Below are 115,343 nucleotides of genomic sequence, written 5' to 3' on the forward strand. Positions count from 1 at the left end.
CTGGTCAGACAGTTTGCTCTTATCAGCAAACGCATCCTGAACACCCGCGATCAGCTGAGCTTTGTCCAGTTTGATGCCCAGTTTCTCTTGTTCTTTCAGAGAATTTTCCATGTAACGACCCAGAGATGCGCCCAGTGCGTAGGCAGATTTCTGGTCGTCATTTTTGAACGCCGCTTTGCTGTCTGCAGTTGCAGCAGGCTTCGCAGCAGTATCAGCAGCGAAGGACAGCGGCGCGTTCAGCGCAACAGCCATCGTCGTCGCCAGCAGCGTTACTTTAAACAGTGATTTCATCCATATCTCCAGGGCCTGGGGACTCTCACCCCAGCATTAAACGTAAATGAGCTACGTACTATAAAACGTTGTGGAAGAAATCTACAGACAGACTCTCCCGATTCTCGCCACTTTTAAGACTATTTTTGTTTAAATAAGTTTCTTGCCAAAGGGATGGATACTGCACTAAGGAACAAACTCAGTTAAACTTCGCCGCCGCTGGCCCATTATGGCGAATCAGAAACAGACGAGGTGAATGATGAAGGACACAACGATTGAAGCGAGACTGGCTGAACTGGAAAGCCGCCTGGCTTTTCAGGACATCACCATCGAAGAGCTTAACCAGACCGTGACCGCGCATGAACTCGAAATGGCGAAACTGCGGGATCATATGCGCCTGCTGACGGAAAAGCTGAAGGCTACGCAGCCGTCAAACATCGCCTCACAGTCTGAAGAGACGCCACCACCTCACTATTGAGGCGAAAAAAAAGCGGGATAATCCCGCTTTTTTATTTTCCGTTATACGGAATTAGTGGCAGCCACAGCCGCCGTTACCGCAACCACCTTTACCGTGGTCGTGACCATGGTCGTGGCCGTGGCCACCGCAGCAGCCGTCATGGCCGTGATCGTGGTCATGGTCGTGACCGTGCGCACCGTGAACGTGGCCATGAGCCAGCTCTTCTTCGGTTGCTTCACGGATAGCGACAACTTCTACGTTGAACTTCAGGTTCTGGCCAGCCAGCATATGGTTGCCATCAACCACAACGTGGTCGTCTTCAACTTCAGTAATTTCAACCGGAACCGGGCCCTGGTCAGTTTCCGCCAGGAAGCGCATGCCAACCTGCAGTTCGTCAACGCCCATGAACACGTCTTTAGGAACGCGCTGAACCAGGTTGTCGTCATACTGGCCGTATGCGTCGTTCGCGCCTACAGCAACGTCAAATTTATCGCCAACTTCATGACCTTCCAGCGCGTTTTCCAGGCCGGAAATCAGGGAACCGTGACCATGCAGGTAGTCCAGCGGCGCACTCACCGGAGACTCATCAACCAACACACCGTCTTCTGTACGTACCTGATAAGCCAGGCTGACCACCAGGTCTTTTGCTACTTTCATGATATCTCCTGAGCGTGGGAAAATTGCTGGCGCAGATTGTAGCGGAAATCTGCACCCGTGTACCCTTTAGCTTAAAAAAACTCAGGGCATATCGCTAGTCCGGATGAAAAATGCCGATCACTTGCTCTTCTTTGCGTACATGATCGCGCGCTTCTTTGTCGGCCTCACGCATCTGGTGGCCGCACTTAACACACTCAACAACATCAATATTATTTTCACGCCACATTGCCAGAGTATCTTGCGCCTGGCAGGAGGGGCACTTTGCGCCCGCAATAAAGCGTTTACGTACAGCCATATTTGGTTACCCTTTATTCAAATTCGTCCCAGCCGTCCAGCTGGCGTCGTTCCTGCTGCATCTCGCGCTGGAAAATCTCCTCCAGCTCGCGACGCGCTTCCCGCACGCGGGAAATCTGCGCCGTATCCGTGTGTACGGGCATCAGCTCGCGCAGCATTCGCATATCCAGCCGTCGGAAGTGCATCTGGGCCCGCTGCGCCTGATGCGGGTGCATACCCAGCGAAATCAACGCTTTGCGCCCCAGCTCCAGCGCACTGGAAAACGTCTCACGCGAGAAGTGTTTCACACCCGCCTGCAACAGTTCGTGCGCTTCAACACGTCCCCGCGCACGCGCCAGAATATGCAGATGCGGGAAATGCTGCTGGCAGAGTTCGACCAGCTTCATCGTATCTTCCGGATCGTTACAGGTTATGACGATCGACTCCGCCGCCTCCGCACCTGCGGATCGCAGCAGTTCGAGCTGCGTCGCATCGCCGTAGTAAACCTTATAACCATATTTGCGCATCAGGTTGACCGCGCTGATATCCCGCTCCAGCACCGTGATGCGCATTTTGTTCGCCATCAGCAGACGACCAATCACCTGCCCGAAGCGGCCAAACCCCACCACAATCACCTGCGGCTTATCGTCTTCCACCCACGGGGCTTCGTCTTCATCGTCAGCCGGGTTTAAGCGGCGCGACAGCAGTTTATCCACCAGCTTCATCAGCAGCGGTGTGGTCATCATCGACAGCGTGACCGTCACCAGCAGAAGCGCCATCTGATCGTCTTTGAACAGTTTCTGGGACGATGCCGTAGAGAACAGCACAAACGCGAACTCTCCCCCCTGGCTTAGCACGCTGGCAAACTGCATACGTTCCGAACTGCGCAGCCCGGATATACGCGCCAGGACATACAGCACCAGCGTTTTCACCGCCACCAGCACAGCCACGCTCACAATAACCCACAGCAGATGGGTATAGAGCACACCGAGATTGAGCGCCATGCCCACCGAAATAAAGAACAGCCCTAACAGCAGCCCTTTAAAGGGTTCGATCGCAATTTCCAGTTCGTGGCGGTATTCGCTCTCGGCGAGCAGCACCCCGGCGATAAACGTACCCAGCGCCATCGACAGCCCCAGCGCGTCCATAAACAGCGCAGAGCCTAATACCAGCAGCAGCGTTGCGGCGGTAAACACCTCGCGCACGCCTGACGCGGCGATGAAGCGGAACACCGGCCGCAGCAGAAAACGTCCCCCAATTAGCATGCTCGCAAAAGCCAGCACCTTCATGGAGACTTTTGCCCAGTCAAAGTGATCGTCACCCGGCCCGGCCAACAGCGGCACCAGCGCTAACGCCGGGATCACCGCTAAATCCTGAAACAGCAGCACCGAAAAGCCCAGTTGCCCCGACTCACTGCGGTTCATGCCCTTATCCCGCATCAGCTGCAATGCCATCGCCGTTGAGGACATGGCAAGGCCAATACCGCCGATGGTCGCCGCCTGCCACGAAAAGTCAGTGAGCATCAGCAACCCGGCCAGAATGGCCGCGCTGAACAGCACCTGCGCCGCACCAACGCCAAAGATAGAGCGCCGGAGCTGCCACAGCTTTGACGGATTCAGCTCCAGGCCAATGATGAACATCAGGAAGACCACACCCAGCTCGGAGAAATGGAGAATTTCATCGACATCGCTGATGAATCCCAGCCCCCAGGGGCCAATCGCGATCCCCGCCAGCAGATACCCGAGTACCGCGCCAATACCGAGCCGTGCGGCCAACGGTACAGCCACCACCGCGGCAAACAAAAACAGCACCCCGGCGAGGAGTAAATTCGATCCTTCCATTAACGCCCTCCTGCCGGAATCGGTGATGCCAGCCATTCGCCATACGCTCTGGCGTGGCTCGCCAGCTCCTTCGGATCCTGACGCCGTGCCCAGTAGACAATAATCGGGCTCATCCAGTGCATTCGGCACATCGCCGCCGTCAGTTCAAACGGTCGCAGGATATCGCTCATCGGATAACGGTTAAGGCCATCGTAGCGGTAGGCGCTCTCCGGCTCACCGGTGGTAATCACACTACGCCAGTACTTTCCCGCCAGTTGGTTGCCCCCCACCCCGCTGGAAAACCCCCGGCTCAGCACCCGATCCAGCCACTCTTTCAGCAGGGCCGGACAGCTATAGGTATAGAGCGGATGCTGGAACACAATCACATCATGCTGACGCAGCAATTCCTGCTCGTACGGAATATCGATAAAGAAATCAGGGTAGTGCGCGTAGAGATCGTGCACCGTCACGTTACTGAGCTGAGTAGCCGGCTTAAGCAGGACGCGGTTTGCCACCGAGTCCTGAGATTCCGGATGGGCATACAGCAGCAGCACTTTTGCTGTCTGAGACATCACTCCCCTCCCGGTTCTGTTTCTGTTTTTGTGTATCGTCGTTGTTTTGGGCTACCATGGCGGCCCGGTGCGGAAAATGGCCCACACCTTACATTATCATAATGACAAATTAACATAGTCGGAACATACGGCGCTTCTATGATTGTTTTCTCCTCGTTACAAATTCGCCGCGGCGTGCGCGTCCTGCTGGATAACGCCACCGCCACCATTAATCCAGGTCAAAAAGTGGGTCTGGTCGGCAAAAATGGCTGCGGTAAATCCACCCTGCTGGCGCTGCTGAAAAACGAGATTAGCGCGGATGGCGGTAACTTTACTTATCCGGGAAACTGGCAGCTCGCCTGGGTAAACCAGGAGACGCCCGCCCTGAGTGAGCCGGCGCTCGACTATGTTATTGATGGCGATCGTGAATACCGTAAGCTGGAAGCGGAACTGAACGCCGCCAACGAGCGCAACGATGGCCACGCCATCGCCACTGTCCACGGCAAGCTGGACGCCATCGACGCGTGGACCATTCGCTCCCGCGCCTCCAGCCTGCTCCACGGTCTGGGGTTCAGCAACGAACAGCTTGAACGTCCCGTCAGCGACTTCTCCGGTGGCTGGCGTATGCGTCTTAACCTGGCGCAGGCGCTGATCTGCCGCTCCGATTTGCTGTTGCTCGATGAACCGACCAACCACCTCGATCTCGATGCGGTCATTTGGCTGGAGAAGTGGCTCAAGAGCTATCAGGGCACTCTGATTCTGATCTCCCACGACCGCGACTTCCTCGATCCGGTGGTGGATAAAATCATTCATATCGAACAGCAAAATATGTTCGAATACACCGGAAACTACAGCTCTTTCGAACGCCAGCGGGCAACGCGCCTCGCCCAGCAGCAGGCGATGTACGAAAGCCAGCAGCAGCGCGTGGCGCATCTGCAGAGTTTTGTTGACCGCTTCAAGGCCAAAGCCTCAAAGGCCAAGCAGGCCCAGAGCCGCATCAAGATGCTGGAACGCATGGAGATGATTGCCCCGGCGCACGTGGATAACCCGTTCCACTTCAGCTTCCGCGAGCCGGAGAGCCTGCCAAACCCGCTGCTGAAGATGGAAAAAGTGAGCGCCGGATACGGCGATCGCATCATCCTCGACTCCATCAAACTCAACCTGGTACCGGGTTCGCGCATTGGTCTTCTGGGGCGTAACGGTGCCGGTAAGTCAACGCTCATCAAACTGCTGGCGGGCGAGCTTAACCCGGTAAGCGGCGAAATCGGTCTGGCGAAAGGCATCAAGCTTGGCTACTTCGCCCAGCATCAGCTGGAATTTTTACGCGCGGATGAATCCCCTATCCAGCATCTGGCGCGTCTGGCGCCGCAGGAGATGGAGCAGAAGCTGCGCGACTACCTCGGCGGCTTTGGCTTCCAGGGTGATAAGGTCACTGAAAACACAGAGCGTTTCTCCGGCGGCGAAAAAGCGCGTCTGGTGCTGGCGCTGATCGTCTGGCAGCGCCCGAACCTGCTGCTGCTCGATGAACCGACCAACCACCTAGACCTTGACATGCGTCAGGCGCTGACCGAAGCGCTGATAGAGTTTGAGGGCGCGCTGGTTGTGGTCTCGCACGATCGTCACCTGATCCGCTCCACCACGGACGATCTCTATCTGGTGCACGACGGTAAAGTCGAGCCGTTTGACGGCGACCTGGAAGACTATCAGCAGTGGCTGACGGACGTGCAGAAGCAAGAGAACCAGCCGGAAGAGTCGGCGAAAGAGAACGCCAACAGCGCGCAGGCGCGTAAAGATCAGAAGCGTCGTGAAGCTGAACTGCGTACTCAGACTCAACCACTGCGTAAAGAGATTGCCCGTCTCGAAAAAGAGATGGAAAAGCTCAACGCCACGCTTGCCGCCGTTGAAGAGAAGCTGGGCGACAGCGAACTGTATGACCAGAGCCGTAAAGCGGAGCTGACCGACTGTCTGCAAACCCAGGCGAAGACCAAATCCAGCCTCGAAGAGTGCGAAATGGCATGGCTGGATGCCCAGGAACAGCTGGAAGCGATGCTGCAGGCTGACTGACACGCCGGGAGGGTTATGGGTTTCGATATCACGAGCGACATTACATTCCGTAAGCTCAGCATCTTCATGACGTTTATGGAGAAGGGCAATATCGCGCGTACTGCCGAAACGCTGGGTCTGAGCGGCGTCAGCGTGCATCGTGCACTGCATACTCTGGAAGAGAACGTTCGCTGTCCGCTCTTTACCCATAAGGGACGTAACCTGATTGCCCTTCCGTCCGCCTGGACGCTGCTGGAGTATTGTCAGGAGGTTATGCAGGTGATGGAGCGCGGGCTGGAAGAGTCCCGTAAAGTCGCCGGTATTGGTCAGGGACGGTTGCGCGTCGGCACGCTCTACTCGCTGACGCTGGAAACCGTGCCGCGCCTGATCATGGGCATGAAGCTGCGTCGCCCGGATCTGGAGATGGATCTGACCATGGGCTCCAACGATACGTTGCTGCATATGCTTGACGACGGTACGCTGGACGCGATCCTCATCTCGATTTCCGAAAGCAATATCGACCGCAACAGCCTTGAAGTCCTGCCCCTGTTTCATGATGACATTTTCCTGGCCGCGCCTGCCTCTGCCACGCTGAATACCAGCGGGCTGGCGGATTTACGCGATTACAAAGATCAGAAATTTGTCTCGCTGGCAGAAGGGTTTGCCACCTATGCGGGGTTCCAGGAAGCATTTCATATCGCCGGATTTGAACCGGAAATCGTCACCCGCGTGAATGACATTTTCTCAATGCTCAGCCTGGTTCAGGCGGGCGTCGGCTTTACGCTGATGCCGGGCAGGATGAAGAAGGTCTACGAAAATTCGGTGCAGCTACTGAAGCTGGCAGAACCGTACCAGATGCAGCAGCTTATCGCGATTGTGTTCGCCCGCAACCGCGAGCAGGACCCGAGCCTGCGGGCATTAGCCGCCGAAGGGCGGATGTATGCGCGCAGCCTGCAGGAAAGTGTGTGATACAAAACAAGGCAACCGAACCCGTAGGCCCGGTAAGGCGTAGCCGCCACCGGGCTAAAAATTCACGCACGAAGCCTTCCTGCCAGATGCACCGCCACATCCACACCGCTGCGCTCGAGTGATATGGTCTCCCCTTCCCACGCCGCCTGACGTGTCAGGCAGGTCAGGACGCCACCGGGCGGCATCTCGATCGCCAGCCGGGCTTCGCGTTCGTTAGCGGAAATCATCGCCTCCTGCCAGCGCACCGTACGCGCCATGTTCATCGCCAGATCGTCCGCGATCTTTTCCGGCTGCCAGAGCACGCGCCCGGTGCTGCCGCTCAGGTACGCACAGCGTGGACGAGCCAGCGTGACGGACTCAAACGCCGCCGCCAGCTTTTGTGCCGGCTCCGCCAGCAGTTCACAATGGGATGGCACGCTGACTGCCAGCCTTTGCACTTTGCTCGCCCCCTTTTCCAGGGCGCGTTTTGCCACCTGCGCCATCCCTTCATCGGATCCGGCAATGACGATCTGCGTTTCGGCATTCAGGTTAGCAATATACGTTCCGCTACCCTCGATAAGCTGTTCCACCTGCGGCAGGGTTAAGCCCATGATGGCCGTCAGGCCGTAGCCGTGGGGCCAAGCCTGCTCCATCAGGTCGCCACGCAGCGCCACCAGCTTAAGGGCGTCCGTAAATTCCAGCGCCCCTGCTACTACCGCCGCGGGATAAGCACCAATCGATAAACCGCTGACGATGTCAGGCGACACGTCACGTCGCTCCAGCTCGCGCGCCCATGCGACGCCAGCAATGAGCAGGGAAAGCTGAACCGCACGGGTATGGGTTAACGAGGCGGCACTGTCCAGCGTATCAACTTCGGCACCCAGCACCTCACGCGCCTGAGCCAGTTCCGTTCCCGGCAGGTTTTGCAGCATACCTTCATGCTGCGTACCCTGCCCCGGAAAGGTAAACAGTATTTTCATCACTCCTCCCTGCGCCATGGGTCAACCACCAGGCGTGGCCCACGGCGGGTTTTCAGCAGCGTTTTGCCATCGCGCAGCCACTCCGCCAGCGCGAATCCGCCCTCTGGCGTATCCACCTGGGTATCAGCCCGGCACAGCGCACCACTCAACTGCGACTGCCAGGCGGTAAACGCGTCGGGAGATATCGGCTGCGGGGCGCGGATCAGCAGATCAAGATCGCTGTCGGCATGGATCACCGGAATGCCGGTCGCCAGGGCATAGCCGGTGCTGCCGGTTATGCCCCACGTCCACGGCCACGGCTGCTGCGCAAGCTGTAACGCCACCTGAACCGGTGGCTCGGTGACAAACGGCGAACGCAGCAGATCGGCGGTGACGCACAGCTCTTCAGGTGACACCACGCGTAACACATTCCCGGGCTTCACCCATCCGGCCGCCCGCTGGTCGCGGCGCAGTCCGCGCACGCCAACGGGGATTCGGTCATCGTTATCAACATCACGCCGCACCACCACCGGCAGGCCGGTATGCCAGGCGGCATCCACCCAGGTTTCAGTAATACCTTCCAGCGCGTCGCGCGAGGTAAGCCAGATGAGGTCGTGGGGGCGTAATGTTGTGGTCATGATTACATTCCTGAAGTCAGCGAGATAAACAGCGGCAGCGACAGGATACACAGGACTGAGCTTAACAGCAGTACCGCTTCTGCATCCGGTGACTGCACGCCAAAGCGGTTACCAAACACGACCCCGAAGAAGCCCGCAGACAGCGCAATCATCAGAATGGCGGTGATCGCCACGGAGCCGTGCAGACCGAAGATTAAAACGATACCCCAGGCAATGGCTGGCTGGATAAGCAGCTTAGCGATGGTGGAAGTGATCACCATGGTGTTGATCTGCAGCTTACGGGCAGAGAGGATCACCCCGGTCAGGAACAGCGCCGCAGCGGTGGCAGACAGCCCCAACGGTTTAATTGCAGAGAGGACCAGTTCCGGCATTGTGATGCCGATGGCGGATAAAATCACACCCAGCAGAGGCCCCATCACGATCGGTTTTTTAATGGATCGCCACATCAGCACCGGCAGCATAGAGAGGGTTGAGCCGGAGGTATTGCCCTCAGCGCGCGCTTTTTCCCGCTCCAGGATCAGCAGACAGAACGGCGTCATCAGCACGGACCCGCAGGCAATAGAGACCGCCACAGACAGAGACGTGGTAGATCCTTCACCCAGCACGCTGCCCAGAATCGGCAGGCCAAGCGCCGCATAGTTTGGCAGCGCGACGGTGAGCGTCAGCACGGCCGCATCCTGAGGGGATTTTTTAAAGACCTTCGTGGCAAGGAAATAGATGGCTGCGTAGGTGATCCACATCGCCAGAGTCAGTACCAGGATCAGCGGCGACTGCGCCACGATACCGGTCCACGGGGTTTGCACGGTCGCGCTGAACAGCGCGGCAGGCAGCGCAAAATCCATGACGAAGATATTGAGCAGGGAAACATTTTTGTTATCGACCATCTTTGCCTTACCGGCCCAGAATCCCAGCAGCATGATGACGAAAATCGGTGCGAGAGCATGAACAATTACGTAAGTCATAAATCACCTGTGATTAAAAAGAAGTAGCACTGGCGCGATGATTATTATTTTCAGGATGCAGTTTCCCGCACGGGCGTAACGGATACGCCCGTGAGGTTGTGCATCTGGCAGGTCTCTTTTTACTTACCAGCTGGCGCGCATACGTTCGCGTACGAGCGCCGAGCTGCGGCGATTGTCAGCACCCAGACGGCTTTTCAGCGTCGGATCCTGACGAGCGTCACTGATGGCCTGTTGCAGGGTGGTTTTCACCAGCGTCAGGTCGCTATCGGATGGGGCATCCGGGTTGCTGATATCCAGCAGGCTCGAGAGCAGCCCCAGCGTGGCGTAGTTGCTGATGTCATACGCCATAGGTGGGATAGTGGCGGCCAGTTTTTCTAGCGCCTCCACGCTGCGCAGGGTGATCCGCGCGGCAGACGCTTTCCCCATGGCATGGATGAGCACCCCTTTATCGTTAAAAGCAATCAGGCGGTTGGCCTGGTAGCCATGCGCCAGAAACGCGCCGGACATGGCTTTACCCACAATCAGGCCAATTACCGCATGACCCGCCAGGCGCGCGTTGGCGTAGGCGGCCGCAGCGCCTGCCAGCGCCTGGTGGATACCAAACGCCTCTTCGCGACGGCCATAAGCCTGGCTTGGGACGTCGATCACCGCCACAATCGGGCGTTTAACGGCTTTATCAGCATCTGCCGCGACGGTTTCGCTGACCACTTTCGCCAGCGTCCAGCCTTCAAGCAGGCCGACTTCCCCTTTCGCCGCGCGCGGGAAGTGGTTGTTGGCATCCGGCACTACGGCGATAAAACGCACCGTTTCACCGTTCAGCTCGCCGTCTGCCGCCTGCACGGACGGGCACAGCCCCTCAATACGTTTGGCGTTCGGGGCGAGGGTTTCCAGCCAGCGTTCGCCACGGCTCATTGCGTTACTCATCATTTCACCTCCCGGGCAAAAAGCGCGTTAATCTGTTCGGCATCGGCCTGCTTGCGGGTGTCGAAATTCATCAGGCGGTTCAGGTAATCGTCGTAGTTATCGGTGCGATGTTTTGCCGGGACGCCTTTGGCGATGGCCTCGTTCATCGCGGCTTTCACCGCATTCACCCCGTCGCCGACCAGCGCGTCCACCAGCCCGCTCTGATAGCGAACCTCACCGCCGGTCATGCTCCAGATAAACGGACGGTCACGGGAGTCGTACTCTTCAATGCCCGCTTCCTGCTCAATAACCTGCGGGCCGTTTAGCCCCAGACGCGCTTCGCGGGTCACAATCAGGTAGCTGCAAAGCGCCGCCGCGATGGACATCCCGCCGAAGCAGCCCACGGTTCCGGCCACAATCCCGATAACGGGCGTGTAGCGACGCAGGTCAACAATCGCCGCGTGGATATCGGCAATCGCCGCCAGGCCGAGGTTAGCTTCCTGCAGGCGTACGCCGCCGGTTTCGAGGCACAGCACCGCCTGAGTCGGAATGCCGTTGCGGTTATCTTCCGCCGCCAGCTCCAGCGCTGCTGCCATTTTCGCGCCGGAGACCTCGCCCATGCTGCCGCCCTGGAACGCGCCTTCAATCGCCACGACGACCGCAGGCTGGCCGTTGATAGTCCCTTTCGCGACCACCATGCCGTCATCGGCCTGAGGCACAATGCCCTGTGGCCCCAACCACGGAGAGATAATGCCTGCAAACGGATCCAGCAGCTCGCGGTAGCTGCCCTCGTCGAGCAACGCCTGCGCACGCTGGCGCGCTTTTAATTCGATAAAGCTGCTATCATCACGCATGGCTCACCCCTTCAAAAACCTGTTCGATACGAATGCGCGCCACGCCCGGCGTCGCGCCAAAGTCGTGGATGGTCAGCTTGCCTGCGGGCAGACTGCTGACGATCTCCAGGCGGCTGAATAACGCCTCCCAGCGCCCACGGCTGTTGTCGACGGAGGTGGTGATATCAATGGTTAAGGTCTGGCCCGGTTCGGCGGTGAACAGCACCTCCATATCCCCGGATCCAACTACCCCTGCCAGCGCCCGGCCGCTTAACGTGCGGCTGGCTGGCATGGTCAATGTGATTTTTTCCATAACATCCTCTTAATGCTTTGAATAGGGCGTTTCGACACGGTCAAGAAACAGCGTGGCGGCAAGCAGGTCGGCTGCACCGCCCGGTGAGGCATTGAGCGTCAGCATCTGGCGATCTAACCGCGCCAGCGCCTGCTGCCCCGCGAGCGTTGCGCAACCTCCGGCATTCAGTACCGCCCGGGCGCCGTTCTGCATGGCGTCCAGCCCCTCCATTCCGGCGCGCGACAGCACGCAGGTATCGGTGAGCGAGGTCATGATTGCCATCAACGCGTCGAGTCTGGCGTTTGTTTCGCTGCTGCCGTTGAGGCGGCTCAGGCGAAGCTGCGGCAGCGCGCGCTGCATGATGTGCGGAAACGCCTGCTGAGCCTCTTCCCGCGCGCCAGGTACGCGGTAGCGGTGCGTGGCACGTAACCCCTTACTGAACACCTTCGGTGCCGCGTCGTCCGGGAGTTTCGCCAGCTGTGCGGCGGTGTTAGCGACGGTTTGCGCGCGGGCATCGCCGCCCAGCATCGCCACCGCGCTCACCAGCAGTCCCAGCGCCCAAATTGCGCCACGGTGCGTATTCACGCCGTCGGTGGCGATCATCATCTGCCGTTCGCCTTCACGGCCAAGGCGGCCAACGGTTTGCCGTAGGGCAATATCCGCCGGACGCTGCCAGCTCTGCTGCGCCAGCGCCTGAAACGTGGAGGTCAGGCTGTGCGCGGAGCGCTCCATCAGCGCAAGCGATAAATCGTGGTGCGCGCCGTTCCCCCGACTGTCCACCAGACCGGGTTTCGGGCTTAAGCGTGCTTCGTCAATCAGACACTGCGTGGCGGTTCGCGCCAGCCATTCGGCACCGCCTTCAACCTGAATCTGGGGCAGTAGTGTCATTACCAGCTCCGGAATTTCGCAGGTGGGTTGTAGAGACCGCCGGACCACTCAACGAGGTCAGCCACGCTGCCCGCCGCCAGCAGAGAGCGGGTGGCATCGGTACGGCGAATCCCCATGTCTTCCGGGTACACGACCTTGCCGCTCTGGCGCAGTTCCGCCACGCGTCTGGCATCCACGCCCAGACCGATATCGGTGATACCCGCCACGGCGGCGACCATGGCGCGACGCTCTTCCAGATCTTTTGCCCGGTAGAGGTAGGCAATCCCCTCTTCCGTCAGCACGTGGGTGACGTCATCGCCGTAAATCATCACCGGTGCCAGCGGCATGCCGGAGGCTTTCGCCACGTCAACGGCGTCCAGTTTTTCCACGAAGGTGGGCTTCACGCCCGCCTGGAAGGTTTCCACCATCTGCACGACCAGTTTTTTACCGCGTTGCATCGGGTCGGGTTCGGTGATCATGTTCAGCCAGGCCGGAGTGGCGTGGCGACGGCCGTGTGGATCATGGCCCATGTTCGGCGCGCCGCCGAAGCCGGAGAGACGACCGCGGGTCACCGTTGAGGAGTTGGCGTAACCATCCACCTGCAGGGTTGAGCCGATAAACATATCCACCGCGTACTGGCCCGCCAGCTGGCAGAAGGCGCGGTTGGAGCGCATGGAGCCGTCAGCACCGGTGAAGAACACGTCCGGACGGGCGCGGATGTACTCTTCCATCCCCAGTTCGCCGCCGAAGCAGTGCACGCTCTCCACCCATCCGCTTTCAATCGCCGGGATCAGCGTCGGATGCGGGTTCAGCGTCCAGTGTTTACAGATTTTGCCCTTCAGGCCGAGCTGTTCACCGTAGGTGGGCAGCAGCAGCTCAATTGCCGCGGTGTTAAAACCGATCCCGTGGTTCAGAGACTGCACCTGGTGTTCAGCGTAGATGCCTTTGATGGCCATCATCGCCATCAGGATATGTTCCTGTTTGATCAGGCGCGGGTCGCGGGTAAACAGCGGTTCGATAAAGAATGGCTTGTCGGCCACCACCACGTAGTCAATCCAGGAGCCTGGGATATCAACGCGCGGCAGGTCGCATTCATCGTCCACCAGCTCGTTAACCTGTGCGATGACGATGCCATCGTGGAACGCGGCGGCCTCCACCAGCGCTGGGGTATCTTCGGTACTTGCCCCGGTGTAGAGATTGCCTTTGCGGTCTGCTTTAAACCCGGCGATCAGCGCCACGTTTGGTGAAAGGTCGACGTAGAGACGCGAATACAGTTCGATATAGGTATGAATAGCACCGATTTCGAGTTGACCATCCTCCAGCAGCTGGGAGATGCGCAGGCTCTGCGTGCCGGAGAAGGAGAAGTCCAGCTTACGGGCAATGCCCTTCTCAAAGATATCCAGATGTTCACTGCGGCCAACGCTAGGCATGATCATGTGCAGGTCATGCACAATTTGCGGGTTTACTTCGGCCAGCGAGCGGGAAAGAAAATCCGCCTGCTTCTGGTTGTTGCCTTCCAGAACGACTTTATCGCCTGGCGCGATCAGCTTTTCCAGCATGGCGACAAGGTCGCCGGTTGGCAGAACCTTGCCCTGCACCGGTACGGAGGCCAGACGACGCGCTTTTTCGCTGCGTCGGGTGTTCCATTGCCGGGTGGGTATTTGCCCAGATAACATTATTAACCTCCTGATTCAGCACATCATTTTGATTTGCTTAACGCTGAGTAAAGTCTGCACCCTGGCGGAAAAGGCATCAATTAAGCGTAGAGTGGAATCATTAGCCTGAGAGTAATAATCAAGGTAAATATTTGTGATCGGGATCAGTTCATGCTTCGGAAAACCAGGCTAAACGGGGTACAATTCGGAAGGTATAGTAAATTTCTGACAAGAATCAGCATCGCCCTTATGACCCAAATCATTCCCTCAGACTTCGACCTCACCGCCGAAGACAGCACTGATTTCGTGCCCATGCGCGGCGTGGCCAACTGCCACCTGCAGACCATGCTGCCGCGCCTGATCCGCCGCAAGGTGCAGTTCACTCCGCACTGGCAGAGGCTGGATTTGCCGGACGGTGATTTTCTGGATCTCGCATGGAGCGAAGATCCCGAACAGGCGCGCCATAAACCCCGCCTGGTGGTGTTTCATGGTCTGGAAGGCAGCCTGCACAGCCCGTATGCCCATGGGTTAATCCAGGCGGCAAAAGCGCGCGGCTGGCTGGGCGTGGTAATGCATTTTCGGGGATGCAGCGGCGAGCCGAATCGCCAGAAACGCATCTATCACTCCGGCGAAACCGAAGATGGCACCTGGTTTTTGCATTGGCTGCGGGATAATTTCGGCACCGTGCCGACGGCGGCGGTGGGCTATTCGCTCGGCGGAAATATGCTGGCCTGTCTGCTGGCCAAAGAGGGAGACGCGGTACCGCTGAATGCCGCGGTGATTGTCTCTGCCCCCTTCATGCTGGAACAGTGCAGCTACCACATGGAGAAAGGCTTTTCCCGGGTCTATCAGCGCTATCTGCTCAACCTGCTAAAAGCCAATGCGGCGCGCAAGCTGAAGGCCTATCCGGATACCCTGCCAGTAAGCCTGCGTCAGTTGAAAAAGGTCCGCCGCATTCGTGAGTTCGACGACCTGATCACCGCCAAAATTCATGGGTTCGCCGATGCCATTGACTACTATCGTCAGTGCAGCGCCATGCCGCTGCTCAGCAAGATCACTCAGCCGACGCTGATCATTCACGCGAAAGATGACCCGTTTATGGATCATCACTCCATCCCTGCACAGGAATTTCTGCCCGACAACGTTCACTACCAGCTGACCGAGCACGGCGGTCACGTGGGGTTTGTCGGCGGAACGCTGCGTCGCCCGAAAATGTGGCTGGAGACGCGCATTCCTGACTGGTTAACCCCTTACCTGGACGGTGCAACATGATTATCCCCTGGCAGGATCTGGCGCCCGAAACGCTCGATAATCTGATTGAAAGCTTTGTCTTGCGTGAAGGCACCGATTATGGTGAACATGAACGCTCGCTTGAGCAAAAGGTCAACGATGTTAAACGCCAGCTTAAAAGCGGCGACGTGGTGCTGGTGTGGTCTGAACTGCATGAGACGGTCAATATCATGCCCCGCAACGCGTTTCACGGCTGATCTTTCAACCTTTCCAGTCAGGGAGTTGCTATGTCTGCCAGACATCCGGTTATTGCCGTTACGGGGTCGAGTGGTGCGGGAACCACCACCACCAGCCTCGCGTTTCGCAAGATTTTCGCCCAGTTGAATCTCCGCGCGGCGGAGGTCGAAGGCGACAGCTTTCACCGCTATACGCGCCCGGAGATGGATATGGCCATCCGCAAAGCGCGTGATTTAGGCAAACACATCAGCTACTTCGGCCCGGAGGCCAATGACTTCGGCCTGCTGGAGCAAACGTTTCAGGAGTACGGCCTAAGCGGCAAAGGCCAGTCCCGCAAGTATCTGCACACCTACGACGAAGCCGTTCCCTGGAATCAGGTCCCGGGCACCTTTACTCCCTGGCAGCCGCTGCCGGAACCTACCGACGTGCTGTTTTACGAAGGATTGCACGGCGGCGTGGTGACGCCGCATCACGACGTGGCGCGACATGTGGATCTGCTGGTCGGCGTGGTGCCAATCGTGAACCTGGAGTGGATCCAGAAGCTGACGCGAGACATCAGCGAGCGCGGCCATTCACGCGAGGCGGTGATGGATTCGGTTGTGCGCTCAATGGAAGATTACATCAATTATCTGACACCACAGTTTTCCCGCACCCACATCAACTTCCAGCGTGTGCCGACGGTGGACACCTCCAACCCGTTCGCGGCCAAAAGTATCCCGTCGCTGGATGAGAGCTTTGTGGTGATCCATTTCCGCAATCTCGACGGCATCGATTACCCCTGGCTGCTGGCGATGCTGCAGGGCTCGTTTATTTCTCACATGAATACGTTAGTGGTGCCCGGCGGAAAAATGGGGCTGGCGATGGAGCTGATCATGACGCCGCTGGTGCAGCGGTTGATGGAAGGGAAACAGATCGCATAATCATATTCCCTCTCCCGGTGGGCTGAGGGTTCCCCAGAAAAATGAAAAGCACGATGAAGTGTGATCTACTGGTTGCGCTAACAAATCAGAAGAGACCTCATCGTGCCTTTACAGACAGTCTGCCAGAAATTTTTCTCCGCGTCTTTACCGGACGTTCACAGCTTCCGGATTAATGTTCTTGTTTCCATGGCAGTTGCCCTCACGCACGGTGCGGATCTGACCCTGACCAGCCTTGGTCGCTCTCTTCCCGGCAGGGCGCACGTCAAAAATAAAATTAAACGTGTTGACCGTGCCCTGGGTAATACCGCCCTTCACCGGGATATTCCCCGTATTCAGCACCTGCTCACACATACCATCACCTCCCTGATGCCCTTCTGTGTGATTGCTGTCGACTGGACAGGCTGGCATGACAGGAACTGGTATCTTCTGCGGGCAAGCCTGGTCTGTAATGGTCGCTCACTGCCGCTTATGAGTGAGGTTGTCCCCGCAGAGCTGGCGCAGAACAGCGATGTACAGTGCCGCTTCCTTGACCGCCTGCATGATGCCATCCCGAAAGATAAAGCCGTCACCATCATTACGGATGCAGGCTTCCGGACAGACTGGTTCCGGCATGTCAGCCAGCTGGGCTGGAGCTTCACCGGCAGGGTCAGGGGCTGCATCAGCTTCCGGCTGGACGGAGATAAAAAGTGGATGAAAATCAGTGAGCTTGAGGCTACCGGACAACCGGTCTGCGTGGGTTACGGTGTCCTGTCCCGTAAACCACGAACGCCCTGTTACGGCCGGTTCTATCTGCATAAGCGCCCTGACGCAGGGCGTCAGGGAAAAGGGGGGATGCCGAAAACACAGCGGGAACACCGCAGTAGCGCGCGGGAGCCCTGGCTGCTGTTCAGTAATGCAGAGGGACTGGAGCCGCACCAGATAATGGCCCTGTACAGCCGCAGAATGCAGATAGAACAAAACTTCCGGGACGACAAAAGTCCACGCTTCGGGTTCGGTCTGAGGCTGAGCCGGAGTCAGGGAAAAGGGCGACTGGAAGTGCTGAATATGGTCGCGGCAATGGCAAGCCTGGTGATGTGGCTGGCAGGTTACAGGGCAGAAAGGCAGTGTTTACACTGGCACTATCAGGCAAGCAGCATCAGGCACAGACGGGTTCTGTCATACCTGAGTCTGGCAGAAGAAGTCATCCGGCATGAGCCAGGAAAAGTGAGACGGCTGAATATAGTTAACGAGATGAAAAAGCTGGGAAAAGAGTACCAGTAATATGGTCATGGTGGCATGACCATATTACTGGGGATCCCTCAGCCCGGTGGGAGAGGGTTAGGGTGAGGGCATCAACACGCACGATGCCCCATCAATCACGCCTCGATCACTTCATACGAATGGGTAATTTTTACCGCTTTCTCCAGCATTAACGCCACAGAGCAGTATTTCTCCGCAGACAGATCCACCGCGCGTGAGACGGCAGCATCTTTCAGCGCGTTCCCGGTGACAACAAAATGCAGGTTAATGTGCGTGAACAGGCGTGGCGCCTCTTCGCGACGTTCTGACGTGAGCTTGACTTCACAGTCGGTCACATCATGACGGCCCTTTTGCAGAATCGACACCACGTCAATCGCGCTGCATCCACCTGCCGCCATCAGCACCATTTCCATTGGGCTGGGTGCTTTATCGCCGGAGTTACCGTCCATCAAAATCTGGTGTCCCGACGAGGACTCGCCCAGGAACGTTAAACCTTCTACCCATTTCACGCGCGCTTGCATATTCATTAGCTCCAACGTTGCATTTTTGGTGACAGATTACGCGTGCGTTACATTTCTCGCAATGGAAGGCGACCTGCGTCATGCTGAAGCGAGACACCAGGAGACACGCGGCGAAAGCTATGCTAAAACACTCTGGATGCTACAGTAATACATTGACGTTACACATGTATGCAGAGGACATCAAACTTTACTGGCTGCGAAACGTTACGACAGCCGACTTCCCAGGTATGGGTAAGAATTCGATTGCAACCCCAGAGTCCGGATGCATCTTATGACTCTGGTGACAGCTTATAACAGAGGATAACAGCGCATGGTGCTTGGCAAACCGCAAACAGACCCGACTCTCGAATGGTTCTTGTCTCATTGCCACATTCATAAGTACCCATCGAAGAGCACGCTGATTCACCAGGGTGAAAAAGCGGAAACGTTGTATTACATCGTCAAAGGCTCGGTGGCAGTGCTGATCAAAGATGAAGAAGGGAAAGAGATGATCCTTTCTTATCTGAACCAGGGCGATTTTATCGGTGAACTGGGCCTGTTTGAAGAAGGCCAGGAACGTAGCGCCTGGGTTCGTGCAAAGACAGCATGTGAAGTGGCTGAAATTTCCTACAAGAAATTCCGTCAGTTGATTCAGGTTAACCCTGACATCCTGATGCGTCTTTCTTCGCAGATGGCTCGCCGTCTGCAGGTGACATCAGAGAAAGTGGGTAACCTCGCCTTCCTGGACGTGACCGGCCGTATCGCGCAGACCCTGCTGAACCTGGCGAAACAGCCAGACGCTATGACCCACCCTGACGGCATGCAAATTAAAATTACCCGCCAGGAAATTGGTCAGATCGTCGGTTGCTCCCGTGAAACAGTGGGCCGTATCCTGAAAATGCTGGAAGATCAGAACCTGATCTCCGCCCACGGTAAAACCATCGTGGTTTACGGAACCCGTTAATCCCGATAAAACGGCGTGCCATCGCAAGGTGTCACGCCGTTTTTGTCTCTACTCCCCATGTGGCGCAGGCTGATTTATCACCCGGAAGTTAACTACGCACTGCGACAAACGCTGGTGTTGTGCCTTCCTGTGGCCGTGGGCCTGATCCTTGGGCATCTTCAGCAGGGGCTGCTGTTTTCACTGGTTCCCGCCTGCTGCAACATTGCCGGTCTCGACACCCCGCATAAGCGTTTTTTCAAACGTCTGATTATCGGCGGTTCGCTGTTTGCCGGGTGTAGCCTGGCCGTGCAGCTTTTGCTGGCCCGCGATATTCCGCTGCCGCTAATCCTGAGCGTGCTGGCGATGACGCTGGGGGTGACCGCCGAAATCAGTTCGCTGCACGCGCGGTTACTGCCCGCCTCACTCATCGCGGCCATCTTTACCCTGAGTCTCGCAGGTAACATGCCAGTGTGGGAGCCGCTGCTGATCTACGCCCTCGGTACGCTATGGTATGGCCTGTTTAACTGGTTCTGGTTCTGGCTGTGGCGGGAACAACCGCTGCGTGAATCCCTGAGCCTGCTCTATGTCCAGCTTGCGGAGTACTGCGAAGCCAAATACACACTGCTGACCCAGCATACCGACCCGGAAAAATCGCTACCGCCGCTGCTGACGCGCCAGCAGAAGGTGGTGGATCTGATAAGCCAGTGCTACCAGCAACTGCATATGCTGGCCGCCAACAAGAACCACGAATATAAACGGCTGCTGCGCACCTTCCAGGTAGGGCTGGATCTGCAGGAGCATATCTCCGTGAGCCTGCACCACCCGAAGGAGGTGCAAAAGCTGGTGGAGCGCAGCCATGCCGAAGCGGTGATCCGCTGGAACGCGCAGACCGTGTCCGCACGCCTGCGGGTACTGGCCGACGACATTCTTTATCACCGTTACCCCACCCGCTTTAACATGGACAAGCAGCTCGGCGCACTGGAGAAAATCGCCCGCCAGCACGAGGATAACCCGGTAGGCCAGTTTGCCGCCTGGCACTTCAGCCGTATTGCCCGCGTGCTGCGTACCCAGCGCCCGCTCTATCCCCGCGATCTGATGGCGGATAAGCAAAAGCGCCTGCCGCTACTGCCTGCGCTTAAAAGCTATCTCTCGTTTAAATCTTCCGCCCTGCGCAACGCCGCCCGGATTAGCGTGATGCTGAGCATCGCCAGCCTGATGGGCATGGCGCTGCATCTGCCCAAACCCTACTGGATATTAATGACGGTACTGTTTGTCACCCAGAATGGCTACGGCGCCACGCGGGTGCGTATTCTGCACCGGGCGGGCGGAACCATGGCGGGGTTGATTATCGCAGGCGTAACGCTGCACTTCCACGTGCCGGAAGGCTATACGCTGGCAGGCATGCTATTGATTACCCTGGTGAGCTACCTGATCATCCGCAAAAACTACGGCTGGGCGATGGTGGGCTTTACGGTCACGGCGGTATACACCCTGCAATTGCTTACGCTCAATGGCGAACAGTTTATTGTCGCCAGGCTTATCGATACCCTGATTGGCTGTCTGATTGCCTTTGGTGGTATGGTCTGGCTGTGGCCACAATGGCAAAGCGGCCTGCTCAGGCAGAACGCCCACGACGCGCTGGAGGCCGACCAGCAGGCTATCCGCCTGATCCTGAGCGACGATCCGCAGCCCTCCCCGCTGGCGTATCAGCGGATGAAGGTCAACCAGGCGCATAACGCCCTGTTCAACTCGCTGAATCAGGCGATGCAGGAGCCCGGCTTTAACTCGCACTATCTGGCGGATATGAAGCTCTGGGTGACGCACAGCCAGTTCATCGTCGAACATATCAACGCGATGACCACGCTGGCGCGTGAACATACCATGCTGACGCCAGACCTGGCGCAGCGCTATTTGCAGTCGTGTGAGATTGCCCTGCAGCGGTGTCAGCAGCGTCTGGAGTATGACGCGCCGGGTGAATCGGGGGATTCGAACATTCTGGAAGCGCCGGAAACGCTCACCCATGGGCCAATGAGCACCCTGGAGCAGCATCTGCAACGCATTCTGGGGCATCTGAACACCATGCACACCATTTCGTCGGTGGCATGGCGTCAGCGTCCGCATCACGGCATCTGGTTAACGCGGCGGTTAAAACGAACCGAGTATTAGCCTTTAACGATCTTCGCGACCGCCGCGGCAAAGCGGGTCAATCCATCTTCAATATCGTTCTCTTCGACCACCAGCGACGGCGCAAAGCGCATCACGTCCGGGCCGGCGTTGAGTACCATCACCCCTTCGTGAGCAGCGGCGTGCAGGAAATCGCGTGCGCGGCCTTTGTACTGCGGCTTCAGCTCAGCGCCAACCAGCAGTCCCATGCCCCGGATCTCGCTGAAGACGTCGTACGTTTCGTCGATCTGCTGCAGATGTTTCACGAACAGCTCGCGCTTCGCCTGAACGCCGCTTAATACCTCCGGCGTATTGATGATATCAAACGCCGCACCGGCGATGGCGCAGGCCAGCGGGTTTCCGCCGTAGGTGGAGCCGTGAGAGCCAACGTGGAACGCGGAAGCGATCTCCTGGGTGGTGAGCACCGCGCTGACCGGGAAGCCGCCGCCGAGCGCTTTGGCGCTGGTCAGAATATCCGGCGTCACGCCGTAGTGCATATAGGCGAACAGGGAGCCGGTACGCCCCATCCCACTCTGGACTTCATCAAACACCAGCAGCGCCTGATGCTGATCGCACAGCGCGCGCAGCCCTTTGAGGAATTCCGGCGTTGCCGCCGTCACGCCACCTTCACCCTGAATCGGCTCAACCACGACCGCGCAGGTATGGTCATCCATCACCGCTTTCACCGCATGCAGATCGTTAAACGGCACATGAATGATATCGGCGGGTTTCGGACCAAAGCCGTCGGAATACTTCGGCTGGCCGCCAACGGAAACGGTAAACAGTGAACGACCGTGGAAAGCGTTATGGAAAGCGATGATTTTGGTTTTGTATGGGCTGTGGCGTGTGGAAGCGTAGTAGCGCGCCAGCTTGAAGGCGGTTTCGTTGGCTTCGGTCCCGGAGTTCATAAACAGCACGCGCTCGGCGAAAGTCGCGTCAATGATCTTGCGCCCCAGGCGCAATGCCGGTTCGTTGGTAAAGACGTTGCTGGTGTGCCACAGGGTTTCGCCCTGGGTTTTCAGTGCCTCGACCAGTGCAGGATGGCAATGCCCCAGCGCCGTCACCGCAATCCCCCCGGCGAAATCCACGTACTCTTTCCCCTGCTGATCCCAGACGCGGCTGCCTTTTCCCTTTACCGGGATAAACTCGGCCGGTGCATAAATCGGCAGAATGACTTCATCGAATGTCGCGCGGGTAATTGCAGATTGTTCAGTTGCCATGTCATGACCATCCATTTTATGTCACATTGATTGTGAAAATATAATCACAAAATATGCATAAAAAATCACAGCAAGGCAACAGATATTCAGCGATTGAGGAAATTAGCCAGCAGCTGGTGCCCCTGTTCGCTGAGAATACTCTCCGGGTGGAACTGCACCCCTTCGAGATCCCATTCACGATGGCGAATGCCCATGATCTCCTGCGTCTCGCTCCAGGCGGTCACCTCAAAGCAGTCGGGCAGCGTCGGCGGGTCAATCACCAGAGAATGGTAGCGCGTGACGGTTAACGGGTTATTTAACCCACTAAACACGCCCGTGCCGGTGTGGGTAACCGGTGAGGTTTTACCGTGCATCACCCTGGCAGCGCGGACGATGGTGGCGCCAAACACCTGCCCGATGGCCTGATGGCCAAGGCAGACGCCAAGAATCGGCAGCCTGCCGGCGTAGTGGCGGATCACATCCAGAGAAATACCCGATTCCGATGGGGTACACGGCCCCGGCGAGATAACGATTTTCTTCGGGGCCAGCGCGTCAATCTCGGTCAGGCTGATGTCGTCGTTACGGCGGACAACCACCTCTGCACCCAGTTCACAAAAATACTGGTAAAGGTTCCAGGTGAAGGAATCGTAGTTATCAATCAGCAGAATCATGGCGGCTCCCGAAAAAAATGCCGCCCTATTCTACTCAGATTCCCGCGCTTCGCTCACTACTTTGGCAAAGATAGCGTTCAGGGCGGACAAATCTCCCGTTGCGCCGCTCTGGTTAGCCGCGACCCACTGCTCAGGATCGATATCGCGCCAGTCCAGCAGGTAACCCGCATGGATCGCCAGCTGTTCAAAGAAAACGCGCTGCGCAATGCCATTACCGCTCGCAAAAGGATGCAGCATGTTGATTTCACAATAGTAATGGCTTATCCGCTCGATAAACTCCTCTTTCTGAAGACCCACTAGGTACCGGTCGCTTTCCAGTGCCGACATCAACTCATTGCCCATCTTCTCAATGTATTCGAAATGGCAAAAAGGAATGTCCCCTTTGAAAATATCGTCCGTACGGTATTCACCTGCGCGTTTCATCTCTCTGCGATACAGATGGCGGTGAATAAGGCACAGATGGGGCAACCCAGGCGCTGAAGGCCCAAGTTCCAGCGTCTCAATCTGGGGATCTGAAGGACCATGACCCTTTTCAAGGAGACAACTGGCCTGAAAATTGACGTTACGCTGCTGCTCCCAGAGACGGGATTTTTGCTTATCGGTGAGTTTTTTCACTTAACGCCTCCCTGAATATGTCCGTTTGCCAAAGTATAAGCAGCAAAACGCGCTTTCGCAGGGAGGGCTAACAACACGGGCGAGACGCGCCCGTGTCAAAGAGGATTACGGCAGTACTTTTGCAGAGAGGATCACGACCGGTTTGGATGGTACATTCTGGTATGGCCCAACGTCGTGGGTCTGTACCTGAGAAATCTTGTCCGCCACGTCCATCCCTTTTACCACTTTACCAAACACCGCATAGCCGAAGTCACGCTGGCCGTGGTCGAGGAAGGCGTTATCCGCCACGTTGATAAAGAACTGGCTGGTAGCGCTGTCTTTATCCGCCGTACGCGCCATGGCGATGGTGCCACGGGTGTTCAGCAGGCCGTTGTCCGCTTCGTTTTTGATCGGTGGATTCGGCTGTTTCTGCTGCATCTGCTCGTTGAAACCGCCGCCCTGCACCATAAAGCCTGGGATCACGCGGTGGAAGGTGGTGTTGTTGTAAAAGCCGCTGTTTACGTAGTCGAGGAAGTTTTTCACAGAAACCGGGGCTTTCTGGCTATTCAGTTCCAGCTCAATATTCCCTGCGGAGGTGGTCAGCAGAACATGAGGGTCCCCTTTTGCTGCCAGCGCAGCCGGGGAAACGGCAGAAAGAGCAAACACAGCTGCGACAGCCGCCAGTGTTGATTTGAGCATGAGAATTCCTTAACAAAGCGCAGTATAAAAAGCGAATGGCTTGATTCTAAAGAGCAGTATGAACGGAGACCAGCCTTTTACCTAATTTTACGAAATTGAAACAGTTGTTACCGCGCAAACGATTGGTTATGACGCAATTTTATGTGATCGCGATCACATAAAAACCTGCAATGAAGCTCATATTTTCTTTAAAAGATATTAATGGATCACTTTCACGACTAAAATCTGCCCGCTCTCAGCGCCTATCCGGCGCTTTTCTTTTCCTGAACAGGCCAGACATGACTAACAGCAATCGTATCAAGCTCACATGGATCAGCTTCTTCTCCTACGCCCTGACCGGCGCGTTGGTGATCGTCACCGGGATGGTGATGGGAAATATCGCAGACTACTTCCAGCTGCCCGTTTCCAGCATGAGTAACACCTTCACCTTCCTCAACGCGGGGATCCTGATCTCCATTTTCCTGAATGCCTGGCTGATGGAAATTGTTCCGCTGAAAACGCAGCTGCGTTTTGGTTTTGTGCTGATGGTCGCCGCCGTGGCGGGTCTGATGCTGAGCCACAGCATCGCCCTGTTCTCCGCCGCCATGTTCGTGCTCGGTCTGGTCAGCGGGATCACCATGTCGATTGGTACCTTCCTGATTACCCATATGTATGAAGGCCGTCAGCGCGGCGCGCGCCTGCTGTTTACCGACTCCTTCTTCAGCATGGCCGGGATGATTTTCCCGATGGTCGCGGCCGTTCTGCTGGCGCGCAGCATTGAGTGGTACTGGGTCTACGCCTGTATCGGCCTGGTTTACGTGGCCATCTTCATCCTGACCTTCGGCTGCGAATTCCCGGTTCTGGGTAAAAAAGCACAGACCACGGCAGAGCCTGTGGCGAAAGAGAAATGGGGTATCGGCGTACTGTTCCTCTCCATTGCCGCACTGTGCTACATCCTGGGTCAGCTGGGCTTTATCTCCTGGGTGCCGGAATACGCCAAAGGTCTGGGCATGAGCCTGAACGACGCGGGTAAACTGGTGAGCGATTTCTGGATGTCTTACATGTTTGGCATGTGGGCGTTTAGCTTCATCCTGCGCTTCTTCGATCTGCAGCGCATCCTGACCGTGCTGGCAGGCCTGGCTACCGTGCTGATGTATCTGTTCATCAACGGTTCCCCGGACCACATGCCGTGGTTCATTCTGACCCTGGGCTTCTTCTCCAGCGCCATTTATACGTCGATCATCACCCTGGGCTCCCTGCAGACCAAAGTGGCCTCGCCGAAGCTGGTGAACTTCGTACTGACCTGCGGCACCATCGGCACCATGCTGACCTTTGTGGTGACGGGCCCGATCGTCGCCCACAGCGGTCCGCTGGCGGCGCTGCACACCGCTAACGGCCTGTACGCCGTGGTGTTCATCATGTGCTTCATCCTGGGCTTTGTAACCCGCCACCGCCAGCATAACGCTGCAGCGGCGTCGCACTAATCCCTGCGCCCCTCTGCGCTACGCAGAGGGGCTGTTTCTGGCAAAACTTATCTCTTCTCCCCCGCTATCCATCTGGATCCAGGTCTGCGCCAGCTGCGTGGTGGCAATAATCCGCCCCTGCCGAATGGACCAGCGCACCGGCACCTGACAGCGTACCGCCTCAAACCCACTCTCTGCAGGCAAAATCACCAGGTTCGCCGGGTTCCCCGTCTCAATACCGTAATCGCTCAGGCCAAAGGTGCGGGCGCTGTTATGGGTGACCAGGTTCAGGCCGCTGTCAATTTGCGGGTAGCCCATCATCTGACAGACGTGCAGCCCCATATGCAGCACCTGCAGCATATTGCCGGTACCGAGCGGATACCATGGATCAAACACATCATCATGACCAAAGCAGACGTTAATGCCCGCCGCCTGTAGCTCCTTCACGCGGGTAATGCCCCGACGCTTCGGATAGTCGTCAAAGCGCCCCTGCAGGTGGATATTCACCAGCGGATTCGCCACGAAGTTAATACCCGACATCTTCAGCAGGCGGAACAGCCGCGAGGTATACGCGCCGTTGTAGGAATGCATGGCGGTGGTGTGGCTGGCCGTGACCCGCGCGCCAATGCCAGCTTCATAGGCCAGCGTGGCGACCGTCTCCACAAAGCGGGACTGCTCATCGTCGATTTCATCACAATGAATATCCAGCGGACGGTCGTATTTCTTCGCCAGGTCAAAGGCGATATGCAGGGACTGCACGCCGTATTCCCGGGTGAATTCGAAGTGCGGGATGGCACCCACCACATCCGCGCCCAGCGTTAATGCCTCTTCCAGCAGCGCCGCGCCGTTCGGGTAAGAGAGAATGCCTTCCTGCGGGAATGCCACGATTTGCAGCGTCACCCACGGGGCGACCTCCTGTTTAACCTCCAGCATCGCCTTCAGGGCGGTAAGCGTCGGGTCGGAGACATCCACGTGGGTGCGGACAAACTGGATCCCGTTGGCAATTTGCCACTTCAGCGTTTTCCATGCGCGCGCTTTGACATCTTCATGGCTGAGCAGCGCCTTACGCTCCGCCCAGCGTTCAATCCCTTCAAACAGCGTGCCGGACTGGTTCCAGTGTGGCTCGCCCGCCGTCTGCGTGGTATCCAGGTGAATATGCGGCTCAATAAACGGTGGAATGGCAAGTCCGCCGCGGGCATTCAAGACCTCATAGCTTTCGCTGTGGGTCTTGTCCATGGGCGTGATATCACCAAACCGACCGTTCTCGATGGCGATCTGCCACAGCCCTTCGCGATCCGGTAAACGAACATTCTGCACAAGCCAAAGCGGTGTTGTAGACATACCTTTCCCCTGAAAAACGCGGCTGAAATTAAGGAGTACCTGTTTTTCCAAAAATAGCCACTCTTTTTGTACATAAAATCGACGACAACGAAAAGCCAGCGATTTCCATAACTTAGAAAAATCCTGACAAATCATACATCTACCACCTAGGGAGTAGGCGAAGGCGTATTTGATTTGCATCAATAAGTGCCCCTGCTGAATCGTTAAGGTAGGCAGTAATAGAAAAGAAATCGAGGCAAAAATGAGCAAAGTCAGACTCGCTATCATCGGTAACGGCATGGTCGGCCACCGCTTTATTGAGGATCTTCTCGATAAAGCCAGCGCTGAGCAGTTCGATATTACCGTGTTCTGTGAAGAACCCCGCAAGGCGTACGACCGTGTGCACTTGTCTTCCTACTTCTCCCATCATACCGCCGAAGAGCTCTCTCTGGTGCGTGAAGGTTTCTATGAGAAGCATGGCGTAAAAGTGCTGGTGGGCGAACGCGCTATTACCATCAACCGTCAGGAGAAAGTGATCCACTCCAGCGCTGGCCGTACGGTTTTTTACGACAAGCTGATCATGGCGACTGGCTCATATCCGTGGATCCCGCCTATCAAAGGTTCGGAAACACAGGATTGCTTCGTTTACCGTACCATTGAAGATCTCAACGCCATCGAATCCTGTGCACGTCGCAGTAAACGCGGCGCGGTGGTCGGGGGCGGCCTGCTGGGTCTGGAAGCAGCCGGAGCGTTGAAAAACCTCGGCGTTGAAACGCACGTCATCGAATTTGCCCCGATGCTGATGGCCGAACAGCTGGACCACATGGGTGGCGATCAGCTGCGCCGTAAGATTGAAAGCATGGGTGTGAAAGTCCACACCAGCAAAAACACCAAAGAGATTGTGCAGGAAGGCACCGAAGCGCGTAAAACCATGCGCTTTGCCGACGGCAGCGAGCTCGAAGTTGACTTTATCGTCTTCTCCACCGGTATTCGCCCACGCGACAAGCTGGCCACCCAGTGCGGTCTGGCGGTTGCCCAGCGCGGTGGGATCATGGTGAACGATACCTGCCAGACCTCCGACCCGGATATCTATGCTATCGGCGAATGTGCCAGCTGGAATAACCGCGTGTACGGTCTGGTGGCGCCGGGCTACAAAATGGCGCAGGTCGCCGTTGACCATATCCTCGGAAACGAAAACGCCTTCGAAGGCGCGGACTTGAGCGCCAAGCTGAAGCTGCTGGGCGTGGACGTGGGCGGCATCGGCGATGCGCATGGCCGCACGCCGGGCGCGCGCAGCTACGTTTATCTCGACGAGAGCAAAGAGATCTATAAACGCCTGATCGTCAGCCAGGACAACAAAACCCTGCTCGGTGCGGTGCTGGTGGGCGACACCAGCGACTACGGCAACCTGCTGCAACTGGTGCTGAACGCCATCGAACTGCCGGAGAATCCGGACGCGCTGATCCTCCCGGCGCACGCTTCCAGCGGCAAGCCGTCTATCGGCGTCGATAAACTGCCGGACAGCGCGCAGATCTGCTCCTGCTTCGACGTCACCAAAGGCATGTTGATCTCCGCCATCAACAAAGGCTGTCACACCGTTGCGGCGCTGAAAGCGGAAACCAAAGCCGGAACCGGCTGCGGCGGCTGTATTCCTCTGGTCACACAGGTGCTTAACGCCGAACTGGCGAAACAGGGCATCGAAGTGAACAACAACCTGTGCGAGCACTTCGCGTACTCTCGCCAGGAGCTGTATCACCTGATCCGCGTGGAAGGCATTAAATCCTTCGACGAACTGCTGGCCAAGCACGGCCAGGGCTATGGCTGCGAAGTGTGTAAACCGACCGTCGGCTCCCTGCTGGCCTCTTGCTGGAATGAGTACATCCTCAAACCAGAACATACGCCGCTGCAGGACACCAACGACAACTTCCTGGCAAATATCCAGAAAGACGGGACTTACTCCGTTATCCCACGCTCTGCGGGCGGTGAAATCACCCCGGAAGGGCTGGTGGCCGTGGGCCGTATCGCGCGTGAATTTAACCTCTACACCAAAATCACCGGTTCCCAGCGTATCGGCCTGTTTGGTGCACAGAAAGATGACCTGCCGGAGATCTGGCGTCAGCTGATTGAGGCGGGCTTCGAAACCGGTCACGCGTATGCCAAAGCGCTGCGCATGGCAAAAACCTGCGTGGGCAGCACCTGGTGCCGCTACGGCGTGGGCGACAGCGTGGGCTTCGGCGTCGAGCTGGAAAACCGCTACAAAGGCATCCGTACCCCGCACAAAATGAAGTTCGGCGTCTCCGGCTGTACGCGTGAATGTGCCGAAGCGCAGGGGAAAGACGTGGGGATCATCGCCACCGAGAAAGGCTGGAACCTGTACGTCTGCGGTAACGGCGGGATGAAACCACGCCACGCTGACCTGCTGGCGGCCGATCTTGACCACGACACGCTGATTCAGTATCTCGACCGCTTCATGATGTTCTACATCCGTACCGCCGACAAACTGACCCGTACCGCTTCCTGGCTGGATAATCTGGAGGGCGGCATCGACTACCTGAAGTCGGTCATCATCGACGACAAGCTGGGGCTTAACGAACATCTGGAAGCCGAGATGGCGCGCCTGCGCGCGGCGGTGATCTGCGAGTGGACGGAAACCGTCAACACGCCAGCGGCACAGACACGCTTCAAACACTTCATCAACAGCACCCAGCGCGACCCGAACGTGCAGGTAGTAGCAGAGCGCGAACAGCATCGTCCGGCGACACCTTATGAACGTATTCCGGTGACGCTGGTGGAGGAAAACGCATGAGCCAGTGGGTAAACATCTGCAACATTAACGACATTCTGCCGGCAACCGGCGTCTGTGCGCTGCTGGGAAACGAGCAGGTCGCGATTTTCCGCCCACGCCACGACGAACAGGTTTTTGCCATCAGCAATATCGATCCGTTTTTTGAGGCCAGCGTCCTCTCCCGCGGGCTGATTGCCGAGCATCAGGGTGAACTGTGGGTCGCCAGTCCGCTGAAAAAACAGCGTTTCCGTTTAAGCGACGGACTGTGCATGGAAGATGAAAGCTACTCGGTGAAGCACTACGACGTTCGCGTGAAGGACGGCCAGGTGCAGTTAAAAGCCTAACCCCCCGCCTTTCCTATAGGAAAGGCTTATGACCCCTTATGGGTAACGGCAGGAAAAACCGTATATTTCCGACGATTCCTGCTGTTATTCTGACGTCAATTCTTACCCCCTCCATGAATGCTGTGAGGTAATGTCGTGGACCACCTGCCGATTTTCTGTCAATTACGCCATCGCGACTGCCTGCTTGTGGGTGGCGGCGATGTGGCTGAACGCAAAGCCCGCTTGCTGTTAGAGGCAGGTGCCCGTCTTACGGTTAACGCCCTCGCCTTCGCACCACAGTTTGAAGCCTGGGCGAAGGAAGGGATGCTCACGCTGAATCAGGGGGAGTTTAACGAGTCCCTGCTGGATACCTGCTGGCTGACTATTGCCGCGACGGATGACGATGAAGTGAATCAGCGCGTCAGCGATGCCTGCGAAGCGCGCCGTATATTCTGCAACGTGGTGGATGCGCCGAAAGAAGCCAGCTTTATCATGCCGTCGATAATCGACCGTTCACCACTGATGATTGCGGTGTCGTCAGGTGGCCGCTCGCCGGTTCTCGCCCGCCTGCTGCGGGAAAAACTGGAAGCACTGCTGCCGCAACATCTTGGACAAATTGCCCACTATGCAGGGCAACTGCGTTCACGAGTGAAGCAAACCTTCGCGACCGTGGGCGAGCGCCGTCGCTTCTGGGAAAAATTCTTCGTCAATGACCGGCTGGCCCAGTCGCTGGCCAATCAGGACGTGAAGGCGGTTGAAGAGACGACCGAGCAGTTACTCTCTGAACCGCTGGATCATCGTGGCGAGGTGGTTCTGGTGGGTGCAGGCCCCGGCGATGCGGGATTACTGACGCTGAAAGGACTCCAGCAGATCCAGCAGGCCGATACCGTTGTGTATGACCGTCTGGTCTCCGATGAGATCATGAATCTGGTACGTCGCGATGCGGACCGGGTGTTTGTGGGTAAACGTGCGGGTTATCACTGCGTGCCGCAGGAAGAGATTAACCAGATCCTGCTGCGGGAAGCGCAAAAAGGAAAACGTGTGGTGCGCCTGAAGGGCGGGGATCCGTTTATCTTTGGTCGCGGCGGCGAGGAACTGGAAACCCTCTGCAACGCAGGTATTCCGTTCTCTGTGGTGCCTGGCATTACGGCGGCATCCGGCTGTTCGGCATACTCCGGTATTCCATTGACCCATCGTGATTACGCGCAGAGCGTGCGTCTGGTGACGGGGCACCTGAAAACCGGCAGCGAACTGGACTGGCACAACCTGGCCGCCGAAAAGCAGACGCTGGTCTTCTATATGGGGCTGAATCAGGCCGCTACGATCCAGGCGAAATTACTGGAACACGGCATGGAAGCGGATATGCCCGTCGCGCTGGTGGAAAACGGCACCTCCATTAAGCAGCGCGTGGTAAATGGCGTGCTGACACAGCTGGGTGAGCTGGCGCAGCAGGTTGAAAGCCCGGCGCTGATTATTGTCGGCCGCGTGGTCGAGCTGCGCGATAAACTCAACTGGTTCTCAAATCACTAGCGCATATTCTCCCTTCTTCGAGTAGTCCTTAACCGGACTACTCCCCTGTTACTGCTGTCGATAACATACCTCCCGCGAAATGGAACTTTTCCATTTATTCCCTCGTGTTACATCCAATTTAGTTTTTTTAAGACAAGGAATGCGTATGTTCAAACTGGCTAAAGCTGCCGTTCTGGTAGGCCTGTTATCGACTCTGACGGCCTGCACCGGCCACGTGCAAAACACCAAAAATAACTGCAGCTACGATTACCTGCTGCATCCGGCGATCTCCATTTCGAAGATCATCGGGGGTTGTGGCCCGGCGGCACAGCAGTAAGCTGTTTTACAGGTGTAAAAAAACCGGGGATTCCCCGGTTTTTTTGTTTAGAAAAGTGCGGCGTGATGCCCTCACCCTGGCCCTCTCCCTGTGGGAGAGGATACAAACCCTAAAAACGGTAACGCCGTTACCGTTTTGCTTTTACCTACGGCTTACCCACAAACCCAATCGCTTCGTACACCGCTTTCAGGGTTTCTGACGCGCGCGCGCTGGCTTTTTCAGCGCCCTCTTTCATCACCTTCTGCAGGAAGGCTTCATCGTTACGGTAGCGGTGATAACGCTCCTGCAGCTCGGTCAGCATACCGGAAACGGCATCCGCCACTTCGCCTTTCAGGTGGCCGTACATCTTGCCTTCAAAGTGCTGTTCCAGCTCAGGAATGCTCTGGCCGGTCACACCGGAGAGGATATCCAGCAGGTTGGAGACCCCCGCTTTGTTCTGCACATCGTAGCGCACAACAGGCGGCTCGTCGGAGTCGGTCACGGCACGCTTGAGCTTTTTAACCACAGATTTCGGATCTTCCAGCAGGCCGATAACGTTGTTGCGGTTATCGTCAGACTTGGACATCTTTTTGGTCGGCTCCAGCAGCGACATCACGCGTGCACCGGATTTTGGAATAAATGGCTCTGGCACTTTGAACACTTCGCCATACAGGGCGTTAAAGCGCTGGGCGATATCACGGCTCAGCTCCAGGTGTTGCTTCTGGTCTTCACCCACCGGCACCTGGTTAGTCTGATACAGCAGAATGTCAGCCGCCATCAGCACCGGATAGTCAAACAGACCGGCGTTAATGTTCTCGGAATAGCGCGCGGATTTATCCTTGAACTGCGTCATACGGCTCAGTTCACCAAAGTAGGTGTAGCAGTTCAGCGCCCAGCCAAGCTGTGCATGCTCCGGCACGTGAGACTGAACGAAGATGGTGCTCTTTTCAGGATCGATCCCGCAGGCCAGATAGAGCGCCAGGGTGTCCAGCGTGGCTTTACGCAGCTTCTCAGGATCCTGCCGGGCGGTAATAGCATGCAGATCCACAATGCAGTAAATGCAATGGTAGTCATCCTGCATGCTAACCCATTGACGTAACGCACCCATGTAGTTACCAATGGTCAATTCACCTGACGGCTGGGCGCCACTAAAAACGATGGGCTTAGTCATTTTTCAATTCCTGATGTTCACTGTATGAAAGCCCGAGTGCGGGCAACAAATCTTTGAAGCGATCGAACACGACGTCCGGCTCACTCAGGGTAATGGCCTCACCGTAGTTGTAGCCATAGGTTAACCCCACGGAGGGACAACCCGCCGCTCTGGCAGCCAGAATATCATTGCGTGAATCACCGACAAAGAGCAGCTCGGCAGGTGTTAAGGATAATTTTCCTGCCACCAGCAATAGCGGTTCCGGGTGCGGCTTTTTATTCTGTACGTCATCACCGCCCACAATCACGGTGAAGTATTTCGCGATATCCAGCGCGTCCAGCAATGGCGCAACAAACGGCGTCGGCTTGTTGGTAACCAGCCCCAGCGGAATGCCTTTCGCATGCAGCGCGCTCAGCGTTTCCTTCACGTCCGGGAACAGGAAGCTGCCTTCTTCAACGGTTTCTTCGTAGAAACGGTCAAACAGTTTGCGCAGAATCCGTAGCTGTTCTTCCTGCGGGATATCCGCGTGATCAACGCTCGGTTTACCCTGTGCGGAACGTTGTGACGCACGCTCCTGGCGAGCCCACGTCAGGGCGCGCTCCATCAGGACATCTGCGCCATTACCAATCCACGTCACGACGCGATCTTCGCCCGCGACAGGCAGTTCAAGGGCGTACAGCGCCTGGTCGACGGCGCTCGTTAAGCCCGGCGCGCTGTCGACCAGCGTGCCATCGAGGTCAAATGCAATACCCCGGGTTGCCTGCAATTTATCCATGACTTACCTTCGCCAGCTCGCGGCGCATTTCATCTATAACTTTTTTGTAATCCGGTTGGTCGAAAATTGCCGAACCGGCAACGAACATATCCGCGCCCGCAGCCGCAATTTCGCCAATGTTATTCACCTTCACGCCACCATCCACTTCCAGACGGATGTCATAGCCGGACTCATCAATACGACGGCGCACTTCACGCAGTTTATCGAGCGTGTGAGGAATGAATGACTGCCCGCCAAAGCCCGGGTTAACGGACATCAGCAAGATAACGTCCAGCTTATCCATCACATAGTCGAGATAGCTCAGCGGCGTTGCCGGGTTAAAGACCAGGCCCGCTTTACAGCCGTTTTCTTTAATCAGCTGCAGCGTGCGGTCAACGTGTTCAGACGCTTCCGGGTGAAAAGTAATGATACTGGCGCCCGCCGCGGCAAAATCAGGCACGATGCGGTCAACCGGTTTCACCATCAGATGGACGTCAATGGGCGCGGTAATACCGTAGTTACGCAGCGCCTTGAGCACCATGGGGCCAATGGTCAGATTAGGAACGTAGTGGTTATCCATAACGTCGAAATGTACGACATCCGCACCCGCGGCGAGCGCGTTAGCAGTGTCCTCACCCAGGCGGGCAAAATCGGCCGACAGAATTGAGGGAGCAATCAAAAACTGTTTCATCCGCATCTCCTTGAAATGTGTTTACCGGCGGGCAAAACGGCTCAGGGGCGATAAAGAGCCAGGAGTTCGTCCACCTTTTTACGTGTGCCGCCGTTGCTGCTAATGCTACGCCGCACTTTGACCTGAAAATGCTTCGCGGCTTTGTACCATTCGCGCGTATCAGGGGTATCGTGATTCGAAATTAACACCGGAATTCTTTTGCTGACCAGCTTTTCCGCCATCTCCGCCAGACGGGCCTGCTCGGCCGGACTGAAGCTGTTGGTGTGATAGGCGGTAAAATTCGCCGTCGCAGACAGCGGGGCGTAAGGCGGATCGCAGTAAACCACCGAGTCTACCCCCGCCAGTTCCATACACTCTTCATATGAGAGGCAGTGGAATTCTGCATTCTGCGCTTTTTCAGCAAAGTGATACAGCTCGTCCTGCGGGAAGTAAGGGCGCTTATAGCGGCCAAACGGCACGTTGAATTCCCCACGCAGATTATACCGGCACAGGCCGTTGTAACCATGGCGGTTGAGATAGAGGAACAACAGTGCCCGACGGAACGGATCCTGGCTCTGGTTAAACTCAGTGCGCAGCTGGTAGTAAACATCCGGATGATTGTTCTCGGGCGTAAACAGCTTGCGCGCCTCTTCCACATACTCATCGGTACGCAGTTTGACGATGTTATAGAGGCTGATGAGATCGCTGTTGATATCCGCCAGGATATAACGAGAAAAATCGGTGTTCAGGAACACCGATCCTGCGCCCACAAAGGGCTCGATAAGACACTCGCCTTTAGGCAGGTGCTTTTTAATATCATCAAGCAGGGGGTATTTCCCCCCTGCCCATTTCAGAAAAGCGCGATTTTTTTTCATGCTGACTAACTGATTACACCTTCTCCGGCTGTGGAGAAAGCTCCGACAGCATCCTGCGCTTTAAACATTACTTAAGATCGGCCTGAACCTGATGAATGGGCTTCGCCCACGGGTTTTTCGCCTGAACGTCTGCTGGCAGTGTCGCCACGGCACGTTTCGCTTCATCTTTAGAAGCATACACACCGCTCACCAGCACATACCACGGCTGCCCGTTACGGGTCGTCTGATAAACCACGTAGTTTTTCAGATTCGATTTCTTCGCCCAACCGTTGAGGTTGTCATAGTTGGACGAACTGCTCAGCTGCAGCGTGTAGTTACTGGATGGCGCAGATTTCAGTGAACCGACGTTACCCGTCGTTTTACCGGTTGTGCCAGCCGATGCAGTGGCGGTTGCAGCTGGAGCCGTTGTCGCCGCAGGTGCAGTGGTGGTGGCCGTGGCTTTCGGTGCAGTCTGCGTCACTGGCGCTTTTGCGGGCTCGCTTGCCGCAGCGGTTTCAGTCCGTTTCGGCTGCGCCGGGGTCGCTTTGACTTCTGGTGCTTTTACCACAGCCTGAGGTTTGGTTTCACGCTTAGGTTCAATGACCGCCTGCTTACGTTCCTGACGTGGTGCAGTCTGAGTCTGACGCGGCTTGCTTTCCGTTGCTGCGGTTTGTGGCTGAGCGTTGCCACCGCGAACAGGCGCAACGGTTGCAGGTTCAGTTGGCAGCGTAGAATTCACCACGACGTTATCCACCTGCTGCTGGTTTTGCGGCTGCATCAGCGCATTGTTCAGATCGCCCTGAACTTCTACACGCTGCTGGCCTTCTGGCGTGGCAGGTGCCTGATTCTGAGCGGGGGTAGAAGAGACTGGCGGCAGGGAAACATCCTGCGGCGTCGTTGTGTTACTGGCGGTCTGCTCTGCGGAGGTGGTCCCCGGCGCTGGCTGTGCACCATTTGCCTGATCTGCCGCATCGTTACCGGAGAGGTTGATGCTCTTCTCAGTGGAAGCCGTTTGCTCGCCAGAATTCGTGGAAGGCGCTTTCAGCGCGGAGCCAATGCCGACAATCAGCAGCACAAGCACCAGAACGCCCAGTCCCATCATGATGTACTGGCGGGAGGCCGGTTTCTGCGCGGCCGCTTTTTTACGTTTACGCGGGCGACGCTCTACTGGCTCTTCGTCCATTGAATCTTCTTCGGACTCATAATCCTCTTCTTCTCGCTCATCACGCGCATTGCGGCTACGTGAAGGGCGACGATCGTCTGCATCCAGATCAACATCGTCAAAGTTGATCTGCGGCTCGTTATCACGTTCTGAAGATTGACGAGAACGACCAGTACGACGATCGCTGGGATCGGGTTTCAGCTCGTCTTCTGGTTTGAATTCATCCATTTAACACCCCACTCAAAGGCTTATGCCAACGACTTTGCATTTCGCCTGAAGCTAAACGACCACCGGTAACAGTGGCCTGACCTTTCTAGTTGTTACGCCTGCTGACAATCAGCGATAGCGCCAAGAACGACATCGTGCGGCACTCCGCCGCGCACTTCACTCTTCCCTATTGCAAGCGGGAGTACAAGACGCATCTCACCTGCCAATACTTTTTTATCGCGCATCATGTGGGGTAAATACGCTTGCGCCGACATCTCCTGCGGCCCGGTTACCGGCAAGCCAGCACGTTCCAGCAGTGCGATGATACGTGCCGTCTCTTCCGGTTTGAACTGACCCAGACGTTCGGAGGTACGGGCAGCCATCACCATGCCAGCAGCGACAGCTTCACCGTGGAGCCAGTTTCCGTAACCCATTTCGGCTTCAATCGCGTGGCCAAACGTATGCCCAAGATTCAGTAAAGCACGTAAGCCCGTTTCACGCTCGTCTGCTGCAACAACTTCTGCTTTCAGCTCACAACAACGGCGAATGCAGTATGCCAGTTTAGCCTCATCCAGGCGCAGCAGCGCATCCATATTCTCTTCCAGCCAGTTAAAGAACTCGCCGTCGAGAATAATGCCGTATTTGATCACTTCAGCCAGGCCAGAGGCCAGTTCGCGTGCTGGCAGGGTTTTCAGACAGTCGAGATCCACCACCACCGAAGCAGGCTGGTAGAACGCGCCAATCATGTTTTTGCCGAGCGGATGGTTGACCGCGGTTTTGCCGCCAACGGAAGAGTCGACCTGAGACAGTAAGGTGGTCGGAATCTGAATAAAACGGACACCACGTTGATAGCTTGCTGCCGCAAAGCCCGTCAGATCGCCCACAACACCGCCGCCGAGAGCAAGCAGTGTCGTATCGCGACCATGGGGTTTTTGCAGCAATGCGGTAAAGACGGTATCCAGTACCGTCAGGCTTTTATACTGCTCGCCATCGGGCAGAATTACACTGTCGACCTTCACGCCCGCCTGCTCAAGCAGGTGGCGAACGCGGTCAAGATAAAGCGGAGCCAGCGTCTCATTGGTGACCAGCATCGCCTGATCACCCGCTTTCAGTGGTAAAAAGGAAGCTGGGTCGTTAAACAAACCAGCCGCGATGGTGATAGGGTAACTACGTTCCCCGAGAGTAACTGTAATCCTCTCCATGACGCGACATCCACCTTTAATGCTTTTACCCGCAGGCGAGTGTATATAAAGCCAGAATCAGTTGCTTTCCAGCATATGAATAATCTGGTTTGCAACCACTTTAGCGCTCTGATCATCAGTACGAATGGTCACATCAGCAATCTCTTCGTACAGAGGATTGCGTTCATCGGCCAACGCTTCCAGAACTTCGCGTGGTGGCGTTTCAACCTGCAGCAGCGGGCGCTTTTTATCGCGCTGCGTACGTGCCAGCTGTTTTTCAATGGTCGTCTCAAGATAGACCACTACGCCACGGGCGGAGAGACGGTTGCGGGTTTCGCGAGATTTTACAGAACCGCCGCCGGTCGCCAGCACGATGCCCTGTTTTTCCGTGAGTTCGTTGATCACTTTTTCTTCTCGGTCACGGAAACCTTCTTCGCCTTCTACATCGAAGACCCAGCCCACATCAGCTCCGGTTCGTTTCTCAATCTCTTGATCAGAATCGTAAAATTCCATATTGAGTTGTTGAGCTAACTGACGCCCAATAGTGCTTTTGCCGGCACCCATAGGCCCAACCAGAAAGATATTGCGTTTCTCTGCCATTTTTTCGGTACTACTAAGACTATTCGTTAATGGTAATCCCCGCTTCGCAGACACCCGGCGTAGCAGGACATGAACTGAAACCTCATATGCAATAGAGCGAGAGTCAGACTAAAAATTATCTCAATACTCCGGCTTGTTTGGCAACTGATTAAATCACCGCACCAGACGCATAAGACAACAAGACGTCAGTCCAACTCAAATCGGTACTCCTTGTATGCTAATTCATGCCCCACGTCAAACATCTGCAACAAACTGAATGCAAAATCATTGCGGGGATCGTTACCCGTCAGTGAATAGCCACCAGACGTGGTGTTATAAACACCACTAATTCACGCCGTTCGTTGTCTTTACCGTCATGACGAAAAAGCTGCCCAAGCCAGGGGATTTTACCGAGCCCGGGTACGCTATCACTTCCGGTTTTATTCTTTTGCGAGAAAATACCGCCCAGCGCCAGCGTTTCTCCACTTTTTACCTCCACCTGAGTCTCTATTTCTTGTTTGTCGATAGCCAGCGTTTCGCCATCAGCCTGTTGCAACACCTGCCCCGGCATATTTTCACTGATATGTAATTTCAGACGCACGCGCCCACCCGGCAGTACCACTGGGGTGACCTCCATGCCTAATACCGCCTCTTTGAACTCCACAGAGGTGGCCCCACTCTCCCCGCTGGAGACCTGGTATGGGATCTCACTGCCCTGTTTGATACTGGCTGGCTGCATGTGTGAGGCGAGCAGTCGCGGGCTGGCGATGATATCGACCTGCTGTTTTTGCTCCAGTGCTGACAGCTCCAGATCCAGCAGCCTGCCGTTAATACGCCCGATGTTAAACCCCACATGGCTGGTGGCGCTGGCCACGGACAAATCACTGCCAAGGGTTGTCATTTGCCCAACCTTGCCCACTTCAGTGGCCTCGGCAAGATTCCATTTCACCCCCAGCTCCCGCAGACTTTTTCGTTGATGGTGACGATATGCGCCGCCAGTTCGACCTGCTCGACGGGAATATCCATCTGTGTTGCCCAGCGCTGTAGCGTATCCAGTACGGCTTTATTATCCCTGACCAGCAGCCGGTTGGTGCGTTTATCAAGAGACAGACTGCCCTTCGGACTGAGCAGTTTCTCCGCTGCGTTTTGCAGCTCCCCGGCATCTGCGTATGAAAACGAAATGCTTTGCGAGAGCAGCGGAGCCTCAAGCTGCCTGCGGGCCCGGTCCTGTGCTTTACGCTCCTGCTGTTCGCGCTGCCAGGCCGCCGTATTGACATAGAAAATGCCGCCCTCCTCGCGCAGAACCAGCCCTGCGCTGGCGATCACCGTCTGTAAGGCCTGTCGCCACGGAACATGCGTCAGACTGAGCGATAAAGTGCCGCTTACGTCGGGTGACACCACCAGATTACGATTCTCCTGCGCCACCAGCGCCTGCAGGACCTGAACCACAGGAACGTCATCCACCACCAGCGTGACCGGCTTCGGTGCGGCGGCCAGCGGAGTGACGATCGTCAGTAACAGCAGCGTTATCCTTAAATTCATATTTTTTCGTTCCTTCTCGTTGCCACGTCCATTGCGCTGGCTCACAGGTTTCACCCACGTCTACGACGAGTTGCGTCTCATTCATTGCGCTGACCCGCCAGCCCGCCGGTAAACGTTCCTCTAAGTGCAGGCGATACCAGCGCTGTTTCCCGTCCTGCAACAGGCCAACCCCGCCGACCATGCCGCGATAGTGCCACTGCGTCAGCTCGCCAACGGCACAGGGATCGTCAGGCGGACGAAACGGATCGCGCATCCCGGTGAGTAACAGCACTGAGCAAACCAGCAGGTAGCGCAGGCTATTTCGCATGGTCTAGCTCCAGTTGCACTCGCAGACGTAACGCCGCGCCCTGAGGCGCAAGCGTAAAGGCGGCAATCCGGACATCTTGCTGCGCCAGCCGGGCGAAAGCCGTCAGGATTGCTGGCCACTCGGCATCCAGCGCCAGCTCTCCACCGCCCGGAAGGGGGTTCCAGTGCACCAGCGTTGCGCCATCAGTCTGAAAATCCAGCGGGGAAAAGCGCACCACCGGGCGTGCGTCAGGCTCAGGTGTCCGGCGCGGCGCGTTGCTGGCGACAGGCCAGAGCGTCGCATGGCGCTGGACGGCGTCGGCCATTTGCTTCTGAAGCGCAGCAAGCTGTGAATTAAGCGGCCTCAGGAACAGGCCCCATGCGGTTCCCCACAACAAGGCAACGCCCAGCCCACCGCACAGGAGCCGGTACCGGCGACGGCTCTCACACCAGCGTTCAAATATTCTGTTCACACGTTACCCCTGGCCTGTGAGCTGAAAAGTGAACATCCAGCGCCCGTGATTATCCTGCCGTATCTCCCCTGCTGACCCTGGGGTAAAACCCGCTATTTGTCGCAGAGCATCACCCATTGCCGACAGGGCGGGCAGTGCTGAGGCATAGCCGTTAATCATCAAAGAGGGCGGTTGGTAACGAAGCTCAGTGAACCAGGCCTGCGCCGGAATGGCATCGGAGAGTGACGCCAGCACCGGGTGCCACGCCATACGCTGTGGCTGGCGCGTGGGAGCGGGTGTGGCAAGAGGTAGACGAGAAGACAGCGCGCGCTGCACGGTCTGCATGCCCGCCAGTTCAGCCTGCAGGGCGTGCAGTTTCAGGTGGGCGTGCATGCTCAGACTGAAGACCGTTGCCAGCGTCAGAATACAGGTGGCCGCAGACAGCCCTCCCCAGAACCGCACGCGGCGCGCGCGTCGTTGCTGTCGCCACGGAAGAAGATTGGTCATGCTCATTCAGGCACCTCGCTCATGGCCAGCGCCAGCGCGATGGTATAATCGGCACCGCACTCCGGCAGCGGGGGCTGACAGCGAGAGAGGAGCTCCCACGGGTCGCGCTGGCTATCAAACAGCGCGATATCGTCCGGCGCGAGAGCCAGCAGTGCCGCCAGTTCAGCCACGCTTTTGGCCTCGGTAGCGAAGCGGCGCCCCCACTGGTGGCGCATTGCCCACAACCACTGATGTTCGTCTCGCCACGCGACACACTGCGCCGGTGCCACCGCAGGAAGAAAATTTGCCAGCGCGCTGGCATCCGGAGTAATCGTCACCAGCCGTAAATGCAGCGTTTTCGCGAGCGTCAGTAGTGTTTCAACCTCTTTGTTTTGCGCAGCGGTGACATGAAATGTGTTGCTGAACGTGTCCTGCGCGTAATCGAAGCACAGCGCATCAGGGGACATCTCCAGCTCACGCGAGAGCGCAGCCCCTAGCCAGGAGAGCTGTTCGCTGTCGCGCAGGGCGATAGCCGGGCGGGGCAACGATCTTTGCAGGGTACGCGCCGCCGGAAATGAGAGAAACACCCGGTGCTGATGCGGCAACGTACGTCGCCAGCCGCGTAATGCGTCAAACAATTGTTCTGGCTGACAAATTTTCCCGTCGAGGATGATGCCTTCCGTCAGCGGTATCGCCCACCAGCGGCGCAGACACCAGCTGAGACGCTCACGAACCAGCGCGACAATCAGCACCCTATCTTGTTGAATATGAACGCCCGTTTGCCATGTTTTGAAAGCCATGCTTCACGATCTCCTTATCGCCCGTCACCGTGACGGCTATATCAATGAATCAGGCTTGCCTTTATACTACCGCGCGATTGTTTAGAAACTGCCCAAGTGAAACCAGATGGGAAATCTCCGGTGAAGTTCGTAAAGTATTTATTAATCCTTGCAGTGTGTTGCATTCTGCTGGGAGCAGGCTCGATTTATGGTTTGTACAAATATATTGAGCCGCAGCTACCTGATGTCGCTACGCTTCGTGATGTGCGGCTCCAGATCCCAATGCAGGTTTACAGCGCCGACGGCGAGCTGATGGCGCAGTACGGCGAAAAACGCCGTATCCCGCTGACCTTAAACCAAATTCCCCCTGTGATGGTGAAGGCCTTCATCGCCACAGAGGACAGCCGTTTTTACGAGCACCACGGCGTTGACCCGGTGGGGATTTTCCGTGCCGCAAGCGTTGCGCTGTTCTCCGGGCATGCCTCTCAGGGGGCAAGTACCATTACGCAGCAGCTGGCGCGTAACTTTTTCCTCAGCCCTGAAAAGACGCTGATCCGTAAGATAAAAGAGGTGTTCCTCGCGATCCGCATTGAGCAGTTGCTGAGTAAAGACGAAATCCTTGAGCTTTACCTCAACAAGATCTATCTCGGTTATCGCGCCTATGGCGTGGGTGCTGCGGCACAGGTGTACTTCGGCAAGCCCGTGGAGCAACTGACCTTAAGCGAAATGGCGACCATTGCCGGCCTGCCTAAAGCCCCGTCCACGTTTAACCCGCTCTACTCGCTCGATCGCGCCACCGCACGTCGCAATGTCGTTCTGTCACGTATGCTGAGCGAAGGCTACATCAGCCAGAGTGAATATGAGCAGGCACGCAACGATGTCATCGACGCTAACTACCATGCGCCGGAAATCGCCTTCTCTGCCCCGTATCTGACCGAAATGGTTCGCCAGGAAATGGTCAGCCGTTATGGGGATAAGGCCTATGAAGATGGTTATCGCGTATACACCACGGTTACCCGTAAAGGGCAGCAGGCAGCACAGGATGCGGTGAGAAATAACGTGATGGACTACGATATGCGTCACGGCTATCGCGGCCCGTCCAACGTGCTGTGGAAGGTGGGCGAAAGCGCCTGGGACAGTAAAAAAATCACCAGTACGCTGAAAGCGCTGCCTACCTACGGCCCGCTGCTGCCTGCGGTGGTGACGCAGGCCACGCCTCAGGAAGCCGTTGCAACGCTTGCGGATGGCACCTCAGTCTCCTTGCGTATGGACGGGATCCGCTGGGCGCGTCCGTACCGCTCTGACACCTTACAGGGACCAACACCACGCAAAGTGACCGATGTCGTACAAACCGGACAACAAATCTGGGTGCGTCAGGTGGGCGATGCCTGGTGGCTGGCGCAGGTGCCAGACGTCAACTCCGCGCTGGTCTCCATTAACCCGCAAAACGGTGCCGTGCTGGCGCTGGTGGGTGGGTTTGATTTCAACCAGAGCAAATTCAACCGCGCGACGCAGGCGCTGCGTCAGGTCGGTTCGAATATCAAACCGTTCCTCTACACGGCGGCGATGGATAAAGGCTTAACGCTTGCCAGTATCCTCAATGACGTGCCGATCTCTCGCTGGGATGCCGGTGCCGGTTCCGACTGGCAGCCGAAGAACTCGCCTGCGGAATACGCAGGTCCTATTCGCCTTCGTCAGGGGCTTGGTCAGTCGAAAAACGTGGTGATGGTGCGTGCAATGCGTGCGATGGGCGTCGATTACGCGGCAGAGTATCTGCAACGTTTTGGCTTCCCGGCACAGAACATCGTGCGCACCGAATCGCTGGCGTTAGGCTCGGCATCGTTCACGCCGCTGCAAGTGGCGCGGGGGTATTCGGTCATGGCCAACGGCGGCTTCCTGATCGACCCGTACTTCATCAGTAAAATCGAAAACGACCAGGGCGGTGTGCTGTTCGAAGCGAAACCGAAAATTGCCTGTGCGGAGTGCGATATCCCGGTGATTTACGGCAATACGCCGAAGTCTGACGTGCTTGAAAACAAGGACATGGAAGATGTCGCCGTGTCGCAGGAGCAGCCGAACGGCGTGGTGCCGCAGCCACAGCTGGAACAGGCAAACCAGGCGCTGGTAGCGCAGAGCGGTGCGCAGGAGTATGCCCCGCATGTGATCAACACCCCGCTGTCATTCCTGATCAAGAGCGCGTTGAACACCAACATCTTCGGTGAACCGGGCTGGCAGGGTACCGGCTGGCGTGCCGGGCGTGATTTACAGCGCCACGATATCGGCGGTAAAACCGGGACCACCAACAGCTCGAAAGATGCCTGGTTCTCCGGCTACGGTCCGGGCGTGGTGACTTCGGTCTGGATCGGTTTTGACGATCACCGCCGCGATTTAGGCCGCACCACGGCGTCTGGCGCGATTAAAGATCAGATTTCCGGCTACGAAGGTGGGGCCAAAAGTGCGCAACCGGCCTGGGATGCCTATATGAAATCCGTTCTTGAGGGCGTGCCGGAGCAGCCACTGACGCCACCGCCGGGCGTGGTCACGGTCAATATCGACCGCAGCACCGGGCAGTTAGCCAACGGTGGCAATAGCCGTGAGGAGTATTTCATCGAAGGTACGCAGCCAACCACGCAGGCGGTACATGAGGTGGGTACAGAGATTATTGATAACGGCGAGACGCACGAGCTGTTCTGACACCAAAGCAAAACGGCAACCTCGGGTTGCCGTTTTTGTGTTTGCTCCCTCTCCCGTGGGAGAGGGTTGGGGCATCAGGCCACTACAGCCGCCCCTGCCCCTTCAGCCATTCCCGCACCAGGAACAGCGCGCTCACGTTACGCGCCTCATTGAAGTCAGGATCTTTCAGCAAATCCATCAGGTGCGCCAGTGGCCAGCGAACCTGGGGCAGCGGCTCCGGCTCGTCACCTTCCAGCGATTCAGGGTAGAGATCTTCAGCCACCACAATGTTCATTTTGCTGGAAAAATAGGAGGGAGCCATGCTCAGCTTTTTCAGGAACGATAGCTCTTTCGCGCCAAACCCAACCTCTTCTTTCAGCTCGCGGTTTGCTGCTTCAAAGACCGTTTCACCCGGATCAATAAGCCCTTTCGAGAAACCCAGTTCATAAGATTCCGTGCCCACTGCATACTCGCGGATCAAAATCAGATGGTCATCAACAATGGGGATGATCATCACCGCTTCACGCGATGAGGGGCGCATACGTTCATAAACGCGACGCACGCCGTTGCTGAACTCCAGGTCCACACTTTCGACATTAAACAGCCGGGATTTCGCGACAGTTTCAACACTCAGAATGGTGGGTTTTTGTAGTGGTTTGCTCATCTTGACGGGTCTTTGAAGTGTGAACTGGCTTTATTGTGCGATACGCCGCACGGTTTCGGCAATGTCAATTGTTCTTTATTTACATTTGTGCAACCTGACAGGAATCAATCCTCAAATCAAAACAAATGTCAAGAGGTTGAAATGTTTCCAGGAATTTGCTGATATCGCGCCATGACAGGCTTTGCTATCATCATCGGTCACTGGGATGCGCTGCAGAATGCTCAAGTTCGACTCCATGCTTGCCGATAGCCAACCACAGACTCTCATTCATTGTTAAAGGTGCACTGACTACACCTGTAAGAAGATAAAGTAAGATGGGGAAAGCATGAGCACCATTTTGATCGTTCTCGCTGCTATGCTGGCCGGCGCTTTAGTTGCAGGGTGGGTATACAGGCGTCGCGTACAGCGTCGTTTCAGGCTGCCCTTTTTAACGGCCTTTGCCGGTGCCACAACGCGTAAACTCACGCAAGAAGAGCGCGATGCTGTTGAGAACTATCTCGAAACCCTCAACCGTTCCCAGTTAACGCCCGGGCCAACGGGGGCTACGGCTGCGCCTGTCACCCTCAATCTGAACGCACAAAGCGACACCGTGCTCTGCGTGACGCGCTCCATCACCCGTTATGGCATCACGACGGACGATCCCAATAAATGGCGCTACTACCTCGACTCTGTTGAAGTGCATCTGCCCCCCTCCTGGGAGCAGTACATTAATGACGAAAACAGCGTTGAGCTAATCCATACCGATTCGCTGCCGCTGGTCATCTCCCTGAACGGCCATACGCTGAATGAATACATTCATGAAGCACCGCGCTTTGCGCTGGAACGCGCGAGTTCAAAGCAGGCCTCCATTCGCGGTGAAGAGACCGAGCAAATTGAACTGCTGAACATTCGTCAGGAGACTCATGAAGAGCATGCCCTGAGTCGTCCGGATGGCATTCGCGAGGCGGTCCTGATTGTGGCCGCCTTCCTGCTCTTTTTCTTCTGTCTGCTGACGCCGGATGTGTTTGTCCCATGGCTCGCGGGCGGTGCGCTGCTGCTGTTGGCCGCCGGGCTGTGGGGGCTGTTTGCGCCTCCGGCCAAAACCTCTTTGCGTGAAATTCACTGCCTGCGCGGCACCCCTAAGCGCTGGGGCCTGTTCGGTGAGAACGATCAGGAACATATCAACAATATCTCCCTCGGGATTATTGACCTTATCTATCCGCGCCACTGGCAGCCATGGATTGCACAGGATTTGGGGCATAAAACCGATATTGATATCTACCTTGACCGCCATGTTGTGCGTCAGGGGCGCTTCCTCTCCCTGCACGATGAAGTGAAAAACTTCCCGCTTCAGCACTGGCTACGCAGTACGGTTATCGCCGGGGGCGCGGCGCTGGTCTTTGCTCTGTTGCTGCTGTTCGTGCCGCTAGATATGCCCATCAAATTCACCCTGTCGTGGATCAAAGGGGCACAAACCGTAGAAGCCACCAGCGTTAAGCAGCTGGATGACGCTGGCGTGCGGGTGGGTGATACGCTCCGTCTGAAGGGGACCGGGATGTGTAACATCCACACCCCAGGGGCCTGGAATACCCGTCAGAACTCGCCGTTCATGCCGTTCGACTGCTCGCAAATCGTCTGGAACGATGCGCCGCCGTTGCCGCTGCCGGAATCAGATGTCGTCAATAAAGCCACTGCGCTCACCCAGACGCTCAACCGCCAGCTGCACCCGAAAACCGATGATGATTCACGCGTCAGCCCTGCCCTGCGTTCTGCCATTCAGAAATCCGGAATGGTACTGCTGGATGACTTTGGCGAAATCGTATTGAAAACACAGGATTTATGTTCCGCACAGGATGAGTGCGTTCGCCTTAAAAATGCGCTCGTGAACCTGGGTAACAGCAAAGACTGGGACTCGCTGGTGAAGCGCGCCGAAGCGGGTCGTCTGGACGGCGTGAACGTGCTACTGCGCCCGGTGAGTGCCGAATCGCTGGATAACCTGGTGGCGACCTCTACCGCGCCGTTTGTGATGCGTGAAACCACCCGTGCGGCCCAGGCGCTGAATAGCCCGGCGCCTGGCGGCTTTGTGATTGTCAGCGATGAAGGCAGCGACCTGGTCGATCAGCCTTATCCGCAGATTGCCCTGTACGACTACCCGGCTCAGGAACAATGGGGGCAGTTCCAGCGTCTGGCGCAGATGCTGATGCAAACGCCATTCAGTGCCGAAGGGATTGTGACCAGTATCTTTACCGATGCCAACGGTACGCGCCATATCGGCCTGCACCGGATGCCTGACAGCGCGGGTTTATGGCGTTATATCGGTACATCACTGCTGATGATCGCCATGCTGGTGTCTATTTTCTGGAACGGCATTATGGCCCTGCGCCGTTACCAGCGTTCGCGCACCCGGCTTGCTGAGATCCAGCAATACTACGAAAATTGCCTTAATCCTAAGCTGGTCCCCTCCTCTGAGAGCCTGATCGGATAACATCGCTGCGCGACAAGTTGTGCTACCCTGTCGCGCACGTTTCTTCTGGCTGGAGTTCCCCTATGCATCTTGATATCGCCTGGCAGGAGGTTGATACCGTCCTGCTGGATATGGACGGCACGCTGCTCGATCTCGCCTTCGATAATTACTTCTGGCAAAAGCTGGTCCCGGAGACCTATGGCGAACAGCAGGGTATCTCCCCGGCAGAAGCGCAGGAATTCATTCGTTCGCAATATAGCGCGGTGCAACATACGCTAAACTGGTACTGTCTGGACTACTGGAGCGAACGACTCGGTTTGGATATTTGTGCCATGACCACCGCCCAGGGCCCGCGCGCCGTACTGCGTGAGGACACCGTGCCCTTCCTGGATGCGCTGAAAGCAAGCGGCAAGCGCCGTATTTTGCTGACCAACGCCCATCCGCATAATCTGGCCGTGAAGCTGGAACATACGGGTCTTGCGTCACACCTTGATTTATTACTTTCCACCCACACATTTGGTTATCCGAAAGAGGATCAGCGGTTGTGGCATGCGGTGAAGGAAGAGACCGGTTTACAGCCGGAACGCACGCTGTTCATTGATGACAGCGAGCCCATTCTGGATTCCGCCGCGGCGTTTGGCATTCGCTACTGCCTGGGCGTGACCAATCCTGACTCCGGCCTGGCGGACAAAAGCTATCTGCGGCATCCGGGGCTGGGCGACTATCGTCAGATGATCCCCTCACTGACCGTGAAGGAGACGCCATGAAAGAAAAACCCTCAGATGGGGTAAGACTGGATAAATGGCTGTGGGCAGCCCGTTTTTATAAAACGCGCGCCCTTGCCCGCGAGATGATTGACGGCGGAAAGGTGCATTACAACGGCCAGCGTAGCAAGCCGAGTAAGCTGGTTGAACTGAATGCCACCTTAACGCTACGTCAGGGCAACGATGAACGAACGGTGGTGATTAAAGCCATTACCGAACAACGACGGCCCGCATCTGAAGCCGTACAGCTTTATGAAGAGACGGCTGAGAGCATTGAAAAGCGCGAGAAGACCGCGCTGGCGCGCAAAATGAATGCGCTGACCATGCCCCACCCGGACCGGCGACCGGATAAAAAAGAGCGCCGCGATCTGATGAAATTTAAACACGGTGAGACCGAGTAACCCTCACCTGCACGAGAGACTATTATGGCCCAACACGACCAATTACACCGCTATCTGTTTGAACAATTCGCCGTGCGTGGCGAGCTGGTCACCGTATCCGAAACCTGGAAACAGATTCTGGAAAACCACAACTACCCGCTGCCGGTGAAAACCCTGTTGGGCGAACTGCTGGTTGCCACCAGCCTGCTGACCGCCACGCTGAAGTTTGCCGGTGATATCACCGTGCAGCTGCAGGGTGATGGCCCGATGTCGCTGGCCGTGATCAACGGTAACAATCAGCAGCAGATGCGCGGCGTCGCGCGCGTTCAGGGCGACGTTCCTGAAAATGCCGACCTGAAAACGCTGGTGGGGAATGGCTACCTGGTGATCACCATCTCCCCGGAAGAAGGTGAACGCTATCAGGGCGTGGTCGGTCTGGAAGGCGATACCCTGGCCGCTTGCCTGGAAGATTACTTCATGCGTTCAGAACAGCTGCCAACTCGCCTGTTCATCCGTACCGGTGAAGTAGACGGGCAACCCGCTGCGGGCGGTATGCTGCTGCAGGTTCTGCCCGCACAGGATGCGCAGACCAATGATTTTGAGCACCTGGCGACGCTGACCGAAACCATCAAGGCGGAAGAGCTGTTCAACCTGTCGGCGACCGATGTGCTGTGGCGTCTGTATCATGAAGAAGAGGTGACGGTTTACGATCCACAAGCCGTGGAGTTTAAGTGCACCTGTTCACGTGAACGCTGCGCTGGCGCACTGAAAACCCTGCCGGATGAAGAGATCGACAGCATTATGGCTGAAGACGGTGAAATCGATATGCACTGTGACTACTGCGGTACGCACTATGTGTTCAACTCGATGGATATCGCTGAGATCCGCAACAACGCCTCTCCGGCGGATCCGCAGGTTCACTGATCATAAAGCAACGGCTCCACAAGGAGCCGTTTTGTTAACGCACCAGCGCATTATCGTAGTTTATCTCTACGCGTTCACCGAAGATCTCAATATCTGCCCACGGCTTCACAACGGGTTTCACCTTCCCCTGCTGCACTGCGCGTTCCAGCTCTTCCCGTGATAAACCATCAGGCATTTTCCAGGTATCGCCTGCCAGCTTCCAGCCGGTACCGGTTTGCGTGTACACCACAATCGTGCGGTCGCTAAACTGATAAATCACCGCTTCAGGCTTGCCGTCGCCGTTCAGATCCAGTGACATCAGTAAACAGGTTTTCCGCTCGCGGCTGCAGGAATCAAATCGGTACTGGTTATTCAGCATCGCCTGCCATAACCCCTTGTCGGGACGAGACGTACCCGGTGCGAGTGTGAACTGCTTCTCAAGCATCCCGGCTGTCATCTTCCCTGCTCCGTCCCGGTTTCCGCTGAGAAGGCCGTACAGCTCACGCTGGCGCTTTGGCTCAGCCATAAACTGCCGATCGTATTGCAGCGTCTGCATGGCCTCGCGTCCCTTACGCCCGCTGTTGCTGAGCATATACAGGCTGACCTGATCCGCGTTGATGCGCCCGTCATGATAACGGGACATGTGGCTTTCAACGCTGATACGCCACGGATCAAGCACCGGCGTATGAATCAGGATCAGGAGAATAAGCGCAACTAACCCCGTTAGCGGGATAACGGACGCCTGCAGCTTTTGTGCCTGGCGGCGACAGAAGACAACGCTTATGCAAAATCCTACCGCCCAGACCAGCGCCACCAGCGTAATGAGCACGCCATACAGTCGCTCCGGCGACCAGCCATATTGCGAAATGCGCAGCCATAACGCCCACCCTGCTAACACCGGATAGGCGGGAACGATAGCGATGGCGAGACGAACCATCCCGTTGAAAAGCGCATAGTAAGGTAGCGTCTGACGCTGCGGATGCCAGACAATCGTCACCAGAAAAAGGAGCAGTAGCGCTAAGGCGGTCAGCAGGCCCGCCGCGGATATCCGTGCTGAAATGGCCTCAAAGCCCATCACGGGCAATGCGCCAATAAACAGCAGGGCTAAGGCCGCCATCAGAGGCAACAGGCCGGTGGCGATCAGGGTAAGCAGGTTTTGTAATGCGCGCATCAAGCGCACCTGCATACGCGCCAGTACGGCGACACTGGCAGAAACCACGCCAATCGCCACTGAAATAAACCAGTCAGACTGGAAGAAAAGGCGATCAAAAAACTGAATGCCAATGAGTTTGAAGAGTTCAGCCCAGAGGAAAAGCACCAGCCAGAAGAGGCCGTTGGAGATAAAAATAGTGAGTATAGTCAGCGCGTTGTGCCAGTGCTTATCGTAAAAATCACTGTAGAACGAGGCCGTCGTCGCAGGCGACAGACGCCTTTGCAGCCATGGCAACATCAATAGCATCATCAACAGAAGATGAAAGCCCCAGACGAGCACGGCCTCTTTAATTTCCCAGTGTTCAAGCCCGGACACGCTCCACTTAAGCCAGGCGCCCATACCGGCGACAACAGCGCCAACGATCGCGAGCGCCAGCCAGAGTAACGGTTTTCTGAATGACGTCACGGAAAGCGCGACAGTGGCGGTCATCGCCACCGTTGCAGGCATCACGCACAAAGACCACACCGTATCGGATGGCAATTTCGCATACGCGATGTACTCGCTGATCCCGTAGCAAATCAGCCCCTGTAAAGCGCCCACCAGCACGATGGCCAGGCGCGTTGAAGAGGATAACGTTTCACTGTTTTCCATCTCTCATCCCTTTTCCAGAAAAGCGTATTGTTTCATCAATCCGCGGACGACATGAATCGTTTTCATACTGTAACCCTTACGTAATTTTCTTACGTGTATGCGATTACATTCACATTCTTTCCGATAAAATCACCAGCCATTAACCTTTTCGGAACATTTTCCCCAACAAAAAAGCGATTCCTGCGATAATCCGCCTGCCCTGTGACTGGAGTCGCAGCGTTTTCCGTTAGTAAGGGTTTTGACCAGATACGTAAATCTATGAGCCCCGTCGCGGTTAACAACCTCAGAAAAACCCTACAATTTCAGGCAGTACATATTGGCTAAGGAGCAGTGATATGCGTGTTACTGGTTTAACCCCGCAAGATCTCAAGGCTTATGGTATTCACGACGTCCAGGAAGTCGTCTACAACCCCGATTACGATACGCTGTATCAGGAAGAGCTCAATCCAGCACTGGAAGGATACGAGCGAGGTGTGTTGACTAACCTTGGTGCTATCGCCGTCGATACCGGTATCTTTACCGGTCGTTCGCCGAAAGATAAGTATATCGTCCGAGACGAAACCACCCGCGATACGCTGTGGTGGGCTGACAAGGGCAAAGGGAAGAACGATAACAAACCGCTCTCCCCGGAAACCTGGCAGCATCTGAAAGGGCTCGTCACCCAGCAACTTTCCGGCAAGCGTCTGTTCATTGTCGACGCTTTCTGCGGCGCTAACGCCGACACCCGTCTTTCCGTGCGTTTTATCACCGAAGTGGCCTGGCAGGCGCATTTCGTGAAAAACATGTTTATTCGTCCAACCGACGAAGAGCTGCAGACGTTCAAACCCGATTTCATCGTGATGAACGGTGCCAAATGCACCAACCCACAGTGGCAAGAGCAGGGCCTGAACTCCGAGAACTTTATCGCCTTTAACCTGACCGAGCGTATCCAGCTGATTGGCGGTACCTGGTACGGCGGCGAGATGAAGAAAGGCATGTTCTCGGTCATGAACTACCTGCTGCCGCTTCGCGGTATCGCCTCTATGCACTGCTCAGCGAACGTCGGTGAAAAAGGGGATGTGGCGGTGTTCTTCGGCCTGTCCGGCACCGGTAAAACCACCCTGTCTACCGATCCAAAACGTCGTCTGATTGGGGATGACGAGCACGGCTGGGATGACGACGGCGTGTTTAACTTCGAAGGCGGTTGCTACGCGAAGACCATTCGTCTGTCTGAAGAAGCTGAGCCGGATATCTTCCATGCCATCCGCCGCGATGCGCTGCTGGAAAACGTCACCGTACGTGCCGACGGCTCTATCGACTTCGACGACGCATCCAAAACCGAAAACACCCGCGTTTCCTACCCGATCTACCACATCGACAACATTGTGAAGCCGGTGTCGAAAGCGGGTCATGCGACGAAGGTGATTTTCCTGACGGCGGATGCGTTCGGCGTGCTGCCGCCGGTTTCCCGCCTGACCGCCAGCCAGACGCAGTATCATTTCCTCTCCGGTTTTACCGCCAAACTGGCGGGCACCGAGCGGGGCGTGACGGAGCCAACCCCAACGTTCTCCGCCTGCTTCGGCGCGGCCTTCCTGTCGCTGCACCCGACGCAGTACGCAGAAGTGCTGGTAAAACGCATGCAGGCCTCCGGGGCGCAGGCGTACCTGGTTAACACCGGCTGGAACGGTACCGGCAAGCGTATCTCCATCAAAGATACCCGCGCCATTATCGACGCCATTCTGGATGGTTCTCTGGATAACGCTGAAACCTTCACCCTGCCGATGTTTGATCTGGCTATTCCAACGGCGCTGCCGGGCGTGGATACGCATATCCTTGACCCGCGTAACACCTATGGATCCCCGGAACAGTGGCGTGAGAAAGCGGAAACGCTGGCGAAGCTGTTTATTGAGAACTTCGAGAAGTATACCGATACCCCGGCGGGTGAAGCACTGGTGAGTGCGGGACCGAAGCTGTAGGTAAAAGCAAAAAGGCAACGAAAGTTGCCTTTTTTAATGGTTTCTCCCTCTCCCCGTGGGCTGAGGGATCCCCAGTAATATGGTCATGTCACCATGACCATATTACTGTACTCTTTTCCCAGCTTTTTCATCTCGTTAACTATATTCAGGCGTCTTACTTTCCCGGGCTCATGCCGGATGACTTCTTCTGCCAGACTCAGGTATGACAGAACCCGTCTGTGCCTGATGCTGCTTGCCTGATAGTGCCAGTGTAAACACTGCCTTTCTGCCCTGTAAACCTGCCAGCCACATCACCAGGCTTGCCATTGCCGCGACCATATTCAGCACTTCCAGTCGCCCTTTTCCCTGACTCCGGCTCAGCCTCAGACCGAACCCGAAGCGGGGACTTTTGTCGTCCCGGAAGTTTTGTTCTATCTGCATTCGGCGGCTGTACAGGGCCATTATCTGGTGCGGCTCCAGTCCCTCTGCATTACTGAACAGCAGCCAGGGCTCCCGCGCGCTACTGCGGTGTTCCCGCTGTGTTTTCGGCATCCCCCCTTTTCCCTGACGCCCTGCGTCAGGGCGCTTATGCAGATAGAACCGGCCGTAACAGGGCGTTCGTGGTTTACGGGACAGGACACCGTAACCCACGCAGACCGGTTGTCCGGTAGCCTCAAGCTCACTGATTTTCATCCATTTTTTATCTCCGTCCAGCCGGAAGCTGATGCAGCCCCTGACCCTGCCGGTGAAGCTCCAGCCCAGCTGGCTGACATGCCGGAACCAGTCTGTCCGGAAGCCTGCATCCGTAATGATGGTGACGGCTTTATCTTTCGGGATGGCATCATGCAGGCGGTCAAGGAAGCGGCACTGTACATCGCTGTTCTGCGCCAGCTCTGCGGGGACAACCTCACTCATAAGCGGCAGTGAGCGACCATTACAGACCAGGCTTGCCCGCAGAAGATACCAGTTCCTGTCATGCCAGCCTGTCCAGTCGACAGCAATCACACAGAAGGGCATCAGGGAGGTGATGGTATGTGTGAGCAGGTGCTGAATACGGGGAATATCCCGGTGAAGGGCGGTATTACCCAGGGCACGGTCAACACGTTTAATTTTATTTTTGACGTGCGCCCTGCCGGGAAGAGTGCGACCAAGGCTGGTCAGGGTCAGATCCGCACCGTGCGTGAGGGCAACGGCCATGGAAACAAGGACATTAATCCGGAAGCTGTGAACGTCCGGTAAAGACGCGGAGAAAAATTTCTGGCAGACTGTCTGTAAAGGCACGATGAGGTCTCTTCTGATTTGTTAGCGCAACCAGTAGATCACACTTCATCGTGCTTTTCATTTTTCTGGGGAACCCTCAGCCCCGTGGGAGAGGGCCGGGGTGAGGGCATCAGGCCGCACCCCGATTACCCCTCTTTCACTTGCCCCCGCGTCACCGGCACCGGCAACCAGGCGCGAATGCTCAACCCACCCCGCTCGCTGGTACCAATCTCCAGCAACCCGTTATGGTTATCAACAATACGCTGCACAATCGCCAGGCCTAAACCGGTTCCGCTGGTGCTGCGCGCGCTGTCGCCGCGCACAAACGGCTGGAACAGATGCTTACGCTGCTCGGGCTTGATACCCGGACCGTCATCTTCCACCTGGAACCAGGCGCGGTTGAGTTCCGATCCGCTGCTGACTTTAATCCAGCCATTACCGTAGCGGGCCGCATTCACCACCATGTTTGCCACCGCGCGCTTGATGGAGAGCGGGTGCATGCGAACCTGAATTTCACCGGCCTGAAGGTCGGTATCAATCTCACGCTCGTAGCCGCTTTCAGCCGCCACCACTTCGCCCAGCACCGCGTTCAGGTCAGCCATCTCCATCGGCATCTCCTGCCCGGTACGCAGGTAGTCAATAAACTGCTCAATGATGGCGTTACACTCTTCGATATCCTTGTTGATGGACTCGGCGAGATAACCGTCCTCTTCGCCCATCATCTCCGTCGCCAGTCGGATACGCGTGAGTGGCGTACGCAGATCATGGCTGACGCCCGCCATCAGCAGCGTACGGTCATCCGCCAGCTGTTTGACGCCAGCCGCCATATGATTAAACGCGCGCGTCACCGAACGCACCTCCGATGCGCCATATTCACGCAGCGGCGGCGGAATGATCCCTTTACCGACCTGGAGCGCAGCGTGTTCCAGGTCGACCAGCGGTCGGTTCTGTATACGGATAAACAGCCACGCGCCGCCTATCGCCAGCAGCATGATGGCAAGGGTGTAGCGGAACAGCGGCGAGAAGTCGCCCTGGTGGATTTCGGTCAGCGGAACGCGCACCCAGATATTGGGCGACAGCCAGGTTTTCAGCCAGACGACCGGCGAGCTTTTGTTGACCTCAACACGCACCTCCGTCGGGCCACCCAGCTGCTGCGCCATCTGCTGGCTGAGGAATTCATAGTGCTGCGCCCAGCGCAGACCCGCGTCTTCCGCCGCTTCATTCGAATAGAGCGAAATGCCCAGTTCACGGTAGATTTCACGGCGAAACGCCGGAGGAACCACTAACTGCGTGCCGTCCTCCAGCTGCAGTTTATCGGTCATCAGCATACGCACTTCGTACGCCAGGACCTTATTAAACTGCTGAAGGCTCGGCAGGATCGCAAAGTTCAGCACCACCAGGTAGGTTGTCACCAGGCTGACAAACAGCAAGGTGACAATCAAAAGCAGGGTACGGGCAAACGAGCTTCGCGGTGAGAAGCGCATTCGCCTCATGCTTTAGCGCCGTCCGGGACGAACACGTAGCCCAGACCCCACACGGTCTGAATATAACGAGGATGCGCCGGATCTTCTTCCACCATGCGGCGCAGACGAGAGATCTGCACGTCGATGGAACGTTCCATTGCCGAGTATTCACGGCCGCGCGCCAGGTTCATCAGCTTGTCACGGGAGAGCGGCTCACGCGGGTGGCTGACCAGCGCTTTCAGTACCGCGAACTCACCGCTGGTGAGCGGCATTGGCTCGTCTTCACGGAACATCTCACGCGTACCGAGGTTCAGCTTGAACTTCCCGAACGCAATCACCGCTTCTTCCTGCGACGGTGCGCCTGGCAGTTCGTTCGCCTGACGGCGCAGCACGGCCCGAATACGCGCCAGCAGTTCACGCGGGTTAAACGGTTTAGGAATGTAGTCGTCAGCGCCAATTTCGAGGCCCACGATACGGTCAACCTCTTCCCCTTTCGCCGTCACCATAATGATTGGCATGGGGTTGCTCTGGCTGCGCAGACGGCGGCAGATAGAGAGCCCGTCTTCGCCCGGCAGCATCAGGTCGAGGACCATAAGATGGAAGGATTCACGGGTCAGCAGGCGGTCCATCTGCTCAGCGTTCGCGACGCTACGAACCTGGAAGCCCTGCTCGGTCAGATAACGTTCCAGCAGCGCACGCAGGCGCATGTCGTCATCTACGACCAGAATTTTGTAGTTCTCTTGCATTGTGTGTACTCCCAAAGGTTCGGATAGTCTAATAACAGCGTATTCTAAAAAAGTGCACGGGTTCGACCAGCGAATTCTGGTATAAATTCTAGTCGAAATTGTTACAAAGCATATTTAACAGCAGCTTATCTGCACAATTCATCACATAAATGATTATTAACGCTGTCTGATAGACTACGTGATACGTAATGTGCGCAATGTTTGCAATGAAGTCGAGTCTGAAGGTCACAGTATGAAAACGCCCCTGATCACCCGCGAAGGGTACGAAAAACTCAAAAAAGAGATGGATTACCTGTGGCGCGAAGAGCGTCCGGAAGTGACCAAAAAAGTTACCTGGGCGGCAAGCCTGGGCGACCGCAGCGAAAATGCTGACTACCAGTACAACAAGAAGCGGCTGCGTGAGATCGACCGTCGGGTACGCTATCTGACCAAATGTCTCGAGAATCTTAAAATTGTCGATTATTCACCGCAGCAGGAGGGCAAAGTCTTCTTCGGCGCGTGGGTAGAGATCGAGAATGATGATGGCAATACCCTGCGCTTTCGCATTGTCGGGTACGACGAAATTTTTGGCCGTAAGGATTATATCTCCATCGACTCGCCGATGGCCCGCGCGCTGCTGAAAAAGGAGGTGGGTGATTTAGCCGTTGTCCAGACGCCTGCCGGAGAAGCGAGCTGGTACGTCAATGAGATCACCTACGTAAAATAGTCCGAGAGCGCCCTCCACGGCTGGCATTTTACCGTGTCAGCCCGTATAACTATCCCCTGATTTTTGACCCACAAGATGATAAAGCCATGATGAAAGATTCGCTCTGCCGCATTATTGCGGGTGAACTTCAGGCCAGAGCCGAACAGGTAGAAGCTGCCGTTCGCCTGCTTGATGAAGGGAACACCGTGCCGTTTATTGCACGTTATCGTAAGGAAGTCACCGGCGGTCTGGATGACACGCAGCTGCGTAACCTGGAGACCCGTCTGGGCTACCTCCGTGAACTGGAAGACCGCCGTCAGGCAATCCTCAAATCCATCGGCGAACAGGGCAAACTGACCAGCGATCTGGAAAAGGCCATTAACGGCACCCTGAGCAAAACTGAACTCGAAGACCTTTATCTGCCCTATAAACCGAAGCGCCGTACGCGCGGGCAGATTGCAATTGAAGCAGGTCTGGAGCCGCTGGCCGAGCTGCTGTGGAACGAACCGTCACACGACCCGGAAACCGAAGCGGCCAAATTTATCGACGCTGACAAAGGCGTGGCAGACACCAAAGCGGCCCTTGATGGCGCACGCTACATTCTGATGGAGCGCTTCTCCGAGGATGCCGCCCTGCTCTCCCGTGTGCGTGATTATCTGTGGAAGAACGCCCACATCGTCTCTACCGTGGTGGCAGGCAAAGAAGAGGAAGGCGCGAAATTCCGCGACTACTTCGATCACCACGAACCGATTTCAACCGTGCCTTCTCACCGTGCGCTGGCCATGTTCCGCGGCCGTAATGAAGGCGTGCTGCAGCTCTCTCTCAACGCCGACCCGCAGTTTGATGAGCCGCCAAAAGAGAGCCACTGCGAGCAGATCATCACCGATCACCTCGGCCTGCGCCTGAATAACGCCCCGGCGGACAGCTGGCGTAAAGGCGTGGTGAGCTGGACGTGGCGCATTAAGGTGCTGATGCACCTCGAAACCGAACTGATGGGCACCGTGCGCGAGCGTGCGGAAGACGAAGCAATCAACGTCTTTGCCCGTAACCTGCATGATCTGCTGATGGCCGCACCTGCTGGCCTGCGTGCGACCATGGGTCTCGATCCGGGTCTGCGTACCGGCGTAAAAGTGGCGGTGGTTGACGGCACCGGCAAGCTGGTGGCAACCGACACCATTTACCCGCATACCGGTCAGGCGGCGAAGGCTGCTGTAGTGGTGGCCGCACTGTGCGAGAAATATAACGTTGAGCTGGTGGCTATCGGCAACGGTACGGCCTCCCGCGAAACCGAACGTTTCTACCTCGACGTGCAGAAACAGTTCCCGAAAGTGACGGCGCAGAAAGTGATCGTCAGCGAGGCCGGGGCGTCCGTCTATTCTGCGTCAGAGCTGGCGGCCCAGGAGTTCCCGGACCTGGACGTCTCCCTGCGCGGTGCGGTCTCTATCGCCCGTCGTCTGCAGGATCCGCTGGCGGAACTGGTGAAGATCGACCCGAAATCCATCGGTGTGGGCCAGTATCAGCACGACGTGAGCCAGACGCAGCTGGCGCGTAAGCTGGATGCGGTGGTGGAAGATTGCGTAAACGCCGTGGGCGTGGACCTGAACACCGCCTCCGTTCCTCTGCTGACCCGCGTGGCAGGCTTAACCCGCATGATGGCGCAGAACATCGTTGCCTGGCGTGATGAGAACGGCCAGTTCCAGAACCGCCAGCAGTTGCTGAAGGTAAGCCGTCTGGGGCCGAAAGCGTTTGAGCAGTGTGCGGGCTTCCTGCGCATCAACCACGGCGATAACCCGCTGGATGCGTCAACCGTTCATCCGGAAGCCTACCCGGTGGTTGAGCGCATTCTGGCAGCGACTCAGCAGGCACTCAAAGACCTGATGGGCGACAGCAACGCGCTGCGCAACCTGAAAGCGGTCGATTTCACCGACGAGCAGTTCGGCGTGCCGACCGTAACCGACATCATCAAAGAGCTGGAAAAACCGGGCCGCGATCCGCGTCCTGAGTTCAAAACCGCGACCTTTGCCGACGGCATCGAGACCATGAACGACCTGCTGCCGGGCATGGTGCTGGAAGGCGCCGTCACCAACGTCACTAACTTTGGCGCTTTTGTCGATATCGGCGTGCATCAGGATGGCCTGGTGCATATCTCATCGCTCGCCGATAAGTTCGTTGAAGATCCGCATACGGTGGTCAAAGCGGGCGATATCGTGAAGGTGAAAGTGCTGGAAGTGGACCTGCAGCGCAAGCGAATCGCGCTGACCATGCGTCTGGACGAGCAGCCAGGTGAAACCAACGCGCGCCGCGGCAGTAACGGCGGTAGCCGTGAGCAGCAGCGCCCTGCCGCTAAAGGCGCGAAGCCGCGCGGGCGTGATGCGCAGCCAGCGGGTAACAGCGCAATGATGGATGCGCTGGCGGCCGCGATGGGTAAGAAACGCTAAGGTTGTAAATACCCCTCACCCTAACCCTCTCCCTTGGGGAGAGGGCCGGGGTGAGGGGACAAATTATATCGCAAGAGATGAAACCGATTGCATATCCATATTTAAACCACCATTTATCACTCCGTTAACAAATACATTTATTATTCCCTGCCCCGTAATTCAGCAAATATTGAGCAAGGTCAAACAGGCCGTAAATTAATACGCTTAACAACATTCCGTCACAGTTTTCATATTGCTGATAAAAACTATTCTCATTATCATCCCATAGTAGATAATTTAACCTTCCGTGGAATCAGGCATTATGCAATTCACTCCAGACAGTGCATGGAAAATTACCGGTTTTACCCGCGAAATTAGCCCGGCCTATCGGCAAAAGCTGCTGTCGCTGGGCATGCTCCCCGGCTCGTCATTCCAGGTAGTGCGCGTGGCCCCGTTAGGTGATCCCGTTCATATTGAAACCCGGCGCGTGAATCTGGTACTGCGTAAAAAAGACCTCGCATTAATTGAAGTCGAAGCCTTATCCCAATAACAAGCCAGCGGTTTCAGTGAGTCGAAAACAATGAAAAAATTAACTATTGGCTTAATTGGCAATCCTAATTCCGGCAAGACAACGTTATTTAACCAGCTCACCGGTGCACGCCAGCGTGTGGGTAACTGGGCGGGCGTAACGGTTGAACGTAAAGAAGGCCAGTTCACCACGACAGACAATCAGGTCACCCTGGTGGATCTGCCCGGCACCTACTCCTTAACCACCATTTCGTCACAAACCTCGCTCGATGAGCAGATTGCCTGTCACTATATTCTGAGTGGCGATGCGGACCTGTTAATCAACGTGGTCGATGCATCTAACCTGGAGCGTAACCTCTATCTGACGCTGCAATTGCTTGAGCTGGGGATCCCCTGCATTGTGGCGCTCAACATGCTCGACATCGCAGAGAAACAAAAGCTGCGTATCGACGTCGACGCCCTCTCCGCGCGTCTGGGCTGCCCGGTAGTGCCGCTGGTTTCTACCCGTGCCCGCGGAATTGACGCACTGAAGCTGGCCATTGACCGCCACGCGGGCAACGCCGACGTTGAGCTGGTGCACTATGCGCAACCGCTTCTGCGCGAAGCCGGTCTGCTGGCGCAGGAAATGGACAACAGCATGCCCGCCAGACAGCGCCTGTGGCTCGGCCTGCAGATGCTGGAAGGCGATATCTACAGCCGCGCCTATGCGGGCCATGCCGCAGACAAACTGGACGTGGCGCTGGCGCGTCTGAGCGATGAGCTCGATGACCCGGCCCTGCACATCGCCGACGCGCGCTATCAGGCCATCGCCGCCATTTGCGACGTGGTCAGTAATGCCCTGACTGCTGAGCCAAGCCGCTTTACGGCCGCCGTGGACAAGATTGTGCTTAACCGCTTCCTCGGTTTGCCGATCTTTTTACTGGTCATGTACCTGATGTTCCTGCTCGCTATTAACATCGGTGGCGCGCTACAGCCTATTTTCGATGCTGGTTCTGTGGCGATATTTGTCCACGGTATTCAGTGGCTGGGCTACACCCTGCACTTCCCGGAATGGCTGACCATTTTCCTCGCCCAGGGGATCGGTGGTGGTATCAACACCGTTCTGCCGCTGGTACCGCAAATCGGCATGATGTACCTGTTCCTCTCGTTCCTTGAGGACTCCGGTTACATGGCGCGTGCGGCTTTCGTGATGGATCGTCTGATGCAGGCCCTGGGTCTGCCGGGTAAATCCTTCGTCCCGCTGATTGTCGGCTTCGGCTGTAACGTCCCGTCGGTAATGGGTGCGCGCACGCTTGATGCACCCCGCGAACGTCTGATGACCATCATGATGGCGCCATTTATGTCCTGCGGGGCGCGACTGGCTATCTTTGCGGTCTTTGCCGCGGCCTTCTTTGGTCAGGAAGGGGCACTGGCGGTCTTCTCGCTGTATGTGCTGGGCATCGTGATGGCGATCCTGACCGGGCTCATGCTTAAACACACCATCATGCGCGGGGAAGCGTCGCCGTTTGTGATGGAACTGCCGGTGTATCACGTGCCGCATCTGAAAAGCCTGGCGATCCAGACCTGGCAGCGCCTGAAAGGTTTTGTGCTGCGCGCCGGTAAAGTGATTGTCATCGTCAGCATCTTCCTGAGCGCGCTGAACAGTTTCACCCTGAGCGGGCAGGCGGCGGATAACATCAACGACTCCGCCCTCGCCTCCGTGAGCCGCATCATTACCCCGGTGTTTAAACCGATTGGCGTGCATGAAGACAACTGGCAGGCGACCGTTGGCCTGTTCACCGGCGCGATGGCAAAAGAGGTGGTGGTCGGCACCCTGAACACGCTTTACACCGCTGAGAATATCCAGGAAGAAGAGTTTAACCCGGCTGCGTTCCACCTCGGTGATGAACTGCTCGGCGCGGTGGAAGAGACCTGGCAGAGCCTGAAAGACACTTTCAGCCTGAGCGTACTGGCGAACCCGATTGAAGCCAGCAAAGGCGACGGCGAAATGGCCACCGGTGCCATGGGCGTGATGAGCGAGAAATTTGGCAGCGCGTCAGCAGCCTACAGCTACCTCATCTTTGTCCTGCTCTATATTCCGTGCATCTCGGTGATGGGGGCGATAGCCCGTGAGTCCAGCCGCGGCTGGATGGGGTTCTCCATCCTGTGGGGCTTAAACATCGCCTACTCGCTGGCGACGCTCTTTTACCAGACCGTTAACTTCAGCCAGCATCCGCGCTACAGCCTGGTCTGCATCCTGGCGGTTGTGCTGTTTAACGTGCTCGTTCTCGGTCTGCTACGCCGGGCACGCAGCCGCGTCGATATCAACCTGCTGGCAAACCGTAAAACCGCCGCGACCTGCTGCAACAGCCCGGCGGGCGACTGTCACTAGGGGGAGCCATGGCATCGTTGATTCAGGTTCGTGATTTACTGGCGTTGCAGGGGCGTATGGAGGCAAAACAGCTAAGCCTCAGCCTGCATACGCCGCAGCCGATGATCGATGCCATGCTGGAAAGACTGGAAGCGATGGGGAAAGCCATACGTATTCAGGAAGAGCCGGACGGTTGTCTGTCCGGCAGTTGTAAACATTGCCCGGAAGGGAAAGCCTGTCTCAGGGAGTGGTGGGCACTTCGTGACTGAAGGCGATCAACGCTGAACAAAACTCGGCAGGATGCGAGATAAACGGCGCATGGGCCGCTTTGGCGATTGTCAGCGATTGACTCTCTGGCCACAGTTCATCCAGCAGTGGCACCACTTTGCGTGGAACCAGCCCATCCAGATAACCATAAATGCGCAGGTGCGGCACCGCCAGCGCGGTCAGTGGCTCACGCAGGTCGACCGTTTTCAGTAATTCGAGTCCCCCGTTCAGTACCTCCACATCCGGCATCGGCAGCGACAGCACGGTCTGCTTCAGCAGACGAGCATCCTTACGGGCGCTCTCTGTCCCCATCGTCTGCAGGGCCAGGAAGCGTTCTACCGTTCGCTGGTAATCTTCGCTCAACTGCCGCTGGAAGTTGCTCAGTACGTCCGGCTTAATACCCGGCCACTCCTCCTGCGCACTGAAGTTCGGCGACGAGGCCACCGTTACCAGCGCCTGCACGCGTTCAGGATTCGTTAATGCAACCTCACTTGCCACCAGCCCGCCCAGACTCCAGCCGAGCCAGATAGCCTGTTGCGGTGCGGCGGCCAGAACCTGCTGCGCCATTTCGTCAAGCGACATCGCCCCATAGCCGCAGCTGCGGCCAAAACCGGGTAAATCCACCAGATGCAGCGTGAAATGCGAGGCAAGTTCCTCATTTACGCAATGCCATACTTCCGCATTCAGTCCCCATCCGTGCAGCAGCACAAGATGGCGATTTCCCGTCCCTACGGTCTGCCACCACAGCGTCTTCATCAGTTACTGTTCTCTTTTTTACATGGAGGTTGTCTATGCTAACAGTGCCCGGCTTGTGCTGGCTATGTCGAATGCCACTTGCGCTGAGCGCGTGGGGAGTCTGTTCCGTCTGCACGCGTTCGCTGGCAAGCCGCATCACGACCTGCCCGCAGTGCGGTTTACCGGCGTACAGTCCACAGTTTCCCTGCGGTCGCTGCCTGAAAAAGCCACCACCGTGGAGCGCCCTGGTGGCGGTCGATGATTACGTCCCACCGTTAAGCAGGCTTATCCACGCGCTGAAGTTTTCCGGCCAGATTGCGCTGGCTCGCCCTCTCGCCCGCCTCTTATTGCTGGCGGTGTTGCAGGCACGGCGCACGCGCGCGCTGCCGAAAGTGGATATGGTGCTGAATGTGCCCTTATACCGGCGCCGTCACTGGCGACGCGGCTACAACCAGAGCGACCTGCTCTGTCGCCCGCTCGCCCGGTGGCTCGGCTGTCAGTACCCAGCCGCTGCGCTGACGCGCCGCCATGCCACTGCCATTCAGCATCAGCTGAGCGCCCGGCTTCGCAAAAGGAACCTCAAAAACGCCTTTCGCCTTGAATTCGCCGTCAAAGGGCTCCATATCGCGATTGTGGATGATGTCGTCACCACAGGCAGTACCGTTGCTGAACTTTCCCGACTGCTTTTGCAAAGCGGCGCCGCGTCGGTTCAGGTATGGTGTCTGTGCCGTACCTTGTAGCCCTTCTCCAATGGGCGTATGATTATACCCAGGTAATTTAGTCAACTATTAGGCCAAAGCTATGATCCGTATTTCCGATTCTGCACAAGCGCACTTTGCCAAACTGCTGGCAAATCAGGAAGAAGGGACGCAGATCCGCGTGTTTGTGATCAATCCAGGCACTCCGAATGCAGAATGTGGTGTCTCCTATTGTCCGCCAGACGCGGTGGAAGCAACTGACACTGCCCTTAAATTTGACCAGCTCACGGCATATGTTGATGAGCTGAGCGCGCCGTATCTTGAAGATGCGGAGATCGACTTCGTCACCGACCAGCTGGGCTCGCAGCTGACGCTGAAAGCGCCAAACGCCAAAATGCGTAAAGTATCTGACGATGCCCCGTTGATGGAGCGCGTAGAGTATCTGCTGCAATCCCAGATCAACCCGCAGCTGGCCGGTCACGGTGGTCGCGTTTCCCTGATGGAAATCACCGACGAAGGCTACGCAATTCTGCAGTTTGGCGGCGGCTGTAACGGTTGTTCCATGGTCGATGTGACCCTGAAAGAAGGGATCGAGAAGCAGCTGCTGAACGAGTTCCCGGAACTGAAAGGCGTGCGTGACCTGACCGAACACCAGCGCGGCGAGCACTCTTACTACTGATTCATTGCCCGTCTGTATTGCCCGGTGGCGCTGCGCTTACCGGGCCTACAAAAATAGTGCGGTCTGATGCCCTCACCCCGCCCTCTCCCACGGGAGAGGGTGAAAACATTAAAAACGGTAACCTTGCGGTTACCGTTTTGCGTTTACCTCCATATGTTGACCTGCGTCTCATAATTTAAATTTTGCCCTCCAGGGTGATTCTCAATCACATCATGTTACCCGTATCATTCTCATGGGCACTAAACACACTCATAACAGCCGACTAAACTAAATAGTTTCCAAGGTATCAGTATTAGTGCCGTTAACCACTCTGTTCCCAGTTGGGACAACCGGAACGTGTCGTTGAAACAATGACGTTACCCATAACAATTCAAAGGCCAGGTAAATCATGCCATTAGTCATCGTTGCTATCGGTGTTGTGTTATTACTGCTCTTGATGATCCGTTTCAAAATGAACGGGTTTATCGCTCTGGTTCTGGTGGCACTTGCAGTCGGTCTGATGCAAGGGATGCCGCTGGTCAAAGTTATTAGCTCCATTAAAGCGGGTGTCGGCGGCACGCTCGGCAGCCTGGCGTTGATCATGGGCTTTGGCGCCATGCTCGGCAAAATGCTGGCGGACTGCGGTGGCGCACAGCGTATCGCCACCACGCTTATCGACAAATTTGGTAAGAAGAACATCCAGTGGGCAGTTGTGTTAACCGGTTTTACCGTCGGTTTCGCACTGTTCTATGAAGTGGGCTTCGTGCTGATGCTGCCGCTGGTCTTCACCATTGCGGCGGCGGCGAGCATTCCGCTGCTGTATGTCGGTGTGCCAATGGCAGCAGCGCTGTCCGTGACGCACGGCTTCCTGCCACCGCACCCGGGCCCAACCGCTATCGCCACCATTTTCCACGCCGATATGGGTAAAACCCTGCTGTTCGGTACGATTCTGGCCATCCCAACCGTGATTCTGGCAGGCCCTGTTTATGCCCGCTTCCTGAAAGGCATTGATAAGCCGATTCCGGAAGGTCTGTACAGCGCGAAAACCTTCACCGAAGAAGAAATGCCTGGCTTTGGCGTCAGCGTCTGGACCTCTCTGGTCCCGGTGATCCTGATGGCGATGCGCGCCGTGGCAGAGATGGTTCTGCCGAAAGGTCACGCGTTCCTGTCCGTTGCTGAGTTCCTCGGCGACCCGGTGATGGCCACACTGATTGCTGTGTTGATCGCGATGTTCACCTTCGGCCTGAACCGCGGTCGTTCCATGGATCAGATCAACGACACGCTGACCTCTTCCATCAAAATCATTGCCATGATGCTGTTGATCATCGGCGGTGGCGGTGCGTTCAAGCAGGTTCTGGTCGATAGCGGTGTGGATAAATACATCGCGGCCATGATGCATGAAACCAACGTGTCGCCGCTTCTGATGGCCTGGTCTATCGCCGCAGTTCTGCGTATCGCGCTGGGTTCTGCAACCGTTGCGGCAATCACCGCGGGCGGTATCGTTGCGCCACTGATTGCCACCACGGGCGTCAGCCCTGAGCTGATGGTTATTGCCGTCGGTTCCGGTAGTGTGATTTTCTCACACGTGAACGACCCGGGCTTCTGGCTGTTCAAGGAGTACTTCAACCTGACTATCGGTGAAACCATCAAGTCCTGGTCCGCGCTGGAAACCATTATTTCGGTGTGCGGTCTGGTCGGGGTGCTGCTGTTGAATATGGTGGTCTGATGCCATAAGTCGGGTGGCGGCTTCGCCTTACCCGACCTACTCGCTCCATGTAGGCCCGGTAAGCGTAGCGCCACCGGGCAATAAAAAAACCGCCACTGGCGGGTTTTTTTATCACTTCTTCGCGACTGCTTTTCGCCGCTTATCCAAATCCTTAATCAGCCTGTTCACCCCGTCATCAGCAAACATCGTCTCAAGCGTGGTGGATAACTTGCGGCGCCAGTTCTTGTACTGATAGCTGGTGCCCGGGATGTTCACCGGCTCCGCCATATCAATCCAGTCTTCCGGCTGCAGGCCCAGCAGGGCGCTGTTGCTGTCGGCAATGTAGCGCTGCAATCCGCGGTTGAGCGTCGGCGTCATCGACATCAGCGACGCTTTATGCCCGGCGCGTTTCGGCAGACAGCCGTGCTTATGCAGTGCATCCAGCAGACCCTGCTTCGCCAGCTCGCGATCCTGATACAGGCCGCGAAGGACATCTTCATCCGGATAGAGACCCAGGGTTTTACCGAGCGTCAGATCGCCGCTTTCCCAATAGCCACGAAGCGTAGGAAGGTCATGCGTCGTCGCGACTGCCATTGACTGTTCAGGGTACGCTTGCGGCGCGCGGAAGGTTTTCTCATGGTCGTTTTCAAAATAGAGCACTTTATAGGAGTAAACGCCGCTGTCGCGAAGCTTACTGACGATTTCTACCGGCACGGTACCGAGATCTTCGCCGATCACCATGCACTGATGGCGCTTGCTTTCCAGCGCCAGGATCGACAGCAGATCGTCAACCGGATACTGAACATACGCCCCGTGATCGGCCGTCTCACCGTAGGGGATCCACCACAGGCGCAGCACGGACATCACGTGGTCGATACGCAGCGCGCCGCAGTTCTGCATGTTGGCGCGCAGCAGGTCGATAAACGGCTCGTAGGCACGCGCCGCCATCACGTGCGGATCCATCGGCGGCAGGCCCCAGTTCTGGCCGAGCGGGCCCAGAATATCCGGTGGTGCGCCTACGGAGGCCTTCAGGCAGTACAGCTCACGGTCACACCAGGTTTCCGCCCCGCCTTCTGCCACGCCAACGGCCAGGTCGCGATACAGACCGATCGGCATCTTATAGCCCTGGCTCACCTGCCAGCAGTCGGCAAACTGGCTGTACGCCAGCCACTGCAGCCACAGGTAGAAGTCCACTTCATCGGCGTATTTTTTACAGAACGCTTTGACTTCAGGCGTGTCGACGGATTGATACGCCTCCGGCCAGACCGGCCAGCCCCAGCGCATTTCGTCCTCTTTCACCTGATACGCATGCAGCGCATCGAACGCCGCCTGCCAGTAGAGGCTCTCGCCCTCCTGCGCCACAAACTGACGGAAGGCGGCCATCTCCTCGTCATCACGCTGAGAAAAGCCTTTCCACGCCAGACGCAGGGCAGCCATCTTCAGCGCCGTCACGGTGGAATAGTCCACCCAGTCTGCTTCGCGCGCCTGCTTCAGCGCCTGCTGAGTGGTGCTAAGTGCCCACCACGCCTGCGCTTCCGGGCTGTTTTTGAAATCGTCTAACGCATTCACGTCGATGTAAATCACGTTCAGCCAGCGACGGGACGACGGGCTGTACGGGCTGGCACTCTCCGGGTTAGCCGGATAGAGGGCGTGGATCGGGTTGAGGCCGATAAACGCGCCGCCGCGCTCCCCCACCGATGCCAGCATCTTTTTCAGGTCACCAAAATCGCCGATGCCCCAGTTGCTGTCAGAGCGCAGGGTGTAGAGTTGCACGCAGGCCCCCCACAGCTTTTTGCCTTCGAGCAACGCCTGCGGCCCATAACAACGTTTTGGCGCCACGATCAACCGGCAGTGAAAGCGCAGCTCGTCCTGGGTGAGCGTTAGGGTGTGGTAACCCTCCGGCAGCTTCGCCGGAAGGGTGAGTGCTTTGCCGCCGGTGGCGTGGCCCTTGTGCTGATGTCCCTCTTCGGTGGTCAGCAGCCAGGTAAACTCGCCGCGTCCTTCCACCGCCAGCGACATCTTTTTGCCCGCGGTGAAGACTTTAACGTTCGGTACCGGCGTGGCCGACGCTTTCGCGTCGGTTTTGTGCATGGCATCCAGCAAACGTCTTTTGGTGTCGGCGCCAATAGACTGTGGTTTGCCGTGAGCATTAATGTAACTGAGGCTGATCCCCGCCGCCTGCGCGGCACTGTCCAGACGTTTACTCTCCATCGCGCTTCCTTAGCGTTTTGCCTGCCAGATACGAGCCTGATAATCACGGATTGAACGGTCAGAGCTGAACATTCCGCAGCGGGCGGTGTTCAGAATGCACGCCCGGGTCCACGCTTCCTGGTCACGGTACAGCACGTCGACCTGTTTTTGCGCTTCCACGTAGGCCGTGAAGTCCGCCATCACCAGATACGGGTCGCCACCGTGTTTGTCCATGCTGTGCAGCATCTGGTCAAACGCGTGCTTATCGCCATCGCTGTATTTACCGCTTTCCAGCTCTTTCAGCACCGCATCCAGCACTTTGTCCTTCTTACGCCATTTCACCGGATCGTAGCCTTTGGCCTTGAGGGCTTTCACTTCTTCAACCGTATGACCAAAGATAAAGATGTTCTCTTCTCCGACCTTCTCGGCAATCTCTACGTTCGCACCGTCTAGCGTACCAACAGTCAGCGCGCCGTTCAGCGCCAGCTTCATGTTGCCGGTACCAGACGCTTCTTTACCCGCGGTCGAGATCTGCTCGGAGATATCCGCCGCCGGGATCAGCATCTCTGCGGCAGAGACGCAGTAGTCCGGCAGGAACACCACTTTCAGCTTGTCGCCCACTTTCGGATCGTTGTTGATAGCCGCCGCCACTTTATTGATGGCGAGGATAATGTTTTTCGCCAGGTAGTAGCCCGGTGCCGCCTTCGCGCCGAACAGGAACACGCGCGGCACGCGGTCAGCCTGCGGATTCTCGCGGATCTCTTTGTACAGCGCGAGGATATGCAGCAGGTTCAGATGCTGACGTTTATATTCGTGCAGACGCTTAATCTGGATGTCGAAAATGGCGTTCGGGTTAATCTCGATACCGGTACGCGCTTTCACAAACGCCGCCAGACGCACTTTGTTATCCCGCTTGATGGCGCGGTATTGTTCGCGGAACTTCGCGTCGTCTGCGTATTTTTCCAGGTTGATCAGCTGGTCCAGATCGTTGGCCCACTCTTTCTTCAGCGTTTTGTCCAGCAGACCGGCCAGCAGCGGGTTGCACTGTTTGATCCAGCGACGCGGCGTGATGCCGTTGGTCACGTTATGGAATTTGGTCGGCCACAGCTGGTGATATTCCGGGAACAGGTCTTTCACCACCAGATCCGAGTGCAGCGCCGCCACACCGTTCACCGCAAAGCCGCTCACCACGCACATATTTGCCATGCGCACCTGTTTGTCATGCACCACGGCCAGCTTCGCCCAGACCGCTTTGTTGCCCGGCCAGGTTTTATCCACCAGCGTTTTAAACTGGTCATTGATCTTGTTGATGATCTGCATATGGCGCGGCAGCAGCGTTTTCACCAGCTTCTCGTCCCAGCACTCCAGCGCTTCTGGCATCAGGGTGTGGTTGGTGTAAGCAAAGGTGCGGCTGGTGATCGCCCAGGCATCATCCCAGCTCAGCTGGTGCTCGTCGATCAGCACACGCAGCAGTTCAGGAATAGCGATGGTCGGGTGCGTGTCGTTAAGCTGAATCACTTCAAAGTCAGGCAGCTGTGCCAGCTTGCGGCCCGCCAGGTGGTGACGACGCAGAATATCCGCCACGGAGCAGGCGCACTGGAAGTACTGCTGCATCAGACGCAGTTTCTTGCCCGCCAGATGGTTGTCGTTCGGGTAGAGCACTTTGGTCAGCTTCTCGGCGTCGATGCCCTGCTGTTCGGCACGCAGGAAATCGCCGTCGTTAAATTTGGTCAGGTTAAACGGATGCGCATGCTTCGCCTGCCACAGACGCAGCGGTTGCGCCACGCCGTTACGGTAACCGAGCACCGGCAGGTCCCAGGCTTCGCCGATAAACGTAAATGCCGGTTCCCAGAGACCCTGTTTTGATACTTTACCGCCAATGTTCACCTGCACATCCAGCTGCGCGTTGTGGCGGAACCACGGGTAGGTGTTACGGTGCCAGTCGTCCGGCGCTTCCATCTGATGCCCGTCTGCAAATGACTGACGGAACAGACCGTATTGATAGTTCAGGCCGTAACCAATGGCCGACTGCCCAACCGTTGCCATCGAATCGAGGAAACAGGCCGCCAGACGTCCCAGACCACCGTTGCCCAGCGCCGGGTCAATCTCTTCTTCCAGCAGGTCGGTCAGGTTAATGTCGTGTTCTTTCAGCACATCCCCAACCTCCTGATACCAGCCGAGGTTCAGCAGGTTGTTGCCGGTCAGACGACCGATCAGGAATTCCATCGAGATGTAGTTGACGTGGCGCTGACCTTTTACCGGTTTTGCCAGAGGTTGAGCATCCAGCTGCTCTGCGAGCGCACCGCTCACCGCCTGCCACCACTGGTGAGGCGTCATCTCGTTTGCAGCATGAAGGCCAAAACGCTGCCACTGACGCGTCAGGGCAGCCTGGAATTGAGCTTTGTTGAAGGTAGGCTGTGACATAGGGGATCGGCATCCTTTAGAAAGAAAACACAAGTTGGCGCTAGTGTGCCTGGCTCATTTCTCCTCTTCCTCCTCCCGCAGGGGATTAGGCAGGGAGGAGTAGCGGGGATGAGCATAAAAGTGTGATCGAGGCCACTCTGAGAGCATAGTCGGAGTGTGTCAGGAAGATAAAAAGATAACCGGGAAGCGTGTCAGGAAAATGAAATGCAGTTTCGGGTGAAATTAAAACGCGCTGAAATGATTACTTACGTAGAATAATATTTCTGCAACCGGGTCAGACGAAGAAGATTATTAATTTCACTAAACTTTACCCCGCGTTTATTAAATTTGACGTCACTATACCTTTCTGAAACCAGTTTCAGCGCAGCCGCAGCACAGCCATACAAGCCAGCATTGACGCGGCATCACAGCCCTTTCCAGAAAGTTCCATCATCTCTCTGAATGTTTTGTGACAGAGTGCAAATTCAGAGCCACCAAAACCAGACATAACTTGCAATAGTTCTCTTTCTGGCCGACCTTATATCTATTAATTACGAAGCGCAAAAAAATAAATTCTCTCGTTCCCCACAGTGAAGTGAAACCTATGTTGATTCCGTCTAAATTAAGTCGCCCGGTTCGTCTTGACCATACAGTGGTCCGCGAGCGTCTGTTGGCTAAACTTTCCGGCGCGCATAATTTCCGACTGGCGCTGGTTACGAGTCCTGCAGGTTATGGAAAAACAACGCTCATTTCGCAATGGGCCGCAGGTAAAAGCGATCTTGGCTGGTACTCCCTTGATGAGGGCGATAACCAGCAAGAACGTTTTGCCAGCTATCTGATTGCCGCCATTCAGCAGGCCACCAACGGGCACTGCGTGGCCAGCGAAGTGATGGTGCAAAAGCGCCAGTACGCCAGCCTGTCCTCCCTTTTCTCTCAGCTGTTTATTGAACTGGCTGAGTGGCACCGCCCGCTTTACGTGGTCATTGATGATTATCATCTGATCACTAACCCGGTGATCCATGAGTCCATGCGCTTCTTCCTGCGCCATCAGCCGGAAAACCTGACCCTGGTGGTGCTGTCGCGTAACCTGCCGCAGTTGGGCATTGCCAACCTGCGCGTGCGCGATCAACTGCTGGAAGTGGGTAGCCAACAGCTGGCCTTTACCCATCAGGAAGCCAAACAGTTCTTTGACTGCCGCCTGAACTCACCGATTGAGGCCGCTGAAAGCAGCCGCCTGTGCGACGATGTCGCCGGTTGGGCGACAGCGCTGCAGCTGATTGCCCTCTCCGCCCGGCAAAATAACAGCCCGACGCATCAGTCCGCGCGTCGCCTGGCGGGGATCAACGCCAGCCATCTTTCCGATTACCTGGTGGATGAGGTGCTGAACAGCGTCGATCCTTCGACCCGCCATTTCCTGCTGAAGAGCTCCCTGCTGCGTTCCATGAACGACGCGCTGATTGTGCGCGTCACCGGCTGCGAAAACGGTCAGCTGCAGCTTGAAGAGATTGAACGCCAGGGGTTGTTCCTGACGCGGATGGACGATCCCGGCGAATGGTTCAGCTATCACCCGCTGTTTGGCAGTTTCCTGCGCCAGCGTTGCCAGTGGGAGCTGGCGACTGAATTGCCGGACATCCACCGGGCTGCCGCTGAGAGCTGGATGGCGCAAGGCTTCCCGAGCGAGGCTATCCATCATGCGCTCGCCGCCGGTGATGCCGGCATGCTGCGCGATATCCTCCTCAACCACGCGTGGGGGTTGTTTAACCACAGCGAACTGACGCTGCTGGAAGAGTCGCTGAAAGCGTTGCCGTGGGAGAGCCTGCTGGAGAACCCGCGTCTGGTGCTGCTGCAGGCCTGGCTGATGCAGAGCCAGCACCGCTACAGCGAAGTGAATACCCTGCTGGCGCGTGCCGAGCAGGAGATGGAAAGCGATATGGATACCACCCTGCACGGCGAATTTAACGCCTTGCGGGCCCAGGTAGCAATCAACGATGGCGATCCGGAAGAAGCAGAGCGGCTGGCAATGGTCGCGCTGGATGAGCTGCCGCTGGCCAATTTCTACAGCCGCATTGTGGCGACGTCGGTACACGGCGAGGTACTGCACTGCAAGGGTGAGCTGACGCGCTCCCTGTCGCTGATGCAACAAACCGAACAGATGGCCCGCCGTCATGATGTCTGGCATTACGCGCTGTGGAGCCTGATCCAGCAAAGCGAAATTTTATTTGCTCAGGGGTTCCTGCAGGCGGCCTGGGAGAATCAGGAAAAGGCGTTCCAGCTGATTCGCGAACAGCATCTTGAACAGCTGCCAATGCACGAGTTCCTGTTGCGTATTCGCGCCCAGCTTCTGTGGGCGTGGTCGCGCCTGGATGAAGCAGAGAGCTGTGCCCGCCAGGGCGTAGAGGTGCTTTCCGGCTTCCAGCCGCAGCAGCAACTGCAGTGCCTGGCCCTGCTGGTGCAATGCTCGCTGGCGCGTGGGGATCTGGATAATGCCCGCAACCACCTGAACCGTCTGGAGAACCTGCTCGGCAATGGTCAGTATCACAGCGACTGGGTTTCGAACGCCGATAAGGTGCGGGTGATATACTGGCAGATGACGGGGGATAAGAAATCCGCCGCCAACTGGCTGCGCCAGACGCCAAAACCTGAATTTGCAAATAACCACTTCCTGCAAAGCCAGTGGCGAAACATTGCCCGCGCGCAGATCCTGCTCGGTGAGTTTGAGCCGGCTGAGATTGTGCTGGAAGAGCTGAACGAGAACGCCCGCAGCCTGCGTCTGATGAGCGATCTCAATCGTAACCTGCTGCTGCTTAACCAGCTCTACTGGCAGGCCGGGCGTAAAAATGATGCCCAGCGCGTACTGCTGGAGGCGTTGCAGCTGGCGAACCGTACCGGATTTATCAGTCACTTTGTGATTGAGGGCGAAGTGATGGCTCAGCAGCTGCGTCAGCTTATTCAGCTCAACACGCTGCCGGAGCTGGATCAGCACCGTGCCCAGCGCATCCTGCGCGAGATTAACCAGCACCATCGCCACAAGTTCGCCCACTTCGACGAGAACTTCGTTGAGCGCCTGCTGAACCATCCGGAAGTGCCTGAACTTATTCGCACCAGCCCGCTGACGCAGCGCGAATGGCAGGTGCTGGGGCTTATCTATTCAGGCTACAGCAATGAGCAGATTGCCGGTGAGCTGGCGGTGGCGGCAACCACCATCAAAACGCATATCCGCAATCTGTATCAGAAGCTGGGCGTGGCGCACCGTCAGGATGCGGTGCAGCATGCGCAGCAGTTGTTGAAGATGATGGGGTATGGGGTGTAGGTTTGTGCGGGCTGATGCCCTCACCCCGGCCCTCTCCCACAGGGAGAGGGAGAAAGGCGTCTCAACATAACTCTAACTGCACATTATTATCTTTAATCACCTGCATCACGCCCGCCGGTGGCATCACATCGGTATAAACCGCATTTACCATGCTGATGCTGCCCATGTTGACCATCGCGTTACGGCCAAATTTGGAGTGGTCCACCACCAGCATCACGTGACGTGAGTTTTCAATGATCGCGCGCTTGGTGCGCACCTCGTGATAATCAAACTCCAGCAGTGAGCCGTCGCTGTCGATGCCGCTGATCCCCAGAATGCCGAAGTCGAGACGGAACTGAGAGATAAAATCGAGCGTCGCTTCGCCAATGATGCCGCCGTCGCGGCTGCGCAGTTCGCCCCCGGCGAGGATGATGCGGAAATCATCTTTCTGCATCAGGGTATTGGCCACGTTCAGGTTGTTGGTCACGATGCGCAGGTTTTCGTGATCCAGCAGCGCATGGGCGACCGCTTCAGGCGTGGTGCCGATATCAATAAACAGCGTCGCCCCGTTGGGGATTTGGCTCGCCACTTTACGGGCAATGCGCTCTTTCTCTGCCGTCTGCGTGGCTTTGCGGTCATGCCACGAGGTGTTAACCGAACTGGACGGCAGTGCCGCCCCGCCGTGATGGCGCAAAATACGGTTTTGATCGGCAAGATCGTTCAGGTCGCGGCGGATGGTTTGTGGGCTGACGGCAAACTGTTCCACCAGCTCTTCGGTGCTGACGTATCCCTGTTTTTTTACCAGTTCGATAATGGCGTCATGACGTTGTGTTTGTTTCATGAAATATCCCTGGGAATTATGTTCGTTTTCGCGCATGGAGCGTGTCGGCAAACGCCATTGCCAGCCCGACGGCAAGCCCGGTGACGTGTGCACCATTGGCGATAGACATACCAAACAGATCAAACCATCCGGCAATTAGCCATATTAACGCAAAGGTTATCAATCCGCGCTGCAGATAGATGCCACTTTCGGGGTCGCGCTCGCCTCTGAGCCAGACATAGCCCATCAGGGCATACACCACGCCGGATAAACCACCGAACCACGGGCCGCTGAATTTATGCTGCACATAGCCGCTCAGCAGGGCGCTGATAAGGGTGATAACAATCAGCTTGCCGCTGCCCAGACGCTTCTCCACCGCGCCACCGAGATACCACCACCACAGCAGGTTAAAGAGAATATGCATCACCGAGAAGTGCATCAGCGCGTGGGTGAAATAGCGCCAGACGTCAAAATCGAGAGACGGGTCGTACGGCCACGCAAGCGCGATCATCACGCTCTGGTCGCCCACCACGTTCATAATGATGAAGACGATAATGCAGGCCGCCATCAGTAGCAGCGTAAACGGACCTGCGCGCTCGCGAATGGTGGCAAGGAAGGGGAAGCGCCGATAGTGCAGTCCGCTCCCCGTCTGCCCCGACTGCCAGCTCGCGGCCAGATAGCGAGGGTCGCCGGGATTCTCAAGAAAGCGGGCCAGTTCCGCATTCACGCGATCGGCCTGGCTTTCATCCGCCAGCCAGACATCGGTTTTCGTGTGCTGCTGAACGGTCAGGATGATGCCCTGGGTTGCCATATAGTCGACAAACGCCTGGGCGACGCGCGGATTGGTAAAAGAGGTGATCATCAACATGGGCGGCGGTCGCTTATTTCCACACAAAAGGGGACAGTATAGCGGGATCAGCGCTCAAAAGCGTATTCCACTTCTGCCGGGAAATGACGATGCCAGGCATCGAAACCGCCGTCGACGCTGTAGACCGCATCATAGCCCTGCTGAATAAGGTACTGCGCCGCACCTTTGCTGCTGTTGCCGTGATAGCACATCACCATCACCGGCGTATCGAAGTCGTTATCGCGCATAAACGCGCCCAGCGTATCGTTGGTGAGGTGGAACGCTCCCGGGGTGTGGCCCATCGCAAAACTCTGCGGATCGCGGATATCCACCAGCACCGCCGTTCCCTGGTGCATCTTCTGGTGGGCTTCTTCTACGTTAATACATTCAAACTGATCCATGGTGTTCTCTTTCTGTTGTTCAGGTTGGGTGCGCTCTGATGCCCTCACCCCAGCCCTCTCCCACGGGGAGAGGGAGAAAAGTTAGTCGCACTATTTTACCCCGTAGTGTACGTCCTGGCGGCGGGTAAACGCCATTATGTTATCCATATCACTCTAAATTGTTTTTTTGATGTTACCAAAAGCGCGTTCCTTTGCTATTATGAGCGATATCGAACATTTCTGAGCTTTAACGAAAGTGCGTGAGGGTGTTATGGAAACCAAAGATCTGATTGTGATAGGCGGTGGCATCAACGGTGCCGGTATTGCGGCAGACGCCGCAGGACGCGGATTATCCGTACTGATGCTGGAAGCTAACGACCTCGCCTGCGCGACGTCGTCCGCCAGCTCCAAACTGATTCACGGTGGCCTGCGCTACCTGGAACACTATGAATTCCGTCTGGTCAGTGAAGCGCTGGCCGAACGTGAAGTGCTGCTGAAGATGGCACCGCACCTGGCCATCCCGATGCGCTTCCGCCTGCCCCATCGCCCGCATCTGCGTCCGGCGTGGATGATTCGAATCGGTCTGTTTATGTACGATCATCTGGGTAAACGCACCAGCCTGCCGGGTTCAAACGGTTTGCGTTTTGGCTCAGAATCGGTCCTTAAGCCTGAAATCGTGCGCGGTTTCGAATATTCCGACTGCTGGGTGGACGATGCGCGTCTGGTGCTGGCTAACGCACAGATGGTTGAGAAGAAAGGCGGCGAAGTGAAAACCCGCACCCGCGCCACCGCTGCGCGCCGTGAAAACGGCCTGTGGATCGTCGAAGCGGAAGACGTAGATACCGGCGAGAAGTTCAGCTGGAAAGCGCGCGGTCTGGTGAACGCCACCGGCCCATGGGTGAAACAGTTCTTCGACGAGGGGATGCATCTGCCATCTCCGTACGGTATCCGCCTGATCAAAGGCAGCCACATTGTGGTACCACGCGTGCACACCCAGAAGCAGGCCTACATTCTGCAGAACGAAGACAAGCGCATTGTGTTTGTGATCCCGTGGATGGACGAATTCTCCATCATCGGCACCACCGACGTGGAGTACAAAGGCGATCCGAAAAACGTCGAGATCGACGAGAGCGAAGTGAACTACCTGCTGAAGGTGTATAACGCGCACTTCAAGAAACAGCTGTCCCGCGATGACGTGGTCTGGACTTACTCCGGCGTGCGTCCGCTGTGCGATGACGAATCTGACTCACCGCAGGCGATTACCCGCGACTATACGCTCGATATTCACGACGTGGACGGTCAGGCACCGCTGCTCTCCGTGTTTGGCGGCAAGCTCACCACCTACCGTAAGCTGGCCGAGCACGCGCTGGAAAAACTGGCGCCGTACTACAAAGGCATTGGCCCGGCATGGACCAAAGGCGCGGTACTGCCTGGCGGTGATATCGGCGACAACCGCGATGATTACGCCGCGAAGCTGCGTCGTCGCTATCCATTCATCACGGAAGGCATGGCGCGCCACTATGCCCGTACCTACGGCAGCAACACGGAATTGATCCTGGGTGACGCGAAAGAGATTACCGACCTGGGCGAACATTTTGGCCACGAGCTGTATGAAGCCGAACTGCGCTATCTGGTGGAACATGAGTGGGTTCGCCGTCTGGATGATGCCATCTGGCGTCGTACCAAAGAGGGTATGTGGCTGAATGCCGAACAGCAGTCGCGTGTGGCGCAGTGGTTGCTGCAGCATGCGGGGAAGCGTGAGCTGTCGTTGGCGTCGTGATGTAAAAAAGCCGGGTGGCGGCTCCGCTTTACCCGGCCTACTCGATCCCGTAGGCCCGGTAAGCGCAGCGCCACCGGGCTTTGTTTTTACAACCGCACCGGATCAATATGCCAGATATTCTCGGCATACTCCTTAATGGTCCTGTCGGACGAGAAATACCCCATATTGGCGATGTTATGCATCGCGACGCAGGTCCACTTCTCCTGCTGACGATAAAGCTCGTCCACCCTGTCCTGACAATCCACGTAGCTGCGGTAATCCGCCAGCACCTGATAGTGGTCGCCAAAGTTAATCAGCGAATCCACCAGGTCCCGATAGCGCCCTGGCTCGTCTGGGCTAAACACCCCGGTGGCGATTTGCGTCAGCACCTGACGTAGCTCCTCATCCTCTTCGTAATACTCACGCGGCGAGTAGCCTTTCTTGCGCAGCGCCTCCACCTCTTCCGTGGTATTTCCGAAGATAAAGATATTTTCCGCCCCCACGTGCTCCAGCATTTCGACATTGGCCCCGTCCAGCGTGCCGATGGTCAGCGCGCCGTTAAGGGCAAACTTCATGTTACTGGTGCCGGACGCTTCCGTCCCGGCGGTGGAGATCTGCTCAGAGAGATCGGCCGCCGGAATGATCAGCTGCGCCAGGCTGACGCTGTAGTTAGGAACAAAGACCACCTTCAGCTTGTCGCCGATATCCGGATCGTTGTTGACCACCTTCGCCACATCGTTGATGAGGTGAATGATGTGCTTCGCCATGTAATAAGCGGACGCCGCCTTACCGGCAAAGATCTTCACACGCGGCACCCACTCCGCCGTCGGATCGGCCTTGATGCGGTTATAGTGGGTGATCACATGCAGCACGTTCATCAGCTGGCGCTTGTACTCGTGAATACGCTTGATCTGCACGTCGAACAGCGCTTTCGGGTTCGCCACCACGTTCAGATGCAACGCCAGCCAGACTGACAGACGTTTCTTGTTCAGCAGCTTGGCTTCTCGTACGGCTTTGTTCACCGCCGGAAAATCAATGTGCTGTTCAAGCTCGCTCAGCTGGCTGAGATCGGTTCGCCAGGTGCGGCCAATGTGCTCATCCAGCACCTCAGAAAGCGGCTGGTTTGCCAGCGCCAGCCAGCGACGCGGCGTGACGCCATTGGTCACGTTGCAGAAACGCGTCGGGAAGATCTTCGCAAAGTCCGCAAACAGCGACTGGACCATCAGGTTCGAGTGCAGCTCTGAAACCCCGTTCACCTTGTGGCTGATCACCACCGCCAGCCAGGCCATGCGTACGCGACGACCATTCGATTCATCAATGATAGAAGCGCGGCTCAGCAGGCCGGTATCGTTCGGATACTGCTCCTGCAACGTCTTGAGAAAGTAGTCGTTAATTTCAAAGATGATCTGCAGATGGCGCGGCAAAATTTTGCCGAGCATATCCACCGGCCAGGTTTCCAGCGCTTCGCTCATCAACGTGTGGTTAGTGTAAGAGAAGACCTGACAGGTCACCTCAAACGCGTCGTCCCAGCTGAACTTATGCTCGTCGATAAGCAGACGCATCAGCTCCGGGATCGACAGCACCGGATGGGTATCGTTGAGGTGAATGGCGGTTTTTTCCGCCAGATTGGCGTAGGTCTTGTGCAGCTGATAGTGACGGCTGAGGATATCCTGAATCGTCGCGGAGACGAGGAAATACTCCTGACGCAGGCGCAGCTCGCGCCCGGAATAGGTCGAGTCGTCCGGGTAGAGCACGCGGGAGACGTTCTCGGAGTGGTTTTTATCTTCCACCGCCGCGAAGTAGTCGCCCTGGTTAAATTTACCCAGGTTAATCTCGCTACTGGCCTGCGCGTTCCACAGACGCAGCGTATTGGTCGCATCGGTGTCGTAGCCCGGGACAATCTGGTCATAGGCGACGGCAAGGATCTCTTCGGTTTCCACCCAGCGGGACTTTTTCCCTTCCTGCTGAATACGTCCGCCAAACCGCACCTTATAGCGCGTATTGTGTCGTTTAAACTCCCACGGGTTACCGTATTCCAGCCAGTAGTCCGGGGACTCTTTCTGACGTCCGTCCACGATGTTCTGCTTGAACATCCCGTAGTCGTAGCGAATGCCGTAGCCACGCCCCGGCAGGGCCAGCGTCGCCAGCGAGTCGAGGAAGCAGGCGGCAAGTCGCCCCAGGCCACCGTTACCGAGCCCCGGGTCGTTCTCTTCGTCAATCAGCTCTTCTAAGTCCAGCCCCATCTCTTCCAGCGCGGTTTTAACGTCATCGTAAATACCGAGCGATAACAGCGCGTTAGAGAGGGTGCGGCCAATCAAAAATTCCATCGATAGGTAGTAAACCTGACGCGTTTCCTGCGACAGCTGGGCGCGGTTGGAGCGCAGCCAGCGTTCAACCATGCGGTCACGCACCGCAAACAGGGTGGCGTTGAGCCACTCGTGTTTGTTGGCGATGACCGGATCTTTCCCGATGGTAAACATCAGCTTATAGGCGATAGAGTGCTTCAACGCCTCAACGCTGAGCGTGGGGGAAGAGTAGCTAAAAGGAGCGTTCATATCAGTAACTTCGCCTCGTTACATCAAGCGTTGATAGAGATCGCGGTATGACTGCGCCGCAACGTGCCAGCTAAAGTCCATAGACATCGCCTGACGTTGAACGTAACGCCACAGCGACGGACGGGACCACAAGACGAAAGCACGCCGAATCGCCCGAAGCAGCGACCAGGCATTACTGTCCTCAAAGACAAACCCGCTGGCGATACCGTCCGCCAGGTTTTCCAGTGAGCTGTCAGATACCGTATCCGCCAGCCCGCCCGTGCGTCGCACCAGCGGCAGGGTGCCGTACTTCAGGCCGTAGAGCTGCGTCAGGCCGCAAGGTTCGAAACGGCTCGGCACCAGAATGACGTCCGCGCCGCCCATGATCCGGTGCGAGAACGCTTCGTGATAGCCAATCTGCACGCCCACCTGCCCTGGGTGTTCCGCCGCTGCCGCCAGGAAGCCTTCCTGCAATACCGGGTCGCCCGCGCCGAGCAGCGCCAGCTGTCCGCCCTGCTCCAGCAGTCCCGGCAGGGCCTCCAGCACCAGGTCCAGCCCTTTCTGGCTGGTCAGACGGCTCACCACCGCAAACAGCGGCACTTTGTCGTTGACCTTCAGCCCCATCGCAATTTGTAACTGGCGTTTGTTTTCCGCTTTGTCTTCCACGGAATCACGGCCATAGCGGGCCGCGAGCAGCAGGTCGGTCTCCGGGTTCCAGATCTGTTCATCGACGCCGTTAAGGATCCCCGACAAACGCCCTTCACGATGGCGCTGACGGAGCAACCCTTCCAGGCCGTAGCCGAACTCCGGCTGCGTAATTTCACGGGCGTAGGTCGGGCTCACGGCCGTGATGTGGTCGGCATAGTAAAGCCCGGCCTTCAGGAACGAGATCTGCCCGTTAAACTCCAGCCCGTGCATGTTATAGAACGACCATGGCAGATCGATGTCATTCATGTGATGGGCGTAGTACATGCCCTGATACGCCAGGTTATGCACCGTAAAGACCGATTTCGCCGGATGGCCGCGCGCCGCCAGATATGCCGGAGCGAGCCCCGCGTGCCAGTCGTGTGCGTGCACAATGTCCGGGCGCCAGAACGGATCCAGCCCTACCGCCATTTCAGCCCCAACCCAGCCGAGCAGCGCAAAACGCAGCACGTTGTCGGTATAGGCAAACAGGTTCGTATCGTGATACGGGCTACCTGGTCGGTCATATAAGTGCGGCGCGTCAATCAGGTAGATGCCCACGCCATTGTAATGTCCATACAACAGGGTAATGCGTCCGGCGAAGGTGTCACGGCGCGTCACCACCTTTGCATCGGGAATGCCGCGCCGGATATCCGGGAAGGCAGGCAGCAGGACTCGGGTATCTACTCCGCCAGCGATTTGCGCCGCGGGTAATGCACCAAGAACATCCGCCAGGCCGCCCGTTTTTAACAACGGGAACATCTCAGAACATACGTGTAAAACCTGCATCATCGCTCCTGTTTGATCTGCAGCTTCCGCAACATTTCCCGTGTGACTAACACGATCCCCTCTTCAGAACGGTAGAAGCGACGTGCATCTTCTTCCGCGTTTTCACCAATCACCATTCCTTCAGGAATGACGCAGGCACGGTCGATCACGCAGCGACGCAGACGACACGAACGCCCGACCCAGACATCCGGCAGCAGCACCGCCGAATCGATATTACAGAATGAGTTTATACGCACGCGCGGGAACAGCACCGACTGCACCACCACCGAGCCGGAGATAATGCACCCGCCGGAGACCAGCGAGTTCAGCGTCATGCCGTGGCTGCCGGAGCGGTCCTGAACGAATTTCGCTGGCGGCAGGGATTCCATATGGGTACGGATCGGCCAGTTCTGGTCGTACATATCCAGCTCAGGCGTGACGGAGGCCAGATCGAGGTTGGCTTTCCAGTACGCTTCCAGGGTTCCCACATCGCGCCAGTAAGGTTCCGCATTCGGATCTGACTGCACGCAGGACAGCGGGAAAGGATGTGCATAGGCCATGCCAGCTTTGGTAATTTTCGGAATGATGTCTTTACCGAAGTCGTGGCTGGAGTGTTCGTCTTTGTCGTCTTCTTCCAGCAGCTCATAAAGGTAATCTGCATCAAAGACATAGATCCCCATGCTGGCGAGCGATTTGGTGTCATCTCCCGGCATGGTTGGTGGGTTGGCCGGTTTTTCAACGAAGTCGATAATTTTATCGTCCGCGTCCACGTGCATCACGCCAAACGCCGTCGCCTCGGCAACGGGCACCGGCAGACACGCCACGGTGCAGCGCGCCCCTTTCTCGACGTGGTCGATGAGCATGTGGGAGTAGTCTTGCTTGTAGATGTGATCCCCGGCGAGGATCACGATGTACTCCGCGTTGTAGCGGCGAATGATATCGAGGTTCTGGGTCACCGCATCAGCGGTGCCGCGGTACCAGTTTTCACCGTGAACACGCTGCTGGGCAGGCAGGAGATCGACAAACTCATTCATCTCTTCGCTGAAGAATGACCAGCCGCGCTGAATATGCTGCACCAGGGTGTGCGACTGATACTGCGTAATGACGCCAATGCGGCGAATACCTGAGTTCAGGCAGTTGGACAGTGCAAAATCGATAATTCGGAACTTACCACCAAAGTGAACAGCCGGCTTGGCGCGCTTGATGGTCAAATCTTTAAGACGGGTTCCGCGCCCGCCAGCGAGGATCAGGGCAACCGTTTTTAAGGGGAGCTGGCGTGCCAACATTAAGGGATCGTTCTTCTCTAATCTAACCATGACTAACTCCTTTTTTATCATCTTTGGAATACGCACACTCCGTGCGCAGGCCCGTGCCAGACAGCCATTACTACCGGATTATCCGCTCCGGCAAAGGGGGGAACGGCGCGCCATTCCCCGTCAGGTAAAACAATCTCAGCGACGTCATCCGTCGCGTTCAGCGTAACCAGCCAGCGATCCGAAAGCAGGATCTGCAGGCGCGGTACGCCGTGTTGCCACTCTTGCGCGCTTAACGGTTGCGCGTCTTTATTCAGCCAGCGAACGTTGCCGTCGCCCTCCTCCCACCAGCGGTTGGCGGTGAGCGCGGGGATCTGCTGACGAAGGTGGATCAGCGCCGCGGTAAAGTGGATCAGGCCGCTGTTCGCTTCTCCCCAGTCGAGCCAGGTTAAGGTGTTGTCCTGGCAATAGGCGTTGTTGTTACCGTGCTGGCTGTGGCCATGTTCATCCCCTGCCAGCAGCATCGGCGTGCCCTGCGACAACAAAAGCGTCGTCAGCAGCGCATGCACGCTGGCGCGTCGCCGCTCAATAACATCCAGACTTCCGCCTAACCCTTCTATACCATGATTAAAGCTATGGTTATTGTTAGTGCCATCGCGATTCTCCTCGCCATTTGCCTCATTGTGTTTCTGATTGAAACAAACGCAGTCCCGGAGCGTAAAACCATCATGCGCGGTCACCAGGTTGACGGTAGCAGACGGTCGTTTGCCATCACGTTTAAACAGATCGCTGGAAGCGGCAAAGCGTCCGGCGAACTCCCCCAGCGACAGGCTTCTCTCCAGCCAGAAGCGGCGTACGGCATCGCGATAGTGGTCGTTCCATTCGGCAAACAGCGGCGGGAAGTTCCCCACCTGGTAGCCGCCTTCACCAATGTCCCACGGCTCGGCAATCAGCTTCACCCGCGAGAGCACCGGGCAGTTTTTGATCGCCTCAAACAGCGGCGCCTGCTGGCTGAACCCCGGCGTGCGGCCCATCACCGGCGCCAGGTCAAAACGAAAACCGTCGACGTGGAACGTTTCCACCCAATATTTCAGGCATTCATACGCAAAATGCGTCACCGCCGGATGGCTGAGGTTGAGCGTGTTACCGCAACCGGTCCAGTTGTGGTAATCACCATCCTCTCTGATCCAATAATAGCTACGGTTATCAATTCCGCGCATGGAGAGCGTCGGACCGTCGAGATCGCTTTCCGCGCTGTGGTTCAGCACCACGTCCAGAATCACTTCGATACCGGCCGCATGAAGCGCTTTCACCGCATCACGAAACTCGTCCCGCGCCTTGTCCGGGTGGACGGCGTAGCGGGGGTCGAGCGCAAACATCGCCAGCGGGTTGTAGCCCCAGTAGTTGCTCAGCCCCAGTCGCTGCAGGCGAGGCTCGCTGGCGAAATGGGCGATGGGCAACAACTCCAGCGCGGTGATCCCCAGATGTTTCAGATAGGCGATCATGGTCGGATGGCCGAGCGCCTTATAGGTGCCGCGCATCTCTTTGGGAATAGACGGATGGAGATAGGTCAGCCCTTTTACATGGGCCTCGTAAATCACGGTGTTGCCCCACGGCGTGCCCGGCGGGGCATCGTCTTCCCAGTCGTAGCGATCGCCCACCACCACGCTTTTTGGGGCCACGTGGGCGCTGTCGCGGTGGTCGGGTTCCCCGTAGCCGACGTGGAAAATCGGGTCGTCTTTAAACTCGCCGTCCACGCGGTGGGCACACGGGTCAATCAGCAGCTTTGCCGGGTTAAACCAGTGCCCCTGAGCAGGCGCCCAGGGACCGTGAACGCGAAAACCGTAATGCATCCCTGGCCGCCCACCGGCCAGGTAACCGTGCCAGGTATCCCCGGTGCGCGCCGGTAAATCGTAACGATGTTCGTTACCTTCCCCATCAAACACACAGAGTTCGACCCGCTCCGCGTGAGCAGAAAAGAGGGTGAAATTCACACCCTTTCCGTCAAAGCTCGCCCCGAGCGGTTCGGGTTTACCTGCCGTAAGCTGCGTCATTCGCCCTCCCGCACCAGCCAGATGGTACCGAGCGGCGGCAGCGTCAGGCTCAGGGAGTTGGGGCGCCCGTGGCTTTCGATGGCATCACTCTGGACCAGTCCGCCGTTACCGGCGTTACTGCCGTGGTAATGAATGGAATCGGTGTTGAGGATTTCGCGCCATTTACCGGCCTGATTAATGCCGAAGCGGTAATGATGACGTGGAACCGGCGTAAAATTACTGGCAACGATAATCTCGTTACCCGCTTTATCCCGGCGCACAAAGACAAATACCGAGCGCTCATGGTCGTCCACCACCAGCCACTCAAAACCGTACGGATCGAAGTCCAGCTCGTGCAGTGCTTTATGGTGGCGGTAGGTCAGGTTCAGATCGCGGACCAGCCGCTGCACGCCGTGGTGCCAGTTGTCAGCGCCCTCCAGCAGATGCCAGTCGAGGCTGGTATCGTGGTTCCACTCGCGCCCCTGGGCGAACTCGTTGCCCATAAACAGCAGTTTTTTGCCCGGGAAGGCGAACATCCAGCCGTAGTAGGCGCGCAGGTTGGCAAACTTCTGCCACGCGTCGCCCGGCATGCGGTCGAGAATGGATTTTTTACCGTGCACCACTTCATCGTGCGACAGCGGCAGCATGAAGTTTTCGGTGTAGTTGTAGAGCAGCCCGAAGGTAAGCTTATCGTGATGATACTGACGATAAACCGGGTCGAGCTTCATGTAATCGAGCGTGTCGTGCATCCAGCCCAGGTTCCACTTGTACCAGAAGCCCAGGCCACCCATTGACGGCGGACGGGAAACGCCCGGGAAGTCGGTGGACTCTTCCGCCATCGTCACCGCGCCCTCGACCTGCTCGCCAATAATGCGGTTGGTGTTGCGCAGAAACTCAATCGCTTCCAGGTTCTCGCGACCGCCATACTCGTTCGGGATCCACTCGCCCTCTTTGCGGCTATAGTCGCGATAGATCATCGACGCCACCGCATCCACGCGCAGGGCATCAATGCCGAAACGCTCGATCCAGTAAAGCGCGTTCCCGACCAGGTAGTTCGCGACTTCACGACGACCGTAGTTGTAGATCAGCGTATTCCAGTCCTGGTGATAGCCTTCGCGCGGGTCGCTGTGCTCGTACAGTTTTGTGCCGTCGAACTCGGCCAGCGCAAAATCATCCGACGGGAAGTGGCCCGGCACCCAGTCAAGAATGACGTTCAGCCCGGCGGCGTGTGCGGCATCAACGAAATAGCGGAAGTCGTCGCGCGTGCCAAAGCGGCGCGTCGGTGCGTATAACCCGGTGGGCTGATAGCCCCAGCTTCCGTCGAACGGATGTTCGTTAACCGGCAGCAGCTCCAGATGGGTAAAGCCCATCCATTTGGCGTACGGTACCAGCTGGTCAGCCAGCTCACGATAGCTCAGCCAGAAATTGTCATCGGTGTGGCGACGCCAGGAGCCGAGATGCACCTCATAAACGGAGATTGGCGCGTCGAAGCGGTTAGCCTGCTTGCGCTCTTCCGTCTGGACCACCTTCTCCGGCAGGCCGCAAATAAGCGAGGCAGTATTCGGGCGCAGCTCCGCTTCAAAGGCGTACGGGTCAGCTTTAATGCGCAGCTTGCCGTTGGCATCGATCATCTCAAATTTATAGAGCTGACCGTTATGCGCGCCGGGGATGAACAGCTCCCAGATGCCGGTTTCCCGACGCAGGCGCATGGGGTGACGACGACCGTCCCAGTAGTTGAACTGCCCGACGACGGAGACGCGCTGGGCGTTTGGCGCCCACACGGCAAACCGCGTGCCGGTAATACCATCCATGGTATCCGCATGGGCACCCAGCGTTTCATAAGGCCGCAGATGGGTGCCTTCGGACAGCAGCCAGGCATCCATCTCTTTTAAGAGCGGGCCAAAGCTATAGGGATCGTCAATCAGGTTTTGCTGACCGTGCCAGATGACGGCAAGCTGATAACGAAAGGGGTTTTTACGACGGGGCATGACGCCCGAGAAGAAGCCACGTGAGTCGAGGCATTCCAGATTACCCACCTTGCGGCCGGTTTTGGGTTCGATGACCCACACTTCTGTGGCATCCGGTAACAGCGCGCGAACTTCCAGCCCGGCCTCTGTACGGTGCATCCCTAGCACAGAAAAGGGGTCGGCAAAATGACCCGCAATAAGCGCATTAATCACGTCTCTCGAAATACGATCGGACATGGTATTCATCCTGTTTTTTTATGTCGCCCTTTTTATTCGCTCCGGGACGACTTTTAATGTGACCTAAACGGTGCAGCTCATCCTCTCTGCTCCGTCCTACCCTCAGGTGAGAAATAAATCTTCCTTAAAGCATAGCCAACGACGAGGTTCCTCCTGATAAAAAATAAGACATCTGCGTTTTACTCCATGTAGTACGCAAAAAAAGGGGGTGAAAATCACCCCCGGTAGTTAACAAATTATTACGCCAGCTGGCGCAGCATGCGGCGCAGCGGCTCTGCGGCACCCCACAGCAGCTGGTCACCCACGGTGAACGCGGAGAGGTACTCTGGCCCCATGTTCAGCTTACGCAGACGGCCAACCGGCGTGGTCAGCGTGCCGGTAACGGCCGCAGGCGTCAGTTCGCGCATGGTGATATCGCGATCGTTTGGCACCACTTTCGCCCACGGGTTGTGTGCGGCGAGCAGCTCTTCCACGGTCGGAATAGACACATCTTTTTTCAGTTTAATGGTGAAGGCCTGGCTGTGGCAGCGCAGCGCGCCGATACGCACGCACAGACCGTCAACCGGAATGGTGTTCGCGGTATTGAGGATTTTGTTGGTCTCCGCCTGACCCTTCCACTCTTCACGGGTCTGGCCGTTATCCAGCTGTTTGTCGATCCACGGGATCAGGCCACCGGCCAGCGGTACGCCAAAGTTATCGACCGGCAGTTCGCCGCTGCGGGTCAGCTCGGTGACCTTACGCTCGATATCGAGGATCGCGGACGCCGGATTTGCCAGCTCGGTCGCAACGCTCTGGTGCAGCTGGCCCATCTGGGTCAGCAGTTCACGCATGTGACGCGCACCGCCGCCGGATGCGGCCTGGTAGGTCGCCACGGAGACCCACTCCACCAGGTCCTGCGCGAACAGGCCACCGAGGGACATCAGCATCAGGCTGACGGTGCAGTTACCGCCGACAAAGGTTTTCACGCCGTTGTTCAGGCCGTCGGTGATCACGCCCTGGTTCACCGGGTCGAGGATGATGATGGCATCGTCTTTCATACGCAGCGAAGAGGCCGCGTCAATCCAGTAGCCCTGCCAGCCGCTTTCACGCAGCTTTGGATAGATTTCGTTGGTATAATCGCCGCCCTGGCAGGTCACAATAATGTCGAGTGCCTTCAGCGCTTCCAGATCGTAAGCATCCTGCAACGTCCCTGTGGTACCACCAAAGGACGGTGCAGCCTGGCCGAGCTGGGAAGTGGAGAAGAAGACCGGGCGGATAGCGTCGAAATCGCGCTCTTCAACCATGCGTTGCATGAGTACAGAGCCGACCATACCGCGCCAGCCGATAAAACCAACGTTTTTCATAGCATTTGTTTCCTGCAGAGGGTGTGTGCTGTTTGTGCAAGCCAGTATTGAACTGGGATATGCTTCACATTACAAAATGCTGCCAAAGTCGCAAGCGAAATTAATCGATGATTGCCCGGCAATCAGAAAAAGAGCTAATCATCCTAATAACCATAGAGAAATTCAGGGCTAATTTACATGAGTGAAATCATTTCTGCGGCGGTTTTATTGATCCTGATAATGGATCCACTGGGAAACCTGCCGATTTTCATGTCGGTGCTGAAGCACACCGAACCCAAGCGCCGCCGGGCGATCATGATCCGCGAGCTGCTCATCGCCCTGCTGGTGATGTTTATCTTCCTGTTTGCTGGCGAAAAAATTCTCGCTTTCCTGAATCTGCGTGCCGAAACGGTCTCCATTTCCGGCGGAATAATTCTGTTCCTGATTGCCATCAAGATGATTTTCCCGAGCGCGGAAGGCAGTAGCAGCGGACTGCCTGCGGGTGAAGAGCCGTTTATCGTACCGCTGGCGATCCCGCTGGTCGCCGGGCCGACCATTCTGGCCACATTGATGCTGCTGTCGCATCAGTATCCCAACCAGATGAGCCATCTGGTGATTGCTTTGCTGATTGCCTGGGGCGGAACGTTCATCATTCTGCTGCAGTCGTCGCTATTCCTGCGCCTGCTGGGCGAAAAAGGGGTCAATGCGCTGGAACGTTTGATGGGGCTGATTCTGGTGATGATGGCGACGCAGATGTTCCTGGACGGGATACGGGCGTGGATGAAGGGCTAGGTCAAAGCAAAATGGCCACTGCGTGGCCATTTTTAGTGTTTGCTCCCTCTCCCGTGGGAGAGGGCCGGGGTGAGGGCAACAGGCCGCACTCCTCAAAAATAATATTTCGTTTTGCGAGCCGCCTTCCAGAGCCTCTCTTGCCACCCGATCTTCAAAGCAGTATCTTCTTGCCGCGCCTGCAAAATCAGGCGTCAGGGTTGGTCCTCTGTTATCCTCATCCGTGATAAAATTTCTTTATCGCGTAGTCAGTTACACCTTAATGGTGGGCTGGACGGTGGCGCCGCAAGGCGCGCCGGTAGCTGATGAGGCCGGTAGGACCAACTCCGTTCAGTCCGCCACCAGTGAGGTTGGTCCCTCCTGTGGCGGTCCATTTTACGCATCAGAGGCGGTCTTATGACTACTACCCTTAGCTTTTCTCACTCCTTATTCACCACACCGTTCGATCACACCACCGACTTCACCGAGCAGGCAGACAACTGCGCGCGGTTTGTCGACGTGCTGGTTGAATGTGACGATCCAACCCAGAAGATGGCGCTGTGTGGACGACTTTCCGCCTGCCTCACCCTGCTTCAGCCCACGCTGCTTGAACCTGTGCCAGAATATTTAAAAGCCAGCCTGACGGTGGATGACCTGCCGTTGGACGTGCCGGTATTCGAACCGGAAGTTGATCAGTTAGGGCGATATTGCCAGCTGTTAACGCAAATGCTGTTAGCGCATTCGCTGTCAGAAAGCGATGAGAGAGTGGCGGGAGATCTGTTGCAGGAGTTGGTGCGATTTTTCAGCGATACGCTAAAAGCGCCGCGCTGGCTGCGCACAACGGAAGGCACAGTGCTGCTGTAAAAAAGCCGGGTGGCGCTTGCGCTTACCCGGCCTACGGGAACTGAGTTTTTTGTAGGTCGGGTAAGGCGAAGCCGCCACCCGACAAAATAAGATCTCTGCGGCCTGATGCCCTCACCCCACCCCTCTCCCACAGGGAGAGGGAGAAAACCAGTTAGCTCAGCAGCGTAAACGCAATCATCCCGACAATCGCACCCGTGGTGCCGAGGATAGTTTCCATCAGCGTCCAGGTTTTCAGGGTTTGCGCTTCGGTCGCACCGGTAAATTTACCGAACAGCCAGAAGCCCGCATCGTTCACGTGCGACACCACAATCGAACCACCCGCGATACAGATAGACAGCGCCGCCATCTGCGCACCGGAGTAGTTCAGCTGTTCAATCACCGGCATCACCAGGCCAACAGCCGTTAAACAGGCAACGGTCGCGGAGCCCTGAATGATACGCACCGCCGCCGCCAGCACAAAGCAGGTGACCGCGATGGGCAGTCCCATTCCGGTCAGCGCTTCACCCAGCGCCGGACCGACGCCTGAATCCACCAGCACCTGCTTGAACACGCCACCCGCACCGATCACCAGCAGGATAATGCCCGCTGGCTGCAGCGCAGCACCGCAGATTTCCATCACGCGGTCTTTCGGCATCCCCTGACGCATCGCCAGGCCATAAATCGCCACCAGACACGCCACCAGAATTGCCGTGAACGGGTGACCGATAAATTCGAACCATTCGTACGCGGTAGAGCCCACCGGTACAAAGCGCGCGGCAATGGTTTTCAGACCCACCAGCACCAGCGGCAGCAGGATCAGAGACAGGCTGAAGCCGAAGGACGGCATTTTACCTTCGCCCAGGTGCGGCTCGGTAATATCATCAGGAATATGCAGTTCAACGTAGCGGCTGATGAAATTGCCCCACAGCGGACCGGCGATAATCATTCCCGGGATTGCCGCGCACAGGCCAATCAGGATCATCCAGCCAAAATCGGCGTGCATCTGGGAAGCCAGCAGCATCGGTGCCGGTCCCGGCAGCAGAAACGCCGCGGCTGCCGCCACGCCCGCAAACAGCGGAATAACCAGCTTCACAAGGTTAGTACCGGTATGGCGCGCCATGGAGAACGCCACGCTAATTAGCAGCACCACGGCCACTTCAAAGAACAACGGCAGCGCGCAGATCAGACCGGCCAGGCCAATTGCATAGTGTGCACGACTGTGACCAAACGATTTCAGCATCTTGACGGCAATCTGGTCGACCGCGCCCGTCTCATGCAGGATCTTGCCAAACATCGCGCCCAGCGCGACCACAATTGCCAGGAAGCCCAGTGTGCCCCCCATCCCTTTTTCCATCGTCGCAGCGATCTTGTCGAGCGGCATACCGGAAAAGAGACCTGCACCAATAGAAACCACCATCAAAGCAACAAAAGCATGCATACGCGCTTTCATCACTAAAAACAGCAGCAGCAATACCGAACCCACTGCTGTCAAAACTAGCGTTAATGTACTCAAAACTTACTGCCTTTTATTAATGACCTCGATGGTGCTGGCAACAACACCCTCCAGTGACTGATCGATATCAACCACTAAGACGTCTTTTTCATCTTCACCTGGCTCCTGCAGCGCTTCGAACTGTGTGACCAGCATCTGGGTTTTGAAGAAGTGGCCTTTGCGCGCCTTGAGACGGCTTTCGATGACGTCGAAATCGCCTTTCAGGTAGATGAAAGAGAGGTTCGGGTTGCCGTCACGCAGCAGATCGCGGTAGGTTTTTTTCAGCGCAGAGCAGACGATCAGGGAAACTTTATTGGTGCGCTGCATGGCAAACGCGGCATCGTTCAGCGCCTGTAACCACGGTTTACGGTCGTCGTCGTTCAGCGGCTCGCCGGAGGCCATCTTCATGATGTTGCTGCGCGGATGGAGGAAGTCGCCATCAAGAAACGCCGCATTAAGTTGATGCGCCACTTCGCTTGCCACGGCAGATTTACCGCTACCGGAAACGCCCATCAGGACGTAAACGTGGTGATCATGATTAGTCGTGCTCAAAGGGTGTCCCTCAGTCAATTGTTACGGGTAACAGTTATCGGTAACATTGTCCTGCCGGGGCAAAAGAGAAGCAATATCCAAACGTGCGCGATGTGAATAAGTGTGAGCTACTTCAAATTTGTCGGATTAAATAGATCCACCCGGTGACAAGGTGAAACCTAAATCTAACATTTTTGGCGTAACCGCTTCACCGCGAATGCGCGCCAGCAGGCGTTCTGCGCCAATGCGGCCCATGCGTTCACGCGGTGTCAGGACGCTCGCCAGACGCGGCTCCATCACCTGGCCGATGTCATGACCGTGGAAACCGGCTATCGCCATATCATCGGGGATCTTCAGCCCCAGACGCTGACATTCGAACGCTGCACCGACCGCAAGGTCATCGTTGGTACAGAAAATACCGTCCAGTTGTGGATACTCGCGCCGTGCCTGCCGCATCAGCTCAATACCCGACGTATAGGAAGAGGACTGCTCCACCATCACGCTGTACGGGGTTAAATTTGCGTCAAGCATCGCCTGCTCGTATCCCTTCTGTTTGATGATAGTACGTTCATCAAGACGCGCACCCAGGTAGGCGATATGACGATGACCGCGCGCGATGATCGCCGCCGTCATCTGCCGCGCCGCTTCGAAGTTGTCAAAACCCACGGCAATATCAAGGCACGGCGACTGGCTGTCCATCAGTTCCACCACCGGTATCCCGGCCACTTCGATCATCTTCAGCGTACGGGGGGTGTGAGTACGTTCAGTTAAAATCAGGCCATCGATGTTCCAGGAAAGCATCGATTCAAGACGTTCTTCTTCCAGTTCCGGTTTGTAGCCGTAGTGAGCCAGCATGGTCTGGTAACCAAACGCATCCGTGACGCTTTCAATACCGCGCAACACTTCGGCAAAGACCTGGTTAGTTAAAGAAGGCAGGAGGACGCCCACCGCACGACTGGTCGCATTGGAGAGAATATCGGGTGCGCGGTTGGGGATATAACCCAGTTCATCGAGAGCAGCGGCAATCTTGCCACGCAACGCTACGGAAACCTGTTCCGGGTTACGTAAAAAACGGCTGACCGTCATTTTGGTCACACCAACACGATCGGCGACATCCTGAAGTACGGGGCGTTTCTTTTTCATCGTCCTGAGAAATCTTGAAGAGAGAGATTTGCTCAGTTTATCACGGACAAAGCCCATCCTTCCCCTGTCAAAGGGAAGGATGGGCATTTATTTATGATTTATTACACCGGTGGCAGATCAAACAGCAGAATTTCACTTTCGCTGTCGGCATGCACGGAGAGCGCTTGCTCATCCCAGATGGCCAGACCATCCGCCGTTGTCGCTTTGGTGCCGTTGATGGACACTTCACCTTTCACCACCTGGATCCAGACGCGGCGGTTCGCGGCGATCTGGTGTACAGACTGTTCGTCTTTTGCCAGCGCCCAGCGGTACAGTTCCATATCCTGATGCACTTTCAGCGAACCTTCACGCGCATCCGGGGAGAGCACCAGCTGTTTGCCCTGTTTGGCGTCGAAGCGGCGCTGCTCGTAGCGCGGCGTGATGCCGGTTTCTTCTGGAATGATCCAGATTTGATACAGGTGCAGTTTTTCCGTTTTGCTCGGGTTGTACTCCGAGTGACGAACACCGGTACCCGCGCTCATGATCTGGAACTCGCCCGCCGGAACCTGCTCTTTGTTACCCATGCTGTCCTGGTGCTCAACCGCCCCTTCCAGCACATAGGTCAGGATTTCCATGTCTTTATGCGGGTGGGTACCGAAGCCCTGGCCTGCATCAATCACGTCATCGTTAATCACGCGCAGTGCAGAGAAGCCCATGAAGTTCGGGTCGTAGTAATCGGCAAACGAGAATGAATGCCATGAGTCCAGCCAGCCATGATTCGCGTGACCACGTTCGTTTGCTTTGCGTAAGTAGATCATTGTTTTCACCCTCAGTTCGTTTCGATGAAGTAAGTGTGGACGCAAACAGCCTGGGATCATAGAGGGTGAAAATTGACTCCTCTGTTCAAAAATTATGAACAAGTGTAGAGGAGCCATTTTTGCTTATTTCGCAAGGGTTACCGTGGCAGGAGAAGCCTGTTCGAAGGCCCGTTCGAGGATTTCGAGGTTGGTCAGAACGTCAGATTCCTTGACGTAATTCGCCACGCCGCGGGTCAGGGTTGCATGCAGCGCGTCGTAGACGCGACCATAGTCGCCGGTTTCAGGCGTCAGCTCTTCTCTGACCGTCACACCTTCTGCGTTCACATACTCCAGTACGCCAACCGAATCATCCGCCGCAAAGCCCGCTTCACCCGGCATGATATTGGCCTTCAGGCTGGTCTCCTGCTGATCGATACCGTACTTGATAAACGAACCTTTCGTGCCGTGAACGATAAATTTCGGGTAGTCGATTTTCACCAGATGGCTGGTTTTAACGATGGCTTTCAGGTCGCCGTAGAACAGCTGCGCTTCAAAAGTATCGTCCGGGTTGGCTTTATTACGCAGGCTGCGAATGTCATACGCCACGTGGTCCGGGCGGCCAAACAGGGAGATGATTTGGTCCATGGTATGGACGCCAAGACCGTAGAAGGAACCGTCCTGCGGCAGGCCGGGTTTGGTCTCCGCCACTGGGCGGTAATAGTCAAAATGGCTTTCCATTTCGACGATGTCGCCAAGCTTGCCGCTCTCAATCGCCTTTTTCGCCGTCAGGAAGCAGCTGTCGAAGCGACGGTTCTGATACGGCGTGACGGTCAGCCCTTTGCTTTTCGCCAGTGCGAAGAGGGTTTTCGCTTCAGCGATGGTCGGGGTGAAGGGTTTTTCTACCAGCACGTTTTTACCCGCCTCGAGCGCGCGTTTCGCATAGTCGAAATGGCTGTCGGCATGGGTACAGACGATGACCAGTGTAACCTGCGGGTCGCCCAGTACTTCATTGAGATCGCTGGTGAAATGAATATGGGAATACTGCGGAGACTGCTCTTCCGGCTTCGCGCTGCGGCGGTAGATATGCGCCACATGCCAGCTGTCTTTACGGTTGAGAACATACGGAAGGTGATAGCGGGTCGTACTTTTACCAAATCCAATAAATGCGCAATGTAAGGTCATAGCTCAGTCCTTTTGGAAGGTTACTGGGTTTTACCATAGCGCATGTTTTGCCCTCACCCCAGCACTCTCCCACGGGGAGAGGGCGAAAATGGACAAAAAAAAGCCAGCTAAAAGCTGGCTAAAGTAATACTGGAAGCAATGTGAGCAATGTCGTGCTTTCAGGTTCCCGTAGTGGTCTTCCTGAATGCAGAGCAATAATAATCATTCTCATTCGCACTTGTCCAATACTTTTTGCAAAAAATAGCGGTTGACTCAAATTTCAAAGTCACTGATGTTGGAAAGGATGTTTAACTGACTGAGGAATAAGGAATGAGTGAGATAGTGATACGCCATGCGGAACCGAAAGATTATGACGCCATTCGTCAGATCCACGCCCAGCCGGAGGTGTACCACAACACGCTACAGGTTCCTCATCCCTCCGAGCAGATGTGGCAAGAGCGGCTATCCGACCAGCCGGGCATTAAACAGCTGGTCGCATGTATCGACGGCACCGTTGCCGGACACCTGTGCATCGCCGTTGCGCAACGCCCGCGCCGCAGCCATGTGGCTGATTTTGGGATCTGTGTAGGCGCGCAGTGGCAAAACCGGGGCGTTGCCAGCGCACTGATGCGCACCATGATTGATATGTGCGATAACTGGCTGCGCGTTGACCGCATTGAGCTGACGGTGTTTGTCGATAACGAGCCGGCGATTGCGGTGTACAAAAAACACGGATTTGAGATTGAAGGCACAGGCAAGCGTTATGCCCTGCGCAACGGCGAGTATGTGGATGCGTATTATATGGCGCGAATGAAGTAGTTTGTTGCCCTCACCCTAACCCTCTCCCACCGGGAGAGGGAATTACACAACAGATTAATACCCCGCCGTTAAATCATCCACCGACCGCGGGTCTGACGCGCCAAACAGCGCCCCGTCCGGCCCCACCATAATGCTCTGGGTGCTGCCCATCGCCTCTTTCACCGCTACCTTCTGTCCGCGCTGCTCCAGTAGTTTGAGGGTGTCCGGGCTAAAGCCCTTCTCGACGCGCAGTTCATCCGGCAGCCACTGGTGATGGAAGCGTGGGGCGTTGGTCGCCTCCGCCACGTTCATACCAAAGTCGATACTGTTCACCACCATCTGCAGCACGGTGGTGATAATCCGGCTGCCACCGGGGCTGCCGGTTACCAGCCAGGTTTTGCCGTCTTTCACCACAATGGTTGGTGACATCGACGACAGCGGACGTTTCTTCGGCCCCACCGCGTTGGCATCCCCACCGACCAGCCCGTAGACGTTCGGTACGCCCGGTTTGGCAGAGAAGTCATCCATCTCGTTGTTCAGCAGAATGCCGCTGTTGCCCGCCACAATACCGGTTCCAAAGGTGGTATTGAGCGTATAGGTAACCGCCACCGCGTTACCGTCTTTATCCACCACCGAGAAGTGGGTGGTCTGGTTACTTTCATACGGTGCCAGCTTGCCGGGGCGGATCTCGCTCGACGGCTTAGCCTTATTGATGTCGATCTGATCGGCAATGGATTTGGCATACGCTTTGTTGGTCAGCGCCTGCCACGGCACCTTCACAAAGTCCGGGTCGCCAAGGTATTCCGAGCGGTCGGCATAGGCGCGTTTTTCCGCCTCGGCCATCACCTGCATGGCATCGGCACTGCCGAAGCCAAACTTGTGCATATCGAAGTTTTCCAGAATATTGAGGATCTGCACGATGTGGATCCCGCCAGAGGACGGCGGCGGCATGGAGAAGACCTCATAGCCACGGTAGGTGCCGCTAATTGGCTCGCGCTCCACCGCCTTATACTCCGCCAGATCCGCTTTGGTGATGAGCCCGCCGTTCTTTTGCATCTCTTCGGCAATCTGGTCGGCAATCGCCCCTTTGTAGAAGGCGTCCGGGCCATGCTCCGCAATCAGCTCCAGGCTTTTGGCAAGGTTCTTCTGCACCAGCTTATCGCCCTTCTTCAGCGGCTCTCCGTCTTTCCAGAAGATCGCCTTGCTGTTTTCATGGTTCGGAATGACTTCGCTGCCGTAGGTTTTAAGGTCATCGGCCAGGGCGTCGTTCACCACAAAGCCGTCGCGCGCCAGCTTAATGGCAGGCTGGACCACTTTGTTCAGCGGCATCGTGCCGTATTTTTCCAGCGCCAGCGAGAAGCCTGCGACGGTGCCCGGCGTACCGGACGCAAGGTGCGAGGTCAGCGATTTTTTACTGTCCGGGTTGCCCTGATCGTCAAGGAACATATCGCGGGAGGCCTGAGCAGGCGCCATTTCGCGGAAGTCGATAGCCGTCGTCTTCCCGTCTTTGGTGCGCAGCATCATAAAGCCGCCGCCGCCCAGATTCCCCGCCTGCGGGTGTGTTACCGCCAGCGCATAGCCGACTGCCACCGCGGCATCCACCGCATTACCGCCCTGTTTGAGAATATCGACGCCCACTTTCGTTGCCAGCGCATCCACCGAGGCCACCATCCCGTGCGTGGCCCGCACGGGATGAAACACATCTTCCTCCACGCCATAAGAGACCGGAGGAGCCGCAGGCGGGTTAGCCGCCACGCTAAATGTACCGCCTGCCATCAGCGCAGCGATGGCGACCCAGCGCAAAAGGGTTGGTTTCATCATTATTGTTCTCCAGGTGAAGGGAGCCATATTCCCCGCTTAAGCCTGGTTCACAACTCCTAAAAAATCATCGTCATGGTGAATTCGGGGTAAACTTAAGAGAAACCTCAAAGAAGGAGAAGATCATGAAACGCTTCCTGATCCTTACGGCGTTGCTCCCGTTTGCCGCACTTGCACAGCCACTCAATACGATGAATAACCCTAACCAGCCGGGCTATGTCATTCCGAGCCAGCAGCGTATGCAGACGGAGATGATGAGTCAGCAGCAACAGCAAAAAGGGATGCTGAACCAGCAGTTGAACACGCAGACCCGAATGCAGCAGCAGAGCCTGCAAAATCAGATGAACACAAACACCCAGCGCGTGCAGCAGGGGCAGATGCGCGAGCAACCGCTGCCGAATAAAAACGGCGGGATGCTGGGAGGGATGAGTTCGTCAGGCAGCGGACAGCAGCATATGCTGCCGTCGCAGTCGAATGGCAGTATGCTTAATCCGCAGAACTAAAGTCCGGACCGATCAGGTCAATCGCATCGGTACAGATGCTGTCCACACCCCAGCGCAGCAGCTCAGCCGCACGCTGGGGTTTGTTGACGGTATATACCAGAATATGCAGCCCTGCCGCTTTCAGCATCTTAACCCTCGCCTCATCCAGCAGCTTATGATTGAGATGGATCGACACGCACGCTAAGCGGGTGGTCAGCTCACGCCAGTCCTCGCGCCACTCGTCCAGCAGCAGCCCGCGCGGCAGCTCCGGCACCGCAGCCTGTGCCGCTTCAAGGGCATCAATTTCAAATGACGACAGCAGCGGTGGCGTCATGCCTTCCCACAGCTCGCGTGCGGCCAGCGCAATCACGTTGCCCGTGAGCGGCCCGGTACCGGTCGTCGGTTTGATTTCGATGTTAGCCATCATCCCGTGTTGACGACAACGGTCGGCCACTTCCGCCAGCAGCGGCAGCGGTTCGCCTTTGTACTCGCCGCTGAACCAGCTTCCGGCATCCACCTTCAGCAGATCGCGCCACGGCAGTTCCCCCGCCACGCCCCAGCCGTTGCTGGTGCGTTCGAGATTGTCATCATGCAGCAGGAAAATTTCGCCGTCTTTCGACAGCTTGGCGTCGAACTCAATCATCGTGTGGCCGTAGCGTGCGCCAACATCAATTGCCGCCAGGGTATTTTCCGGCGCCAGTTTACCGCCGCCACGGTGGGCGACGATGTGGGGATAAGGCCAGTTGCTCATACTCGTTGTCCTGTTTCACCGTCAAATAAGTGCAGGTGATTTTCCGGCAGGTGCAGCCACAGCGTGCTGCCTGCTTTCGGGCGTTCCTGATGCGGCAGACGCACCACCATTTTTTGCTCGCCCCAGCGTCCATGCGCCAGGTTATCTGCACCCAACATCTCCAGCGTGTCCATCACCAGCGGCACACCGCCGTCCGCCTGAGAGGTTAAACCAATATGCTCCGGGCGAATACCGAGCGTCATCTTACGCCCGGCGTAGCCACGATAGTACCAGTTGATGGGCAATGCCATCCCGCTTTCCAGCTCAAAGTGGGTGCCCGCGCTGCTGATCCGCCCTTCCAGCAGGTTCATTGCCGGGCTGCCGATAAAGCTCGCCACAAAACGGCTGGCCGGTTTTTCGTACACCTCCACCGGCGTGCCAATCTGTTCGGCAACGCCTTTGTTCATCACCATCACCCGCTGGGCAAGGGTCATGGCTTCGACCTGATCGTGCGTCACGTACAGGGAGGTGGTTTTAAGACGGCGATGCAGTTGCTGCAGCTCCAGACGCATCTGCACGCGCAGCTTGGCGTCGAGGTTAGAGAGCGGTTCATCGAACAGGAACACCGCCGGATCGCGCACGATGGCACGCCCCATCGCCACGCGCTGGCGCTGGCCGCCGGAGAGCTCGCGCGGACGGCGCTTAAGCAGGCCATGCAGCTCCAGAATGCGCGCCGCCTCTTTCACCCGCTCCTCGATATGCCCCTTGCCCATGCCGCGGATTTTCAGCCCCCAGGCCATATTCTCTTCCACGCTCATGTGCGGATAGAGGGCGTAGTTCTGGAACACCATCGCGATGCCGCGATCTTTGGGCTCCATCTCGGTCACGCGCTGGCGGTCAATCCAGATATCGCCGGAGGATACGCGCTCAAGCCCGGCCACCATGCGCAGCAGCGTGGATTTGCCGCAACCGGACGGGCCGACCATCACGATGAACTCCCCGTCCGCCACGTCGAGGGTGAGCGGCTGAATCACCTGGGTTTTGCCATCCCAGCTTTTGGTCACTGCCTGAAGTTTTAAACCTGCCATCTTATTTCTCACTGTCCACTAAACCACGCACAAACGCACGCTGCATGGCTAAAACGATAACGACCGGGGGGATAAGGGTGAGCAGCATCGCCGCCATCACCTGGTTCCAGAGGGTGGTGCCTTCGCCGGTGGCGATCATGCCCTTGATGCCCGCCACGGCGGTGCCGAGGTTGACGTCCTGAATAATCAGCAGCGGCCACAGGTACTGGTTCCAGCCGTAGATAAAGGTGATCACAAACAGCGCCGCGAGGTTGGTTTTCGACAGCGGCAGCACGATGTCGCGGAAAAAGCGCATCGGTGATGCACCGTCAATGCGCGCGGCTTCAATCAGCTCGTCCGGCAGCGTCATAAAGAACTGGCGGAACAGGAAGGTGGCAGTCGCAGACGCCATCAGCGGCAGGGTTAAGCCCGCGTAGCTGTCGAGCATCTTCAGGTTGGCGATCACCTCCACCGTCGGGAAGATACGCACCTCCACCGGCAGCATCAGGGTGATAAAAATCATCCAGAAGAAGAGGTTACGCAGCGGAAAGCGGAACCAGACGATGGCGAAGGCAGAGAGCATCGACACCGTGATTTTGCCCACCGTAATGCCGAATGCCATGATGAAGCTGTTGAGCATCATCAGCCAGAACGGCGCGCTGTTGGCCCCCACGCCCTGGGTCCAGATGGTTTTCATGTTCTCAAAAAGATGCGTGCCTGGGATCAGCGTCATCGGCGTGTCGAACACCGCTTTGGTGTCCAGCGTGGCGGCGACAAACGCCACGTACAGCGGAAAGAGGATGACGATAATCCCCAGAATCAGCATGGTATGGCTGAAAATCGTCAGCCCGCGACGGTTCTCAATCATTGGTAGCGCACCTTACTTTCGACATAGCGGAACTGCACCACCGTGAGGATGATGACGAGGAACATCAGCACGACCGACTGCGCGGCGGAGGCTGAGAGATCCAGCCCGGCAAACCCTTCGCGGTAGATTTTATAAATCAGCGTCGTCGTGGCCTGCACCGGGCCACCGGCGGTGGCCGCGTCGATGACCGGGAAGGTGTCGAAAAAGGCATACACCAGGTTCACCACCAGCAGGAAGAAACTCACCGGGGCAATCAGCGGCAGCGACAGCCTGAAGAAGCGGCGGATCGGGCCTGCACCGTCAATGGCGGCGGCTTCCACCAGCGAACGCGGAATGGACTGTAGCGCGGCAAAGAAGAACAGGAAGTTGTAGCTGATCTGCTTCCACACCGAGGCGAACACCACCAGGAACATCGCCTGGCCGCTATTCTGGGCGTGGTTCCAGTCGTATCCGAATTCCGCCAGAAAATGGGTAATTAACCCGCGTCCGGGGTTAAACAGGAAGATCCACAGCACGGCGGCGACCGCTGGTGCCACGGCGTAGGGCAGCAGCATCAGGGTCTGATACAGACGGCTGCCACGCACCACGTAATCCACCAGCGCGGCGAAGAACAGCGAGGCAACAAGGCCGCTCACGGTGACCAGCGCGCTGAATTTGATCGTCGTCCAGAAAGAATCCAGGTAGTAGCTGTCGTGGAACAGCGCGGTGAAATTGTCCAGGCCAACAAACTGGCTGGAAAGCCCAAACGGATCAACGCTTTGCACCGAGTACCAGAGCGCTTCGCCCGCAGGCCAGATAAAGAAGATAACGGTGATGACCAGCTGAGGCGCGACCAGCAGATACGGCAGCCAGCGGGAACGAAACACCGGACGGGATGATGACATTGAGATTTGGTTCCTGAACAGTGCCGGGTGGCGGCTACGCCTTACCCGGCCTACATATGGCACGTCGTAGGCCCGGTAAGCGCAGCGCCACCGGGCATTTTTTTACGATTTGGTGGACTGCTCAAAGCGGCGCAGCAGCTGATTCCCGCGCTCTACCGCTGAATCCAGCGCCTGCTGTGGCGTTTTCTTGCCGGTCCAGACGCTTTCCAGTTCTTCGTCGACAATGGTGCGGATCTGCGGCATGTTGCCCAGACGCAGGCCTTTGGTGAACGGCAACGGCGGCTTGTTCAGCATCTGACGCGTCGCGATATCCGCACCCGGATTCTTGCTGTAGAAGCCCTGCTCGCGGGTCAGGTCATAGGCAGCTTTGGTGATCGGCAGGTAGCCGGTTTTCTGGTGCCATTCGGCCGCGTTTTCAGGTTTCGCCAGGAAGTCGAGGAACTCGGCCACTCCTTTGTAGGTGCCGGCGTCTTTACCCTGCATCACCCACAGGCTTGCTCCGCCGATGATGGCGTTCTGCGGCGCGCCTTTCACGTCTGCGTCGTACGGCATCATGCCCACGCCATAGTTGAATTTGGCATAGTGACGGATATCCGCCAGCGAGCCGGACGAGGCGGTGGTAATGGCGCAGTCACCGTTGTAGAACTTCTCGGTGGATTCGTCTTTACGTCCGAAGTAGCTGAAATCCCCCTTCTTGTTCAACTCTTCCAGCAGCGCGATATGCTTCACCTGCTCTGGCTTGTTGAACTCCAGTACCGCGTCGGTGCCATCGAAACCGTTGTTTTTGGTGGCTACCGGCAGGCCGTGCCAGGCGCTGAAGTTTTCAATCTGGATCCAGCCCTGCCAGCCGCTGGCGTAGCCGCACTTCATCCCCGCCGCTTTCAGCTTCGCGGTGTACTCCGCCAGATCCTGCCAGGTTTTTGGCGGCTGCTCCGGGTCTAAACCGGCTTTCTTAAAGGCGTCTTTGTTGTAGTACAGCACCGGCGTCGAGCTGTTAAACGGCTGAGACAGCAGATGGCCGGTTTTAGAATCGGTGTAGTAACCCGCTACGGTCGGCACAAACTGGGATTCGTCGAAGTTGATCCCCGCCTCTTTGAACACTTCGTAGACCGGTTTGATGGCTTTGGAGGCCATCATGGTCGCGGTGCCTACTTCGTACACCTGCAAAATGGCAGGCGCATTACCGGTACGGAAGGCGGCAATGCCCGCGCTCAGGCTCTGCTCGTAGTTACCTTTGTACACCGGCACAATTTTGTAATCCGGATGGGAGTCGTTGAAACGCTGCGCCAGGGAGTCAACCTCTTTACCCAACTCCCCTTCCATGGAATGCCAGAACGGAATGGTCGTCACAGCCATTGCGTTCGTCGCAAAAGCCAGACCCAGTGCCAGACCCAAAGCTGTGTGTCGTAACGATGTCATTGTCATCTCTCTTATTGTGCCGGATGCGCGATATCACGCGTTTTATGCTCGCGAGGTAACATGACATGCTCGAATGACAGAAAAATAACTGTTTGTTTACAGATAAGTGACAACAAAAGGTCAGCGGGATGATGGTTGTGTGAAGGGGTTTGGGGTGTGGTTGGGTGCGGTATGGTGCCCTCACCCCGGCCCTCTCCCACGGGGAGAGGGAGAAAACACTAAAAATGGCAACGTGCGTTGCCATTTTGCTTTTACCTATCCGCCTAAATACGCACTCCGCACCGCTTCATTGGCCAGCAGCGCATCGCCGGTATCCTCAAGCACCACGTGGCCGTTCTCCAGCACGTAACCGCGATCGGCGAGCTTCAGCGCCTGGTTGGCGTTCTGCTCGACGAGGAAGATGGTCATCCCCTCTTTACGCAGCTGTTCAATGGTGTCGAAGATCTGCTGAATGATAATTGGCGCAAGACCCAGCGACGGTTCATCCAGCAGCAGCAGGCGCGGCTGGCTCATCAGGGCGCGGCCGATCGCCAGCATCTGCTGCTCACCGCCGGACATGGTCCCCGCACGCTGAATACGACGCTCCCACAGGCGCGGGAAGAGTTCGTACACCCACTTGATACGGGACTGATACTGGTCGCGGTCAGCGAAGAAGCCGCCCATCGCCAGGTTCTCTTCCACCGTCATGCGCGAGAAGACGCGACGCCCTTCAGGGACTATCGCCACCGCTTCACGCATGATTCTGGCGGTCTGCCAGTCGGTGATGTCTTTGCCATCAAACACAATCCGCCCGCTGGTGGCGCGCGGGTCGCCGCACAGGGTACCAAGCAGCGTGGTTTTGCCCGCGCCGTTAGCCCCAATCAGGGTGACGATTTCGCCCTGATTGATATGCAGGCTGACGTCGTGCAGCGCCTGGATCTTGCCGTAGTGGGCACTTACCTTGTCAAACGTTAACATCGCTTTTTCCATCTTATGCCTCACCCAGGTATGCGCGGATCACGTCCGGGTTGTTGCGGATCTCATCCGGCGTGCCGTTTGCCAGCGGCGTTCCCTGGTTCACCACGTAGATACGGTCAGAGATCCCCATTACCAGCTTCATATCGTGCTCAATCAGCAGGATAGTGGTGTCGTGATGATCGCGAAGCTCAGCAATCAGCTCGTCCAGCTCTTTGGTCTCTTTCGGGTTCAGGCCCGCAGCGGGTTCATCGAGCATCAGGATTTCCGGCTGCGTTACCATGCAGCGCACAATCTCAAGGCGACGCTGGTCACCGTACGCAAGGTTACTTGCCTGGCGGTTGGCATGCGGCAGCAGACCGATACGGTCAAGCCATGTTGCCGCACGATCCAGCGCTTCGCTCTGCGCACGGCGGAAGGCTGGCGTCTTCAGCAGGCCGGAGAACAGACCGGTTTTCAGCTGCTGATGCTGTGCCACCAGCAGGTTCTCAATCACCGTCATCTCGCGGAACAGACGCACGTGCTGGAAAGTACGCACCACGCCCATGCGGGCAATCTGCTGGCCCGGCAGTCCTTCCAGGTGCTGGTCGCGCAGCATGATGGTGCCGCCCGTCGGCTTGTAGAAACCGGTCAGGCAGTTAAAGACCGTGGTTTTTCCCGCACCGTTCGGGCCAATCAGGGAGACGATCTCTTTCTTGTGCAGATCCAGATTCACATTGTTGACCGCCAGCAGGCCGCCAAAACGCATCATCAGACCGTTAACGGATAATAATGGCTGACTCATGCCTGCTCTCCTTTTGCTTGCCCGTTCTTCAGCTTCAGCTGTGGACGGGTCATCGGCAGCAGACCCTGCGGACGCCAGATCATCATCAGCACCATCAAACCACCCAGCATCAGCATGCTGTATTCGTTAAAGTCACGCATCAGCTCGCGTGAGACCACCAGCAGAATGGCGGCGAGGATAACAGCAAACTGCGAACCCATCCCGCCGAGTACCACAATCGCCAGCACAAAGGCGGATTCGGCAAAGGTGAACGATTCCGGGCTGACAAAGCCCTGACGCGCGGCAAACAGCGTGCCGGCAAAACCGGCAAACGCGGCGCTGATGGTGAACGCAGTCAGCTTTATGCGGGTCGGGTTGAGGCCCAGGGAGCGGCAGGCGATTTCATCTTCACGCAGCGCTTCCCACGCGCGGCCCAGCGGCATACGCAGCAGGCGGTTAATCACGAACAGCGTGATGACCACCAGCAGCAGCGCCACCAGATAGAGCCAAATCACGCGATCGGACGGATCGTATTTCACGCCGAAGAAGTTGCTGAAGGTATCCCAGCCGCCTTCACGGGCGGTACGGCTGAACTCCAGACCAAAGAAGGTTGGTTTCGGGATCTGGCTAATCCCGTTCGGCCCGCCGGTCACCTCGGTATTGTTGAGCAGCAGGATACGGACGATTTCGCCGAAGCCTAAGGTCACAATCGCCAGGTAGTCACCGCGCAGGCGCAGCACCGGGAAGCCAAGCAGGAAACCTGCCGCGGCAGAAACCAGCCCCGCCAGCGGCAGGCACGTCCAGAAGCCGAGACCGTAATAGTGATTCAGTAGCGCAAAGGTATACGCGCCAATGGCGTAGAAACCGCCGTAGCCCAGTACCAGCAGGCCAGAGAGCCCCACGACCACGTTCAGGCCCAGACCCAGAATAACGTAGATCATGGTCAGGGTGGCGATATCTACCGTGCCGCGCGAGACCACGAACGGCCACGCCACCGCAGCCACCAGCAGCGCCACGAGGAACAGCTTCTGCTTAACGGTGGAGCCGTCGATAGCTGGCAGGACAAACTTCGGTCCCGAGACGCCTTTCAGCGTTTTCTGGAACAGCGGACGCAGCAGCTGGAACAGGAACACCACGGCGGTGCCGATAAAGACCCACTGCCAGCGAATGTCAGCGGCGGTGTCTACCACAAGCTTTGTGCCGTTCAGCTCTAACTGAACGCCCATAAAGACGCCCGCCAGCACGAAGAACATGGCGGCAGAGAGCAGCGCCATTGCAAAATGCATCGGTTTCATACTTTCTCTACCTCCGGACGACCCAGAATACCGGTAGGCATCACCAGCAGAACCAGAATCAGCAGGGCAAACGACACCACGTCTTTATACTCGGTACTCAGATACGCTGAGGAGAGCGCTTCTGCCACGCCCAGAATAAGGCCGCCAATCATCGCGCCAGGAATACTGCCGATACCGCCCAGTACCGCCGCGGTAAAGGCTTTCATCCCGGCCATAAAGCCGATGTACGGATTAATAACGCCGTAGAACTGGCCGAGCAGGACACCTGCCACCGCCGCCATCGCCGCGCCGATCACAAAAGTGAGCGCAATCACGCGGTCAGTGTTGATCCCGAGCAGGCTCGCCATCTTCAAATCTTCTGCGCAGGCGCGGCAGGCGCGTCCCATGCGCGAGTAGCGGATGAAGAGCGTCAGGGCGAGCATCGCAATAAAGGTCACCACCCAGATCACCAGTTGCATGGTGGTGATAGAGGCAGAGAAGTTTTCGCTGGCACCGACAATCCACTGGCCGTTGAACAGGCTTGGCAGCGCCACATCGCGCGAGCCTTCGGTCAGGCTGACGTAGTTTTGCAGGAAGATAGACATCCCAATCGCGGAGATCAGGGCAATCAGGCGCTTGGAGCTGCGTACCGGCCGGTAGGCCACCCGCTCGATGCTCCAGCCGTAGGCGCTGGCAATCACAATCGCGCCGACAAACCCGGCGGCGACCAGCAGCCAGCTGCTGTCGATACCCATCATCATCAGGGCGGCGATAATCATAAAGGAGACGTAGCTACCGATCATGTACACCTCGCCGTGGGCGAAGTTGATCATGCCGATAATGCCGTACACCATCGTATAGCCGATGGCAATCAGCGCGTAGGTGCTTCCCAGCGTAACGCCGTTAAACATCTGCTGCAGGAAATAGAGAAACTGCTCGGACATATGCAAACCTTTTTATACCCGCCCGGCGGTCCGGGCGGCGGGATAATTATTTGGCGGCCGAAGACGAACCGTCGGCGTGCCACTTAAAGACACCAAATTCAAATCCCTTCAGATCGCCTTTCTCATCCCAGTTCAGCGGCCCAATCACGGTGTTCGCCCCGTGTGCTTTTAAATCTTTCACCAGATCCAGCGGTTCTTTGCTACCAGTACGGTCCAGCGAGGTGGCCAGTGACTGCACGGCGGCGTAGGTGATCCAGACGTATGGACCACTTGGATCTTTCTTCTGCGCCTTGAGCGCATCCACGATAGCCTTGTTCGCCGGATCCTGGTCATAGCGTTTTGGCATCGTCACCAGCATGCCTTCAGCGGCATCCCCGGCGATGTTAGACAGGGAGGCGTTACCCACGCCTTCTGGACCCATGAACTGGGTTTTCAGACCGACCGAGCGCGCCTGGCGCAGCATCTGGCCCATTTCCGGGTAATAACCACCGTAGTAAACGAAGTCGATATTCTCTTTTTGCAGACGGGCGATCAGCGCAGAGAAATCTTTCTCACCCGCGGTAATCCCGTCGAAGAAGACGATGTTTGCGCCGCCTTTTTTCAGCCCGTCCTGAACGGAACGCGCCAGGCCTTCGCCGTACTGCTGTTTGTCATGAATAATGGCAATGCGCTGCGGTTTAACCGTCTCGAGAATGTATTTCGCCGCGGTTGGCCCCTGGGAAGAGTCCAGACCGGCGGTACGCATAATGTGCTGGTAGCCGCGCTGGGTCAGCTCCGGGTTGGTGGCACCAGGGGTAATCATCAGAATACCTTCGTCTTCGTAGATATCAGACGCAGGCTGAGTGGACGATGAGCACAGATGGCCGATCACATACTGGATGCCATCGTTCACGATTTTGTTCGCCACCGCGACGGCCTGTTTTGGATCGCAGGCGTCATCGTATTCCACGCCCACCAGCTTGTCGCCTTTGATGCCACCTTTGGCGTTGATGTCTTTAATTGCCTGACGTGCGCCGTTGAACTCCATGTCACCCCACTGGGCAACAGGCCCGGACATGGCACCGACCACCGCAACTTTAATCTCTTCCGCCATGGCTGCATGCGAGAGAGACAATGCAACCATGCCCGCGATTAACGTCTTCGCGTTCCTTTTCATCTCTGAATCCCCATTCGTGATGTCGTGTATATATTTTGTTTTATTATGGTTAAAAAGCATTCTGTACTTTTAATGCACAACGCTATTTTTACCAGTGCCTTTAATGGTTTAGCGCAGGTTTTTATCAAAAACCAGACTAAAATCTCTATTTTTCAGGCGATTAAGCAAAGATAATATTCTGAAATCAGGCAGAGATAAACAAATAAAAGTGCAGTTTTCAGCATAAAATAACGGCACAAAGCGCCGAATAAATCACTGCCATTCAGGTTAAAATTCTGCTTATTTTTCGATCCATGTGTTTTCAAACTGCACTTCGCCCTGGCAAAAAACTAATCACCTGGTAACGGGGAATAAAAAGAGGAAGCCGCTGAGCGAATAAATTGAGTACACTGCCTCTACTCAATTTGATTTGGACAAGCAGCTAATGAAACTGACTATCGTTCGTCTGGTGACCTTTAGCGACCAGGATCATATCGACCTGGGCAAGATCTGGCCGGAATATTCCCCTTCGTCGCTGAGCGTTGACGAAACCCACCGTATTTATGCCGCGCGCTTCAACGAGCGTCTGCTGGCTGCTGTGCGCGTGACGCTGAGCGGCACGGAAGGGGCGCTGGACTCTCTGCGCGTGCGCGACGTCACCCGTCGTCGCGGCGTAGGACAGTACCTGATTGAAGAAGTGATCCGTGAAAACCCGAGCATTACCTCCTGGTGGATGGCCGACGTAGGCGTGGAGGACCGTAGCGTGATGGCGGCGTTTATGCAGGCGTTAGGGTTTACGGCGCAGAAAAATGGGTGGGAGAAGCGTTTGGGGTGAATTGTGCGGCCTGATGCCCTCACCCTAACCCTCTCCCACAGGGAGAGGGCATTGCCCGGTTTTCTCCCTCTCACTGTGGGAGAGGGCCGGGGTGAGGGGGGTATCAACCCGCACCAGCATTATTTTGCGTCAGTAGCAGTACCGTTGGCATGCCAGTCAAACACGCCGAACTCGAAGCCCTTCAGATCGCCCTTCTCATCCCAGGAGAGCGGCCCCATCACGGTATCAACAGAGTTCGCTTTCAGCCAGGTGGCAATCTCAGCCGGATCGGCTGACTGGTTCAGACCCGCCTGCAGAGACTGCAGTGCTGCGTAGGTTGTCCAGACGAACGCGCCGCTTGGATCCTGTTTCTTCGCCTTAATGGCATCTACAATCGGTTTGTTCGCAGGGACCTGGTCGTAGTTCTTCGGCTTGGTCACCAGCAGGCCTTCCGCAGACTCACCGGCAATGTTAGACAGGGAAACGTTCGCCACCCCTTCCGGCCCCATGAACTGGGTTTTCAGACCCGCTGCACGAGCCTGACGCAGGATCTGCCCCATTTCCGGGTGGTAGCCACCGTAGTAAACGAAGTCGATATTCTCTTTCTTCAGACGCGCCACCAGGGTAGAGAAGTCTTTCTCACCGGCGGTGATACCATCAAAGAACACGACGTCAGCATTCGCTTTCTTCAGGTTGTCCTGCACGGAGCGCGCCAGACCTTCACCGTACTGCTGTTTGTCATGAACGATCGCGATACGCTTCGGCTTCACTTTTTCGACAATGTATTTGGCGGCAGTTGGGCCCTGATCGGAGTCCAGACCGGTGGTGCGCAGGATCAGCTTATAGCCGCGCGACGTCAGCTCCGGTGCCGTTGCCGCCGGGGTGATCATCAGGATGCCTTCGTCTTCGTAGATATCAGACGCAGGCTGGGTGGAAGAGGAGCACAGGTGACCGATAACGTATTTGATGCCGTCGTTCACTACTTTGTTCGCCACGGCAACCGCTTGTTTCGGGTCACAGGCATCATCATATTTTACGATCTGCAGTTTTTCGCCTTTGATACCGCCCTTCGCATTAATATCGGCAACCGCCTGCTCTGCGCCCGTAAATTCCTGGTCGCCATACTGTGCTACCGGACCGGACATCGCGCCCACCACGGCCACTTTAATATCGGCCTGCGCCATGGTGCTGAATGCCAACGCGATACATCCTGCCAGTAACGCTTTACCCTTCATGTTCATCCTGAGATTCCCCATTATTATGGTTATTACGATTGTTGTGATGTTGTTGTGTAGCGCTTTATTTCAGTTATAGGTATACCAGTCGCGCTTTTTCAGCATACTCTGCTAAAACATACCCCATTTTTATGATTTTGGAATAGCAAATTTGAAATGAATATATGATAGGCCCGGCAGGAATTTCACCGGGCTTCTGGCTTTAACGAGTCAGCGACGCAGAAATAATGTCCAGCGCTTTACGGAACTGCACTTCAGGGATTGTGAGCGGATAGAGGAAACGGATGACGTTACCGTACACGCCGCAACTCAGAAGCAGAAGGCCTTCCTGCAGGGCTCGCTCCTGAACCTGACGGGTGAATTCCGGTGACGGCAGCCCGGATTGCGGATCGTTAAACTCCACCGCCACCATTGAGCCTTGTGCGCGGATATCCGCGATATATGGACAATGTTCCTTCGCTTTGTTCAGTACTTCCACCAGATGATGACCCAGGTGCGCCGAGCGCGTGCAAAGATCGTCTTCATCAATCACGTCCAGCACGGCATGTGCGGCGGCGATCGCCAGTGGGTTACCGGCGTAGGTACCGCCCAGTCCGCCAGGCGCAGGCGCGTCCATCACCTCGGCGCGGCCCGACACCGCCGAGAGCGGCATGCCACCCGCCAGGCTTTTCGCCATGGTGATCAGATCCGGCTTCACGCAGTGGTGTTCCATCGAGAACAGTTTTCCGGTACGCGCAAAACCGCTTTGCACCTCATCGGCGATCAGCAAAATACCGTGGGTATCGCACAGGGCGCGCAAGGCCTGCATAAAATCCGCCGGTGCAATGTTGAAACCGCCCTCACCCTGAACCGGTTCAAGAATAATGGCCGCGACCTGGTCCGGGGCAATGTCCGCTTTGAAGATACGCTCCAGGCTTTTTAATGCCTCCGCCGTACTGACACCGTGCAGTTCATTGGGGTATTGGGCGTGATATACCGAGCCAGGAAACGGCCCGAAACCCAGCTTGTAAGGGGCAACTTTCCCCGTCAGCGCCATGGTCATCGAGGTGCGTCCATGAAAAGCACCGCCAAAGGCGATCAGGCCAGGGCGTCTGGTGTATGCGCGGGCAATTTTTACCGCGTTTTCGACGGCTTCTGCCCCCGTTGAGAAGAAGGCGGTTTTGGCCGGGCCGTCAATCGGCACACGCGCGTTGATTCGCTCGGCAAGCGACACATAGCCTTCGTACGGCACAATCTGGTACGCCGTGTGGGTGAAGGCATGAAGTTGTTTTTCAATGGCGGAAATGATTTTTGGATGGCGATGCCCGGTGTTCAGCACCGCTATTCCGGCGGCAAAGTCGATATACTCGTTGCCCTCGACGTCCCACACCGTGGCGTTTTCAGCTTTTTCGGCATAGAAGTTACACATCACGCCGATGCCGCGCGGCGTCGCCTGTAAACGCCGGTCGTTCAGTTCGTTATTTTTCACCCTGTCCCCCTGAGAAAGTCGCCTGCTTAGCGCATCAGTAAGTGTTTGCCAGGGGGGAGAAATTCGCCAGAGCGGGCGCTAAAAAAACAAAACCCCCGGATTCGCATCCAGGGGCTCTCGTCATACTTCGCGGAAATTACGCTTCAATCGCGGCGCGAAGTTTTTTCATGGCGTTCTTTTCAAGCTGACGCACACGTTCAGCGGACACGCCGTAGCGGTCGGCCAGCTCCTGCAGCGTGGACTTGTTGTCTTCGTCCAGCCAGCGGGCACGGATAATATCCTGGCTACGCTCGTCAAGGCCTTCCATCGCATAGCTCAGCTTGTTCGCGGCCTGATCTTCCCAGTTGTCCTCTTCAATGCCGTCAGCAAAGTTAGAGGTCTTATCCTGCAGATACAGTACCGGCGCCATTGGCTGGCTGTCGGACGCATCGTCATCGGAAGACATGTCAAAAGTCATGTCCTGCGCGGCCATACGGGATTCCATCTCACGCACGTCTTTGCTGGAAACACCCAGCTCGCGCGCCACCATTTCTACTTCATCCTGATTGAACCAGCCCAGACGCTGCTTGGTTTTACGCAGGTTGAAGAAGAGTTTGCGTTGCGCTTTTGTCGTGGCGACTTTCACGATACGCCAGTTGCGCAGCACGTATTCGTGAATCTCTGCTTTGATCCAGTGCACAGCGAAGGAGACCAGTCGTACACCCACTTCCGGGTTAAAACGACGTACAGCCTTCATCAGGCCGATGTTACCTTCCTGAATCAAGTCCGCCTGCGGCAGGCCATAGCCCGCATAATTACGAGCAATGTGAACAACAAAGCGCAGGTGAGACAGGATCAGCTTTTTCGCTGCTTCCAGATCGCCCTGGTAATGCAGCTTTTCAGCAAGCTCCTTTTCTTCCTCGGCCGTTAACATCGGCCAGGTGTTCGCAGCCCGGATATACGATTCCAGGTTACCAACAGGGGCTAAAGCTAAAGTTTGCATTTCTTTGGTCATTCATTCCTCTCAATGTTTCTTCTGGTCCAGGTTGTCCCCATCAGGCAACAACCATGCCAAAGCGTTTGAGCAACGAGATTAGCATTCACTCTTTTATCAGACAGTGATTTTATCCACAAGTTCCAGGTGCAACGGTGAATAAATTACGCACAAAATGTGACATGGAGATGATAACAGGGGAAGAGACAACAGGGACGCTTTCCCTGCAGAGCGAACATCTCGGTGCAGGGAAAGATTATATCACGCTTTTCTTAGTCGGGAGTAAAGTGGCGTAAATGTTGAACCGTCGCCAGCCATGCTGCCACCCAGCCAATCATGGAGCAAACCAGCAGCAGAAGAAGGCACTCATCGAACCCTAAGCCACTGATATCAAACTTAGTTCCGAAGACCTGCGCCACCTCGGTCACGGCGGAGGAGAGCCGCATCACCAAAATTTCTGACAATATCAGTGAAAGAAATGCGCCGGAAAAACCGAGCAATGCGCCGCCGTAAAGGAACGGACGCAGGATGAAGCCATCCGTCGCACCAATCAGCTTTTGCACGTTGATGGTATCGCGGCGGGCGAAAATGCTCAGGCGCACGCTGTTACCGATGACGAGGAACACCGCCGCCACCATCAGCACGCCAATCATCGCCGACACGCGCCCCACCAGCCCGGTCAGTGCGGCAAGTCGCGCAAACCAGCTGTCGTCCATACGCACTTCATCAATGCCTTTAATGGTAGAGATGCGGTCGCGCAGCGTATTAAGTGAATCCGTTCCCTGGAAGTCGAGCTTCGGGATCACCACCGCCACGGCCGGCAGCGGGTTCTCTTCGAGCATATCCAGCGCGCCGCCAAAGCCTGACCAGTTACGGAACTCACCCAGCGCTTCTTCGCGGGAAAGGTAGTTCACCTTCTCCACGCCCTTCTCGGCCTGGATTTGCCCCACCACCTGCGCCGCGGCGTTATCGTCGAGCGCTTTGTCCAGATAGACCGTGATCTGCGGAGACGGATAATACTGCGACGCCGCCTGATTCACGTTCTTATAAACCATATAGCAGACGCTTGGCAGCGTCAGCGAAATGGCGATAACCATCACCGTCAGGAACGTCGCCAGCGG

General features: G+C 56.7%; 102 protein-coding genes and 1 pseudogene (2 of these 103 only partly in view). 35 read left to right on the forward strand and 68 right to left on the reverse strand.

The genetic code is table 11. The annotated features are described in order from the left end of the window. Positions 1 to 291, reverse strand: the start of a protein-coding gene (gene fkpA / locus ECL_RS23525) for an FKBP-type peptidyl-prolyl cis-trans isomerase (RefSeq protein ID WP_013099036.1). 531 nt of this gene lie to the left of the window's left edge; 291 of the gene's 822 nt are visible here — the first part of the coding sequence; the start codon lies at positions 289 to 291; its stop codon lies beyond the left edge, outside the window. Positions 292 to 529: 238 nt separating this feature from the next. Here fkpA and ECL_RS23530 point away from each other — a divergent pair, with 238 nt between their 5' ends. After that, positions 530 to 748 carry a protein SlyX gene (locus ECL_RS23530; RefSeq protein ID WP_003861693.1) on the forward strand — a complete coding sequence of 73 codons (219 nt, stop codon included), beginning with the start codon at positions 530 to 532 and terminating at the stop codon, positions 746 to 748. A gap of 51 nt (positions 749 to 799) precedes the next feature. On the opposite strand, the gene slyD is transcribed toward ECL_RS23530, so the two are convergent. The 4 genes from slyD to kefG all read right to left on the reverse strand — a co-directional run bounded on the left by slyD (position 800) and on the right by kefG (position 4,049). Then, positions 800 to 1,384 carry a peptidylprolyl isomerase gene (slyD, locus tag ECL_RS23535; RefSeq protein WP_013099037.1) on the reverse strand — a complete coding sequence of 195 codons (585 nt, stop codon included), beginning with the start codon at positions 1,382 to 1,384 and terminating at the stop codon, positions 800 to 802. Positions 1,385 to 1,478: 94 nt separating this feature from the next. Continuing rightward, positions 1,479 to 1,679: a YheV family putative zinc ribbon protein gene (locus tag ECL_RS23540; protein WP_013099038.1), complete on the reverse strand. Its 201-nt coding sequence runs from the start codon at positions 1,677 to 1,679 to the stop codon at positions 1,479 to 1,481. A gap of 13 nt (positions 1,680 to 1,692) precedes the next feature. Beyond that, positions 1,693 to 3,498, reverse strand: a complete 1,806-nt coding sequence (kefB, locus tag ECL_RS23545) for a glutathione-regulated potassium-efflux system protein KefB (RefSeq protein WP_013099039.1) — start codon at positions 3,496 to 3,498, stop codon at positions 1,693 to 1,695. Next, the gene (kefG, locus tag ECL_RS23550; protein ID WP_013099040.1) at positions 3,498 to 4,049 is read right to left on the reverse strand and encodes a glutathione-regulated potassium-efflux system ancillary protein KefG; all 552 of its coding nucleotides are present in this window, start codon (positions 4,047 to 4,049) and stop codon (positions 3,498 to 3,500) included. The genes kefB and kefG overlap by 1 nt, the downstream gene beginning before the upstream one ends. 138 nt (positions 4,050 to 4,187) lie before the next feature. Here kefG and ECL_RS23555 point away from each other — a divergent pair, with 138 nt between their 5' ends. Beyond that, a complete protein-coding gene (locus tag ECL_RS23555) occupies positions 4,188 to 6,092 on the forward strand; it encodes an ABC transporter ATP-binding protein (protein WP_013099041.1) in 1,905 nt (634 codons plus the stop codon). 15 nt (positions 6,093 to 6,107) lie between these two features. Next, positions 6,108 to 7,040: a LysR family transcriptional regulator gene (locus tag ECL_RS23560; RefSeq protein WP_013099042.1), complete on the forward strand. Its 933-nt coding sequence runs from the start codon at positions 6,108 to 6,110 to the stop codon at positions 7,038 to 7,040. Positions 7,041 to 7,102: 62 nt separating this feature from the next. Here ECL_RS23560 and mdcH read toward each other — a convergent pair whose 3' ends face one another. From mdcH to mdcA, 8 genes are all read right to left on the reverse strand, one after another. Beyond that, positions 7,103 to 7,999 carry a malonate decarboxylase subunit epsilon gene (gene mdcH, locus ECL_RS23565; protein ID WP_044157699.1) on the reverse strand — a complete coding sequence of 299 codons (897 nt, stop codon included), beginning with the start codon at positions 7,997 to 7,999 and terminating at the stop codon, positions 7,103 to 7,105. Further along, positions 7,999 to 8,616: a malonate decarboxylase holo-ACP synthase gene (locus ECL_RS23570; protein WP_013099044.1), complete on the reverse strand. Its 618-nt coding sequence runs from the start codon at positions 8,614 to 8,616 to the stop codon at positions 7,999 to 8,001. The genes mdcH and ECL_RS23570 overlap by 1 nt, the downstream gene beginning before the upstream one ends. A 2-nt stretch (positions 8,617 to 8,618) precedes the next feature. Then, positions 8,619 to 9,578 carry an AEC family transporter gene (locus ECL_RS23575; protein WP_013099045.1) on the reverse strand — a complete coding sequence of 320 codons (960 nt, stop codon included), beginning with the start codon at positions 9,576 to 9,578 and terminating at the stop codon, positions 8,619 to 8,621. 123 nt (positions 9,579 to 9,701) lie between these two features. Then, complete coding sequence (gene mdcE / locus ECL_RS23580; protein WP_013099046.1) at positions 9,702 to 10,502, reverse strand: biotin-independent malonate decarboxylase subunit gamma; 801 nt, start codon at positions 10,500 to 10,502, stop codon at positions 9,702 to 9,704. Further along, the gene (locus ECL_RS23585) at positions 10,502 to 11,335 is read right to left on the reverse strand and encodes a biotin-independent malonate decarboxylase subunit beta (protein ID WP_013099047.1); all 834 of its coding nucleotides are present in this window, start codon (positions 11,333 to 11,335) and stop codon (positions 10,502 to 10,504) included. The genes mdcE and ECL_RS23585 overlap by 1 nt, the downstream gene beginning before the upstream one ends. Further along, a complete protein-coding gene (gene mdcC / locus ECL_RS23590; protein ID WP_013099048.1) occupies positions 11,328 to 11,627 on the reverse strand; it encodes a malonate decarboxylase acyl carrier protein in 300 nt (99 codons plus the stop codon). Before mdcC ends, ECL_RS23585 begins: the two co-directional genes overlap by 8 nt. A gap of 9 nt (positions 11,628 to 11,636) precedes the next feature. Continuing rightward, positions 11,637 to 12,494, reverse strand: coding sequence for a triphosphoribosyl-dephospho-CoA synthase (locus ECL_RS23595; protein WP_013099049.1), 858 nt, complete (start codon positions 12,492 to 12,494; stop codon positions 11,637 to 11,639). After that, a complete protein-coding gene (gene mdcA, locus ECL_RS23600; RefSeq protein WP_013099050.1) occupies positions 12,494 to 14,149 on the reverse strand; it encodes a malonate decarboxylase subunit alpha in 1,656 nt (551 codons plus the stop codon). Before mdcA ends, ECL_RS23595 begins: the two co-directional genes overlap by 1 nt. A gap of 228 nt (positions 14,150 to 14,377) precedes the next feature. Here mdcA and ECL_RS23605 point away from each other — a divergent pair, with 228 nt between their 5' ends. The 4 genes from ECL_RS23605 to ECL_RS23620 all read left to right on the forward strand — a co-directional run bounded on the left by ECL_RS23605 (position 14,378) and on the right by ECL_RS23620 (position 17,775). After that, positions 14,378 to 15,400, forward strand: a complete 1,023-nt coding sequence (locus ECL_RS23605; RefSeq protein WP_013099052.1) for a hydrolase — start codon at positions 14,378 to 14,380, stop codon at positions 15,398 to 15,400. Next, positions 15,397 to 15,615 carry a YheU family protein gene (locus ECL_RS23610; RefSeq protein ID WP_013099053.1) on the forward strand — a complete coding sequence of 73 codons (219 nt, stop codon included), beginning with the start codon at positions 15,397 to 15,399 and terminating at the stop codon, positions 15,613 to 15,615. Before ECL_RS23605 ends, ECL_RS23610 begins: the two co-directional genes overlap by 4 nt. A gap of 30 nt (positions 15,616 to 15,645) precedes the next feature. Further along, positions 15,646 to 16,515, forward strand: coding sequence for a phosphoribulokinase (locus ECL_RS23615; protein ID WP_013099054.1), 870 nt, complete (start codon positions 15,646 to 15,648; stop codon positions 16,513 to 16,515). 186 nt (positions 16,516 to 16,701) lie between these two features. After that, positions 16,702 to 17,775, forward strand: a complete 1,074-nt coding sequence (locus ECL_RS23620; RefSeq protein WP_237707063.1) for an IS4 family transposase — start codon at positions 16,702 to 16,704, stop codon at positions 17,773 to 17,775. A gap of 95 nt (positions 17,776 to 17,870) precedes the next feature. Here ECL_RS23620 and ECL_RS23625 read toward each other — a convergent pair whose 3' ends face one another. Then, positions 17,871 to 18,275 (reverse strand): OsmC family protein, encoded by a 405-nt coding sequence (locus ECL_RS23625; RefSeq protein ID WP_044157703.1) that lies wholly within the window; start codon positions 18,273 to 18,275, stop codon positions 17,871 to 17,873. A 310-nt stretch (positions 18,276 to 18,585) separates the two neighbouring features. Between ECL_RS23625 and crp the strand changes: the two genes are divergently transcribed. Together crp and ECL_RS23635 are read left to right on the forward strand one after the other, a co-directional pair. Further along, on the forward strand, positions 18,586 to 19,218 hold the full coding sequence (gene crp / locus ECL_RS23630) for a cAMP-activated global transcriptional regulator CRP (RefSeq protein WP_000242758.1): 633 nt from the start codon (positions 18,586 to 18,588) through the stop codon (positions 19,216 to 19,218). Between the two features lie 57 nt (positions 19,219 to 19,275). Further along, complete coding sequence (locus ECL_RS23635; protein WP_013099057.1) at positions 19,276 to 21,363, forward strand: YccS/YhfK family putative transporter; 2,088 nt, start codon at positions 19,276 to 19,278, stop codon at positions 21,361 to 21,363. Here the strand turns inward: ECL_RS23635 and argD are convergent. The 4 genes from argD to ppiA form a co-directional block, all read right to left on the reverse strand. Beyond that, positions 21,360 to 22,580 (reverse strand): bifunctional acetylornithine/succinyldiaminopimelate transaminase, encoded by a 1,221-nt coding sequence (argD, locus tag ECL_RS23640; protein WP_176682059.1) that lies wholly within the window; start codon positions 22,578 to 22,580, stop codon positions 21,360 to 21,362. The genes ECL_RS23635 and argD overlap by 4 nt on opposite strands. Positions 22,581 to 22,666: 86 nt before the next feature. Further along, positions 22,667 to 23,230: an aminodeoxychorismate synthase component 2 gene (pabA, locus tag ECL_RS23645; protein WP_013099059.1), complete on the reverse strand. Its 564-nt coding sequence runs from the start codon at positions 23,228 to 23,230 to the stop codon at positions 22,667 to 22,669. Positions 23,231 to 23,260: 30 nt separating this feature from the next. After that, positions 23,261 to 23,845 carry a putative adenosine monophosphate-protein transferase Fic gene (locus ECL_RS23650; RefSeq protein WP_013099060.1) on the reverse strand — a complete coding sequence of 195 codons (585 nt, stop codon included), beginning with the start codon at positions 23,843 to 23,845 and terminating at the stop codon, positions 23,261 to 23,263. A 105-nt stretch (positions 23,846 to 23,950) separates the two neighbouring features. Next, positions 23,951 to 24,523: a peptidylprolyl isomerase A gene (gene ppiA, locus ECL_RS23655; RefSeq protein WP_013099061.1), complete on the reverse strand. Its 573-nt coding sequence runs from the start codon at positions 24,521 to 24,523 to the stop codon at positions 23,951 to 23,953. A gap of 278 nt (positions 24,524 to 24,801) precedes the next feature. Here ppiA and tsgA point away from each other — a divergent pair, with 278 nt between their 5' ends. Then, positions 24,802 to 25,986 (forward strand): MFS transporter TsgA, encoded by a 1,185-nt coding sequence (gene tsgA, locus ECL_RS23660; RefSeq protein ID WP_013099062.1) that lies wholly within the window; start codon positions 24,802 to 24,804, stop codon positions 25,984 to 25,986. An 18-nt stretch (positions 25,987 to 26,004) separates the two neighbouring features. On the opposite strand, the gene ECL_RS23665 is transcribed toward tsgA, so the two are convergent. Further along, positions 26,005 to 27,306, reverse strand: a complete 1,302-nt coding sequence (locus ECL_RS23665; RefSeq protein ID WP_013099063.1) for a cytosine deaminase — start codon at positions 27,304 to 27,306, stop codon at positions 26,005 to 26,007. Positions 27,307 to 27,547: 241 nt separating this feature from the next. Here ECL_RS23665 and nirB point away from each other — a divergent pair, with 241 nt between their 5' ends. The 4 genes from nirB (at position 27,548) to ECL_RS23685 (ending at position 32,239) form a co-directional block, all read left to right on the forward strand. After that, positions 27,548 to 30,091 (forward strand): nitrite reductase large subunit NirB, encoded by a 2,544-nt coding sequence (nirB, locus tag ECL_RS23670; protein WP_013099064.1) that lies wholly within the window; start codon positions 27,548 to 27,550, stop codon positions 30,089 to 30,091. Further along, positions 30,088 to 30,414, forward strand: coding sequence for a nitrite reductase small subunit NirD (nirD, locus tag ECL_RS23675; RefSeq protein ID WP_013099065.1), 327 nt, complete (start codon positions 30,088 to 30,090; stop codon positions 30,412 to 30,414). Before nirB ends, nirD begins: the two co-directional genes overlap by 4 nt. 135 nt (positions 30,415 to 30,549) lie before the next feature. Continuing rightward, positions 30,550 to 31,923, forward strand: coding sequence for a siroheme synthase CysG (cysG, locus tag ECL_RS23680; protein ID WP_013099066.1), 1,374 nt, complete (start codon positions 30,550 to 30,552; stop codon positions 31,921 to 31,923). Between the two features lie 145 nt (positions 31,924 to 32,068). After that, positions 32,069 to 32,239 carry a YhfL family protein gene (locus ECL_RS23685; RefSeq protein WP_008503029.1) on the forward strand — a complete coding sequence of 57 codons (171 nt, stop codon included), beginning with the start codon at positions 32,069 to 32,071 and terminating at the stop codon, positions 32,237 to 32,239. Positions 32,240 to 32,384: 145 nt separating this feature from the next. Here ECL_RS23685 and trpS read toward each other — a convergent pair whose 3' ends face one another. The 12 genes and pseudogenes from trpS to ECL_RS23745 all read right to left on the reverse strand — a co-directional run bounded on the left by trpS (position 32,385) and on the right by ECL_RS23745 (position 42,340). Further along, positions 32,385 to 33,389, reverse strand: coding sequence for a tryptophan--tRNA ligase (trpS, locus tag ECL_RS23690; RefSeq protein WP_013099067.1), 1,005 nt, complete (start codon positions 33,387 to 33,389; stop codon positions 32,385 to 32,387). Beyond that, positions 33,382 to 34,143: a phosphoglycolate phosphatase gene (gene gph, locus ECL_RS23695; protein WP_013099068.1), complete on the reverse strand. Its 762-nt coding sequence runs from the start codon at positions 34,141 to 34,143 to the stop codon at positions 33,382 to 33,384. The genes trpS and gph overlap by 8 nt, the downstream gene beginning before the upstream one ends. Beyond that, positions 34,136 to 34,813: a ribulose-phosphate 3-epimerase gene (gene rpe / locus ECL_RS23700; RefSeq protein ID WP_008503032.1), complete on the reverse strand. Its 678-nt coding sequence runs from the start codon at positions 34,811 to 34,813 to the stop codon at positions 34,136 to 34,138. The genes gph and rpe overlap by 8 nt, the downstream gene beginning before the upstream one ends. A 41-nt stretch (positions 34,814 to 34,854) precedes the next feature. Continuing rightward, on the reverse strand, positions 34,855 to 35,667 hold the full coding sequence (dam, locus tag ECL_RS23705; RefSeq protein ID WP_013099069.1) for an adenine-specific DNA-methyltransferase: 813 nt from the start codon (positions 35,665 to 35,667) through the stop codon (positions 34,855 to 34,857). 67 nt (positions 35,668 to 35,734) lie between these two features. After that, on the reverse strand, positions 35,735 to 37,036 hold the full coding sequence (gene damX, locus ECL_RS23710) for a cell division protein DamX (RefSeq protein WP_013099070.1): 1,302 nt from the start codon (positions 37,034 to 37,036) through the stop codon (positions 35,735 to 35,737). Positions 37,037 to 37,128: 92 nt separating this feature from the next. After that, a complete protein-coding gene (gene aroB, locus ECL_RS23715) occupies positions 37,129 to 38,217 on the reverse strand; it encodes a 3-dehydroquinate synthase (RefSeq protein ID WP_029882162.1) in 1,089 nt (362 codons plus the stop codon). Between the two features lie 57 nt (positions 38,218 to 38,274). Continuing rightward, the gene (gene aroK, locus ECL_RS23720) at positions 38,275 to 38,796 is read right to left on the reverse strand and encodes a shikimate kinase AroK (RefSeq protein ID WP_003861630.1); all 522 of its coding nucleotides are present in this window, start codon (positions 38,794 to 38,796) and stop codon (positions 38,275 to 38,277) included. A gap of 286 nt (positions 38,797 to 39,082) precedes the next feature. Then, positions 39,083 to 40,317, reverse strand: a pseudogene (hofQ, locus tag ECL_RS23725) (DNA uptake porin HofQ). Then, positions 40,232 to 40,624 (reverse strand): HofP DNA utilization family protein, encoded by a 393-nt coding sequence (locus ECL_RS23730; RefSeq protein WP_013099075.1) that lies wholly within the window; start codon positions 40,622 to 40,624, stop codon positions 40,232 to 40,234. Before ECL_RS23730 ends, hofQ begins: the two are co-directional and overlap by 86 nt. Continuing rightward, positions 40,614 to 41,075 carry a HofO family protein gene (locus ECL_RS23735; RefSeq protein ID WP_044157713.1) on the reverse strand — a complete coding sequence of 154 codons (462 nt, stop codon included), beginning with the start codon at positions 41,073 to 41,075 and terminating at the stop codon, positions 40,614 to 40,616. The genes ECL_RS23730 and ECL_RS23735 overlap by 11 nt, the downstream gene beginning before the upstream one ends. 3 nt (positions 41,076 to 41,078) lie before the next feature. Next, complete coding sequence (locus ECL_RS23740) at positions 41,079 to 41,567, reverse strand: PilN domain-containing protein (protein ID WP_013099077.1); 489 nt, start codon at positions 41,565 to 41,567, stop codon at positions 41,079 to 41,081. Next, entirely contained in the window at positions 41,564 to 42,340 is a 777-nt protein-coding gene (locus ECL_RS23745) for a pilus assembly protein HofM (RefSeq protein WP_013099078.1), read from the reverse strand. Before ECL_RS23745 ends, ECL_RS23740 begins: the two co-directional genes overlap by 4 nt. Positions 42,341 to 42,460: 120 nt before the next feature. Here ECL_RS23745 and mrcA point away from each other — a divergent pair, with 120 nt between their 5' ends. Further along, the gene (gene mrcA / locus ECL_RS23750; RefSeq protein ID WP_013099079.1) at positions 42,461 to 45,013 is read left to right on the forward strand and encodes a peptidoglycan glycosyltransferase/peptidoglycan DD-transpeptidase MrcA; all 2,553 of its coding nucleotides are present in this window, start codon (positions 42,461 to 42,463) and stop codon (positions 45,011 to 45,013) included. A gap of 82 nt (positions 45,014 to 45,095) precedes the next feature. Here mrcA and nudE read toward each other — a convergent pair whose 3' ends face one another. Next, a complete protein-coding gene (gene nudE / locus ECL_RS23755; protein ID WP_013099080.1) occupies positions 45,096 to 45,656 on the reverse strand; it encodes an ADP compounds hydrolase NudE in 561 nt (186 codons plus the stop codon). A gap of 325 nt (positions 45,657 to 45,981) precedes the next feature. On the opposite strand from nudE, the gene ECL_RS23760 reads away from it, so the two are divergent. From ECL_RS23760 to hslO, 4 genes are all read left to right on the forward strand, one after another. Then, the gene (locus ECL_RS23760) at positions 45,982 to 48,120 is read left to right on the forward strand and encodes an intracellular growth attenuator family protein (RefSeq protein WP_013099081.1); all 2,139 of its coding nucleotides are present in this window, start codon (positions 45,982 to 45,984) and stop codon (positions 48,118 to 48,120) included. Positions 48,121 to 48,182: 62 nt separating this feature from the next. Further along, positions 48,183 to 48,866: a GMP/IMP nucleotidase gene (gene yrfG / locus ECL_RS23765; protein ID WP_013099082.1), complete on the forward strand. Its 684-nt coding sequence runs from the start codon at positions 48,183 to 48,185 to the stop codon at positions 48,864 to 48,866. Next, positions 48,863 to 49,264, forward strand: a complete 402-nt coding sequence (gene hslR / locus ECL_RS23770; RefSeq protein ID WP_013099083.1) for a ribosome-associated heat shock protein Hsp15 — start codon at positions 48,863 to 48,865, stop codon at positions 49,262 to 49,264. Before yrfG ends, hslR begins: the two co-directional genes overlap by 4 nt. Before the next feature lie 24 nt (positions 49,265 to 49,288). Next, positions 49,289 to 50,167, forward strand: coding sequence for an Hsp33 family molecular chaperone HslO (gene hslO, locus ECL_RS23775; protein ID WP_013099084.1), 879 nt, complete (start codon positions 49,289 to 49,291; stop codon positions 50,165 to 50,167). 34 nt (positions 50,168 to 50,201) lie between these two features. Here hslO and ECL_RS23780 read toward each other — a convergent pair whose 3' ends face one another. Next, positions 50,202 to 51,950: a DUF4153 domain-containing protein gene (locus tag ECL_RS23780; RefSeq protein WP_013099085.1), complete on the reverse strand. Its 1,749-nt coding sequence runs from the start codon at positions 51,948 to 51,950 to the stop codon at positions 50,202 to 50,204. A gap of 335 nt (positions 51,951 to 52,285) precedes the next feature. On the opposite strand from ECL_RS23780, the gene pckA reads away from it, so the two are divergent. After that, positions 52,286 to 53,905, forward strand: coding sequence for a phosphoenolpyruvate carboxykinase (ATP) (gene pckA / locus ECL_RS23785; RefSeq protein WP_013099086.1), 1,620 nt, complete (start codon positions 52,286 to 52,288; stop codon positions 53,903 to 53,905). Positions 53,906 to 54,073: 168 nt separating this feature from the next. Here the strand turns inward: pckA and ECL_RS23790 are convergent, their stop codons facing one another. The 3 genes from ECL_RS23790 to ompR form a co-directional block, all read right to left on the reverse strand. After that, on the reverse strand, positions 54,074 to 55,165 hold the full coding sequence (locus ECL_RS23790; protein WP_013099087.1) for an IS4 family transposase: 1,092 nt from the start codon (positions 55,163 to 55,165) through the stop codon (positions 54,074 to 54,076). Positions 55,166 to 55,290: 125 nt separating this feature from the next. Next, positions 55,291 to 56,637: a two-component system sensor histidine kinase EnvZ gene (gene envZ, locus ECL_RS23795; RefSeq protein ID WP_029882169.1), complete on the reverse strand. Its 1,347-nt coding sequence runs from the start codon at positions 56,635 to 56,637 to the stop codon at positions 55,291 to 55,293. Then, on the reverse strand, positions 56,634 to 57,353 hold the full coding sequence (gene ompR / locus ECL_RS23800) for an osmolarity response regulator transcription factor OmpR (protein ID WP_006177890.1): 720 nt from the start codon (positions 57,351 to 57,353) through the stop codon (positions 56,634 to 56,636). The genes envZ and ompR overlap by 4 nt, the downstream gene beginning before the upstream one ends. Positions 57,354 to 57,585: 232 nt before the next feature. On the opposite strand from ompR, the gene greB reads away from it, so the two are divergent. The 5 genes from greB (at position 57,586) to feoC (ending at position 63,602) form a co-directional block, all read left to right on the forward strand. Then, positions 57,586 to 58,059, forward strand: a complete 474-nt coding sequence (gene greB / locus ECL_RS23805) for a transcription elongation factor GreB (RefSeq protein WP_013099090.1) — start codon at positions 57,586 to 57,588, stop codon at positions 58,057 to 58,059. 86 nt (positions 58,060 to 58,145) lie between these two features. After that, positions 58,146 to 60,476: a Tex family protein gene (locus ECL_RS23810; protein ID WP_013099091.1), complete on the forward strand. Its 2,331-nt coding sequence runs from the start codon at positions 58,146 to 58,148 to the stop codon at positions 60,474 to 60,476. Between the two features lie 301 nt (positions 60,477 to 60,777). After that, the gene (gene feoA, locus ECL_RS23815) at positions 60,778 to 61,005 is read left to right on the forward strand and encodes a ferrous iron transporter A (protein ID WP_010436417.1); all 228 of its coding nucleotides are present in this window, start codon (positions 60,778 to 60,780) and stop codon (positions 61,003 to 61,005) included. A gap of 30 nt (positions 61,006 to 61,035) precedes the next feature. After that, the gene (feoB, locus tag ECL_RS23820; protein WP_013099092.1) at positions 61,036 to 63,354 is read left to right on the forward strand and encodes a Fe(2+) transporter permease subunit FeoB; all 2,319 of its coding nucleotides are present in this window, start codon (positions 61,036 to 61,038) and stop codon (positions 63,352 to 63,354) included. Between the two features lie 8 nt (positions 63,355 to 63,362). Further along, entirely contained in the window at positions 63,363 to 63,602 is a 240-nt protein-coding gene (feoC, locus tag ECL_RS23825; RefSeq protein WP_013099093.1) for a [Fe-S]-dependent transcriptional repressor FeoC, read from the forward strand. Here the strand turns inward: feoC and bioH are convergent. After that, the gene (gene bioH, locus ECL_RS23830; protein ID WP_013099094.1) at positions 63,574 to 64,356 is read right to left on the reverse strand and encodes a pimeloyl-ACP methyl ester esterase BioH; all 783 of its coding nucleotides are present in this window, start codon (positions 64,354 to 64,356) and stop codon (positions 63,574 to 63,576) included. The genes feoC and bioH overlap by 29 nt on opposite strands. 35 nt (positions 64,357 to 64,391) lie before the next feature. Here bioH and gntX point away from each other — a divergent pair, with 35 nt between their 5' ends. From gntX to gntT, 3 genes are all read left to right on the forward strand, one after another. Further along, on the forward strand, positions 64,392 to 65,075 hold the full coding sequence (gene gntX, locus ECL_RS23835; protein ID WP_044157723.1) for a DNA utilization protein GntX: 684 nt from the start codon (positions 64,392 to 64,394) through the stop codon (positions 65,073 to 65,075). 61 nt (positions 65,076 to 65,136) lie between these two features. Beyond that, positions 65,137 to 65,712, forward strand: a complete 576-nt coding sequence (nfuA, locus tag ECL_RS23840; protein ID WP_013099096.1) for a Fe-S biogenesis protein NfuA — start codon at positions 65,137 to 65,139, stop codon at positions 65,710 to 65,712. 388 nt (positions 65,713 to 66,100) lie between these two features. Then, positions 66,101 to 67,417: a gluconate transporter gene (gntT, locus tag ECL_RS23845; protein ID WP_013099097.1), complete on the forward strand. Its 1,317-nt coding sequence runs from the start codon at positions 66,101 to 66,103 to the stop codon at positions 67,415 to 67,417. A gap of 111 nt (positions 67,418 to 67,528) precedes the next feature. Here the strand turns inward: gntT and malQ are convergent, their stop codons facing one another. Further along, the gene (malQ, locus tag ECL_RS23850) at positions 67,529 to 69,607 is read right to left on the reverse strand and encodes a 4-alpha-glucanotransferase (RefSeq protein ID WP_013099098.1); all 2,079 of its coding nucleotides are present in this window, start codon (positions 69,605 to 69,607) and stop codon (positions 67,529 to 67,531) included. A gap of 9 nt (positions 69,608 to 69,616) precedes the next feature. Then, entirely contained in the window at positions 69,617 to 72,010 is a 2,394-nt protein-coding gene (gene malP, locus ECL_RS23855) for a maltodextrin phosphorylase (RefSeq protein ID WP_013099099.1), read from the reverse strand. A 583-nt stretch (positions 72,011 to 72,593) separates the two neighbouring features. Here malP and malT point away from each other — a divergent pair. Beyond that, positions 72,594 to 75,299 (forward strand): HTH-type transcriptional regulator MalT, encoded by a 2,706-nt coding sequence (gene malT, locus ECL_RS23860; RefSeq protein ID WP_038420753.1) that lies wholly within the window; start codon positions 72,594 to 72,596, stop codon positions 75,297 to 75,299. A 61-nt stretch (positions 75,300 to 75,360) separates the two neighbouring features. Here malT and ECL_RS23865 read toward each other — a convergent pair whose 3' ends face one another. From ECL_RS23865 to glpE, 3 genes are read right to left on the reverse strand one after another with little or no spacing between them, the layout of a single operon-like run. After that, the gene (locus ECL_RS23865) at positions 75,361 to 76,119 is read right to left on the reverse strand and encodes a DeoR/GlpR family transcriptional regulator (RefSeq protein ID WP_013099103.1); all 759 of its coding nucleotides are present in this window, start codon (positions 76,117 to 76,119) and stop codon (positions 75,361 to 75,363) included. Positions 76,120 to 76,135: 16 nt separating this feature from the next. Next, the gene (gene glpG / locus ECL_RS23870) at positions 76,136 to 76,966 is read right to left on the reverse strand and encodes a rhomboid family intramembrane serine protease GlpG (protein ID WP_013099104.1); all 831 of its coding nucleotides are present in this window, start codon (positions 76,964 to 76,966) and stop codon (positions 76,136 to 76,138) included. 47 nt (positions 76,967 to 77,013) lie between these two features. Further along, entirely contained in the window at positions 77,014 to 77,346 is a 333-nt protein-coding gene (gene glpE / locus ECL_RS23875) for a thiosulfate sulfurtransferase GlpE (RefSeq protein ID WP_014833569.1), read from the reverse strand. Between the two features lie 250 nt (positions 77,347 to 77,596). Between glpE and glpD the strand changes: the two genes are divergently transcribed. Further along, positions 77,597 to 79,105, forward strand: coding sequence for a glycerol-3-phosphate dehydrogenase (gene glpD, locus ECL_RS23880; RefSeq protein WP_013099107.1), 1,509 nt, complete (start codon positions 77,597 to 77,599; stop codon positions 79,103 to 79,105). Positions 79,106 to 79,191: 86 nt separating this feature from the next. On the opposite strand, the gene glgP is transcribed toward glpD, so the two are convergent. The 6 genes from glgP to asd form a co-directional block, all read right to left on the reverse strand. Beyond that, a complete protein-coding gene (gene glgP / locus ECL_RS23885) occupies positions 79,192 to 81,639 on the reverse strand; it encodes a glycogen phosphorylase (protein WP_013099108.1) in 2,448 nt (815 codons plus the stop codon). 18 nt (positions 81,640 to 81,657) lie between these two features. Further along, on the reverse strand, positions 81,658 to 83,091 hold the full coding sequence (gene glgA, locus ECL_RS23890) for a glycogen synthase GlgA (RefSeq protein ID WP_013099109.1): 1,434 nt from the start codon (positions 83,089 to 83,091) through the stop codon (positions 81,658 to 81,660). Then, positions 83,091 to 84,386 (reverse strand): glucose-1-phosphate adenylyltransferase, encoded by a 1,296-nt coding sequence (gene glgC / locus ECL_RS23895; RefSeq protein WP_013099110.1) that lies wholly within the window; start codon positions 84,384 to 84,386, stop codon positions 83,091 to 83,093. The genes glgA and glgC overlap by 1 nt, the downstream gene beginning before the upstream one ends. 17 nt (positions 84,387 to 84,403) lie before the next feature. Then, positions 84,404 to 86,377: a glycogen debranching protein GlgX gene (gene glgX, locus ECL_RS23900; RefSeq protein ID WP_013099111.1), complete on the reverse strand. Its 1,974-nt coding sequence runs from the start codon at positions 86,375 to 86,377 to the stop codon at positions 84,404 to 84,406. Then, positions 86,374 to 88,560, reverse strand: coding sequence for a 1,4-alpha-glucan branching enzyme (gene glgB / locus ECL_RS23905; RefSeq protein WP_013099112.1), 2,187 nt, complete (start codon positions 88,558 to 88,560; stop codon positions 86,374 to 86,376). Before glgB ends, glgX begins: the two co-directional genes overlap by 4 nt. Before the next feature lie 239 nt (positions 88,561 to 88,799). Beyond that, positions 88,800 to 89,903, reverse strand: a complete 1,104-nt coding sequence (gene asd / locus ECL_RS23910; protein ID WP_013099113.1) for an aspartate-semialdehyde dehydrogenase — start codon at positions 89,901 to 89,903, stop codon at positions 88,800 to 88,802. A 177-nt stretch (positions 89,904 to 90,080) separates the two neighbouring features. Here asd and yhgN point away from each other — a divergent pair, with 177 nt between their 5' ends. Together yhgN and ECL_RS23920 are read left to right on the forward strand one after the other, a co-directional pair. Then, positions 90,081 to 90,674 (forward strand): NAAT family transporter YhgN, encoded by a 594-nt coding sequence (yhgN, locus tag ECL_RS23915; RefSeq protein ID WP_003861574.1) that lies wholly within the window; start codon positions 90,081 to 90,083, stop codon positions 90,672 to 90,674. A gap of 393 nt (positions 90,675 to 91,067) precedes the next feature. After that, positions 91,068 to 91,514, forward strand: coding sequence for a hypothetical protein (locus tag ECL_RS23920; protein ID WP_013099115.1), 447 nt, complete (start codon positions 91,068 to 91,070; stop codon positions 91,512 to 91,514). A 151-nt stretch (positions 91,515 to 91,665) separates the two neighbouring features. Here ECL_RS23920 and gntU read toward each other — a convergent pair whose 3' ends face one another. The 5 genes from gntU to ECL_RS23945 form a co-directional block, all read right to left on the reverse strand. Next, positions 91,666 to 93,006: a gluconate transporter gene (gene gntU, locus ECL_RS23925; RefSeq protein ID WP_014833577.1), complete on the reverse strand. Its 1,341-nt coding sequence runs from the start codon at positions 93,004 to 93,006 to the stop codon at positions 91,666 to 91,668. A 3-nt stretch (positions 93,007 to 93,009) separates the two neighbouring features. Further along, positions 93,010 to 93,537 carry a gluconokinase gene (gene gntK, locus ECL_RS23930; RefSeq protein WP_038420757.1) on the reverse strand — a complete coding sequence of 176 codons (528 nt, stop codon included), beginning with the start codon at positions 93,535 to 93,537 and terminating at the stop codon, positions 93,010 to 93,012. 126 nt (positions 93,538 to 93,663) lie between these two features. Next, complete coding sequence (gene gntR / locus ECL_RS23935) at positions 93,664 to 94,659, reverse strand: gluconate operon transcriptional repressor GntR (protein ID WP_014833579.1); 996 nt, start codon at positions 94,657 to 94,659, stop codon at positions 93,664 to 93,666. Between the two features lie 101 nt (positions 94,660 to 94,760). Beyond that, positions 94,761 to 95,456, reverse strand: a complete 696-nt coding sequence (locus ECL_RS23940; protein WP_000639796.1) for a pirin family protein — start codon at positions 95,454 to 95,456, stop codon at positions 94,761 to 94,763. 123 nt (positions 95,457 to 95,579) lie between these two features. Then, positions 95,580 to 96,617 carry an oxidoreductase gene (locus tag ECL_RS23945; protein ID WP_013099119.1) on the reverse strand — a complete coding sequence of 346 codons (1,038 nt, stop codon included), beginning with the start codon at positions 96,615 to 96,617 and terminating at the stop codon, positions 95,580 to 95,582. Between the two features lie 309 nt (positions 96,618 to 96,926). Between ECL_RS23945 and yhhY the strand changes: the two genes are divergently transcribed. Then, complete coding sequence (yhhY, locus tag ECL_RS23950; RefSeq protein WP_013099120.1) at positions 96,927 to 97,415, forward strand: N-acetyltransferase; 489 nt, start codon at positions 96,927 to 96,929, stop codon at positions 97,413 to 97,415. Between the two features lie 54 nt (positions 97,416 to 97,469). On the opposite strand, the gene ggt is transcribed toward yhhY, so the two are convergent. Continuing rightward, positions 97,470 to 99,215 carry a gamma-glutamyltransferase gene (gene ggt / locus ECL_RS23955; protein WP_013099121.1) on the reverse strand — a complete coding sequence of 582 codons (1,746 nt, stop codon included), beginning with the start codon at positions 99,213 to 99,215 and terminating at the stop codon, positions 97,470 to 97,472. 122 nt (positions 99,216 to 99,337) lie between these two features. Here ggt and ECL_RS23960 point away from each other — a divergent pair, with 122 nt between their 5' ends. Beyond that, entirely contained in the window at positions 99,338 to 99,715 is a 378-nt protein-coding gene (locus tag ECL_RS23960) for a DUF2756 family protein (RefSeq protein ID WP_013099122.1), read from the forward strand. Here ECL_RS23960 and ugpQ read toward each other — a convergent pair. The 10 genes from ugpQ to livK all read right to left on the reverse strand — a co-directional run bounded on the left by ugpQ (position 99,699) and on the right by livK (position 109,753). After that, positions 99,699 to 100,445, reverse strand: a complete 747-nt coding sequence (gene ugpQ, locus ECL_RS23965; RefSeq protein ID WP_013099123.1) for a glycerophosphodiester phosphodiesterase — start codon at positions 100,443 to 100,445, stop codon at positions 99,699 to 99,701. The genes ECL_RS23960 and ugpQ overlap by 17 nt on opposite strands. After that, positions 100,442 to 101,512: a sn-glycerol-3-phosphate import ATP-binding protein UgpC gene (locus tag ECL_RS23970; protein ID WP_013099124.1), complete on the reverse strand. Its 1,071-nt coding sequence runs from the start codon at positions 101,510 to 101,512 to the stop codon at positions 100,442 to 100,444. The genes ugpQ and ECL_RS23970 overlap by 4 nt, the downstream gene beginning before the upstream one ends. 1 nt (position 101,513) lies before the next feature. After that, positions 101,514 to 102,359, reverse strand: coding sequence for a sn-glycerol-3-phosphate ABC transporter permease UgpE (gene ugpE, locus ECL_RS23975; protein WP_013099125.1), 846 nt, complete (start codon positions 102,357 to 102,359; stop codon positions 101,514 to 101,516). Further along, a complete protein-coding gene (ugpA, locus tag ECL_RS23980) occupies positions 102,356 to 103,243 on the reverse strand; it encodes a sn-glycerol-3-phosphate ABC transporter permease UgpA (RefSeq protein ID WP_013099126.1) in 888 nt (295 codons plus the stop codon). Before ugpA ends, ugpE begins: the two co-directional genes overlap by 4 nt. Positions 103,244 to 103,345: 102 nt before the next feature. Then, positions 103,346 to 104,662, reverse strand: a complete 1,317-nt coding sequence (gene ugpB / locus ECL_RS23985) for a sn-glycerol-3-phosphate ABC transporter substrate-binding protein UgpB (RefSeq protein WP_029883603.1) — start codon at positions 104,660 to 104,662, stop codon at positions 103,346 to 103,348. Positions 104,663 to 104,917: 255 nt separating this feature from the next. Next, positions 104,918 to 105,631, reverse strand: coding sequence for a high-affinity branched-chain amino acid ABC transporter ATP-binding protein LivF (gene livF, locus ECL_RS23990; protein WP_013099128.1), 714 nt, complete (start codon positions 105,629 to 105,631; stop codon positions 104,918 to 104,920). A gap of 1 nt (position 105,632) precedes the next feature. Next, positions 105,633 to 106,400, reverse strand: a complete 768-nt coding sequence (livG, locus tag ECL_RS23995) for a high-affinity branched-chain amino acid ABC transporter ATP-binding protein LivG (RefSeq protein WP_013099129.1) — start codon at positions 106,398 to 106,400, stop codon at positions 105,633 to 105,635. Beyond that, positions 106,397 to 107,674 (reverse strand): branched chain amino acid ABC transporter permease LivM, encoded by a 1,278-nt coding sequence (gene livM / locus ECL_RS24000; protein ID WP_013099130.1) that lies wholly within the window; start codon positions 107,672 to 107,674, stop codon positions 106,397 to 106,399. The genes livG and livM overlap by 4 nt, the downstream gene beginning before the upstream one ends. Beyond that, entirely contained in the window at positions 107,671 to 108,597 is a 927-nt protein-coding gene (gene livH, locus ECL_RS24005; protein ID WP_013099131.1) for a high-affinity branched-chain amino acid ABC transporter permease LivH, read from the reverse strand. Before livH ends, livM begins: the two co-directional genes overlap by 4 nt. 46 nt (positions 108,598 to 108,643) lie before the next feature. Beyond that, on the reverse strand, positions 108,644 to 109,753 hold the full coding sequence (gene livK / locus ECL_RS24010) for a high-affinity branched-chain amino acid ABC transporter substrate-binding protein LivK (RefSeq protein ID WP_013099132.1): 1,110 nt from the start codon (positions 109,751 to 109,753) through the stop codon (positions 108,644 to 108,646). A gap of 424 nt (positions 109,754 to 110,177) precedes the next feature. Here livK and panM point away from each other — a divergent pair, with 424 nt between their 5' ends. Then, positions 110,178 to 110,567, forward strand: a complete 390-nt coding sequence (panM, locus tag ECL_RS24015) for an aspartate 1-decarboxylase autocleavage activator PanM (RefSeq protein ID WP_013099135.1) — start codon at positions 110,178 to 110,180, stop codon at positions 110,565 to 110,567. A gap of 119 nt (positions 110,568 to 110,686) precedes the next feature. On the opposite strand, the gene livJ is transcribed toward panM, so the two are convergent. From livJ to ftsX, 4 genes are all read right to left on the reverse strand, one after another. After that, positions 110,687 to 111,787, reverse strand: a complete 1,101-nt coding sequence (gene livJ, locus ECL_RS24020; protein ID WP_014833593.1) for a branched chain amino acid ABC transporter substrate-binding protein LivJ — start codon at positions 111,785 to 111,787, stop codon at positions 110,687 to 110,689. Between the two features lie 196 nt (positions 111,788 to 111,983). Then, positions 111,984 to 113,249 (reverse strand): 4-aminobutyrate--2-oxoglutarate transaminase, encoded by a 1,266-nt coding sequence (locus ECL_RS24025; RefSeq protein ID WP_013099137.1) that lies wholly within the window; start codon positions 113,247 to 113,249, stop codon positions 111,984 to 111,986. 136 nt (positions 113,250 to 113,385) lie between these two features. Beyond that, a complete protein-coding gene (gene rpoH / locus ECL_RS24030) occupies positions 113,386 to 114,243 on the reverse strand; it encodes an RNA polymerase sigma factor RpoH (RefSeq protein WP_008500093.1) in 858 nt (285 codons plus the stop codon). A gap of 251 nt (positions 114,244 to 114,494) precedes the next feature. Beyond that, positions 114,495 to 115,343, reverse strand: the 3' portion of a protein-coding gene (gene ftsX, locus ECL_RS24035; RefSeq protein WP_013099139.1) for a permease-like cell division protein FtsX. It continues 207 nt past the right edge of the window; only the last 849 of its 1,056 coding nucleotides appear in the window; its start codon lies off the right edge, out of view; the stop codon is at positions 114,495 to 114,497.

This window comes from Enterobacter cloacae subsp. cloacae ATCC 13047 (genome assembly GCF_000025565.1).
Lineage (GTDB): Bacteria > Pseudomonadota > Gammaproteobacteria > Enterobacterales > Enterobacteriaceae > Enterobacter > Enterobacter cloacae.

Bases quoted from the DNA above. Each gene is read 5' to 3' on its own strand.
- ECL_RS23530 (WP_003861693.1), top strand. From the start codon at position 530: ATGAAGGACACAACGATTGAAGCGAGACTGGCTGAACTGGAAAGCCGC.
- slyD (WP_013099037.1), bottom strand. From the start codon at position 1,384: ATGAAAGTAGCAAAAGACCTGGTGGTCAGCCTGGCTTATCAGGTACGT.
- ECL_RS23540 (WP_013099038.1), bottom strand. From the start codon at position 1,679: ATGGCTGTACGTAAACGCTTTATTGCGGGCGCAAAGTGCCCCTCCTGC.
- kefB (WP_013099039.1), bottom strand. From the start codon at position 3,498: ATGGAAGGATCGAATTTACTCCTCGCCGGGGTGCTGTTTTTGTTTGCC.
- kefG (WP_013099040.1), bottom strand. From the start codon at position 4,049: ATGTCTCAGACAGCAAAAGTGCTGCTGCTGTATGCCCATCCGGAATCT.
- ECL_RS23555 (WP_013099041.1), top strand. From the start codon at position 4,188: ATGATTGTTTTCTCCTCGTTACAAATTCGCCGCGGCGTGCGCGTCCTG.
- ECL_RS23560 (WP_013099042.1), top strand. From the start codon at position 6,108: ATGGGTTTCGATATCACGAGCGACATTACATTCCGTAAGCTCAGCATC.
- mdcH (WP_044157699.1), bottom strand. From the start codon at position 7,999: ATGAAAATACTGTTTACCTTTCCGGGGCAGGGTACGCAGCATGAAGGT.
- ECL_RS23570 (WP_013099044.1), bottom strand. From the start codon at position 8,616: ATGACCACAACATTACGCCCCCACGACCTCATCTGGCTTACCTCGCGC.
- ECL_RS23575 (WP_013099045.1), bottom strand. From the start codon at position 9,578: ATGACTTACGTAATTGTTCATGCTCTCGCACCGATTTTCGTCATCATG.
- mdcE (WP_013099046.1), bottom strand. From the start codon at position 10,502: ATGAGTAACGCAATGAGCCGTGGCGAACGCTGGCTGGAAACCCTCGCC.
- ECL_RS23585 (WP_013099047.1), bottom strand. From the start codon at position 11,335: ATGCGTGATGATAGCAGCTTTATCGAATTAAAAGCGCGCCAGCGTGCG.
- mdcC (WP_013099048.1), bottom strand. From the start codon at position 11,627: ATGGAAAAAATCACATTGACCATGCCAGCCAGCCGCACGTTAAGCGGC.
- ECL_RS23595 (WP_013099049.1), bottom strand. From the start codon at position 12,494: ATGACACTACTGCCCCAGATTCAGGTTGAAGGCGGTGCCGAATGGCTG.
- mdcA (WP_013099050.1), bottom strand. From the start codon at position 14,149: ATGTTATCTGGGCAAATACCCACCCGGCAATGGAACACCCGACGCAGC.
- ECL_RS23605 (WP_013099052.1), top strand. From the start codon at position 14,378: ATGACCCAAATCATTCCCTCAGACTTCGACCTCACCGCCGAAGACAGC.
- ECL_RS23610 (WP_013099053.1), top strand. From the start codon at position 15,397: ATGATTATCCCCTGGCAGGATCTGGCGCCCGAAACGCTCGATAATCTG.
- ECL_RS23615 (WP_013099054.1), top strand. From the start codon at position 15,646: ATGTCTGCCAGACATCCGGTTATTGCCGTTACGGGGTCGAGTGGTGCG.
- ECL_RS23620 (WP_237707063.1), top strand. From the start codon at position 16,702: ATGGCAGTTGCCCTCACGCACGGTGCGGATCTGACCCTGACCAGCCTT.
- ECL_RS23625 (WP_044157703.1), bottom strand. From the start codon at position 18,275: ATGCAAGCGCGCGTGAAATGGGTAGAAGGTTTAACGTTCCTGGGCGAG.
- crp (WP_000242758.1), top strand. From the start codon at position 18,586: ATGGTGCTTGGCAAACCGCAAACAGACCCGACTCTCGAATGGTTCTTG.
- ECL_RS23635 (WP_013099057.1), top strand. From the start codon at position 19,276: ATGTGGCGCAGGCTGATTTATCACCCGGAAGTTAACTACGCACTGCGA.
- argD (WP_176682059.1), bottom strand. From the start codon at position 22,580: ATGGCAACTGAACAATCTGCAATTACCCGCGCGACATTCGATGAAGTC.
- pabA (WP_013099059.1), bottom strand. From the start codon at position 23,230: ATGATTCTGCTGATTGATAACTACGATTCCTTCACCTGGAACCTTTAC.
- ppiA (WP_013099061.1), bottom strand. From the start codon at position 24,523: ATGCTCAAATCAACACTGGCGGCTGTCGCAGCTGTGTTTGCTCTTTCT.
- tsgA (WP_013099062.1), top strand. From the start codon at position 24,802: ATGACTAACAGCAATCGTATCAAGCTCACATGGATCAGCTTCTTCTCC.
- ECL_RS23665 (WP_013099063.1), bottom strand. From the start codon at position 27,306: ATGTCTACAACACCGCTTTGGCTTGTGCAGAATGTTCGTTTACCGGAT.
- nirB (WP_013099064.1), top strand. From the start codon at position 27,548: ATGAGCAAAGTCAGACTCGCTATCATCGGTAACGGCATGGTCGGCCAC.
- nirD (WP_013099065.1), top strand. From the start codon at position 30,088: ATGAGCCAGTGGGTAAACATCTGCAACATTAACGACATTCTGCCGGCA.
- ECL_RS23685 (WP_008503029.1), top strand. From the start codon at position 32,069: ATGTTCAAACTGGCTAAAGCTGCCGTTCTGGTAGGCCTGTTATCGACT.
- trpS (WP_013099067.1), bottom strand. From the start codon at position 33,389: ATGACTAAGCCCATCGTTTTTAGTGGCGCCCAGCCGTCAGGTGAATTG.
- gph (WP_013099068.1), bottom strand. From the start codon at position 34,143: ATGGATAAATTGCAGGCAACCCGGGGTATTGCATTTGACCTCGATGGC.
- rpe (WP_008503032.1), bottom strand. From the start codon at position 34,813: ATGAAACAGTTTTTGATTGCTCCCTCAATTCTGTCGGCCGATTTTGCC.
- dam (WP_013099069.1), bottom strand. From the start codon at position 35,667: ATGAAAAAAAATCGCGCTTTTCTGAAATGGGCAGGGGGGAAATACCCC.
- damX (WP_013099070.1), bottom strand. From the start codon at position 37,036: ATGGATGAATTCAAACCAGAAGACGAGCTGAAACCCGATCCCAGCGAT.
- aroB (WP_029882162.1), bottom strand. From the start codon at position 38,217: ATGGAGAGGATTACAGTTACTCTCGGGGAACGTAGTTACCCTATCACC.
- aroK (WP_003861630.1), bottom strand. From the start codon at position 38,796: ATGGCAGAGAAACGCAATATCTTTCTGGTTGGGCCTATGGGTGCCGGC.
- ECL_RS23730 (WP_013099075.1), bottom strand. From the start codon at position 40,624: ATGCGAAATAGCCTGCGCTACCTGCTGGTTTGCTCAGTGCTGTTACTC.
- ECL_RS23740 (WP_013099077.1), bottom strand. From the start codon at position 41,567: ATGAGCATGACCAATCTTCTTCCGTGGCGACAGCAACGACGCGCGCGC.
- ECL_RS23745 (WP_013099078.1), bottom strand. From the start codon at position 42,340: ATGGCTTTCAAAACATGGCAAACGGGCGTTCATATTCAACAAGATAGG.
- nudE (WP_013099080.1), bottom strand. From the start codon at position 45,656: ATGAGCAAACCACTACAAAAACCCACCATTCTGAGTGTTGAAACTGTC.
- ECL_RS23760 (WP_013099081.1), top strand. From the start codon at position 45,982: ATGAGCACCATTTTGATCGTTCTCGCTGCTATGCTGGCCGGCGCTTTA.
- yrfG (WP_013099082.1), top strand. From the start codon at position 48,183: ATGCATCTTGATATCGCCTGGCAGGAGGTTGATACCGTCCTGCTGGAT.
- hslR (WP_013099083.1), top strand. From the start codon at position 48,863: ATGAAAGAAAAACCCTCAGATGGGGTAAGACTGGATAAATGGCTGTGG.
- hslO (WP_013099084.1), top strand. From the start codon at position 49,289: ATGGCCCAACACGACCAATTACACCGCTATCTGTTTGAACAATTCGCC.
- ECL_RS23780 (WP_013099085.1), bottom strand. From the start codon at position 51,950: ATGGAAAACAGTGAAACGTTATCCTCTTCAACGCGCCTGGCCATCGTG.
- pckA (WP_013099086.1), top strand. From the start codon at position 52,286: ATGCGTGTTACTGGTTTAACCCCGCAAGATCTCAAGGCTTATGGTATT.
- envZ (WP_029882169.1), bottom strand. From the start codon at position 56,637: ATGAGGCGAATGCGCTTCTCACCGCGAAGCTCGTTTGCCCGTACCCTG.
- ompR (WP_006177890.1), bottom strand. From the start codon at position 57,353: ATGCAAGAGAACTACAAAATTCTGGTCGTAGATGACGACATGCGCCTG.
- greB (WP_013099090.1), top strand. From the start codon at position 57,586: ATGAAAACGCCCCTGATCACCCGCGAAGGGTACGAAAAACTCAAAAAA.
- ECL_RS23810 (WP_013099091.1), top strand. From the start codon at position 58,146: ATGATGAAAGATTCGCTCTGCCGCATTATTGCGGGTGAACTTCAGGCC.
- feoA (WP_010436417.1), top strand. From the start codon at position 60,778: ATGCAATTCACTCCAGACAGTGCATGGAAAATTACCGGTTTTACCCGC.
- feoB (WP_013099092.1), top strand. From the start codon at position 61,036: ATGAAAAAATTAACTATTGGCTTAATTGGCAATCCTAATTCCGGCAAG.
- feoC (WP_013099093.1), top strand. From the start codon at position 63,363: ATGGCATCGTTGATTCAGGTTCGTGATTTACTGGCGTTGCAGGGGCGT.
- bioH (WP_013099094.1), bottom strand. From the start codon at position 64,356: ATGAAGACGCTGTGGTGGCAGACCGTAGGGACGGGAAATCGCCATCTT.
- gntX (WP_044157723.1), top strand. From the start codon at position 64,392: ATGCTAACAGTGCCCGGCTTGTGCTGGCTATGTCGAATGCCACTTGCG.
- nfuA (WP_013099096.1), top strand. From the start codon at position 65,137: ATGATCCGTATTTCCGATTCTGCACAAGCGCACTTTGCCAAACTGCTG.
- gntT (WP_013099097.1), top strand. From the start codon at position 66,101: ATGCCATTAGTCATCGTTGCTATCGGTGTTGTGTTATTACTGCTCTTG.
- malQ (WP_013099098.1), bottom strand. From the start codon at position 69,607: ATGGAGAGTAAACGTCTGGACAGTGCCGCGCAGGCGGCGGGGATCAGC.
- malP (WP_013099099.1), bottom strand. From the start codon at position 72,010: ATGTCACAGCCTACCTTCAACAAAGCTCAATTCCAGGCTGCCCTGACG.
- malT (WP_038420753.1), top strand. From the start codon at position 72,594: ATGTTGATTCCGTCTAAATTAAGTCGCCCGGTTCGTCTTGACCATACA.
- ECL_RS23865 (WP_013099103.1), bottom strand. From the start codon at position 76,119: ATGAAACAAACACAACGTCATGACGCCATTATCGAACTGGTAAAAAAA.
- glpG (WP_013099104.1), bottom strand. From the start codon at position 76,966: ATGTTGATGATCACCTCTTTTACCAATCCGCGCGTCGCCCAGGCGTTT.
- glpE (WP_014833569.1), bottom strand. From the start codon at position 77,346: ATGGATCAGTTTGAATGTATTAACGTAGAAGAAGCCCACCAGAAGATG.
- glpD (WP_013099107.1), top strand. From the start codon at position 77,597: ATGGAAACCAAAGATCTGATTGTGATAGGCGGTGGCATCAACGGTGCC.
- glgP (WP_013099108.1), bottom strand. From the start codon at position 81,639: ATGAACGCTCCTTTTAGCTACTCTTCCCCCACGCTCAGCGTTGAGGCG.
- glgA (WP_013099109.1), bottom strand. From the start codon at position 83,091: ATGCAGGTTTTACACGTATGTTCTGAGATGTTCCCGTTGTTAAAAACG.
- glgC (WP_013099110.1), bottom strand. From the start codon at position 84,386: ATGGTTAGATTAGAGAAGAACGATCCCTTAATGTTGGCACGCCAGCTC.
- glgX (WP_013099111.1), bottom strand. From the start codon at position 86,377: ATGACGCAGCTTACGGCAGGTAAACCCGAACCGCTCGGGGCGAGCTTT.
- glgB (WP_013099112.1), bottom strand. From the start codon at position 88,560: ATGTCCGATCGTATTTCGAGAGACGTGATTAATGCGCTTATTGCGGGT.
- asd (WP_013099113.1), bottom strand. From the start codon at position 89,903: ATGAAAAACGTTGGTTTTATCGGCTGGCGCGGTATGGTCGGCTCTGTA.
- yhgN (WP_003861574.1), top strand. From the start codon at position 90,081: ATGAGTGAAATCATTTCTGCGGCGGTTTTATTGATCCTGATAATGGAT.
- ECL_RS23920 (WP_013099115.1), top strand. From the start codon at position 91,068: ATGACTACTACCCTTAGCTTTTCTCACTCCTTATTCACCACACCGTTC.
- gntR (WP_014833579.1), bottom strand. From the start codon at position 94,659: ATGAAAAAGAAACGCCCCGTACTTCAGGATGTCGCCGATCGTGTTGGT.
- ECL_RS23940 (WP_000639796.1), bottom strand. From the start codon at position 95,456: ATGATCTACTTACGCAAAGCAAACGAACGTGGTCACGCGAATCATGGC.
- ECL_RS23945 (WP_013099119.1), bottom strand. From the start codon at position 96,617: ATGACCTTACATTGCGCATTTATTGGATTTGGTAAAAGTACGACCCGC.
- yhhY (WP_013099120.1), top strand. From the start codon at position 96,927: ATGAGTGAGATAGTGATACGCCATGCGGAACCGAAAGATTATGACGCC.
- ggt (WP_013099121.1), bottom strand. From the start codon at position 99,215: ATGATGAAACCAACCCTTTTGCGCTGGGTCGCCATCGCTGCGCTGATG.
- ECL_RS23960 (WP_013099122.1), top strand. From the start codon at position 99,338: ATGAAACGCTTCCTGATCCTTACGGCGTTGCTCCCGTTTGCCGCACTT.
- ugpQ (WP_013099123.1), bottom strand. From the start codon at position 100,445: ATGAGCAACTGGCCTTATCCCCACATCGTCGCCCACCGTGGCGGCGGT.
- ECL_RS23970 (WP_013099124.1), bottom strand. From the start codon at position 101,512: ATGGCAGGTTTAAAACTTCAGGCAGTGACCAAAAGCTGGGATGGCAAA.
- ugpE (WP_013099125.1), bottom strand. From the start codon at position 102,359: ATGATTGAGAACCGTCGCGGGCTGACGATTTTCAGCCATACCATGCTG.
- ugpA (WP_013099126.1), bottom strand. From the start codon at position 103,243: ATGTCATCATCCCGTCCGGTGTTTCGTTCCCGCTGGCTGCCGTATCTG.
- ugpB (WP_029883603.1), bottom strand. From the start codon at position 104,662: ATGACATCGTTACGACACACAGCTTTGGGTCTGGCACTGGGTCTGGCT.
- livF (WP_013099128.1), bottom strand. From the start codon at position 105,631: ATGGAAAAAGCGATGTTAACGTTTGACAAGGTAAGTGCCCACTACGGC.
- livG (WP_013099129.1), bottom strand. From the start codon at position 106,400: ATGAGTCAGCCATTATTATCCGTTAACGGTCTGATGATGCGTTTTGGC.
- livM (WP_013099130.1), bottom strand. From the start codon at position 107,674: ATGAAACCGATGCATTTTGCAATGGCGCTGCTCTCTGCCGCCATGTTC.
- livH (WP_013099131.1), bottom strand. From the start codon at position 108,597: ATGTCCGAGCAGTTTCTCTATTTCCTGCAGCAGATGTTTAACGGCGTT.
- livK (WP_013099132.1), bottom strand. From the start codon at position 109,753: ATGAAAAGGAACGCGAAGACGTTAATCGCGGGCATGGTTGCATTGTCT.
- panM (WP_013099135.1), top strand. From the start codon at position 110,178: ATGAAACTGACTATCGTTCGTCTGGTGACCTTTAGCGACCAGGATCAT.
- livJ (WP_014833593.1), bottom strand. From the start codon at position 111,787: ATGAACATGAAGGGTAAAGCGTTACTGGCAGGATGTATCGCGTTGGCA.
- rpoH (WP_008500093.1), bottom strand. From the start codon at position 114,243: ATGACCAAAGAAATGCAAACTTTAGCTTTAGCCCCTGTTGGTAACCTG.